At 65.7% G+C, this 113,089-nt stretch carries 104 protein-coding genes, 1 tRNA gene and 1 pseudogene (2 of these 106 cut by a window edge); 52 read left to right on the top strand and 54 right to left on the bottom strand.

Annotated features, from left to right (window positions below; genetic code table 11):
- From J3U95_RS11005 to J3U95_RS10995, 3 genes are all read left to right on the top strand, one after another.
- A protein-coding gene (locus J3U95_RS11005) for a carbohydrate binding family 9 domain-containing protein (protein WP_229519765.1) crosses the window boundary here: on the top strand, positions 1–155 show its end. 2,167 nt of this gene lie to the left of the window's left edge; 155 of the gene's 2,322 nt are visible here — the last part of the coding sequence; its start codon lies off the left edge, out of view; it ends in the stop codon at positions 153–155.
- A gap of 125 nt (positions 156–280) precedes the next feature.
- Positions 281–745: a nuclear transport factor 2 family protein gene (locus tag J3U95_RS11000; protein WP_208278642.1), complete on the top strand. Its 465-nt coding sequence runs from the start codon at positions 281–283 to the stop codon at positions 743–745.
- Between the two features lie 35 nt (positions 746–780).
- A complete protein-coding gene (locus J3U95_RS10995; RefSeq protein WP_123069214.1) occupies positions 781–1,128 on the top strand; it encodes a hypothetical protein in 348 nt (115 codons plus the stop codon).
- 65 nt (positions 1,129–1,193) lie between these two features.
- Here the strand turns inward: J3U95_RS10995 and J3U95_RS10990 are convergent, their stop codons facing one another.
- A complete protein-coding gene (locus J3U95_RS10990) occupies positions 1,194–3,152 on the bottom strand; it encodes a phosphatase PAP2 family protein (RefSeq protein ID WP_208278641.1) in 1,959 nt (652 codons plus the stop codon).
- A gap of 103 nt (positions 3,153–3,255) precedes the next feature.
- Here J3U95_RS10990 and J3U95_RS10985 point away from each other — a divergent pair, with 103 nt between their 5' ends.
- Positions 3,256–4,104: an oxygenase MpaB family protein gene (locus J3U95_RS10985; RefSeq protein ID WP_208278640.1), complete on the top strand. Its 849-nt coding sequence runs from the start codon at positions 3,256–3,258 to the stop codon at positions 4,102–4,104.
- Here J3U95_RS10985 and J3U95_RS10980 read toward each other — a convergent pair whose 3' ends face one another.
- Positions 4,105–5,298, bottom strand: a complete 1,194-nt coding sequence (locus tag J3U95_RS10980; protein ID WP_208278639.1) for an acyl-CoA dehydrogenase — start codon at positions 5,296–5,298, stop codon at positions 4,105–4,107.
- 107 nt (positions 5,299–5,405) lie between these two features.
- Positions 5,406–5,918: a flavin reductase family protein gene (locus J3U95_RS10975; protein WP_208278638.1), complete on the bottom strand. Its 513-nt coding sequence runs from the start codon at positions 5,916–5,918 to the stop codon at positions 5,406–5,408.
- Between the two features lie 145 nt (positions 5,919–6,063).
- Between J3U95_RS10975 and msrA the strand changes: the two genes are divergently transcribed.
- Complete coding sequence (gene msrA, locus J3U95_RS10970; RefSeq protein WP_208278637.1) at positions 6,064–6,606, top strand: peptide-methionine (S)-S-oxide reductase MsrA; 543 nt, start codon at positions 6,064–6,066, stop codon at positions 6,604–6,606.
- 3 nt (positions 6,607–6,609) lie between these two features.
- On the opposite strand, the gene J3U95_RS10965 is transcribed toward msrA, so the two are convergent.
- Complete coding sequence (locus J3U95_RS10965) at positions 6,610–7,845, bottom strand: class I SAM-dependent methyltransferase (protein WP_208278636.1); 1,236 nt, start codon at positions 7,843–7,845, stop codon at positions 6,610–6,612.
- A gap of 48 nt (positions 7,846–7,893) precedes the next feature.
- Complete coding sequence (gene pdxH, locus J3U95_RS10960) at positions 7,894–9,102, bottom strand: pyridoxamine 5'-phosphate oxidase (protein ID WP_208278635.1); 1,209 nt, start codon at positions 9,100–9,102, stop codon at positions 7,894–7,896.
- Positions 9,103–9,212: 110 nt separating this feature from the next.
- Here pdxH and tcdA point away from each other — a divergent pair, with 110 nt between their 5' ends.
- From tcdA to cysK, 3 genes are read left to right on the top strand one after another with little or no spacing between them, the layout of a single operon-like run.
- Complete coding sequence (tcdA, locus tag J3U95_RS10955) at positions 9,213–10,103, top strand: tRNA cyclic N6-threonylcarbamoyladenosine(37) synthase TcdA (protein ID WP_208278634.1); 891 nt, start codon at positions 9,213–9,215, stop codon at positions 10,101–10,103.
- Positions 10,104–10,146: 43 nt separating this feature from the next.
- Entirely contained in the window at positions 10,147–10,680 is a 534-nt protein-coding gene (locus tag J3U95_RS10950; protein ID WP_208278633.1) for an FKBP-type peptidyl-prolyl cis-trans isomerase, read from the top strand.
- 32 nt (positions 10,681–10,712) lie between these two features.
- Positions 10,713–11,645 carry a cysteine synthase A gene (cysK, locus tag J3U95_RS10945; RefSeq protein ID WP_208278632.1) on the top strand — a complete coding sequence of 311 codons (933 nt, stop codon included), beginning with the start codon at positions 10,713–10,715 and terminating at the stop codon, positions 11,643–11,645.
- 5 nt (positions 11,646–11,650) lie between these two features.
- On the opposite strand, the gene J3U95_RS10940 is transcribed toward cysK, so the two are convergent.
- The 4 genes from J3U95_RS10940 to J3U95_RS10925 all read right to left on the bottom strand — a co-directional run bounded on the left by J3U95_RS10940 (position 11,651) and on the right by J3U95_RS10925 (position 16,427).
- Complete coding sequence (locus tag J3U95_RS10940) at positions 11,651–12,631, bottom strand: cation diffusion facilitator family transporter (protein WP_208278631.1); 981 nt, start codon at positions 12,629–12,631, stop codon at positions 11,651–11,653.
- Positions 12,628–12,984 carry an ArsR/SmtB family transcription factor gene (locus tag J3U95_RS10935; protein ID WP_208278630.1) on the bottom strand — a complete coding sequence of 119 codons (357 nt, stop codon included), beginning with the start codon at positions 12,982–12,984 and terminating at the stop codon, positions 12,628–12,630. Before J3U95_RS10935 ends, J3U95_RS10940 begins: the two co-directional genes overlap by 4 nt.
- 57 nt (positions 12,985–13,041) lie before the next feature.
- Positions 13,042–15,864, bottom strand: a complete 2,823-nt coding sequence (locus J3U95_RS10930; protein WP_208278629.1) for a M16 family metallopeptidase — start codon at positions 15,862–15,864, stop codon at positions 13,042–13,044.
- Between the two features lie 80 nt (positions 15,865–15,944).
- Positions 15,945–16,427 (bottom strand): CinA family protein, encoded by a 483-nt coding sequence (locus J3U95_RS10925; protein WP_208278628.1) that lies wholly within the window; start codon positions 16,425–16,427, stop codon positions 15,945–15,947.
- Positions 16,428–16,736: 309 nt separating this feature from the next.
- Here J3U95_RS10925 and J3U95_RS10920 point away from each other — a divergent pair, with 309 nt between their 5' ends.
- The 3 genes from J3U95_RS10920 to J3U95_RS10910 are packed head-to-tail and all read left to right on the top strand — an operon-like array spanning position 16,737 to position 22,718.
- Positions 16,737–18,773: a sensor histidine kinase, YfiR-like protein-associated gene (locus J3U95_RS10920; RefSeq protein ID WP_208278627.1), complete on the top strand. Its 2,037-nt coding sequence runs from the start codon at positions 16,737–16,739 to the stop codon at positions 18,771–18,773.
- Positions 18,770–21,379, top strand: coding sequence for an EAL domain-containing protein (locus tag J3U95_RS10915; protein ID WP_208278626.1), 2,610 nt, complete (start codon positions 18,770–18,772; stop codon positions 21,377–21,379). The genes J3U95_RS10920 and J3U95_RS10915 overlap by 4 nt, the downstream gene beginning before the upstream one ends.
- A 10-nt stretch (positions 21,380–21,389) precedes the next feature.
- Positions 21,390–22,718 (top strand): sensor histidine kinase, encoded by a 1,329-nt coding sequence (locus J3U95_RS10910; RefSeq protein ID WP_208278625.1) that lies wholly within the window; start codon positions 21,390–21,392, stop codon positions 22,716–22,718.
- On the opposite strand, the gene J3U95_RS10905 is transcribed toward J3U95_RS10910, so the two are convergent.
- From J3U95_RS10905 to J3U95_RS10875, 7 genes are all read right to left on the bottom strand, one after another.
- The gene (locus J3U95_RS10905) at positions 22,704–23,906 is read right to left on the bottom strand and encodes an SGNH/GDSL hydrolase family protein (RefSeq protein WP_208278624.1); all 1,203 of its coding nucleotides are present in this window, start codon (positions 23,904–23,906) and stop codon (positions 22,704–22,706) included. The genes J3U95_RS10910 and J3U95_RS10905 overlap by 15 nt on opposite strands.
- Before the next feature lie 3 nt (positions 23,907–23,909).
- Complete coding sequence (locus tag J3U95_RS10900; RefSeq protein WP_208278623.1) at positions 23,910–24,476, bottom strand: DUF308 domain-containing protein; 567 nt, start codon at positions 24,474–24,476, stop codon at positions 23,910–23,912.
- Positions 24,477–24,497: 21 nt separating this feature from the next.
- Positions 24,498–25,265, bottom strand: a complete 768-nt coding sequence (locus tag J3U95_RS10895; protein ID WP_208278622.1) for a molybdopterin-binding protein — start codon at positions 25,263–25,265, stop codon at positions 24,498–24,500.
- On the bottom strand, positions 25,258–26,001 hold the full coding sequence (locus J3U95_RS10890; RefSeq protein WP_229519763.1) for a cytochrome b/b6 domain-containing protein: 744 nt from the start codon (positions 25,999–26,001) through the stop codon (positions 25,258–25,260). Before J3U95_RS10890 ends, J3U95_RS10895 begins: the two co-directional genes overlap by 8 nt.
- 17 nt (positions 26,002–26,018) lie before the next feature.
- Positions 26,019–26,651 carry a hypothetical protein gene (locus J3U95_RS10885; RefSeq protein WP_208278621.1) on the bottom strand — a complete coding sequence of 211 codons (633 nt, stop codon included), beginning with the start codon at positions 26,649–26,651 and terminating at the stop codon, positions 26,019–26,021.
- Positions 26,652–26,770: 119 nt separating this feature from the next.
- On the bottom strand, positions 26,771–27,355 hold the full coding sequence (locus tag J3U95_RS10880; RefSeq protein WP_208278620.1) for a TetR/AcrR family transcriptional regulator: 585 nt from the start codon (positions 27,353–27,355) through the stop codon (positions 26,771–26,773).
- A gap of 65 nt (positions 27,356–27,420) precedes the next feature.
- Positions 27,421–28,248: an oxidoreductase gene (locus J3U95_RS10875; RefSeq protein ID WP_208278619.1), complete on the bottom strand. Its 828-nt coding sequence runs from the start codon at positions 28,246–28,248 to the stop codon at positions 27,421–27,423.
- Between the two features lie 87 nt (positions 28,249–28,335).
- On the opposite strand from J3U95_RS10875, the gene J3U95_RS10870 reads away from it, so the two are divergent.
- Complete coding sequence (locus J3U95_RS10870) at positions 28,336–29,259, top strand: AraC family transcriptional regulator (protein ID WP_208278618.1); 924 nt, start codon at positions 28,336–28,338, stop codon at positions 29,257–29,259.
- Between the two features lie 5 nt (positions 29,260–29,264).
- Here the strand turns inward: J3U95_RS10870 and thiL are convergent, their stop codons facing one another.
- Positions 29,265–30,239, bottom strand: coding sequence for a thiamine-phosphate kinase (thiL, locus tag J3U95_RS10865; protein ID WP_208278617.1), 975 nt, complete (start codon positions 30,237–30,239; stop codon positions 29,265–29,267).
- 140 nt (positions 30,240–30,379) lie between these two features.
- Here thiL and J3U95_RS10860 point away from each other — a divergent pair, with 140 nt between their 5' ends.
- The 5 genes from J3U95_RS10860 (at position 30,380) to J3U95_RS10840 (ending at position 37,321) form a co-directional block, all read left to right on the top strand.
- A complete protein-coding gene (locus tag J3U95_RS10860; RefSeq protein ID WP_208278616.1) occupies positions 30,380–32,692 on the top strand; it encodes an NADP-dependent malic enzyme in 2,313 nt (770 codons plus the stop codon).
- A 303-nt stretch (positions 32,693–32,995) separates the two neighbouring features.
- Positions 32,996–34,036: a GDP-mannose 4,6-dehydratase gene (gene gmd, locus J3U95_RS10855; RefSeq protein ID WP_109346174.1), complete on the top strand. Its 1,041-nt coding sequence runs from the start codon at positions 32,996–32,998 to the stop codon at positions 34,034–34,036.
- A 1-nt stretch (position 34,037) separates the two neighbouring features.
- On the top strand, positions 34,038–34,988 hold the full coding sequence (locus tag J3U95_RS10850; protein ID WP_208278615.1) for a GDP-mannose 4,6-dehydratase: 951 nt from the start codon (positions 34,038–34,040) through the stop codon (positions 34,986–34,988).
- Positions 34,985–36,124, top strand: coding sequence for a glycosyltransferase family 4 protein (locus J3U95_RS10845; RefSeq protein WP_313166151.1), 1,140 nt, complete (start codon positions 34,985–34,987; stop codon positions 36,122–36,124). Before J3U95_RS10850 ends, J3U95_RS10845 begins: the two co-directional genes overlap by 4 nt.
- A 12-nt stretch (positions 36,125–36,136) precedes the next feature.
- Complete coding sequence (locus J3U95_RS10840; protein ID WP_208278614.1) at positions 36,137–37,321, top strand: glycosyltransferase family 4 protein; 1,185 nt, start codon at positions 36,137–36,139, stop codon at positions 37,319–37,321.
- Positions 37,322–37,347: 26 nt separating this feature from the next.
- Here J3U95_RS10840 and J3U95_RS10835 read toward each other — a convergent pair whose 3' ends face one another.
- The 4 genes from J3U95_RS10835 to J3U95_RS10820 all read right to left on the bottom strand — a co-directional run bounded on the left by J3U95_RS10835 (position 37,348) and on the right by J3U95_RS10820 (position 45,087).
- A complete protein-coding gene (locus J3U95_RS10835; RefSeq protein ID WP_208278613.1) occupies positions 37,348–38,343 on the bottom strand; it encodes a response regulator in 996 nt (331 codons plus the stop codon).
- Complete coding sequence (locus tag J3U95_RS10830; RefSeq protein WP_208278612.1) at positions 38,340–41,687, bottom strand: MHYT domain-containing protein; 3,348 nt, start codon at positions 41,685–41,687, stop codon at positions 38,340–38,342. Before J3U95_RS10830 ends, J3U95_RS10835 begins: the two co-directional genes overlap by 4 nt.
- 176 nt (positions 41,688–41,863) lie before the next feature.
- Positions 41,864–44,068, bottom strand: coding sequence for an O-linked N-acetylglucosamine transferase, SPINDLY family protein (locus tag J3U95_RS10825; protein WP_208278611.1), 2,205 nt, complete (start codon positions 44,066–44,068; stop codon positions 41,864–41,866).
- A gap of 248 nt (positions 44,069–44,316) precedes the next feature.
- Positions 44,317–45,087 (bottom strand): hypothetical protein, encoded by a 771-nt coding sequence (locus tag J3U95_RS10820; RefSeq protein ID WP_208278610.1) that lies wholly within the window; start codon positions 45,085–45,087, stop codon positions 44,317–44,319.
- A 114-nt stretch (positions 45,088–45,201) separates the two neighbouring features.
- Here J3U95_RS10820 and J3U95_RS10815 point away from each other — a divergent pair, with 114 nt between their 5' ends.
- Both J3U95_RS10815 and J3U95_RS10810 read left to right on the top strand, forming a co-directional pair.
- Positions 45,202–46,035, top strand: coding sequence for a hypothetical protein (locus tag J3U95_RS10815; protein ID WP_208278609.1), 834 nt, complete (start codon positions 45,202–45,204; stop codon positions 46,033–46,035).
- Between the two features lie 95 nt (positions 46,036–46,130).
- Positions 46,131–46,664: pseudogene (locus J3U95_RS10810) on the top strand (DNA adenine methylase); the annotation flags it as partial.
- Positions 46,665–46,847: 183 nt separating this feature from the next.
- On the opposite strand, the gene J3U95_RS10805 reads toward J3U95_RS10810, so the two are convergent.
- The 13 genes from J3U95_RS10805 to hutC form a co-directional block, all read right to left on the bottom strand.
- Positions 46,848–47,294 (bottom strand): hypothetical protein, encoded by a 447-nt coding sequence (locus tag J3U95_RS10805; RefSeq protein WP_208278608.1) that lies wholly within the window; start codon positions 47,292–47,294, stop codon positions 46,848–46,850.
- A 2-nt stretch (positions 47,295–47,296) separates the two neighbouring features.
- Positions 47,297–47,686 (bottom strand): hypothetical protein, encoded by a 390-nt coding sequence (locus J3U95_RS10800; RefSeq protein WP_208278607.1) that lies wholly within the window; start codon positions 47,684–47,686, stop codon positions 47,297–47,299.
- Positions 47,687–47,858: 172 nt separating this feature from the next.
- Entirely contained in the window at positions 47,859–48,623 is a 765-nt protein-coding gene (locus J3U95_RS10795; RefSeq protein ID WP_208278606.1) for a hypothetical protein, read from the bottom strand.
- 172 nt (positions 48,624–48,795) lie between these two features.
- Positions 48,796–49,392, bottom strand: a complete 597-nt coding sequence (locus J3U95_RS28725; protein ID WP_370662059.1) for a site-specific integrase — start codon at positions 49,390–49,392, stop codon at positions 48,796–48,798.
- 23 nt (positions 49,393–49,415) lie between these two features.
- Positions 49,416–49,619 carry a hypothetical protein gene (locus J3U95_RS28320; RefSeq protein WP_229519762.1) on the bottom strand — a complete coding sequence of 68 codons (204 nt, stop codon included), beginning with the start codon at positions 49,617–49,619 and terminating at the stop codon, positions 49,416–49,418.
- Positions 49,620–49,999: 380 nt separating this feature from the next.
- Positions 50,000–50,084 (bottom strand) — tRNA-Leu (locus J3U95_RS10785).
- Between the two features lie 113 nt (positions 50,085–50,197).
- A complete protein-coding gene (locus J3U95_RS10780; RefSeq protein ID WP_208278605.1) occupies positions 50,198–50,665 on the bottom strand; it encodes a hypothetical protein in 468 nt (155 codons plus the stop codon).
- 270 nt (positions 50,666–50,935) lie between these two features.
- The gene (locus J3U95_RS10775) at positions 50,936–52,657 is read right to left on the bottom strand and encodes an ArnT family glycosyltransferase (RefSeq protein ID WP_208278604.1); all 1,722 of its coding nucleotides are present in this window, start codon (positions 52,655–52,657) and stop codon (positions 50,936–50,938) included.
- Between the two features lie 111 nt (positions 52,658–52,768).
- Positions 52,769–53,038 carry a type B 50S ribosomal protein L31 gene (locus J3U95_RS10770; RefSeq protein WP_005665079.1) on the bottom strand — a complete coding sequence of 90 codons (270 nt, stop codon included), beginning with the start codon at positions 53,036–53,038 and terminating at the stop codon, positions 52,769–52,771.
- Positions 53,039–53,226: 188 nt separating this feature from the next.
- Positions 53,227–54,489, bottom strand: a complete 1,263-nt coding sequence (gene rho, locus J3U95_RS10765) for a transcription termination factor Rho (protein ID WP_109346182.1) — start codon at positions 54,487–54,489, stop codon at positions 53,227–53,229.
- A 140-nt stretch (positions 54,490–54,629) separates the two neighbouring features.
- Positions 54,630–54,956, bottom strand: a complete 327-nt coding sequence (gene trxA, locus J3U95_RS10760; protein ID WP_005665082.1) for a thioredoxin TrxA — start codon at positions 54,954–54,956, stop codon at positions 54,630–54,632.
- Between the two features lie 230 nt (positions 54,957–55,186).
- Positions 55,187–55,588: a response regulator gene (locus tag J3U95_RS10755; protein WP_208278603.1), complete on the bottom strand. Its 402-nt coding sequence runs from the start codon at positions 55,586–55,588 to the stop codon at positions 55,187–55,189.
- 84 nt (positions 55,589–55,672) lie between these two features.
- The gene (gene hutC / locus J3U95_RS10750) at positions 55,673–56,374 is read right to left on the bottom strand and encodes a histidine utilization transcriptional repressor HutC (RefSeq protein ID WP_208278677.1); all 702 of its coding nucleotides are present in this window, start codon (positions 56,372–56,374) and stop codon (positions 55,673–55,675) included.
- 157 nt (positions 56,375–56,531) lie between these two features.
- Here hutC and ada point away from each other — a divergent pair, with 157 nt between their 5' ends.
- The 9 genes from ada to hutI all read left to right on the top strand — a co-directional run bounded on the left by ada (position 56,532) and on the right by hutI (position 67,397).
- A complete protein-coding gene (ada, locus tag J3U95_RS10745; protein ID WP_208278602.1) occupies positions 56,532–57,593 on the top strand; it encodes a bifunctional DNA-binding transcriptional regulator/O6-methylguanine-DNA methyltransferase Ada in 1,062 nt (353 codons plus the stop codon).
- Positions 57,542–58,276, top strand: a complete 735-nt coding sequence (locus tag J3U95_RS10740) for a 2OG-Fe(II) oxygenase (protein WP_229519770.1) — start codon at positions 57,542–57,544, stop codon at positions 58,274–58,276. Before ada ends, J3U95_RS10740 begins: the two co-directional genes overlap by 52 nt.
- A gap of 95 nt (positions 58,277–58,371) precedes the next feature.
- Positions 58,372–60,042, top strand: coding sequence for an amidohydrolase (locus tag J3U95_RS10735; RefSeq protein WP_208278600.1), 1,671 nt, complete (start codon positions 58,372–58,374; stop codon positions 60,040–60,042).
- Positions 60,043–60,134: 92 nt separating this feature from the next.
- Entirely contained in the window at positions 60,135–61,844 is a 1,710-nt protein-coding gene (hutU, locus tag J3U95_RS10730) for a urocanate hydratase (protein ID WP_208278599.1), read from the top strand.
- Between the two features lie 9 nt (positions 61,845–61,853).
- The gene (gene hutH, locus J3U95_RS10725; protein ID WP_208278598.1) at positions 61,854–63,398 is read left to right on the top strand and encodes a histidine ammonia-lyase; all 1,545 of its coding nucleotides are present in this window, start codon (positions 61,854–61,856) and stop codon (positions 63,396–63,398) included.
- A 13-nt stretch (positions 63,399–63,411) separates the two neighbouring features.
- On the top strand, positions 63,412–64,200 hold the full coding sequence (hutG, locus tag J3U95_RS10720; protein WP_208278597.1) for an N-formylglutamate deformylase: 789 nt from the start codon (positions 63,412–63,414) through the stop codon (positions 64,198–64,200).
- On the top strand, positions 64,197–65,579 hold the full coding sequence (locus J3U95_RS10715) for a formimidoylglutamate deiminase (protein WP_208278596.1): 1,383 nt from the start codon (positions 64,197–64,199) through the stop codon (positions 65,577–65,579). The genes hutG and J3U95_RS10715 overlap by 4 nt, the downstream gene beginning before the upstream one ends.
- On the top strand, positions 65,576–66,181 hold the full coding sequence (locus J3U95_RS10710; protein ID WP_208278595.1) for a HutD/Ves family protein: 606 nt from the start codon (positions 65,576–65,578) through the stop codon (positions 66,179–66,181). The genes J3U95_RS10715 and J3U95_RS10710 overlap by 4 nt, the downstream gene beginning before the upstream one ends.
- On the top strand, positions 66,174–67,397 hold the full coding sequence (gene hutI / locus J3U95_RS10705; RefSeq protein WP_208278594.1) for an imidazolonepropionase: 1,224 nt from the start codon (positions 66,174–66,176) through the stop codon (positions 67,395–67,397). The genes J3U95_RS10710 and hutI overlap by 8 nt, the downstream gene beginning before the upstream one ends.
- Before the next feature lie 297 nt (positions 67,398–67,694).
- Here hutI and J3U95_RS10700 read toward each other — a convergent pair whose 3' ends face one another.
- The 4 genes from J3U95_RS10700 to J3U95_RS10685 form a co-directional block, all read right to left on the bottom strand.
- Positions 67,695–68,183: a GNAT family N-acetyltransferase gene (locus J3U95_RS10700; protein ID WP_208278593.1), complete on the bottom strand. Its 489-nt coding sequence runs from the start codon at positions 68,181–68,183 to the stop codon at positions 67,695–67,697.
- On the bottom strand, positions 68,180–69,118 hold the full coding sequence (locus J3U95_RS10695; protein ID WP_208278592.1) for a DMT family transporter: 939 nt from the start codon (positions 69,116–69,118) through the stop codon (positions 68,180–68,182). Before J3U95_RS10695 ends, J3U95_RS10700 begins: the two co-directional genes overlap by 4 nt.
- Positions 69,119–69,216: 98 nt before the next feature.
- A complete protein-coding gene (locus J3U95_RS10690) occupies positions 69,217–69,663 on the bottom strand; it encodes an Mpo1 family 2-hydroxy fatty acid dioxygenase (protein ID WP_208278591.1) in 447 nt (148 codons plus the stop codon).
- Positions 69,664–69,706: 43 nt separating this feature from the next.
- Positions 69,707–70,684, bottom strand: coding sequence for a LysR family transcriptional regulator (locus J3U95_RS10685; protein WP_208278590.1), 978 nt, complete (start codon positions 70,682–70,684; stop codon positions 69,707–69,709).
- A gap of 156 nt (positions 70,685–70,840) precedes the next feature.
- Here J3U95_RS10685 and J3U95_RS10680 point away from each other — a divergent pair, with 156 nt between their 5' ends.
- The 7 genes from J3U95_RS10680 (at position 70,841) to J3U95_RS10650 (ending at position 80,411) form a co-directional block, all read left to right on the top strand.
- On the top strand, positions 70,841–71,068 hold the full coding sequence (locus tag J3U95_RS10680) for a hypothetical protein (RefSeq protein ID WP_109348049.1): 228 nt from the start codon (positions 70,841–70,843) through the stop codon (positions 71,066–71,068).
- Positions 71,065–71,910, top strand: a complete 846-nt coding sequence (locus J3U95_RS10675) for an alpha/beta hydrolase (RefSeq protein WP_208278589.1) — start codon at positions 71,065–71,067, stop codon at positions 71,908–71,910. The genes J3U95_RS10680 and J3U95_RS10675 overlap by 4 nt, the downstream gene beginning before the upstream one ends.
- Before the next feature lie 398 nt (positions 71,911–72,308).
- Positions 72,309–73,535, top strand: coding sequence for an efflux RND transporter periplasmic adaptor subunit (locus tag J3U95_RS10670; RefSeq protein WP_208278588.1), 1,227 nt, complete (start codon positions 72,309–72,311; stop codon positions 73,533–73,535).
- A gap of 6 nt (positions 73,536–73,541) precedes the next feature.
- Positions 73,542–76,721, top strand: coding sequence for an efflux RND transporter permease subunit (locus J3U95_RS10665; RefSeq protein WP_208278587.1), 3,180 nt, complete (start codon positions 73,542–73,544; stop codon positions 76,719–76,721).
- Between the two features lies 1 nt (position 76,722).
- Positions 76,723–78,222, top strand: a complete 1,500-nt coding sequence (locus tag J3U95_RS10660; RefSeq protein WP_208278586.1) for an efflux transporter outer membrane subunit — start codon at positions 76,723–76,725, stop codon at positions 78,220–78,222.
- Between the two features lie 282 nt (positions 78,223–78,504).
- Positions 78,505–79,776, top strand: a complete 1,272-nt coding sequence (locus J3U95_RS10655; protein WP_208278585.1) for an alpha-amylase C-terminal beta-sheet domain-containing protein — start codon at positions 78,505–78,507, stop codon at positions 79,774–79,776.
- A gap of 125 nt (positions 79,777–79,901) precedes the next feature.
- Complete coding sequence (locus tag J3U95_RS10650) at positions 79,902–80,411, top strand: DNA-deoxyinosine glycosylase (RefSeq protein WP_208278584.1); 510 nt, start codon at positions 79,902–79,904, stop codon at positions 80,409–80,411.
- On the opposite strand, the gene J3U95_RS10645 is transcribed toward J3U95_RS10650, so the two are convergent.
- Both J3U95_RS10645 and J3U95_RS10640 read right to left on the bottom strand, forming a co-directional pair.
- Complete coding sequence (locus tag J3U95_RS10645; protein ID WP_208278583.1) at positions 80,408–81,583, bottom strand: tetratricopeptide repeat protein; 1,176 nt, start codon at positions 81,581–81,583, stop codon at positions 80,408–80,410. The genes J3U95_RS10650 and J3U95_RS10645 overlap by 4 nt on opposite strands.
- A 69-nt stretch (positions 81,584–81,652) precedes the next feature.
- Positions 81,653–82,510, bottom strand: a complete 858-nt coding sequence (locus J3U95_RS10640) for an HDOD domain-containing protein (RefSeq protein ID WP_208278582.1) — start codon at positions 82,508–82,510, stop codon at positions 81,653–81,655.
- Between the two features lie 159 nt (positions 82,511–82,669).
- Here J3U95_RS10640 and J3U95_RS10635 point away from each other — a divergent pair, with 159 nt between their 5' ends.
- Entirely contained in the window at positions 82,670–83,239 is a 570-nt protein-coding gene (locus J3U95_RS10635; protein ID WP_208278581.1) for a DNA-3-methyladenine glycosylase, read from the top strand.
- Positions 83,240–83,291: 52 nt separating this feature from the next.
- On the opposite strand, the gene J3U95_RS10630 is transcribed toward J3U95_RS10635, so the two are convergent.
- Together J3U95_RS10630 and J3U95_RS10625 are read right to left on the bottom strand one after the other, a co-directional pair.
- On the bottom strand, positions 83,292–85,007 hold the full coding sequence (locus J3U95_RS10630; RefSeq protein WP_208278580.1) for a methyl-accepting chemotaxis protein: 1,716 nt from the start codon (positions 85,005–85,007) through the stop codon (positions 83,292–83,294).
- 115 nt (positions 85,008–85,122) lie between these two features.
- Positions 85,123–85,578 (bottom strand): cache domain-containing protein, encoded by a 456-nt coding sequence (locus tag J3U95_RS10625; RefSeq protein WP_208278579.1) that lies wholly within the window; start codon positions 85,576–85,578, stop codon positions 85,123–85,125.
- 280 nt (positions 85,579–85,858) lie between these two features.
- Between J3U95_RS10625 and J3U95_RS10620 the strand changes: the two genes are divergently transcribed.
- The 3 genes from J3U95_RS10620 (at position 85,859) to J3U95_RS10610 (ending at position 89,908) form a co-directional block, all read left to right on the top strand.
- Positions 85,859–87,253: a KamA family radical SAM protein gene (locus J3U95_RS10620; protein WP_208278578.1), complete on the top strand. Its 1,395-nt coding sequence runs from the start codon at positions 85,859–85,861 to the stop codon at positions 87,251–87,253.
- Positions 87,253–88,530, top strand: coding sequence for an MFS transporter (locus J3U95_RS10615; RefSeq protein WP_208278577.1), 1,278 nt, complete (start codon positions 87,253–87,255; stop codon positions 88,528–88,530). Before J3U95_RS10620 ends, J3U95_RS10615 begins: the two co-directional genes overlap by 1 nt.
- A gap of 61 nt (positions 88,531–88,591) precedes the next feature.
- Positions 88,592–89,908, top strand: coding sequence for a PQQ-dependent sugar dehydrogenase (locus tag J3U95_RS10610; RefSeq protein ID WP_208278576.1), 1,317 nt, complete (start codon positions 88,592–88,594; stop codon positions 89,906–89,908).
- A gap of 7 nt (positions 89,909–89,915) precedes the next feature.
- Here the strand turns inward: J3U95_RS10610 and J3U95_RS10605 are convergent, their stop codons facing one another.
- From J3U95_RS10605 to J3U95_RS10590, 4 genes are read right to left on the bottom strand one after another with little or no spacing between them, the layout of a single operon-like run.
- Positions 89,916–90,242, bottom strand: coding sequence for a hypothetical protein (locus tag J3U95_RS10605; RefSeq protein ID WP_208278575.1), 327 nt, complete (start codon positions 90,240–90,242; stop codon positions 89,916–89,918).
- A 2-nt stretch (positions 90,243–90,244) separates the two neighbouring features.
- Positions 90,245–92,764, bottom strand: coding sequence for a cytochrome c oxidase subunit I (gene ctaD / locus J3U95_RS10600; protein ID WP_208278574.1), 2,520 nt, complete (start codon positions 92,762–92,764; stop codon positions 90,245–90,247).
- Positions 92,761–93,723: a cytochrome c oxidase subunit II gene (gene coxB, locus J3U95_RS10595; protein ID WP_208278573.1), complete on the bottom strand. Its 963-nt coding sequence runs from the start codon at positions 93,721–93,723 to the stop codon at positions 92,761–92,763. Before coxB ends, ctaD begins: the two co-directional genes overlap by 4 nt.
- Complete coding sequence (locus tag J3U95_RS10590; protein WP_208278572.1) at positions 93,720–94,112, bottom strand: c-type cytochrome; 393 nt, start codon at positions 94,110–94,112, stop codon at positions 93,720–93,722. Before J3U95_RS10590 ends, coxB begins: the two co-directional genes overlap by 4 nt.
- 86 nt (positions 94,113–94,198) lie before the next feature.
- On the opposite strand from J3U95_RS10590, the gene J3U95_RS10585 reads away from it, so the two are divergent.
- From J3U95_RS10585 to J3U95_RS10575, 3 genes are all read left to right on the top strand, one after another.
- Entirely contained in the window at positions 94,199–94,768 is a 570-nt protein-coding gene (locus J3U95_RS10585) for a c-type cytochrome (RefSeq protein ID WP_208278571.1), read from the top strand.
- Positions 94,765–95,127 (top strand): c-type cytochrome, encoded by a 363-nt coding sequence (locus tag J3U95_RS10580; protein ID WP_208278570.1) that lies wholly within the window; start codon positions 94,765–94,767, stop codon positions 95,125–95,127. The genes J3U95_RS10585 and J3U95_RS10580 overlap by 4 nt, the downstream gene beginning before the upstream one ends.
- Positions 95,128–95,200: 73 nt before the next feature.
- Complete coding sequence (locus J3U95_RS10575) at positions 95,201–96,049, top strand: fumarylacetoacetate hydrolase family protein (protein WP_208278569.1); 849 nt, start codon at positions 95,201–95,203, stop codon at positions 96,047–96,049.
- Positions 96,050–96,052: 3 nt separating this feature from the next.
- Here J3U95_RS10575 and J3U95_RS10570 read toward each other — a convergent pair whose 3' ends face one another.
- A complete protein-coding gene (locus J3U95_RS10570; protein ID WP_208278568.1) occupies positions 96,053–96,607 on the bottom strand; it encodes a carboxymuconolactone decarboxylase family protein in 555 nt (184 codons plus the stop codon).
- Between the two features lie 123 nt (positions 96,608–96,730).
- Here J3U95_RS10570 and J3U95_RS10565 point away from each other — a divergent pair, with 123 nt between their 5' ends.
- Positions 96,731–98,062, top strand: coding sequence for an aspartate aminotransferase family protein (locus J3U95_RS10565; RefSeq protein WP_208278567.1), 1,332 nt, complete (start codon positions 96,731–96,733; stop codon positions 98,060–98,062).
- Between the two features lie 30 nt (positions 98,063–98,092).
- Here J3U95_RS10565 and J3U95_RS10560 read toward each other — a convergent pair whose 3' ends face one another.
- From J3U95_RS10560 to yjgA, 3 genes are read right to left on the bottom strand one after another with little or no spacing between them, the layout of a single operon-like run.
- Positions 98,093–98,761 (bottom strand): alpha/beta hydrolase, encoded by a 669-nt coding sequence (locus J3U95_RS10560; RefSeq protein WP_208278566.1) that lies wholly within the window; start codon positions 98,759–98,761, stop codon positions 98,093–98,095.
- A gap of 12 nt (positions 98,762–98,773) precedes the next feature.
- Positions 98,774–99,394, bottom strand: coding sequence for a molybdopterin adenylyltransferase (gene mog / locus J3U95_RS10555; protein ID WP_208278565.1), 621 nt, complete (start codon positions 99,392–99,394; stop codon positions 98,774–98,776).
- Positions 99,372–99,965: a ribosome biogenesis factor YjgA gene (yjgA, locus tag J3U95_RS10550; RefSeq protein WP_208278564.1), complete on the bottom strand. Its 594-nt coding sequence runs from the start codon at positions 99,963–99,965 to the stop codon at positions 99,372–99,374. Before yjgA ends, mog begins: the two co-directional genes overlap by 23 nt.
- A 94-nt stretch (positions 99,966–100,059) precedes the next feature.
- Here yjgA and pmbA point away from each other — a divergent pair, with 94 nt between their 5' ends.
- The 3 genes from pmbA (at position 100,060) to J3U95_RS10535 (ending at position 102,286) form a co-directional block, all read left to right on the top strand.
- Entirely contained in the window at positions 100,060–101,412 is a 1,353-nt protein-coding gene (gene pmbA / locus J3U95_RS10545) for a metalloprotease PmbA (RefSeq protein ID WP_208278563.1), read from the top strand.
- Positions 101,413–101,426: 14 nt separating this feature from the next.
- Positions 101,427–101,669: a hypothetical protein gene (locus J3U95_RS10540; protein ID WP_208278562.1), complete on the top strand. Its 243-nt coding sequence runs from the start codon at positions 101,427–101,429 to the stop codon at positions 101,667–101,669.
- Between the two features lie 119 nt (positions 101,670–101,788).
- Positions 101,789–102,286, top strand: a complete 498-nt coding sequence (locus tag J3U95_RS10535; RefSeq protein WP_208278561.1) for a DoxX family protein — start codon at positions 101,789–101,791, stop codon at positions 102,284–102,286.
- A gap of 10 nt (positions 102,287–102,296) precedes the next feature.
- Here the strand turns inward: J3U95_RS10535 and J3U95_RS28630 are convergent, their stop codons facing one another.
- From J3U95_RS28630 to J3U95_RS10495, 3 genes are all read right to left on the bottom strand, one after another.
- Positions 102,297–106,334, bottom strand: a complete 4,038-nt coding sequence (locus tag J3U95_RS28630) for a DUF4214 domain-containing protein (protein ID WP_307728371.1) — start codon at positions 106,332–106,334, stop codon at positions 102,297–102,299.
- A gap of 106 nt (positions 106,335–106,440) precedes the next feature.
- On the bottom strand, positions 106,441–107,574 hold the full coding sequence (locus J3U95_RS10500; RefSeq protein ID WP_208278560.1) for a M14 family metallopeptidase: 1,134 nt from the start codon (positions 107,572–107,574) through the stop codon (positions 106,441–106,443).
- Between the two features lie 79 nt (positions 107,575–107,653).
- Positions 107,654–108,583 carry a LysR family transcriptional regulator gene (locus J3U95_RS10495; RefSeq protein ID WP_208278559.1) on the bottom strand — a complete coding sequence of 310 codons (930 nt, stop codon included), beginning with the start codon at positions 108,581–108,583 and terminating at the stop codon, positions 107,654–107,656.
- A 100-nt stretch (positions 108,584–108,683) separates the two neighbouring features.
- On the opposite strand from J3U95_RS10495, the gene J3U95_RS10490 reads away from it, so the two are divergent.
- Positions 108,684–109,343: an NAD(P)-dependent oxidoreductase gene (locus J3U95_RS10490; protein ID WP_208278558.1), complete on the top strand. Its 660-nt coding sequence runs from the start codon at positions 108,684–108,686 to the stop codon at positions 109,341–109,343.
- A 1-nt stretch (position 109,344) separates the two neighbouring features.
- Here J3U95_RS10490 and paaX read toward each other — a convergent pair whose 3' ends face one another.
- On the bottom strand, positions 109,345–110,280 hold the full coding sequence (gene paaX / locus J3U95_RS10485) for a phenylacetic acid degradation operon negative regulatory protein PaaX (RefSeq protein ID WP_208278557.1): 936 nt from the start codon (positions 110,278–110,280) through the stop codon (positions 109,345–109,347).
- A 117-nt stretch (positions 110,281–110,397) separates the two neighbouring features.
- On the opposite strand from paaX, the gene paaA reads away from it, so the two are divergent.
- The 5 genes in view from paaA to paaE are tightly spaced (at most 49 nt apart) and all read left to right on the top strand, a layout consistent with a single transcriptional unit that may run on beyond the window.
- Positions 110,398–111,387 carry a 1,2-phenylacetyl-CoA epoxidase subunit PaaA gene (gene paaA, locus J3U95_RS10480; RefSeq protein ID WP_208278556.1) on the top strand — a complete coding sequence of 330 codons (990 nt, stop codon included), beginning with the start codon at positions 110,398–110,400 and terminating at the stop codon, positions 111,385–111,387.
- Between the two features lie 49 nt (positions 111,388–111,436).
- Positions 111,437–111,721 (top strand): 1,2-phenylacetyl-CoA epoxidase subunit PaaB, encoded by a 285-nt coding sequence (gene paaB, locus J3U95_RS10475; protein ID WP_147933255.1) that lies wholly within the window; start codon positions 111,437–111,439, stop codon positions 111,719–111,721.
- Between the two features lie 20 nt (positions 111,722–111,741).
- Positions 111,742–112,494: a 1,2-phenylacetyl-CoA epoxidase subunit PaaC gene (gene paaC, locus J3U95_RS10470; protein ID WP_208278555.1), complete on the top strand. Its 753-nt coding sequence runs from the start codon at positions 111,742–111,744 to the stop codon at positions 112,492–112,494.
- Positions 112,494–113,006: a 1,2-phenylacetyl-CoA epoxidase subunit PaaD gene (gene paaD / locus J3U95_RS10465; RefSeq protein ID WP_208278554.1), complete on the top strand. Its 513-nt coding sequence runs from the start codon at positions 112,494–112,496 to the stop codon at positions 113,004–113,006. The genes paaC and paaD overlap by 1 nt, the downstream gene beginning before the upstream one ends.
- A gap of 7 nt (positions 113,007–113,013) precedes the next feature.
- Positions 113,014–113,089, top strand: the start of a protein-coding gene (gene paaE / locus J3U95_RS10460) for a 1,2-phenylacetyl-CoA epoxidase subunit PaaE (protein ID WP_208278553.1). The gene runs 1,001 nt beyond the window's last position; only the first 76 of its 1,077 coding nucleotides appear in the window; it begins with the start codon at positions 113,014–113,016; its stop codon lies beyond the right edge, outside the window.

Genomic DNA, 113,089 nt, shown 5'->3' with positions numbered 1-113,089 from the left:
AGGCATGGAACGACCGCCAGATCCACCGTTCGCTGCTGTATCGCTACCAGTGGCGGGTGGGGCGGACGGTGTCGTTCGGCATCGTCGACGACAAGCTGCCGCTGGTGGATGAGCGCAGCAGGTCGTTGACCTTCAAGCTGCAGTGGGAAGTCTAGGCGCCCATCCGTTCATACCGCCACGCCGCCATTCGACCCGGCGCCTCGTCGTTTCGTCCGATTGCATGAGCAAGCCGCCGGCAGCGCTGGCATAGTGCCGTGCATTCGATCACGAGGAGCGAAGCATGGACAAGGGATTGCTGGCGGCATGCCTGATGGCGGCAAGCGCCATGGCCTGGGGCGCCGATGACGGCCAGGACCGGGCGCGCCTGGCGGCGGAGGTCACGGCCGCCGACGCGCGCCTGTTCGGCGGCATCAATGCGCGCGACATCGGCCCGATGAAGGAAGGTTTCAGCCGGCGTCTCGAGTTCTACCACGACCGCAGCGGCCTCACCGGCTACGACGACAACATCGCCGCCTTCGAGAAGATGTTCAAGGCGCCGAACCGGGTCCGGCGCGAGGTCATGCCGGAGACCGTGGAGGTCTTCCCGTCCGGGCCGGATCACGCCATGCACATCGGCAAGCACCGCTTCTGCAACAAGCCGTCGGCCAGCGAGCCCGAAGGCTGCAGCGTCTATCGCTTCTCGATGGTGTGGGCGCGCGAGGACGGCGCCTGGAGGCTGCTGCGCGTGCTCAGCTACGATCACTGACGCCGCGCCGTGCGCGCCGGTGATATGCTGGCGCCATGACTACCGATTCCGATATTGAACTGTCCGGCGCCTTCCAGGCCAAGGATGGGCAAGGCCGTACCCTCGACGTGAAGAACATCACCATCTTCGACGAGGGCTACGGGATTATTGACGTGTACGTGAAGTTCGCGGCCAAGCTCGAACCGGGCGCCTACAAGGACACGGTCCTGGTGCGCCAGCTCGTCGACCGCCTGCGCGCGGTCGGCTACAAGGGGCCCGACTTCGGCCACAGCGATCCGGGGCTGCAGGAGAGCCGCCTGATCGTGCTCGAAGCGCCCGAGGAATTCGCGGCCTTCGCCAAGAGCCGCGGCTGGAAGAACCTGGCCGAAGACTTCGACGAATAAGCCAGACTGAAAAGGGCCGGGATCGCTCCCGGCCCTTTCTACATCGGCGTCATGCGCTCATCTCATCATGCGCCCAGGCGCAGTTCCAGCCCGGTCGCGGTATAGGTCGGGGTGACCGTGTAGCCCTCGACGGTAATGGTCTCGAACTTGCCTTTCAGGCTGCCCGCCGTGATGACTTTGAGCGTCGCGCCAGCTGCCGGCTTGTAGCCGTTCTGGAACACGATGCGCAGCGTGCCGCCGCCGATCGCCACCGCGCCGCTGACGCTCAGGTGGCCGTGGGTCACCGCGCCGACGCGCATTTCCAGCGTGGCGCCCTTGAGCTGGGTGTACTGCTTGGCCAGGGCCAGCGTGCCCGCCGTATTGTTCACCACCGTGGCGCCACTGGCGACGTATACATCGCCGGTGCCGAAGGCCGTCATCGACAGGGCTTCGAGCGTGCCGCCTTCGACCTGGGCGCCGCCGGTCCAGCTGTTCTTGCCGCCCAGCTTCAGGGCGCCGCTGCCTTGCTTGACCAGCTTGCCGCTGCCCGAAATGTCGTTGCGCCAGCGGTCGACGGCGTTGAAGCCGCCCTTGCTCGCGTCCATGTTCACCACCACGTTGCCGGTGAAGGCGGCGTAGCCGTCGCCGGCGGCAAACAGATTAAGGCGGCCCCAGCCTTCAGGATCGTCCAGCACCGGATAGCCCGAAGGGATCGCGGTCGTCTTGAGCACCACGCGGCGCTGCGCCTCGCTCAGGTAGGGCAGGCGGGTTTCCAGCATCACCTCGGCGCCTTTCGGCACGACGGCCGGCGCGGTGGTCGAGCCGATCTGCGGCAGGCCATAAGTCATGCGGCGCAGGTAATTGGCTTTGCTGGTCGCATAGTCGGCGAAGCGGTCGTTGGCCGGCGTACCCGAGGTGGCATAAGTAGCGAAGGTGGTGGCCGTGGTGTCGGTCAGCTTCATCAGCGTGGACTGGGCCTGGGCGCGGGCGGCGGCGCGGGTGGTGGCGCCGGCGGCGATCAGGTTGGCGGCGGCGACGGCTTGTGCCTGCACGCGGCCGCTGATCACGTCCAGCGGCGAGTGCATGCCGGCCAGGATGCGGCTTTCTCCCAGTTCCAGGCCGCGGCCGACCAGTTCCTGGAAGCGTTCCGGCACCACGTAGGCCATGGCGACGGCGTTGCGGGTCGCCTCGGCCGAGTGGCCGCTGGTGAAGCCGCCGTCGGTGCCCGGCGTGGAACTCTTGGCTGGTTCCAGCTGCGGCACCACCTGCACCGCGCTGCTCCAGCGGTAGGGGCGCGCGTATTTGTAGAAGCGCTTGGCCGGCTCGGTCGAGCCGTTGGCGCCCATCGCGTTGACCAGGTCGATCACCTTGCCGAACTCGGGATTGGCGTCGCCGCCGACGCCGTTGTTGTTGCCGCCGTCTTCGTACTTGACGCTGACGGCGTCCTGCGGCATGTCGTTGATGGTGGTGGTCTGGCGCGACGCGCTGCGCCAGGCAGTGGTCAGCGGACCCATGCCGCTCGCGGTGCTGTAGCCCTTGCCGCGGCGGTCGTCCAGGTAGGCCAGCAGCGTCTGCTCGGGCGTGCGGCTGGCGGTGGCCTTGACCACGTAATCGATGTTGGCGTTGTGGACTTGCGCATTGAGGATCGTGCCCCCTGGCGTGCCGTCGTTCGGCAAGCCGGTCCAGCTGGAGGCGACGACGGCGGGGAAGCCGTCGGCCGCAGGGGCGGTCTGGCCGGCGTCGACGATCTCTGTGAGCGGCTTCCAGATGTCGAGCATGCCTCCCAGCACGCGCACGCCGGCATTCGTGGCCAGGGTGGCATAGCGGGCGTCGCCGCGCTGGTTGGTGGCGGCGCTGTCCACGAAGGCCGTGACGGCCGGGACCGGCGCGGTATCGGCCGCGCCCTGGTCGGCCGGCGCCGGCGGGAGGACGACGACGACGTCGGCATCGTCATGGTGATCGGAACCGCCGCAGGCGCTCAGGGCGAGGACGGCGCCGATGGCGATGGCGAGCGGAAGGCGGCGTAGTGGACTGGCGTAATGCATTGGTCGAACCCTTCAATGAATTGTGAGACAGAAAAATTGAAGGGATGATATGAATATGCTGTGACGTCTTGATGACGGGCCACATTTTATGGGGAGAAGGACGATGTTGGGCGCAGTTCGGGAATTGATGCAGCCGCCTGCCGGCATGGCGTTCGACTTCAGCCAGCCGGCCGGCGAGCCGGCGCTGGCGCCGCACGACGGCATCTCCTGGCAGATCTTCGCCAACCCGGTCGCCCTGTTCGTGGGCGGGGTGACGGCGGTGCTGCTCGAACTGGCCGAACCGTCGGTGCGCTCCGGCGTGTGGGACCACAGCAGCTTTCAGCGCGACCCGGGCACGCGCCTGCGCCGTACCGGCTTCGCGGCGATGATGACCGTCTATGGCCCGCGTTCGGCCGCCGAAAAAATGATCGCGCACGTGGTGCGCATGCATGAGCGGGTCAAGGGCAGCACGCCCGACGGCGTCGCCTACCACGCCAACGATCCGCGCCTGCTTGACTGGGTGCAGGCGACCGCCTCGTTCGGGTTCACCGAGGCCTATCACCGCTACGTGCGGCCGCTATCCGATGCACAGAAGGATGCCGCCTTCGCCGAATCGCAGGCGGCCGCGTTCCTGTACGGCGCGCTTGGTGCCCCGCGTTCATGGAAGGAGTGGGAATCGATGCTCGCGAAGACCGCCCCAGGACTGGAAGGCTCCGATATCCTCGCGGATTTCATGCGGATCATGGGCGAGGCGCCCATCCTGCCGGCGCCCTTGCGGCCATTGCAGCGCTTGCTGGTGCGCGCCGCGGTGGAGATCACGCCCGAGCCGGTGCGCTCGCTGCCGCAGCTGCGCGGGCGCGGGCTGCGCTTCGGCGAAGGGGCGCTGGTGCGCGCGATGGCGCGCGGGTCGGTGCTGGTGCCGCTGGGCGACACGCCGCAGGCCCAGGCCGCGCGGCGCGTCGCCCCCCGGTGATCAAAACGCGGCGATGCCGGTCTGGGCGCGGCCCAGGATCAGGGCGTGGATGTCGTGCGTGCCTTCATAGGTGTTGACCACCTCGAGGTTGACCATGTGGCGGATGATGCCGAATTCGTCCGAGATGCCGTTACCGCCCAGCATGTCGCGCGCGACGCGGGCGATGTCCAGCGCCTTGCCGCACGAGTTGCGCTTCATGATCGAGGTGATCTCGACCGCCGCCGTGCCTTCGTCCTTCATGCGGCCCAGGCGCAGGCACCCCTGCAGGCCGAGGGTGATCTCGGTCTGCATGTCGGCCAGCTTCTTCTGCACCAGCTGGTTCGCCGCCAGGGGTTTGCCGAACTGGGTGCGGTCCATCGTGTACTGGCGCGCGGTGTGCCAGCAGTCTTCGGCCGCGCCCAGTGCGCCCCAGGCGATGCCGTAGCGCGCCGAGTTCAGGCAGGTGAACGGGCCCTTCAGGCCGCGCACGTCCGGGAAGGCGTTTTCTTCCGGGCAGAACACATTGTCCATGACGATCTCGCCGGTGACCGAGGCGCGCAGGCCGAACTTGCCGTGGATCGCCGGGGCGGACAGGCCTTTCCAGCCTTTCTCGAGCACGAAGCCGCGGATCGCGCCTTCGTCGTCCTTGGCCCACACCACGAACACGTCGGCAACCGGCGAGTTGGTGATCCACATCTTGCTGCCGGTCAGGCTGTAGCCGCCATCGACCTTGCGTGCGCGGGTGACCATCGAGGCCGGGTCCGAGCCGTGGTTGGGTTCGGTCAGGCCGAAGCAGCCGATCCATTCGCCGGTGGCCAGCTTCGGCAGGTATTTCTGGCGCGTTTCCTCATTGCCGAATTCGTAGATCGGCACCATCACCAGCGAGGATTGCACGCTCATCATCGAGCGGTAGCCGGAGTCGACGCGCTCGACTTCGCGCGCGATCAGGCCGTAGGCGACGTAGTTGAGGCCGGGGCCGCCGTACTGCTCGGGAATGGTCGGACCCAGCAGGCCCAGCTCGCCCATTTCGCGGAAGATCGAGACGTCCATGGTCTCGTGGCGGAAGGCCTCGAGGATGCGCGGCTGCAGCTTGTCCTGGCAGTAGGCGGCGGCCGCGTCGCGCACCATGCGCTCGTCGTCAGTCAGCTGGCTGTTCAGCAGCAGCGGGTCATCCCAGTGGAAAGAAGCTTTCTTGGACGAGTCGGTACGGGTCATCGCAAATCCTGTCTCTAAGTTCTAGTTCGGTAGGTGCCTTGAAAGGCGCGCCTGACCATTATAGAAACGTGCCGCCCACGCATCTTTTGAAACTGCGACAGGAATTTCTATTTTTGACCAGCCGTGCTGCCGAATTTGCCGCCGTGGAAGATCAGGGCCGACTGCGGATGGACCTGGCACTGCTCGACCTCGCCGACGAAGATGACGTGGTCGCCTTCAGGATAGCGGCTGCGGTTGTGGCATTCGAACCACGCCGACACGCCTTTCAGGATCGGCAGGCCGGTGCGCGACAGTTCGTACTCGACGCCCTCGAACGGGTTCTCGGTGCGGCGCGAGAAGCGCAGCGCCAGTTCTTCCTGGCCGGCGGACAGGACGTTGATGACATAGTGCGAGTTGCCGCTGAAGATCGGCAGGCTGTTGGCGCCGGCGCCCAGGCTCCACAAGACCAGCGGCGGATCGAGCGAGACCGAGTTGAAGGAACTGGCGGTCAGGCCACGGAAGCTGCCGTCGGCCAGGCGCGTGGTAATGACGGTCACGCCGGTCGCGAATTGCGACAGGGCGTGGCGGAAATGTGTTGTATCGAAGCCGCGTGTCGTGGCGCGGGCGGAAAGTGTATTCATGCGGTTCCTGAACGTTGGCGCTTATTATGCCATCGTCGGGGGAGTCCTTGCCGCGAGCGGGCCGCTATGCAGGCAGTTCAATGCAGAACGGTGCGCTTTGCGCTACATTAAAGGATATCTAATCTTACAAATGCCAAGGTGAACTATGAGTGAGCAAAAAGCAACCGAAGTGGCCATCCTGGGCGGCGGATGCTTCTGGTGCGTGGAAGCGGTTTACCTCGAGGCGCGCGGCATCACCCGCGTCGAATCCGGCTATATGGGCGGCCAGGTCGACTATCCGAGCTACGAGGCGGTGTGCAGCGGCACCACCGGCCACGCCGAGGTGGTGCGTCTGGAATTCGATCCTGCCGTGATCGGCTACCGCGACATCCTCGAGATCTTCTTCACCATCCACGATCCGACCACCCTGAACCGCCAGGGCAACGACGTCGGCACGCAGTATCGCTCGGTGATCTTCACCACCTCGCCCGAGCAGACCGAGATCGCGCACAAGGTGATCGGCGAGATGGGCCTGGTGTGGGATGCGCCGATCGTCACCGAGGTGAAGCCGCAGGAAACCTGGTACAAGGCCGAGGACTATCACCAGAACTACTTCGCCCAGCACCCGCTGCAGGGTTATTGCGCCTTCGTGGTGGCGCCGAAGGTGGCCAAGTTCCGCAAGACTTTTACGGACCGCCTGAAGGCTTGACGGTCAGGTATACATATATTTCCTCGACCAAGGCAGCTGCCCCACATCGCTCCCCGCCTTCCCGCACACGATCTGGTACAGGCTGATCCGGTCGTGGGCGAAGGCGTAGGCGCAGCCGGCCAGGTACACGTGCCAGATGCGGAAGCGTTTCGGGTCGGTCAGGGTGCGGATGTGGGCGGCATTGTTCTCGAAGTTGTCGGTCCAGAGCGCGCAGGTGTGCGCATAGTGGCGGCGCAGGTTTTCCACGTCGCGCACTTCCAGGCCGCCTTCCTGCATCGCCCGCACCACGGTCCCCAGGTGCGCCAGCTCTCCCTGCGGGAACACGTACTCGTCGATGAACTGACCGCCGCCGTAGGGCGTCGCGCCATTGTCGGCGTCGGTAGTGGTGATCCCGTGGTTCATCGCCACGCCGCCCGGGGCCAGCAGGCCGGCCACGCGCGCGAAATAATCCTTGAGGTGCTGCACGCCGACGTGCTCGAACATGCCGACGCTGGTGATGCGCTCGAAATGGCCGTCGACGTCGCGGTAGTCTTGAATCCGGATCTCGACTCGGTCCTGCAGCCCGGCCTTGATGACCCGTTCGCGCGCCAGCGCGGCCTGGTTCTCCGACAGCGTAATGCCCACGCAGCGTGCGCCGAATTTTTCGGCCGCGCGCAGCACCAGCGCGCCCCAGCCGCAGCCGATATCGAGCAGGGTCTGGCCGGGACGCAGGTCGATCTTGCGCAGGATGTGGTCGATCTTCTTGACCTGCGCGGTGGCCAGGTCTTCGTCGCCCCCCTCGAAGTAGGCGCAGGAATACACCATGCCGGGATCGAGCCAGGCGGCATAGAACTCGTTGGAGACGTCGTAGTGGTAGCGGATCGCGTCGCGGTCGGATTCGCGCGTGTGGTTTCTGCGCCAGCCCAGCGCGTCGGCCAGGCGGCCGCGCCTGGTATCGACTGTGGAGCCGCCTGCCGCGCCGGACGCCGCCAGCGCGTTGCCGACCGCGATGATGTCGGCCGCGCGGCCCATCACTTCGATTGCGCCTTCGACGTAGGCGCGGCCCAGGCTGTACAAGGAAGGGGAGCGCAGGTAGCGCAGCGCGGCGGGGCCGGGGATGCGGATGGTGACCCGCGGCGGATCGGGCGACAGGTCGATGCGTTCACCGTTCCACAGCTCAACGCGCAATGGCAGTGACAGTTGCGGCAACTTGCCGCGCAGGCCCGATTGCCAGGCCGACAGCTTGATCTGATCGAACACGGTCCACCCCTTCATGTAAAGGCGTAGCCGGCCGCGGCTCCTGGCCGGTTACGGTTGCAAACGCTGGCGCGTCCAGCTGCCGTCTTCCTGCCGCTCATAGACGATGCGGTCATGGAAGCGCGAACGCCGGCCTTGCCAGAATTCGATACGGTCGGGGATCAGGCGGTAGCCGCCCCAGTTGTCGGGACGCGCCGGATCCTCGCCGGCCCCCTGCGCCACGACGTCGTAGTTCTGTTCGAGCTGCGCACGGCTGGCGATCGGCGCGCTCTGGCGCGAGGCGATCGCCGACAGCCGGCTCTTGAGGGGACGGCTGCGGAAATAGCGGTCGCTCTCGTCCGGCGCAGTGCGCTCCACACGTCCTTCGATACGTACCTGGCGTTCGAGTTCGCTCCAGAAGAACAGTAATGCAGCGTAGCTGTTGTCGCGCAAATCCGCGCCCTTCTTGCTGTCGTAATTCGTGTACCACGAGAAACCGCGGGCATCGAACTGCTTGACCAGCACGATGCGCGAGCTCGGGCGGCCATTGGCGGCCACGGTGGACAGCGACATCGCATTCGGCTCGTTCACCTCGGCCTTCAGGGCCTGCTCGAACCAGGCCGTGAATTGCGCGATCGGATCGTCGCTCACGTCGGCTTCGTCGAGGCTGGCCTGGCCGTAGTCCTTGCGCAGGTCGGCCACCGCCTGGCCCAGGGCCGGCGACAGCGCGGCAGCCGATGCCACCGGCGCCGCGATGCCGCGGCGCAGTTGCATGGCCTGGCCCAGTTGCGCCATCTGCTCCGGCGAGAACAGGCGCATCGCCATCGGCGCCATGGTGCTTTCCTCGCGCTCCATATGGGCGGTATAGCTGGCCACGAAGCGCCGCACCGCGCTTTCAGACAGCACCGTGCTCGTGCCTTCGGCAATGGCGGTCAGCTGCTCGTGCAGGTCTTGCCACAGCGCATCCATATCCTTGTGGTCCTGCAGGATGGTGGGCGCCAGCGCCTGCAGGATGGCGGCGTCTTCTCCCTGCGCGGTGGCGCGCAGCATCGGGATCAGGTCTTGCTCCTCGTCGTCGTGGTGCAGGTGGGCCGCCTTCTCGAAGTAGCGCAGCACCGCGCCCGCCGCCTGGCGCGCCTGCTCGTCGGCGCCGTGCCGCGGCAGGTGTTCCAGCAGCTTTTCCAGCGTCGCGAGCTGCTTGCGGATGCGTCCGTGGCAGTGCTTGAGCACGGCGATCGGCTGGGTGAAATCGGGGGCGGCGTCGTGCAGGAGGGAGCTCATGGCGTTCCAGTAGCATTTTGGTGACACGCAAAATATTTGCTCATCACTATTTGGTTATCTAAGAGGTATTTTAGTGCAGATGCGAAAGGCGTGTCCGCTACAATATTGGGATGAACCAGATCAACACTCAGCTCTTTTCGGCAACGTTGGACGAAGAAGTCGACTTCGCGCGGCGCTTTGGCGGCATCGCTCGCCTCTACGGTGAGCGTGCACTCGAACGTTTTCGTTCGGCACACGTTTGCGTGATCGGCGTCGGCGGCGTCGGCTCGTGGGTGGTCGAGGCGCTGGCGCGCAGCGCGGTCGGCCGCCTGACCCTGATCGACCTCGACAATGTGGCGGAATCGAACATCAACCGCCAGATCCAGGCGCTGTCGTCGACCGTCGGCATGGCCAAGATCGAGGCGCTCAAGCAGCGCATCGCCCAGATCAATCCGTTCTGCCAGGTCACGCTGGTCGAGGATTTTATCGATCCCGAGAATATACCGGCAATGATCGGCGATAAGGATTTCGATTACGTGGTCGACGCCATCGACAGCGTGAAGCCGAAGGCGGCCCTGATCGCCTGGTGCAGCGCCAACAAGATGCCGCTGGTGGTGGTGGGCGGCGCGGGCGGCCAGATCGATCCGACCAAGGTCGAGATCCGCGACCTGGCCCGTACCGAGCAAGAACCGCTGCTCAAGAAAGTGCGCAAGATCCTGCGCGCACAATATGGTTTCTCGCGCGGCGAGAAGCAGAAATACCATATCGATGCCGTGTTCTCGATGGAACCGCTGCGTTACCCCGACGTTGGCGATGCCTGCGATGTCGACCCGAACAGCATCACCGGCCTGAACTGCGCCGGCTTCGGCTCGAGCATGGTGGTCACCGCTACCTTCGGCATGGTGACGGCCGGCCAGGTGCTGCGCCGGCTGGCCGAGGCGGCCAATGCGGAGGCTGCCGTGGAAGCCCAGGCTGTCCCGGCAGGGCAAACTGTGCAAGCCGAAGAGGCCTTGTTATCATAAGATTGTTGCAACCGTCCGGTTGCCTATTCTTGGAAGAGCACACATGATTCGTCGATCCGCATTCATTGCACTGCTGCTGGCCGCCGCAAGCGTCCAGGCGCAGGAAGGCGCGCAGGACGCCAGCAAACCGACCACCCAGCCGCCGCCGGACGTGCAGCAGTCGAGCACGCCGCCGGTCGCGCCGCCGGACAACCAGGTCCCGGCGCCGGTGGCCGAGGCGCCCGCGCCCCAGGTCGAGATCGTCGACCGCGTGGTCGGCACCGGCAAGGAAGCGACGCTGGGCAGCAATGTCGTGGTCAACTACACCGGCTGGTTCCACAAGCCGCTGGCGCGGCAGCAGCGCGGACGCAAGTTCGATTCCTCGCGCGACCCCGGCCGTGATCCGCTCGAGTTCCAGCTCGGCGCGGGCCGCGTGATCAAGGGTTGGGAGCAGGGCGTGGCCGGCATGAAGGTCGGCGGCAAGCGCACCCTGATCATCCCGAGCGCGCTGGCCTACGGCAAGCGCGGTGCGGGTGGTGGCATGATCCCGCCGGATTCCGACCTGATCTTCGACGTGGAACTGCTGGACGTCAAATAACGTCAACTTCATTCGACGGCAACGGGGGCGGCATGAGAATCGCGAACGATGTCACTGAACTGATTGGCAATACCCCGCTGGTGCGCATCCGCAAGCTGGCGCGGGGCAGCGGAGCCGACCTGGTCGGCAAGCTGGAATTCCACAATCCGGCGCACAGCGTCAAGGACCGCATTGGCCTGGCCATGATCGAGGCCGCCGAGGCGGCCGGTCTCATCAACCCGGACACCACCGTCGTCGAACCCACCAGCGGCAATACCGGCATCGCGCTGGCGATGGTGTGCGCGGCGCGCGGCTACCGCTGCAAGCTGGTGATGCCCGAGACCATGAGCAGCGAGCGGCGCATGCTGCTGCGCGCCTACGGCGCCGAGCTGGTGCTCACCCCCGGCAGCGAAGGCATGCTGGGCGCCATCCGGCGCGCCGAAGAGATCGTCGCGAACGACCCGCGCGCCTTCATGCCGCAGCAATTCAACAATCCCGCCAACCCCGAGGTGCACCGCCGCACCACGGCCGAGGAAATCTGGCGCGACACCGACGGCAAGATCGACATCCTGGTGGCGGGCGTGGGCACCGGTGGCACCATCACCGGCGTGAGCGAGTCTATCCGCGCGCGCCGGCCCGGCTTCCAGGCGATCGCCGTGGAGCCCGAGGCGTCGCCGATGCTGTCGAAGGGCACCAAGGGCCCGCACCCGATCCAGGGCATCGGCGCCGGCTTCGTGCCGCAGGTCTTGAATACCGCGTCCTACGACGAAGTGATCTGTGTGAAAAACGAGGATGCCTTCGAGACGGCGCGCGCCGCGGCGCGCGAGGAAGGGCTGCTGGTCGGCATCTCGTCGGGCGCGGCGCTGTGGGCCGCGATCGAGGTGGCGCGCCGTCCGGAGAACGCGGGCAAGCTGATCGTCGTCATCATTCCTTCGTTCGGCGAACGTTACCTCAGCACGGCCTTGTACGCCAACCTGGCGGGGTAGGTTTATCAGTGCGCGTGGCCCTGCAAGGTGCAGTGGTGATGGATCGTCCCCTGTTCCACCTGCAGCGTGCAATGGTGGATCGCATACTTCTCGCGCAATGTGTGCTCGATGGCGTCGAGCACCGCATCGCCCGGATAGCCGCCCGGGATCACCAGGTGGGCGGTGAGCGCGGTCTCGGTCGTGCTCATGGCCCAGATGTGCAGGTCGTGGACCTCGGTCACGCCGGGCTGGCCGGCCAGGAAGGTCTGCACCTTGCCCGCGTCGACGTTCGGCGGCACGGCCGCCATCGACAACTGCACCGACTCGCGCAGCAGCGACCAGGTGCCGATCACGATCACCACCACGATCACCAGGCTCACGATCGGATCGATCCAGGTCCAGCCCGAATACATGATCGCCAGCCCCGAAATCACCACGCCCAGCGACAGCGCGGCGTCGGCCGCCATGTGCAGGTAGGCGCCGCGGATGTTCAGGTCGCCCTTGCTGCCGGCCAGGAACAACCAGGCCGAGAAGCCATTGATGACGACGCCGATGGCGGCCACGATCGAGACCGTGGCGCCGGCCACCGGCGCAGGCTCGGCGATGCGCTGCACCGCTTCCCAGGCGATCGCGCCGCAGGCCACCATCAGGAGCAGGCCGTTGCCCAGCGCCGCCAGGATCGACGAGCCGCGCAAGCCATAGGTATAGCGGCCCTTGGGCGCGCTCTTGGCCAGCAGTGCAGCGCCCCAGGCGAGCATCAGGCCCAGCACGTCTGACAGGTTGTGGCCGGCGTCGGCCATCAGCGCGGTGGAGTGGGCGATGAAGCCGTAGGTGAACTCGACGATGACGAAGGCCAGGTTCAGGCCGATCGCCAGCGCGAAGGCGCGGCCGTGGCCGTCGGGCGAGGGCATGTGGTGGTGGTGATGGCCGAAGCCATGGGAATGGCCGTGATCGTGGTCATGATCGTGGTGATCGTGTCCGTGCTTGTGGTCGTGTGCGTGGTTCATGCGTCCATTCCGTTGGCGGGTTCGGCGATGTGCTCGAACATGGTGGAGAGCAGGCTGCTGATGTGGGCGTCGGCGGCCGAATAGAAGACTTGCTTGCCCTGGCGTTCGGCCTTGACGATGCGGGCCGCACGCAGCAGGCGCAGGTGGTGGCTGACCAGGGAACTGGATAGCGCCAGCCCGGCCGCGATATCGCCCACCGCCGTCGGCTGGGCCAGGCAGGCCAGAACAATGCGCAGCCGGGTCGGGTCGCCCAGAAGGTGGAACAGGTCGGCCAGTTGGCCGATCGCTTCCTCGGGCGGCGGGGCGATGGGCTGGGCGGGCGGATGCGTCGCAGTCAAGTTTCGCTCTAACATGTGAATAGGTGTTCATATGTTAGGCGAAACAACCGCGCCGGGCAAGCGCGGTGTCGTTCAGTGTTGCTTCTTGTCCATCACCTGCCCGTCGTCGTCGCGGATCTCGGGCTGGCCCAGCCCGAGTTTCTGCAGCTGCGGCAGGATCTTGCGCCGCTCGCCCACCGCCACCACGACCATCCGGTCCGGATCGAGATAGCGCCGGGCCACGTCCTGCACCTCGTCCACGCCGACCCCGGCCAGCTTCTGCGCCAACTGGTCGTAGTAATCCGGCGCCAGGCCGTAGACGAACAACTCGGTCAGGCTGGCGCCGATGTCGGCATTGGTCTCGAACTGGCCCGGCAGCGACAGCAGCTGCGCGTTGCGCGCCGCGTCGAGTTCGGCCTGCGACAAGGGCTGCTCGCGCATGGCAGCGATCTCGCGCAGGATCTCGCGCACCGATGCGCCGGTGGCATCCTGCTGCACGCTGGCCTCGACCGAGAACGGCGCTGGAGTGCGGTCGTAGTCGAAATGCGAGTAGATGCCGTAGGTATAGCCCTTGGTTTCGCGCAGATTGTTGTTCAAGCGGCTCGAGAACATGCCGCCCAGCGCGCCGTTCATCACCTGCAGGGCCGGGAAGTCGGGCGTGTCGCGCGCGGGGCCCATGCAGGCCACCTGCAGCGCCGTTTGACCGGCGTCCGGCTGGTCGACCAGCACCAGGCGCGCCGGCGTGGGACGGGTCTCGGCCGGCTTCACCTCGGGCGCGTCGGCCGCCGGCCAGGTGCCGAACTGCGCCTCGGCCAGCGCTTCCAGCTCGGCGCGCGTGATGTCGCCGGTGACCACCAGCGCCGCATTGGACGGCACGTAATGGCGGCTCCAGAAGCCGGCGATGTCCGCGCGCGTGGTGGCGCGGATCGCGTCTTCGAGTCCCAGCTGGCCATAGGCCTTCGGATGGCCTCCGCCGAACAGGGCGCCGGCCGCCGCCAGCGCCGCCACCGTTTCCGGATCGTCGCGCTGCTGCGTCAGGGAGCCGAGGCGGTCTTGCCGCTGGCGCTCGATCTCGGCCGCGGGGAAGGACGGGCGCTGGACGATGTCGGCCACCACCTCGAGTGCGCGCGCAAAGGTCGCGCGCAGCGCCAGCAGCGACACGGTTGAGACGTCGTCGCTGCTGCCGGCGTCCATGAAGGCGCCCAGCTGCGCGATCTCGTCCGCGATCTGCGGCGTGCTGCGGGTGGCCGTGCCTTCTTCCAGCATCTGGGCGGTGAAGCCGGCCAGGCCGGGCAGCTTGACCGGATTGGCCGCGCCGCCGCTTTTCACCACCAGCTGGCTCGAGACCAGCGGCAGCGCCGGATTGTGATGGTGGATCACGGTGAGGCCGTTCTTGAGCTTGAAGGTCTCTCCGCGCGGCAGCGTGACCTTCGGCGTGGGCCCGGCCACGGGCGGCGTCGCGCGCCACGGTTCGGCCTCGTTGAGCGCAACCTGGGGAGCTGGCGCCGGCGGCGTCTTGATCGGCTTGGGCGCGCGCGGATCGTCGACCTTCGGCTTGCCGGGCACGCCGGTCACCACGGCGCGCGCCTCCGGCTTGAGCCAGGCCTGCACCGCGCGCTGGACGGCGGCGGCGTCGATGCGGCGCAGGCGCGCCAGGTCCTTGGCCAGGTAGCCCGGGTCGCCCGTGTACAGGTTGTAGTGGTTGAGCTGCTCGGCCAGGCCGTCGCCGCCGAGTTTTTCGAGCGACGCCAGCAGGGCGGTTTCCAGGCTGTTGCGGGCGCGTTCGACTTCGCGTTCGCTCGGGCCGTCCTTGCGCAGCCGTTCCAGCTCGGCGTCGATCGCCGCTTCCAGTTCCTGCGGCGTGTGGCCGGCGCGCGCGGTGACGTCGACCACGAAGGTTGAACCCAGGCCGAGCGAGGTCTGGGTGCTCGATACGTCTTGCGCGATCTGGCGCTCGTACACCAGCGCCTTGTACAGGCGGCTCGACTTGCCGCCGCCGAGGATGGTGGCGGCCACCGCCAGCTCGGCATCGCCCGGCTGGTAGGCGGCCGGCGTCAGCCAGCCCATGAACACGCGCGGCAGCTCGACCCGGTCGCGCACCACGACGCGGCGCTCGGCCGTGATCGGGGGCGTGACCACCCTGGGACGCACGACGTCCGGCCCGCGCCGCAGGTTTCCGAAATAGCGCTGCACCAGCTCGCGTGTCTTGCCCTTGTCGATGTCGCCGGCGATTACCAGGCTGGCGTTGTTGGGGCCATAGTAGTTGGTGAAGAACTCGCGCACGTCCTCCAGTCGCGCGCCCTGGATGTCGGCGTGAGAGCCGATGATCGAGGCCGCATACGGGTGGCCCTTGGGGAACAGCGTTTGCAGCAGCGCTTCCTCGACCAGGCCATACGGCTCGCCCTCGACGGTCTGGCGCCGTTCGTTGCGCACCACGTCCTGCTGGTTGGTCAAGGCCTGCTGGTCGAGCACGTCCAGCAAAAAGCCCATGCGGTCGGCATGCACCCACAGCGCCAGTTCGAGCTGGTTGCTCGGCACCGTGTCGTAGTAGCTGGTGCTGTCGAAGCCGGTGCCGCCATTGCTGTCGGTCGCGCCGGCGCCTTCGAGCAGGCGATCGGCCTCGCCGCGCGGGATGTGGCGGGTGGCGGCGAACATCATGTGCTCGAACAGGTGGGCGAAGCCGGTCAGGCCGGGCGCCTCGTTGGCCGGGCCCACGTGGTACCACAGGTTGACGGCCACGATCGGCAGGCGCTTGTCCTCGACCAGGATCAGCTGCAGGCCATTGGGCAGCACGGTTTTTTCGAAGGCGATCGACGGGACTGGCGCCGATGCGGGCGCGGGAGGCTGGTCTTGGACCTGGCCCGCCGCGGGAGCGGCAGCCAGCATCAGCGGAACCATCAGGCTGGGGATGTTCAAATACTCTCCGTAATTCAATGACAATGCCCTTGCCGCTCGCGCGGCATACGCATTGCCATTATCCCGGATACGAAGAAAACTTACTCCACGAAACGCAGGATGCCGCGCAGCGCGTGGGCAATGGCCTGCTCGCGCACCGCCTGGCGGTCGCCCTGGAACACCAGGCGTTCGGTGTGGACATGGTCGCCGCGCGCCCAGCCGAAGCACACGGTGCCGATCGGCTTGCCGGGCACGGCGCCGGTCGGGCCGGCGATGCCGGTGGTCGAGACGCCGATGTCGGCATTGCTGTTGGCCACGGCGCCGGCGGCCATCGCGGCGGCCACTTCTTCGCTGACCGCGCCGAACTGGGCGATCACGGCGTCGGGAACGTCCAGCATCTCGTTCTTGGCCGTGTTCGAATAGGTCACGAAGCCGCAGTCGAACCAGTCGCCCGAGCCGGGGATGGCGGTGAGCGTGTAGGCGATGCCGCCGCCGGTGCAGGATTCGGCGGCGGCCAGCATCAGTTTTTTGGGGCCGATGGTGTCGCTGACTTTCTGGGCAAGGTCGATGAGTTCGTTCGTCACGTGGGTCTCCTTTGGAAGCCGCCGGCCGGGCGAGTGCCACGTCGGGAAACCGGTCGGACTGCCTTCATTCTAGCGCGCTGCGCGGGCGCACGGTGAGCGAACGACAGGTCAAAGTTTCAAAAATTGCTACCCAAACCGCAAGCGAACGTTTACAGTGCCAGCCGCATTCTCATCCTGGCCTGGCTTGATAAATGTTTCGTGCGACACATAGCACAGGCGTGCTGCTATGCTGGGATGACCAATTTCTCGTCTTTGTTAGAACTTTTACATGCCGCGCATGCGTTCCCATGAGCGGTCCGTGGAGGAAGCATGAGCCGCCAGCGCTCTATCCGCAAGAAGCTGGTGGCGGTGGTGATGACGACCACGTTCGTCGCGCTGCTGGTCTCGATCGCCATCGTGATCGCCTATGACCTGCGCAGCTACCATCGCGCCCTGGTGAACGACCTCTCGACCCAGGCCGAACTGGTCGGCCACATGACGTCCGCAGCCCTGAGCTTCGACGACCCGCGCCTGGCCAACGAGAACCTGGCGCTGCTGCGCACCAGTCCCCTGGTGCGCGCCGCCGCCATCTACGACGCGAAAGGCGTGCTGTTCGCTTCCTACGCCGCCGCCGGCCAACCCCGCAATATTCCCCAGCGCCTGGAAGCGGCCGGCCTGTCCGAGGGCGCCACCGACGACCTGGTGGTGCGCCAGCCCATCGTCGAGAATGGCGACACGGTCGGCACCGTCGTGCTGCGCGCCGAGAACCGCCTGCTGGCGCGCACCATCGACTATCTCGCGATCGCGGCCGGGGTGACCCTGCTGGCGATGGCGATCGCCTATCTCTTGACGCGGCGCCTGGGACGCGTGATCACGGCCCCGATCGTGGCCGTCACCGAGATCGCGCGCGAGGTGGTGACCACGCGCGACTATTCGCGCCGCGCGCCGCGCATCGGCGACGACGAAGCGGCCGAGCTGGCCGATTCCTTCAATGCCATGCTGACCGAGATCGAGGGCCGCACCCGCGAGCTGGAGGATTCGCACAGCACCACCCTGCGCGAGGCCCAGCAGCGCACCCGCGCGCAGCAGGAGGTGATGCGCCTGAACGAGCAGCTGGAGCAGCGCGTCGACGAGCGCACCCTGCAGCTGGCGCTGGCCAACGCCGAACTGGCCAACGCCAACGAGGAGGCCAAGAGCGCCAACCAGGCCAAGTCGGCCTTCCTGTCTTCGATGAGCCACGAGCTGCGCACGCCGCTCAACGCGATCCTCGGCTTCGCCCAGATCCTGACCTCCGACACGCTGCCCTCGACCCTGGAGCAGAAGAAGGAATTCGCGAACCACATCCTCAAGTCGGGCCGCCACCTGCTCACGCTGATCAACGAGATCCTCGACCTGGCCAAGGTCGAATCGGGCACCATCACCCTGTCGATGGAACCGGTGGCCCTGACCGACATCCTGCTCGAGGTGCGCACCATGATCGAGCCGATCGCCGCCACGCGCAAGGTGCGGGCGCTGTTCCCGGCGATCGACGGGGCGGTGGTGATGGCCGACCGCACGCGCCTGAAACAGGTGCTGCTCAACCTGTTGTCGAACGCCGTCAAGTACAACCGCGAAGAGGGCGCGGTGGTGGTCAGCTGCGAGCAGCCGGCGCCTGACCGCCTGCGCCTGTCGGTGCAGGACACTGGCAACGGCCTGAACCCGGAGCAGCTGGCCAACCTGTTCCAGCCCTTCAATCGCCTGGGCCAGGAAGCCGGGGCCCAGGAGGGCACCGGCATCGGCCTGGTGGTGACCAAGCGCCTGGTGGAACTGATGGGCGGCGAGATCGGCGTCACCAGCAGCCCCGGCGTGGGCAGCGTGTTCTGGATCGAGCTGGCCAGCACCACGCCGCTGGCGTCGGCGCTGCCCGAGCGCGGCCCCGAGGCCGCGAGCGCGCCGAGCGACTTGCCCGACGAAGGCGAGCCGCACCTGGTGCTGTATGTCGAGGACAACCCGGCCAACCTGCGCCTGGTGGAAGAAATCGTCGCCTTCCGGCGCGACCTGCGCCTGCTGTCGGCGCCCGACGGCCACCTCGGCCTGCAGCTGGCCAAGGCGCACCTCCCGGAAGCCATCCTGATGGACCTGAACCTGCCGGGCATGAGCGGCTTCGAGGTGCTGCGCCAGTTGCGCGCCGATCCCGAGACCACCTGGATTCCGGTCATCGCGCTGACGGCCAACGCCATGCCGCGCGATATCGAACGCGGCCTGGCGGCGGGCTTCCACCGCTATCTGACCAAGCCGATCGACATCGACAAGTTCACCGAAGCGATCAACAGTACGCTGGCGAAGCAGCCCGGGACGGGCGGGCCAGGCGAAAGGAAGGCTAGATGATTTCCTTGTCCGACATCCGGCGCGCGCGCATCCTCGTCGTCGACGACGAACCGGTGAACGTGCAACTGCTCGAATACCTGCTCAAGACCACCGGCTACGAGAACGTCAGTTCCACCTACGATCCGCGCCAGGTGGTGGCGCTGCACCTCAAGCACCGCTTCGACCTGATCATCCTCGACCTGCACATGCCAGGCATGGACGGCTTCGACGTGATGGAAGCCCTGAAGCCGCTGGAAAGCGATTCCTGGCTGCCGGTGCTGGTGGTGACGGCCGAGCCGGATAAGAAGCTGGCGGCGCTCGAGGCGGGCGCGCGCGACTTCATCGGCAAGCCCTTCGACACGGTCGAGGTGATGACCCGCATCCGCAACCTGCTCGAAGTGCGCCTGCTGCACCGCGAGTCGCTCGACTACGGCAGCCAGCTGGAGCGCCAGGTGCGCGAGCGCACCGCCGAACTGGCGCGCTTTCGCGGCGCGATGGACGCCACGCCCGACGCCCTGTTCCTGATCGACACCGCCAGCATGGCGATGGTCGACGTCTCGGAAGGCGCCTGCCGCATGCTGGGCTTTTCGCGCGACGCGCTGCTGCGCATCGACCCGGTGGCGCTGGGCCTGGCCACGCGCACCCAGCTCGAGCGCCTGCTGGGCGGCGGCGCCGCGCACGATGGCGAGTCCGAGTCCGAGGCCGACATCGTCGAGACCGAACTGCTGCGCGCCGGCGGCGAAGGCTCGGTGGCGGTCGAGATCAGCTGGAAGCTGCAGGAACAGGACGTCGAGCACCCTGCGCAGCGCATGCTGATCGCGGTGGCGCGCGACATCAGCGAGCGCCTGCAGGCCCAGGAAAACCTGCGCCATGCGGCCAGCTACGACGCCCTGACCGGCCTGCCGAACCGCACCCTGTTCTTCGAAAACCTGCGCGACACCATCGAGCTGGCCCAGGACAAGAACTGGCGCGTGGCGGTCCTGTGCATCACGCTCGACCGCTTCAAGGTGATCAACGACACGCTCGGCACGCGCGGCGGCGACGAGCTGCTGCGCCAGTTCAGCACGCGCCTGGTGCGCTGCGTGAGGGTGCGCGATTCGGTCGGGCGCCTGGGCGGCGACGAGTTCGCGCTGATCCTCACCATGCCGCGCGAGCAGCAGGACGCGGTGAACATGGCCAACGACGTGCGCGAATCCCTGCGCGTGCCGTTCGACCTGCACGGCCAGCAGGCCGCGCTGACGGCCAGCATCGGCATCGCCATGTACCCGGACGACACGGTCGAGCCGGGCGCGCTGGTCAAGTACGCCGATACCGCCATGGTGCGCGCCAAGGAGGCCGGCCGCGACGGCTACCGCTTCTTCACCGCCGGCATGAACGTGCAGGTGCTGGCGCGCCTGGACCTCGAACTGGCCCTGCGCGGCGCGCTCGAAGACGCCCAGTTCGTGCTGCACTACCAGCCCAAGATGGAGCTCAACACCGGCCGCATCGCCGGCACCGAGGCGCTGCTGCGCTGGCACCGTCCCGGTTACGGCCTGGTGTATCCGGCCGAATTCGTGCCGATCATGGAAGAGACGGGCCTGGTGGTGCGGGTCGGCGACTGGATCATCGACGAGGCCTGCCGCCAGATCGCCGCCTGGAACGCCGACGGGGTGCGCGACGTGCGGGTGGCGGTGAACGTGTCGAGCCGCCAGTTCGTCGAAGGCGACCTGGAAGGCGTGATCCGCGACGCTTTGGCGCGCCACGACGTCGAACCGGGGCTGCTGGAACTGGAGCTGACCGAGAGCGCGCTGATGCAGAACGCCGAGCACACCACCGAGGTGCTCACGCGCCTGAAGGCGCTCGGGATCCGGATCGCGATCGACGATTTCGGCACCGGCTACTCGAGCCTGGCCTACCTGAAGCGCTTCCCGATCGACAAGCTCAAGATCGACATCGCCTTCGTGCGGGACATCGTCAACAACCCGGACGACGCCGCCATCGCGCTGGCCATCATCAGCATGGCGCACAGCCTGCACATGCAGGTGATCGCCGAGGGCGTCGAGACGCGCGCCCAGATGGCCTACCTGCGGCGCCACCGCTGCGACCAGATCCAGGGTTTTTATTTCTCGCGCGCACTGCCGGCCGACCAGCTGGCCGAGATGGTGCTGTCCAACCGCGCCAAGCCCGAAGAGAAGCAGACCGACGATAACAAGGTGCAGACCCTGCTCATCGTCGACGACGACCCGAACGTGCTCACCGCGCTGCACCGCCTGTTCCGGCGCGACGGCTACCGCGTGCTGACCGCGTCCTCGCCGGCCGAGGGCTTCGAATTGCTGGCGCTGTACCGGGTGCACGTGATCCTGTGCGACCAGCGCATGCCGGTGATGAGCGGGACCGAGTTCCTCAGCAAGGTCAAGGAGATGTACCCCGAGACCATCCGCATCATCCTGTCGGGCTATACCGGGGTGGACTCGGTGCTCGATTCGATCAACCGCGGCGCGATCTACCGCTTCTACACCAAGCCATGGGACGACCAGCAGCTGCGCGACAATATCCGCCTCGCGTTCCGGCATTACTGGATGACGTACGGGCCGTATGACGACCGCAAGACGCCGCGCGAGGAGGATCATCAGGGCGAGGCGGCCTAGGACTATCTTCATGGAACTCGATCAGTCCACGCTGGCAGCGATCGTGGGTATCAAGTCGATCATCGGCGGCGTCATTTTTTACCTGCTCCACGTCTCGGCCCCGCGTATTTCCGGCATCTGGCTATGGGCTGCCGCCTCGTTCTCGGTCGGCGTCGGCGTTCTGTTCGATACCCTGGATGTCATCGACAATGCGCATCTGGCCGCGCTTGTCTTCACCATGCTCCTGGTGAGCGGGCAGATTCTTTTCCTGTTCGGGACTGCCGAGTTCCTGGATCGGCCTTTCAAACGACATACCTTATCCCTGGCGCTTTCACTGGTTGTCATCCTGACGGTAACATGGTCGATCGTCGTGCCTGACAGGCCATCGAGAGTGCTGGCCTTGACGCCGATGTATGCCGGGGCGAATGCCTGGATGGCATGGCTTCTATGGAGGCATCGCAAGCCACACGCGCGACTTGCCTACGGTATTGCCGCTGCCATCATGGGCATCCAGGCTGCGGCGGCATCGATGCACGCATTCCTGGAGCTCGGTGCTGGGATGACTGCCCCATCCCCGCCCTGGAATTTCCCGGTCATTGCTGTTATCTGGGTCAATGCAATACTCACCATCGTTGTCGGAAGCTGGGTGCTCCTGTTGCTCATCATGCTCCGGCTGGTGGACGAACTGAAGGCCGCGGCCGAAAGGGAAGAGCGCGAACGCATCGCGCGCGACCTGCATGACACCGTGCTGCAGACATTCCAGGGCTTCGTGATGAAAGCGAACGCGATGCTGCCTGAATCCGAATCCGCGTTGGGGAACTCGCTGAGCCGGTGCCTGAACGACGCCACCATTGCCATCCAGGAGGGACGCGACAAGATCGCCAGCTTGCGTGCCGGTCCGGGGCACGATCTTCCCTTGCACGAGTGTCTGCGCCTGGCTGGAGAGCAGGCCGCCGTGCCTGGCCAACAGCTCATATTGCGCTGCAAGGGAGAGGCGCGAACGCTCGAAGCGGGCGTGCAGCGGGAGCTATGCGCCATTGGACAGGAAGCGATATGCAACGCCCTTCGTCACGCGAACGCAAGACTGCATGAGGTCATCGTCGAATACGGTTCGAGAGCGCTCGTGCTGAGCATCCGGGACGATGGACGCGGCATCGGCGCCGGCGATCGGGAAAAGCCCGGTCACTGGGGCCTGAGCGGCATCGGGGAGCGCGCCCGGCTCATCCATGCCGATGCCGCCCTCTATTCCGTACCCGGCGCCGGCACGACGTGGCGTATCGAAGTGAAAGCGGCCCTGGCGTATGCGGATGCCGGGCCGCGCTCGAGGTCCCTGCTCTGTTCGCTATCACCGGTGAAATAGTCCGCCGGCCTGAAGCCCGACCTCGCGATATGCCACCGGCGCATGGCTGGGCGCCAGCACCAGCCCGGCGAAGCGCTCGCCGATGAGCCGGTGGCCGGCGCCGTCCGGATGCAGCGCGTCGCGCAGGACCAGCCGCGCGCTGTCGGCAAGACCATACAATCGCCTGCCGTCCAGGTAATGCAGGTCGGGATCGACCGCCGCCCGCTCGCTCACGATCGCCTCCAGCTCCTGCCGGATGACCCCCAGCGTCAGCTTGCCCTGCGCGATCTCGTGCACGTCGCCGGCGGCCCGGTACAGCACCCGACCCGCGGCCAGGGCCTCGGTCTCGAACCCGGTCGGCCCCGGCACGTCCTCGTGGATCGGAGAGCACAGCGGCGAAACGACGAACAGCGGCGTCGTCGGATGGCCGTCCCGGATCGTGTCGAGGAAGCCATGCACCGCCGGGCCGAAGGCGCGCAGGCGCATCAGGTCGGTGTGCACCAGGTCGATGCCGATCTTGAGGCTGATCAGGTCGGCATCCAGGTCGCGGATGGTGCGCGCCAGGAAGGGATCGAGCAGGGCGTTGCCGCTCAATCCCAGGTTGAGCAGGTCCACCCCGGCGCGCAGCGCAGCGACGGCGGGCCAGGTGCCGGTGGGATGGACGGCGTTCGCGCCCTGGCTGACGGCGCCGCCGTGGTGCAGCCATCTGCGTTTGCGCGGCGCGGACAGCGCGGCCACCGGCGCCGACGAGCGCAGCGCCACGACCTCGGTCACCTGGTCGTGGGGCAGCCAGATCTCGACCGTCTTGCGTCCGCCCGGCAGGTCGTCGAAGCGCACGGTCTGCACCCCGGTGCCGACCGGCGTGGTGGCGCCGGACCGGACGTCGATCTTCAGCGGGCGCGCCCCGCGCGCGCCGGCGCGGCGCGCCAGGCGGCCGTCGACCAGCAGGTCGTAGACGCCGTCCGGACCGCTCGCGGGCCGGGTCGCGCGCACCACGAGTTCCAGCCAGCGCGACGCGGTCTGGAACGCCAGCCGCACGCCCGCGCCCTGCGCCGCGGCCTGCGCCAGCTGCGGATCGCGCGAGCGGACCCTGGCCCAGGCGGGCAGCCGGTGCGGCAGGAAGCCGGCATCCGTTTTCTCGACCTCGACCGCGCCATGGATGAAGCGCGGGCCGAGCGGCGTGACCAGCGGATGAAATGCCAGCGGCATGCCTCAGCCGGCCCGCAGGCGCCGAGGACGGAACTGCAGCAGCAGCGCCGACACCAGGAAGTAGAAGGCGCCGAAGCCCGCATAGCCGGCCAGCGTGGCGACCGTGGGTTCGGCCGGCATGCGCGCCTGGCCGATGAATACGGCGCCGGCCAGCGCCGATTGCGCGCCGCTCAAGACCATCGCCCACTGGGCGCCGAACGACTTCCAGCGGCGCACGGCGGTGCCGAGCTGCAGCAGGCCGGACAGGATGGCCCAGGCGCCGAACACCGCCAGCACGCGGTGCATGTCGGGCAGGGAGACCGCCAGCGCCAGCGCGACGGCCAGGCTCACGACGACGTTCAGGAGCTGGGTGCGGTTGGCCGCCAGTCCGCCGCTGCGGCGGCCGTCGGCCACGTTGGCCAGGGCGTCCCAGGCGGGATAGGCGACCAGCAGCACGGCGCTGGCGACGGCCGACTGGCTGGCGAGCGCCAGCACCGCGATCACCCAGCAGATCGCAAAGCCGGCGCGCACGAAGTAGTAGCGTTTCAGCCAGCCTTCATCGGCGGCGTGGTGGTTGGATAGTTTGTTCATGGTGTCCTCCTTCGGTTGAAATTAAATGCCGGCATACCATTCGTAGCCGCGGTCTTCCCAGTAGCCGCCGTTGCCGCCCCACAGGCCGGCAAGGCTGTCCACCAGCTCGATCCGCATCAGGTACTTGGCCTGCTTGTAGCCCAGCTGGCGCTCGACGCGCAGCCGCAGCGGCGCGCCATGGCCGACGCCCAGGTCGGCGCCGTTCATGCCGTAGGCGAGGATCGTCTGCGGGTGGAAGGCGTCGACCATGTCGATGCTCTCGTAATAGCGGCCGCTGCCGTCGAGCGTCCGTTCCAGTTCGTCGGCGCAGTGGAACACCACGTAGCGCGCGGACGGCATGATGCCGACTGCGCCGAGCAGGAAGCCGAGCGGCACGCCGGTCCACTTGCCGATCGCGCTCCAGCCTTCCACGCAGTCGTGGCGGGTGATCTGGGTGCGCGAAGGCAGCAGCTTGAGCTGGGCCAGCGAAAACGTCTGCGGGCGTGCGACCAGTCCGCCGACCTGCAAGCGCCAGTCGGCGAAGCCGTCGGCGAGCAGCGCGGCATATTCGTCGCTGTCGGGCATGCTCGTGCCATTGACGCGAAAGCGCGGCGAGATGTCGGCCTCGGTGTATTCGCGCGCCAGCGCCGTGCGGTCCAGCAGCCGGCGCTGCACGCCCATCGTCAGGCTTTCGGCGAGGCGCAGGACGTCGCCGGCCCCGGCGGACGGCCCGCCCGGGTCGCAGCCGGCCAGGGCCAGGGCGCCGGCGCCGGCCAGGAAGCGGCGCCGGCCGGCACGGAAGTCAGTCATGGGGGCCTCCCTGCTGGATCGCATAACGTCCCGACAGCATCGAGCGCAGGTTGTTCCACGGGCCCGACAGCAGCACCATGGCCAGGTGCACGACCAGGAACAGCACCAGCAGCGCGGCGCTGATGAAATGGAGGCTGCGGGCCGACTGGCGTCCGCCGAACAGGTCGAGCAGCCAGGGTGCGGCGGCATTCATCCCGGGCGACATCGCCAGGCCGGTCAGCACCATCAGCGGCAGCAGCAGGCCGATGACGGCGAGGTAGCTGAGCTTTTGCAGCGCGTTGTAGTCGCGTGCGCGCTCGTCGTGCGCGAAGCGCAGGCGGGCATGGTCGACCACTTCGCGCCACAGGTGGCGTGCGGCGAGTTCGCGCCGGCGCGGCAGCAGGTGGCGCCGGAAGTGGTCGCTCAAGAGGCCATACGCCAGGTAGGCGGCGCCGTTGAAAACGAAACACCAGGCGAAGAACAGGTGCCAGCGCCGCCCGGCGGCCAGGTCTTGCGCCGAGGGCAAGGTGAGCCAGGCGGGGAAGGCGCCGATCTCGAGCCAGGCTTGCGCGCTGTCGGCCCCGGCCTGGCCCCAGTACAGCTGCGGCCAGGCATTGAAGATCTGCATGCCGCTGGCCGCCAGCACGCAAAAGAAGACGGCGTTCAGCCAGTGGGTGAGCCGCGTGACGACGGCGTGGCGCTGGATCATGACGACGCGCGGCGCCGCCCGTTCCTGGACTGCCTGGTGGATGTGCATGGGGACCTCGGTGGCGATTACATCGGCGGCACGATGCCGTTGTTGCCGACCACGATCTGCTGCGCGACCAGCTTGCCCTTCGCGTCCTTCTGCGCCGGAATGAAGACGACCGCTTCAGGCTTCAGGTCGGCGCCCGTGGCCGGTCCGAGCGTCACGATCGGGGTGCCGTCGGGGATGGCGATCTTCTTTTCCTTGCCGTGGTAGGACACGGTGACGGTATGGCCGTCGACGCCCTGCACCGCATTGGCCACGGTCGCATTCGTCATATTGCTTTTCGGCTTGAGGTCCCAGGCATAGCTGCCTTCGCCGACCCCCTTCATCGCGGGCGGGAACACCAGCACTTCGAGCGCGCCGTCGCCGCCTTCGGCCTTCGGCAGCGAGGCGATGCCGACGAAGCTGCCCGGCTTGATGTCGGCCATGGTCGCGCGCGCCACGCCGGCCACCTTGTAGCCCTCGGCGAGCGTCACCGTCACGGTTTCGCCTTCGCGGCTTTTCACTTGCAGGGTGTTGGCGGACAGGCCAATGATCTTGCCGCGCACATTGACCTTGTCCTGCGCATTGCCCGCAGCCAGGGCCGGCGACACGGCGCCCACGGCCAGCGTCGCGGCGGCCAGCAATGGGATGAATCGACGGAATGCAATATTATTCATGTATATACCTACTAGTTGGTAGATTGTGGGTGCAAAAAAATGCCGGTGCCCGCACGCTGCGCCCTGACTGGCGGGACCGGACCGGATCCGGGCGTTCTTGTGAAGCGCCCGGGTGACACTCATGCCGGCGCCTGGATGCGCGCCAGATGGGCGGCCGTGATGGCGCCGAACACCTTCGCATCGCCATAGGCGCGTGCCGACAGCATGGCGCCGTGCACCGTGGCCATGAAGACCTCGGCTTCGACCTCGGGCGCCTGCGCCAGCCGGATCGTGCCTTGCTGGACGCCGCGTTCCAGCACCGAGGCCATCCAGGCCGACAGGAAGCGGAAGTAGCCGCGCACCTCGACCGCCACGTCGGCCGGCAGGATCGGCAGTTCGCCGGCCAGCAGGGCGCACACGCAGAACGGCGCGCTCAGGTCTTCGATGCACTTTTCCCAGTACTGGGTATAGGCGCGCAACATGGCGAGCGGGTCGGGAATCGCCTGCTGCAGCCGCTCGATCCCGTCGGCCGTCGCCTGGCGGTGCTGCACGACGATGGCCTTGACCAGGTCGACCTTGTTCGGAAAGTGGTGGTGGATGCTGGCCTTGCGGATGCCGACGACGTCGGCGATGTCCGCATAGCTGAAGCCGTTGTAGCCACCGGCCACGATCAGGGCGCGTGCGCAGGTCAGGATGTCTTCGGAGGTGTTGGACATTTTCTTCATGCGAGCATCCTACCTTCTGGTAGGTTGGCTCGTCAAGCAGAGTTTCCCGCCCCGTGCCGATCCTTTCAGCCGTCGGTCGAACGGGTCACGGCCTCCCAGGCATCGATCTCGGCCAGCCGTTCGGCGAGGGCGGCGCGTACCAGCGCCAGCGCATCGCTGCCCAGCAGCAGGTGGGCCGGCGGCCGTTCGCTCTCGACCAGGCGCAGGATGGCCTGGGCCGCCCTGGCGGGATCGCCGGGCTGCTTGCCGCTTTTCTCGATGCGCGCCCGCCGCACCGGTTCGAAGCTGGCGTCGTAGTCGCCGATCGCGCGCGGGCTGCGCACCATCGAACGCCCGGCCCAGTCGGTGCGGAAGGATCCCGGCGCGACGGCCGTGACCGCGATATTGAACGGCGCCAGTTCCTTGCTCAAGGTGTCCGAGACGCCCTCCAGCGCGAACTTGCTGCCGCAGTAATAGGCGATGCCCGGCATCGTGATGGTGCCGCCCATCGAGGTGATGTTGACGATGTGTCCCTGGCGGCGCCGGCGCATGCCGGACAGCACGGCCTTGATCACGGCCACCGCGCCGAATACATTGACCTCGAACTGGCGGCGCATCTCGTCCAGCGGCGATTCTTCCAGCACGCCCTCGTGGCCATAGCCGGCGTTATTGACCAGCACGTCGATCGGCCCCAGCTCGCGCTCGACGCGGGCCACGACCGCCTCGATGGCGGCGTCGTCGGTCACGTCCAGCAACTGCGGATGCGCGCGCGCCGGATCGAGGGCCGCGAAGGCCGCGGCCTGCTCCGCGCCGCGCACCGTGCCGGCCACGCGGTGGCCAGCCGCAATCGCGGCCTGCGCCAGCGCACGCCCGAATCCGCTGCTGACGCCGGTGATGAAGAATAGCTTGCCCATATGCCCTCCTTGTTTGCGATGACTGGCATGATATTCTTCGGTTCCAGGCCGTTGATGCCTTAAATGGTCGATTTCTAGCCTGATCCTATGAGTGCCCACGAACAAACTGTCGAACTGCTGGCCGCCCTGTCGCCGCTGGAAGGCTATAACCTGACGCCACTGCCGGACGTCCGGCTGCTGCGTTCCGATCGCCCGCTGGCGCGCACGCCGGTGCTGTACGACCCCGGCATCGTGATCGTGTGCCAGGGTAGCAAGCAGGGGTATTTCGGCGGCGAGGTGTATCGCTATGACGCCCGGCACTACCTGGCGGTGGCGGTGCCGGTGCCGTTCACCATGGAGACCCAGGCCAGCGCGGCCGAGCCGCTGCTGGCCATTTACCTGCACCTGGATCTCGAACTGGCGGCCGACGTGCTGCTGCAGGTCCAGCGGCATGGCGGCCTGGCCGAGGCGGGCGCGAAAAGCATGGTGTCGACGCCGGTCGACGCGGCCTTCGCGGCGACCGTGCTGCGCCTGGTGCAGGCGCTGGCCGACCCGTTGGAGGCGGCGGTGCTGGGACGCGGATTGCTGCGCGAGCTGTATTACCGCGTGCTGACCGGGGAGCAGGGCGGCGCCATGCGCGCGGCGCTCGCCCGGCAGGGAAAGTTCGGCCAGATCTTCAAGACCCTGCGGCGCATCCACGCGGCCTACCGCGAGCCGCTGACGGTGGAACAGCTGGCGCTGGACGCCGCCATGAGCGTGCCGACCTATCACCAGCACTTCAAGACGGTCACCGGCACCACGCCGATCCAGTATCTGAAATCGATCCGGCTGCACCAGGCGCGGCTGCTCATGGTGCGCAACGACCGCAGCGCGGCGGTCGCGGCATCCGAGGTGGGCTATGAAAGCGCCTCGCAATTCGGACGCGAGTTCAAGCGCCTGTTCGGCCTGAGTCCGGCGCAGGAAGCCAGGCGCATGCGTTCCAGCTTCGCGCTGCCGCCGCAGGCCAATCCGGCGTTCGTATCATCGCATTGAGATATTCAGCTGCCGCTGAAGTGGTCCCAGCCCGTCAAGCCCAGGTCGAGCGGCGCGCCATGCTTGTCGACCAGGCGCAGGCCGGGCGCGGTCTCGATCGCTCCCACCCGGGTGACCGGCGTGGCGGCCTGCGCCGCCGCTTCCAGCACCGCCGCACGTTGTGACATCGGCGCCGTGAAGCACAATTCGTAATCGTCGCCGCCGGCCGCCGTGAAGCGGCGCCGCAGCGCGAGGTCTTGCCGCGCCAGCGCCGGACCGGCCGGCAGCGCATCGACGTCGAGCGTGGCGCCGACGCTTGACGCCGCCAGGATATGCCCCAGGTCGCCGACCAGGCCATCCGAGATGTCGAGCGCGGCGTGTGCGATCGGCGCCGCGGCCAGCGCCAGGCCCAGGGCCACGCGCGGTGTCGGCATGTGCAGCCTCGGCGCCGCCAGTGCTTCCGCCTCCGGAGGGAGGTCGACCTCTTTATAGCAGCCGGCCAGCGCCAGGCGCGCATCGCCCAGCGTGCCCGAGATCCAGATGTCGTCACCCGGTCTGGCCGCAGCGCGCCGCAGCGCATGGCCGGGGGCCACTTCTCCGAACACGGTGATGCAGATATTCAGTGGCCCCTTGGTGGTGTCGCCGCCGATCAGCTCACAGCCATGCTCGTCGGCCAGCGCGAACAGGCCGCGCGAGAAACCGTCGAGCCATGCCTCGTCGGCCCGCGGCAGCGCCAGCGCTAAAGTAAATGCGATGGGCCGCGCGCCCATCGCGGCCAGGTCCGACAGGTTTACGGCCAGCGCCTTGTGGCCCAGCATGAAGGGATCGGCGCCGGCGAAGAAATGACGGTCTTCGACCAGCATGTCGGACGAGATCGCGATCTGGCGGCCAGGGGCTGGAGAGAGCAGGGCGCAGTCGTCGCCGATGCCGAGCGCGACATCGGGGCGGCCGGGGCGCTCGCGCTTGAAATAACGCTTGATGAGGTCGAATTCGGAAAGCATGGCGGCGATTGTACCGCCCTCCGTTGGCCTGCCAGGAATTGCTGCAACCGCACATAAGTGTGGTGAAAATACGTAGCCATTGACAACATCCTGTCTGATAGAATCGAAAGTCCCGTTTTGCTTCAGGAAGGCTGCCCAGCATGGATTCGTCATCTGACAAAAAAGAAGAATTACGTCAGCAACTGCGTCAAGCAGCGCTCGAGTATCACCAGTTTCCCCGTCCCGGCAAGATCAGCGTGGCGCCCACCAAGGGCCTGCTGAACCAGCGCGACCTGGCCCTGGCCTATTCGCCGGGCGTGGCCGCGCCTTGCGAGGAAATCGTCAAGGATCCCGCCGCCGCCTACAAATACACCGCGCGCGGCAACCTGGTCGCCGTGATTTCCAACGGCACCGCCGTGCTGGGCCTGGGCAATATCGGTCCGCTGGCGTCGAAGCCGGTCATGGAAGGCAAGGGCGTGCTGTTCAAGAAGTTCGCCGCGATCGACGTGTTCGACATCGAGATCAACGAGACCGATCCCGACAAGCTGGTCGACATCATCGCCGCGCTCGAGCCTACTTTTGGGGGCGTGAACCTGGAAGACATCAAGGCGCCCGAGTGCTTCGACATCGAGCGCCGGCTGCGCGAGCGCATGAAGATCCCGGTCTTCCACGACGACCAGCACGGCACCGCGATCATCGTCGGCGCCGCCATCCTGAACGGCCTGAAAGTCGTCGGCAAGAACATCAAGGAATGCAAGCTGGTGGTCTCGGGCGCCGGCGCGGCCGCGCTGGCCTGCCTCGACCTGATCGTCGACCTGGGCTTCCCGATCGAGAACATCTTCGTCACCGACCTGGCCGGCGTGGTCTACAAGGGCCGCGTTGAGCTGATGGACCCGGACAAGGAGCGCTTCGCCCAAGACACGCCGCACCGTTCGCTGGCCGACGTGATTCCCGGCGCCGACATCTTCCTGGGCCTGTCCGCCGGCGGCGTGCTCAAGCAGGACATGGTCGCGAAGATGGGCCCGAGCCCGCTGATCCTGGCGCTGGCCAACCCGAACCCGGAAATCCTGCCGGAAGACGCGAAGGCGGTGCGCGGCGACGCCATCATCGCCACCGGCCGTTCGGACTACCCGAACCAGGTCAACAACGTCCTGTGCTTCCCCTATATGTTCCGCGGCGCCCTGGACTGCGGCGCGACCACCATCACGCGCGAGATGGAAATCGCCGTGGTGCACGCGATCGCCGACCTGGCCCACGCCGAGCAGTCGGACATCGTGGCCTCGGCCTACGGCATCTCGAACCTGTCCTTCGGCCCGGAATACCTGATCCCGATGCCGTTCGACCCGCGCCTCTTGACCCATATCGCGCCGGCCGTGGCCAAGGCTGCGATGGATGGCGGCGTCGCCACCCGTCCGATCGAGGACTTGGAAGCCTACGCCGAAACCCTGCAGCAGTTCGTCTACCGCAGCGGCACCTTCATGAAGCCGCTGTTCACGGTCGCCAAGAGCGCGCCGCCGGAGCTCAAGCGCATCGTCTACGCCGAAGGCGAGGACGAACGCGTGCTGCGCGCGGTGCAGGTGGTGGTCGACGAGAAGCTGGCGCGCCCGATCCTGGTCGGCCGTCCGGCGGTGCTGGAGCAGCGCATCGAGAAGTTCGGCCTGCGCCTCAAGCTGGGCGTGCACTTCGACGTCATCAACCCCGACTTCGACGAGCGCTACCGCGATTACTGGACGACCTACCACCAGATGGTGATGCGCAAGGGCGTGACGCAAGACCTGGCCAAGCTGGCCATGCGCCGCCGCCACACCCTGATCGGCGCCATGATGATCCACAAGGGCGAAGCCGACGGCATGATCTGCGGCACCTACGGCACCACCCAGATGCACCTGGAATTCATCGACCAGGTGCTGGGCAAGCGCGCCGGCGCCAACGTCTATGCGGCGATGAACTTCATCATCACGCCGGAACGCCAGCTGGCCATGGTCGACACCCACGTCAACGAGAATCCGAACGCCGAGCAGCTGGCCGAGATCACGATCATGGCGGCAGAGGAGATGGAGCGCTTCGGCATCAGCCCGCGCGCGGCCCTGCTGTCGCACTCGAACTTCGGCAGCGCCAATTCGGAGTCGGCGCAGAAGATGCGCGCCGCCCTGGCCCTGGTGCAGCAGAAGAAGCCGGAACTGGAAATCGACGGCGAGATGCACGGCGACGCCGCGCTCGACGCCAAGAACCGCGCCAAGATCATGCCGGAATCGACCCTGAAGGGCGACGCCAACCTGCTGGTGCTGCCGAACATCGATGCCGCCAATATCTCGTACAACCTGCTCAAGACGGCGGCCGGCAACGGCATCGCGATCGGCCCGGTCCTGCTCGGCTGCGCGCGTCCGGTCCACATCCTGACCCCGTCGGCGACGGTGCGCCGGATCGTCAATATGACGGCGCTGGCTGTGGTGGACGCTGTTTCCCAGCGGTAATTATTTAGCCGGTTTGTACTTGACGCCTGCCTCGCGCGCCTTGCGCCGGGGCAGGCGTTTTTGTCTGCACCTGTCTTTAGGTGTCGCCGTTTGTCGTCCTGCAAAGACACTGGTAACAAACCGTAAGCGACCGTCGCAGCGCGTCATTTTCGGGTCATAATGTTCAGATAAGTGTTGATTTAATTGCACACATTTCTGGTGTGCAATTAGGCAAACCGACCTCCTCTGTTACAATCCTTGCTTCGCCGGGCTCGTCAGATAATACGTGGCGCCCGCAAGACCACTTCATACCCATCCAAGAACATGCAAAACAAACGAGCCCTCATCACCGGTATCACCGGCCAGGATGGCGCCTATTTGGCCCAGTTGCTCCTGGAAAAAGGCTATCACGTCACCGGCACCTACCGTCGCTCGAGCTCGGTCAATTTCTGGCGCATCGATGAACTCGGCATCACTTCGCATCCGAACCTGTCGCTGGTCGAATACGACCTGACCGACCTGGCCTCGAGCCTGCGCCTGATCGAAACGGCGCAGCCGAGCGAGGTGTACAACCTGGCGGCGCAGAGCTTCGTCGGCGTGTCCTTCGACCAGCCGGTGACCACCGCCTCGATCACCGGCCTGGGGGCCGTCAACCTGCTGGAAGCCATCCGCATCGTCAATCCGAAGATCCGCTTCTACCAGGCGTCGACCTCGGAAATGTTCGGCAAGGTGCAGGCCATCCCGCAGAAAGAAGATACGCCGTTCTACCCGCGCAGCCCGTATGGCGTGGCCAAGTTGTATGCGCACTGGATGACCATCAATTACCGCGAGTCGTATGACATCTTCGGTTCCTCGGGCATCCTGTTCAACCACGAGTCGCCGCTGCGCGGCCGCGAGTTCGTGACCCGCAAGATCACCGATTCGGTGGCCAAGATCGTGCAAGGCAAGCTGGAACTGCTGGAGCTGGGCAATATGGACGCCAAGCGCGACTGGGGATTCGCCAAGGAATATGTCGAAGGCATGTGGCGCATGCTGCAGGCCGACAAGCCCGATACCTACGTGCTGGCGACCAACCGCACCGAGACCGTGCGCGACTTCGTCACCATGGCCTTCAAGGCGGCCAACGTCACGCTGGACTGGAGCGGTTCGGGCGAGCAGGAAGTGGCCCACTGCAGCCAGAGCGGCAAGAAGCTGGTGGGCGTTTCGCCCAAGTTCTACCGTCCGGCCGAAGTTGACCTGCTGATCGGCGACCCCGAGAAAGCCAAGCGCGAGCTGGGCTGGGAACCGAAGACCACGCTCGAAGAGCTGTGCCAGATGATGGTCGACGCCGACCTGCGTCGCAACGAACAGGGCTTCTCGTTCTGATATGACGCGCCTGGCCACGGATGACGTTTCCGCCCTCGCCAAGCAGGCGAGCGGGCGCGAAGGGGAGGGCCGCCGTGCCCTGATCACGGGCCTGCGCGGCTTCACCGGCCATTACCTGGCGCAAGAACTGACGGCCGCCGGCTACCGCGTGTGCGGCACCGTGATGCCGGGCGAGGAAACCGGGCCCGATGTGTATGCGGTCGACCTGTGCGACCGCGACGCGGTGGCCGCCATGGTCGCCGAGGTCAAGCCCGACGTCGTGGCCCACCTGGCCGGCATCGCCTTCGTGGGCCATGCCAACGTCGAGGCGATCTACCGCGTCAACGTGGTGGGCACGCGCAACCTGCTCGAAGCACTGGCGGCCGGCGCGCATCGCCCCACCAGCGTGCTGCTGGCGTCGTCGGCGAATATCTACGGCAATGCCAACGTGCCGGTGATCGACGAAAGCGTGCCGCCGGCGCCGGCCAACGACTACGCGGTCAGCAAGCTGGCGATGGAATACATGGCGCGCCTGTGGATGGACAAGCTGCCGATCACGATCGTGCGTCCATTCAATTACACCGGCGTGGGTCAGGCCGAGAATTTCCTGCTGCCCAAGATCGTCAATCACTTCCGCCGCAACGAACAACGCATCGAACTGGGCAATCTCGCCATCGCGCGCGATTTCTCCGACGTGCGCATGGTGGCGCGCAGCTATCGCCGCCTGCTGGCGGCAGCGCCCGCCGGCGAAGCCTTCAACGTCTGCTCGGGCACCCCGCACTCGCTGTCGAGCGTCATCGAGACGATGGGCGAGATCGCCGGCTACCGCATCGACGTGCAGGTCAATCCCGCCTTCGTGCGCGCCAACGACGTGCTTCAACTGACTGGCAGCAATCGCAAGCTGGCCGCCGTGATCGGCGACTTGGCGCCGACCCCGCTGCACGAGACGCTGGACTGGATGTACAGGGCGTGAAACCCGCAGTCATCAAGGTCGGTCTGGGCACGACCATGGTCGAGCCCGGTTTGACCGGTGGCCGGCTGGACGGCATCGGCGTCTACACCCGGGCCTTGATGCAGCACTTGCCCGCAACGCTCTGCGAGGTGGCGCCGTTTTCCTGGCCCCGCCTGCGCCAGGGCGATGCGGGTATCTCCATCGGCCAGGCATTCCCTCAATCTTTTGAGACAGCGACCTTGATCGACCTGGTGACGCCGGGCGCGCACCGTGTCCACATGCCGGCCGACATTTTCCACGTGACCGATTACCGCGTGGTGCGCATGGATTGCCCGGTGGTGGCCAGCCTGCACGATGCGCTGCCGATCAAGCATCCGGAATGGTGCAACCCGCGCCTGCGCAAGCTCAAGAACTGGCTGCAAGCCCGGGCGGCGCGCAAGGCCGACCACGTGATCGCGCTGTCGCACTTCGCCATCGAAGAACTGGTCGAATGCTTCGGCGTCGACGAGCGGCGCATCTCGGTGGTGCCTTGCGGCGTCGACGAGGAATGGCTCACCGCACCAGCACCGCGCTCGATCGAGGCGACCCTGGACGCCTATGGCCTGCAGCCTGGCTATTTCTTCTTTGTTGGAACCCTGCAACCGCGCAAGAACGTCGAGCGCCTGCTGGAAGCGTATCTCGCGCTGCCCGCGCCCTTGCGCCTTGAACGCGGCCTGGTGATCGTCGGTGCGCCCGGCGCACGCAGCGAAGCCCTGGTGGCGTCGATCAAGGCGGCGCAGGCGGCGGGCGAGAACGTGGTCTGGCTGGATCGCCTGACCGATTATGGGCAATTGCGCGACCTGTATGCCGGCGCCGGCGTCTTCGTATTTCCCTCCTTGTACGAGGGCTATGGCATTCCGGTACTGGAAGCCTTCGCCTCGAACGTGCCGGTGGTGGCCTCGAACACGACCTCGCTGCCGGAAGTCGCGGGCGACGCGGCGCTGCTGGTCGACCCCTTGTCGAGCGGCGCCATCGCCGACGCCATGCGGATCCTGGCCACGGACGGTGTTGCGCGCGCGCGCTGTATCGCCGCCGGACGCGCCCGCGCCGAACAACTGACATGGCAAAACACCGCACGCCTGACGGCGGAGGTGTACCGTGCCGTCCTTTCGCAGTAAGCTGAGTTGATTATGCGTGTCCTTCATTTCTACAAGACCTACCACCCCGATTCGGTGGGCGGGGTCGAACAGGTGATCCGCCAGATGTGCGTGGGCACCGGCCGCCTCGGCGTGAGCAATACGGTGCTGTCGTTGTCGCGACACGACAACCTGGTCCCGTTCGAATTCGAAGGCCATATGGTGCACCGTGTGCCGCTCAATGCCGAGATCGCATCCAACGCCATCTCGGTGCAGTCGATCGGCGCGCTGGCGCGCCTGGCGAAGCAGGCCGACGTGGTGCACTACCACTTCCCCTGGCCCTTCATGGACCTGGCTCATTTCATGGCCCGGGTCGACAAGCCGACGGTGGTCACCTATCACTCCGACATCGTGCGCCAGCGCCACCTGCTGCGCCTGTACCAGCCGCTCAAGCACCGCTTCCTCAAGAGCGTCGACGCGATCGTCGCCACCTCGCCCAACTACCTCGGTTCGTCGACCGTGCTGGCGCGTTACAAGCAAAAAACCTCGGTGATTCCCTTCGGCCTGGACCGCGGCACCTATCCGCAGCCCGAACCGGCCCGCCTGGCGCACTGGCGCGAGCGCGTGGGCCCCAAGTTCTTCCTGTTCGTGGGCGTGCTGCGCTACTACAAGGGCCTGCACATCCTGCTCGAGGCGGCGCAAGGGCTCGACTATCCGATCGTGATCGTCGGCGCCGGGCCGATCGAGCAGGAGCTCAAGGAACAGGCCGCGCGCCTGGGCTTGTCCAATGTGATGTTCGTCGGCGCGATCGACGAACCGGACAAGGCGGCGCTGCTGACCCTGTGCTATGCGGTGGCTTTCCCCTCGCACCTGCGTTCGGAAGCCTTCGGCATTTCGCTGCTCGAAGGCGCGATGTACGGCAAGCCGATGATCTCGAGCGAGATCGGCACCGGCACCACCTATATCAACGTCGATGGCGATACCGGCCTGGTGGTGCCGCCGTCCGACGCGCCGGCGCTGCGCGCGGCGATGCGCACCCTGTGGGACAACCCGGACATGGCGCGCGCCATGGGCCGCCGCGCCGAGGCGCGGTTCGAAGAATTGTTTACGTCAGAGAAGATGGCGGCGAACTATACGGCGCTGTACCACGAGCTGGTGGCAAGGCGCGCCCCCAAGGGTTCGGTCGTCGAGCCGGCGGATGGCGCCTTGCACATGAAAGGCGACGCCACAGGGCGGTAGGGTGGACCGGGGCGCGCAGCCGGCTTTCATGCCGTCTCGGCCCAGCGCAGCCTGATCTCGCGGATCGCCGGCATCTGGTCGGCGAACAGGTCCACCAACTGCGGGTCGAAGTGGCGGCCTTTTTGCTCGCGCAGGAAATTCACCGCCTCTTCCTCGGTCCAGGCCTTCTTGTACGGCCGCACCGAGGTCAGCGCGTCGAACACGTCGGCGATCGCCACGATCCTGCCCACCAAAGGAATGTCTTCCCCGGCCAGGCCGTTCGGATAGCCGCTGCCATCGTATTTCTCGTGGTGGGTCAGCGCGATCTGGCGCGCCAGCGACAGCATGCCGCCGTCGTGCTCGCCGATGATCTCGGCGCCGATCGTCACGTGGCTCTGCATGATCTTCCATTCGTCGGCGTCGAGCGGACCCGGCTTCTGCAGGATGCGGTCGGGGATGCCGATCTTGCCCACGTCGTGCATCGGCGCGGCGTGCAGCAGGTCGTCGGCTTCGATCTCCGTCATGCCGGCCGCGATCCCGAGGATGCGCGAGAAGTGGCTCATGCGGATCACGTGCAGGCCGGTCTCGTTGTCCTTGTACTCGGCCGCCAGGCCCAGGCGCTGCACGATCTCGAGGCGGCTGGCGCGCAGTTCTTCCATCCGCACCAGCGACAGGTGGGTGCGCACGCGCGCCCGCACCACCGGCGGGCTGACCGGCTTGGTGATGTAGTCGACCGCGCCGGCCTCGAAGCCTTCGACCTCGTCGGCGGTCTCGGTCAGGGCGGTAACAAAAATCACCGGGGTCGAGGCGGTGGCGGGATGCGCCTTGAGGGCGGCGCACACCTCGTAGCCCGACATCCCGGGCATCATCACGTCCAGCAGCACCAGGTCGGGATGCTCCTGGCGCGCCAGTTCGAGCGCGCGCGCGCCGTCCTTGGCGAACAGCAGGCGGTAGTGGTCCTGCAGGATCTGGCGCAGCAGCTGCAGATTGCTGGCTTCGTCGTCGACCGCGAGGATCAGCGGGCGGGTATTCGGTTGGCTCATGCTGGAGATTCGGTGCAAACGTCGTCAAGTGCCCCATCACCCAGCAGGCCGATGACGGCCTCCAGGTGCCCGAGGGCGAGGTCGAAATCGAAGTCGGCGATCGCCGACTGGACCTGGGTTACGCGGGTGGCGGCCGGATGCGCCGCCAGCGCCGCGGCCAGGCTGGCCATGGCGCCGTCGTTCAAGGCGCCGCGGCGCAGCGCCTCGAGCAGCACGCCGCCGGCGCGCCGCGCGCGCGCCAGGTCGACCGTGCTGCCTTGCGCCACGGGTGCCGGCGCCGGCGCCACGGCGCTCAGCGCCTCGAGCGCGGCGTCCAGCGCATTGTTCGCCACCACCAGCGTGTTGGCCACCTGGCGCGCATCGGTCGGCACCGCATTGGTGGCGTGCTCCAGCGCGGCCAGGGCATCGGCCAGCAGTTCGAGACCGACGTTGGCGGCCGCGCCGCGCACCTTGTGCGCGACCATGCGCAGCTGCTGGTGCTCGCCGCCGGCCGCGTGCAGGCGCAGCGCCTGGCCCAGGTCGGCGTACTGGCGGGCGAAGTGCTCGAGCGCCTCGGCGTAGGCGTCCTCGCGGTTGCTCCAGCGGTGCAGGCCGGCACGCCGGTTCAGCACTTCGCGCGGCGCATTGGCGGCCCCAAGCGCGTCCGGCGCGCTGGCCGACAGGCCGAGCACGCGCGCGATCTCGTGCGACAGCGCGAACCAGTCCACCGGCTTGCTGGCGAAACCGTCCATGCCGGCGTCGATGCTGGCCTGGCGGTGTTCGGCCAGCACGCTGGCCGTCATCGCGATCACCGGCAGGCGCTGGCGTCCGTCCCGGGCCTCTTGTTCCCGGATCGCGCGGGTGGCAGCCAGGCCGTCCATGGTCGGCATCTGGAAGTCCATCAGCGCCAGGTCGAATTCGCCGCCGGCCGCCAGTTCGACCACGGCGGCGCCGTCACGCACCGCGGTCATGGTGTGGCCGCGGCGGGTCATCAGGAGCTGCATCAGTTCCAGGTTCTGCGGCACGTCGTCGGCCACCAGCACGCGCAGCGGCGGCAGCACGGCGGCGCTGCGCACGCGCGGCGCCTGTTGCGCAAAGCGCGCCAGCACCAGCGGCACCCGCACGTGGAAGGTGGTGCCGTGTCCGAGCTCGCTCTCGGCCCAGATCCGGCCGCCCATCAGCTCGACCAGCTGCTTGCTGATCGTGGTGCCCAGGCCCGTGCCGCCGAAGCGGCGCGTCATCGAGGCGTCGGCCTGGGTGAACGGGTCGAAGATGGCGGCCAGGCGCTCGGGTGCGATGCCGATGCCGGTGTCGATCACGGCGATGCACAACTGGTCGCCTTCGGCGCCGACCTTGAGCGTGACGCTGCCCTTGGCGGTGAACTTGATCGCATTGTCCAGCAGGTTGGTCAGCACCTGGCGCATGCGCAGCTCGTCGCCGCGCAGGCCCGTCGGCAGCGCCGGATCGTACTGGATGTCCAGGTGCAGGCCCTTGGCGCGCGCGTTCGCGGCCAGGGTCGAGGACAGTTCGTCGATCAGGGACAGCAGGTTGTAGTCGTTCTGCTCCAGCTCCACCGCGCCTTTTTCGAGCTTGGCGGTGTCGAGGATCTCGTTGAGCAGGCGCAGCAGGGCGCGGCCGGCGCTGCGGATGGTGTCCAGGTGGCGCCGCTGCTCCACGTCCAGGTCGCCGTCCAGCAGCACATCGGTGAAGCCCAGGATCGAATTCATCGGGGTGCGGATCTCGTGGCTCATATTGGCCACGAAGGTCGCGCGCGCGGCAGCCGCCTGCTCGGCGGTTTCCTTGGCGGCGCGCAGCGCTTCTTCCATCTGGCGGCGCTCGGTAATGTCGAGGATGACGCCGTCCAGCCACTGCACCTCGCCGGCCTCGTTGCGCACCGCGGTGCCGTTTTCCCACAGCCAGCGCACGCCGCCGTCGGCATGCAGCAGGCGGTACTCCACCAGGTAGGGGCGGCCCTCGCGCAACGCGGCGCCGGTCGCCTTCGCCACCCGGATGCGGTCTTCGGCGTGGATCAGGGCGCCGAACACGCGGCGCGGCGGCTCGCCCAGGAAATCGGCGGCCGGGTAGCCGGTGACGCGCTCCACGGCCTCGCTGACGAACACCATCGGCCAGTCGCCATCGAGCTTGCTGCGGTAGGAGATGCCGGGGATGTTGCCGATCAGGGAACGGAACTGCTGTTCGCTGTCGCGCAGCGCTCCTTCCATGGCGCGCCGCTCGCTGATGTCGGTGACGAAGCAGACGAACATGTCCTGGTCGCCCAGCTTGGCGTGTCCCATCGCGCCGCGCACCGGCACCAGGCTGCCGTCCTTGCGCAGGCCGAAGGTCTCGGTGCTGGTGTTGACGCCTTCCAGGCTGCCCCGGGACAGCACGTACAGCAGGCCGCGTTCGGCCTTGCGGTCTTTTTCGTCCAGCAGCAGGCTGATGTTGCGGCCGACGATCTCGTCGCGGCGCCAGCCGAAGATGCGCTCGGCCGAGGCATTGAATTCGGTGATGGTGCCGTCGCGCCCGACGGTGATGACGCCGTCGACGGTGGTGGTGAGCAGCGCGCGCATCCAGGCTTCGCTGCGCGCCAGCCCGAGGTACATCTCGCGGTAGCGCAGCAGGCCGTTGGCGGCGACCACGCCCAGCGACAGCGCCACCGTGATGACCGTGATCGACAGCGCCAGGAAATCGCTGTTCGAACCGTTCAGGCCCAGCGGATCGACCTCGCCGGCGAAGCGCGCGGCCGCCATCCCGGTGTAGTGCATGCCGGCGATGGCGCAGCCCATCACCACCGCCGCGATCAGCAGGCGGCGCGAATCGGTCATCGACTTGTAGCGCGACAGGCCATGGCGCACGCCCAGGGCCAGCGTGGCCAGCACCACGGCGACCACGATCGACAGCGCGAACATGGCCGGATCATAATAAAGGTCGAGACGCATGCGCATGCCGGCCATGCCGGTATAGTGCATGGCGCCGATGCCCGCCCCGACCAGCACCCCGCCCACCAGCAGATGCGCCAGGCGCAGCTTGGGGCGCGAAATCAGGTTGAGCGCGACCAGGGACGCGCCGATGCTCGGCAGGGCCGACAGCAGCGTGATGCCGTGGTCATAATGGACCGGCGTGCACAGGTTGAAAGCGAGCATGCCGATGAAGTGCATCGACCACACGCCGGCGCCCAGCGCCAGGCTGCCGGTGCCGAGCACGATGGCGCGGTGCGCGGGGTTGGCGCTGGCGCGGCCCGTGATTTGCAGGCTCATCCAGGAAGAAAAGATCGCTACCAGCACCGACAGCACGACCAGGCGTGGCTCGTAGACGCCATAGGTCAGCATGGATGGGTCGGCAGGGGCGTTAAATAGTTGCAACATGAATTCGCGGTCAGGACAACGGAGTTTTATCCTTGGGACATGACCGTGAAGTATGACATCTTCCCGTGGGGAAATACAGCGATTACTGGATTTACTGGATTTTTAGCGAACTTATGTAGCTTCCAAGCGACCTTTTTGGTGCGGGCGTGGTTTCGTAACCACGCCCGCTAACATAATCAAGCCGATTGATGTGGTGCGTCGACAGGGGCCGCCGGCAGCGTCCCCTCGAAGCTGGCTGGCGGCAGGCCCTGGCACCAACGGCGCCACATCTGGCGCAGCGCATGGTCGACGCCGTCGGTAATCCGGGTCATGGTGTCGGACGTGGGCAGCGCATAACGTTCGCGCAGCGTGGCGCGCACTGCCGCCAGCGCCGGCAGGTCGCCGCAGATGGCCAGGCCCCTGGCGACGAAATCGTCGACGCTGTGCGCGACGAAATGGTGCAGCCCGCAATGCTCGAGGAAGCAGGCGGTTTGCCGCCCGGTCACGGTACCTGCGTCCAGCGTCAGGGTCGGGACGCCCATCCAGCCGGCATGCATGGTCGTGGTGCCGCCCGGATAGGGGAAGGTGTCGAGGCACAGGTCGACCTGCTGGTGCAGCTTCAGGTAATCGTGCAGCACGATGCGGCCATGGAAGTCGACCCGGTGCGCGGCAATGCCTTCGTGCTCCAGCCAGGCGCGCACTTCCGCATGGTCGTGCCGTTCCGGCATGCCGCCCACCAGCAGCCGCGCATCGGGCAACGCGCGCATCAGCAGCCCCCAGGCCCGGATCACTTCGCCGTTGAACTTGCTGAGGCGGTTGAAGCTGCCGAACGTGACGTAGCCGTTGGCCAGGGCGGGCAGCGGGCCGACGTCGGGCGCGCTGGTCACCGGCTCGAAGGGGAGCGACAGCGGCAACTGCACCAGTTTCTCCGTGAACAGGTGGTCGTACTGTCCGTGCGGCAGGAATTTGCGGTCGGCCAGGTAGTAATCCATCGCCGCCAGGCCGGTGGTGCCGGGATAGCCGATCCAGGATGCCTGCACCGGCGCCAGCCGGCGCGCGAACGCGGGCAGCCGGTTGAAGGCGGAGTGGCCCGACAGGTCGATCAGGATATCGATGCCGTCGGCGCGCACCAGCCGCTCCAGTTCGTCGTCGTCGAGCGCGGCGACGTCGCGCCAATGGGGCAGGTGGCCACGCAGGCGCTCGGTGACCGCGTCATGCAGGGTATGGTTGTAGTAGGCATGCAGCGCCAGCCCGGGACGCTGCCCGAGGCGCTCGAAGACCGGTTCGATGAAGGAGGCGACCGCGTGGTTGCGCAGGTCGCCCGACACGAAGCCGATGCGCAGGCGCCGCTCCGGCTCCGGCGTGTTGTCCAGGGGAGCGGGGGGCGGGGTCCTCTGTTCGATCAGGCTGCCGTATGCCCGATGCTCGGCGAACAGCGCGCCCGGCGTGAGGCCGGGCATTTCGCTCAGGCAGAACAGCATATTGCTGTGGGCATCGGTGTTTTCCGGGGTCCGCGCCAATAAGTCGCGATAGACGGCCACTGCCTCGGCCGGCCGGCCCCGGTTCTGCAGGATCAGCGCCTGCGTGATGGCTGCATTGTCATGATGCGGGTCGAGCGCCAGCGCCGCGTCGATGCTGGCCTGCGCCTCTGACAGCCGTCCCCGCTCCGCCAGGGTCATGGCCAGGTGGTTGTGGGCGTCCGCGTTCTCGTGCCGCAGCGCGAGGGCGCGCCGCAGCACGTTCTCCGATTCGTCCAGCCGGTTGGCGCGCATCAGGAGCATGCCCAGGTTGCTGAGCGTCTCGGCATCGTCGGGGTCGAACCTGGCCGACATCGCCATGGCATTCAGGGCCGCTTGCGCGTCGCCGCGCCGGTGGTAGACGCCACCCAATAATTTCCAGCCGAAAGCGTGTTGGGGGAAGCGCTCGACCAGCGAACGCGCGGCGCTCTCCGCTTCCTCGCTGCGACCCTGGGCGAACAGGGCGGCGGAGGCGTCGATCTCGGCGCTGTCGGGCGCGCCCGAGCTGGCCAGCTGCCGTTCGATGTCGTCGATCGTCGGACCTTGCAGGCCGTGGGTCCGGCCGAGCTGGAGCAGATCCGTGGCGGCGGCGAACTGGCGCGTCTCGATCAGGGCGGCGAGATAGGACAGCCAGTGGGTTTCCTGGCCGGGGTCGGCTTCCAGGGCGGCGGCGAAATGCGGCATCGCCGTCTCCGCATCCCCGGCGCGGCTGGCCAGCACACCCACGGCATGGTGGGCGCCGGCGTGGCCGGGTTGGAGCTCCAGTACGGCCCCGTACAGGGCGAGCGCCTGCTCGAGGTTGCCCGCCTCGGTTTCGTGGTGTGCGGCCTGCATGGCCTGGTCGACGATCTGGCGGACGTCGTCGCTGGGAGGGAGCGTGCTCATGGCGCTACATTAGGGTATGTCGCGGGCGGGGGTCAAGGAGCTGCATCCTGTGCCACGGGGCGGGCTGGATAATAAAAAAACCCGCTGGTCCGGTGAGGGATGCGGGTTTCAAGTTTTATTGGGTGGTGCTCCGGCCGGAATCCAAAAGCCAATTAAATCAGTAACTTGAAAACTAAGCGCGTAATTTTCGCGTAACTGCATTTGCATATGGCAGAGTTTATGCTTGACTTCTAATCGTGCCGAATTGTTCATGGCGGCGGCGCAGGCGGCAATGTATGCTGCAACTCGGCAATTGGTCTACGTTTTTTTGTGTCCTTGATGCTGTTAGGATAACGAATGGGTGCGCAGTATGGGTTTCCGAGCGCCTTCACGTCCATCGGCCTTTTGTTAAAGTCTCTTCGAATGCGAGCTTGTGAAGGGAAAGCGTCGTTTGCGTTGTCAGTTACTTGCACTGTCAAAATTGATGGATCTTCTGAATCTTGCAAGATAGAAACAAAGGCTAAGTTGACGCGCTTTCCGCCGATGAAGTCATAGGCTAAGCCGTGGACCATGTTGCCACTAACTTTGCCTTTGAACAGAACACCGTCCATAGCAAACGGCAGCCGTCTACAAAGTTCCTGTGTTGCAATTGTACCGTCTACAGTGCCTTGTGCAGTGTGGATTTGAAGATAGACGTCGACGGCTGATAGTGTTACGTCTTCCGAATCAGTATAGCCCTCAGGATTGTTGGACCAGACTCCCGTCCATGACGCGTCGTCGTAATGCCACGATAGAAGGGAGTCGCGAGTTTTGACATATGCAGTTGGCAAATGTTCTGCGTTTTCAAGCGCAGTGATTCCGTTGAGAAGAACCCAGGCTATCGACACTACGATCATTCCTCCAACCACGCGTCCGACCGTAAAAATCTTTCGAAACCAGTGTTTTCTATCGACAGAAGGATCATTTTGTGGCTGAGTTTTGTTCTGCCGGCTCCGCCAAGGAATGTCTTTTCTGGGCTTCATATACTGGTCGCTGGTCATTTGACGTTGTAAGCGCTGACGTCTGGCAGGCTATCACAAGCGGCCGACGATGAAAAAGCTGATGAGCTCTTCAAAAATCGAGCTAGAATCATAAGCGCCATGTGGCAATAACCAATGTTTGAGGTCAACATGAACTTAACAATATCACCATATCAGATAAGTATGATGCGTGAGTGCGCGGCTATTGAACGCCATCAGCCCGCACTTGATGCGACCATGCTTCTTCGACGTCAACTCGAGCAAATTGAAGAGATGGAACGTCTCCGCAAGGTGGCTACGCAGGTCCAAGAGGTAGAGCGTATTCGTAAGATCGTGGAGTTGAACGAATTGTCTGCCACGGTGAAAATCCTTCAGAGTGCACGACAGCGCGTTCTCGAGATTGAGCGAGTTCAGCAGGCGATGGAAATCTTTGATCGTGTCCGACGTCAGATGGCGACCGTGTTACATGCCCGGCCGACTAGTCGTAACAAGACAGGTGCAAACGGCTTTGGACGAACTTCTGGAAGTAAGAAGAGCGCAAAGTCAACTGGCGGAGATAGCGGCGGTGGCGACAGTGACGGGGATGGGGAGGGGCCTCACCGCACTCGCCCAAAAAAGCGGCGCCCGCAGAAAAACCAAAGCACCAATCTCACGCGTTCGCCAAGCACCGCAGCTGGCGGCATCGTACCTCCGCAGTCTCCGTCTGTCCCCCCGCCTCAGCACACACCAAGACCATCACCTTCGCCTGAGTTGCGCCGCGCTGATCTTATTGGATACCTAACCGTCGTATGTTTCTGGTCACTCGCCTTTACTGCCGAGAGTCAGACTACCAAAATCCTAGCGATCATTGTGTTCGCCATAGTTGCCCTGTCTGTCATCGGGCATTCTGACGTGGCTAAGATGTTCTTAACTTCCAAGGCAATCTCGACCCTAATTGCTCGATTGTTTGGAAAGGATGGTGCCGAATGATTAGTACTTGGTCTGATAACCTATGCCTTGCTAAAGATCGGTGGTCCGGATAGTTGAGTGACCTGATCGGAATCTTGTAGCCAGCTGGATAATTAGTCTTCAAGTGGCATCAGGAGACGCCACCAGACACGCTCACGGACATCCAGCGCGCCGTGAGGTTCTTCTATCTGCAGCATCATGCGTTCGGCGGCAAGGTGCAAGGGCAGACCTGGGGCACGGCGACGACCACGCCGCCGATCAACTTGTTGAGGATCGAAGAGAACTTGTCCGCGGCTCATCTGCGGCTGTCTGGCGCCTACATCGAGAACATGGACTGGCACAAGCTGATGGAGCGGTACGACCGCCCCCACACGCTCTTCTACCTTGATCCGCCATATTGGGAGACCGAAGGGTACGGCGTCGACTTCGGACTCGAGGAGTACGAGAAGATGGCGGCCCTGATGAAGCGCCTGAAGGGGAAGGCGATCGTGAGCCTGAACGATCATCCCGAGATTCGTCGCGTGTTCGCGGACTTCCAGATGGACACAGTGCCGATCAACTATACGGTTGGCGGCGGGAAGGGCGTTGAGCGCGCGGAGGTCATCATCTACAGCTGGGACCGTGCGGTGGAGCCAGCCGGCCTGTTCTAGGTCTTCGGAGCGGCCTCTAGTTAGTGCAGACGTCTGCACAAAAAGAAGAGCCAGCTGTACTGGCTCTTCATCGTTCGACATAGGCTGCGTGCCATGATCGACTGTTAGAGCTAACACTTCAATCTTGATGTTCGCGAGTTCGGCAATCTCGCGATTGATCACGGAGAATTGGCGATTACATATTCATTTTTCTGGGAGCCGTAGCAGCGGATTTTCTATCTGCTGGACAGCAGGATTGCGTTTTTGAATATCCGCGCTCTCAAGGTGCTCCCGAGGCGGCGCATCAACCTGCGCGAAGCAGCCGCCTTTAACGGACAAGACACTCGCACTATGCGTGTGTGTAGTCTTAGTTACATAAGGTTCTTTTAGTAATTTTGAGGCCCATCCGGAGACAGACGTTCCATGCACCTTGTCGCCGATAGCTACCATTGAAGTGGAAAGATGGGCCTGGATCTCGGGTTCTTCATATGCTTCGCTAATTTCCGCGCTGCCGAAAATTGATAGGCTAAACGGGTATTGCATTTTTTTAGTTCGTTTGCAACGACGAGGTGGGAGGGCAAAAAACTGACGTGTAGCTAAATCCATTTTTTCGCCTTCTACCGAACTACCAGTACTTGCCGCATTAGCCATAGTTACTCGTTTTTGCCAGTTAGCGCTTCGGTTGATTTGATCTTCTTATCTTTGAGCTGTAAATAAGTGTAGACTTGTTCAAGAGCTTGGTTGATCGTATTCGGCTCCGCCTCAAAATAATCAGCTAGTTCTTGCGTTCGCAAATCAAAATCAAGAAGGCTTTCGAGTTGTGCAATCTCAGGGATAATGCTTTCGAGTGGCAAATCTTTTATGTCGGGAGCATATTGCTCTGCATCTTTCTCAAAATCTTCTTCCGAAATTGCTCCAAGCAAAAGCGCGGCGTAAGTTGCTTGATAATCGATATACTTCCGTTGCCACTTGGCGTACTTCTTCAATACCTCAACATCGCTGGTTGACTTATATCTTAAGTACCAGTCGATCTGCTCGTTCACCTCGGATGTTGGCCACGTAACTGTGAGCTTTGCCTTTGTGGCATTGTCAACAATCGTTCTGGTAATGGTATCGCTCGAAGATCGGAAAAGGCTATGAGGATTGTTTATCGAAAGAGGAGTGCTAGTCGATGTGTTGTCTATCGATAGCAACGAAAGAGGGCCGTTTTTCACGTCAGTTTTCCGTTAATTTTAAACCGCTGAAGTTCGAAAAATCATTTTTAATGAAATCATCGATAACTTGTATGAGTTCAATTGGTGGTGTTAGGTTAGGCCCATTGAGTTGCTGGCGGGGGCGGTCATTTACATCGATTTTAAATGCAAGCCCATGTTCGGTGACAGGCATGCTCTCAACATCAATATATGTATTTGCTAGTGCTTGAGGTGTTTGGAATTCGAACCGTCTTATCTCGAATACTCCGGCAGTGAAATTCAAGAACAAATCTTTAATTTTGAATCCGATCGTTACATTCGATGAGGCAACTTCGCCCACTTTGGGCCCGCTATAGAATTTTTCAGCGATGTATTGATGTAACTCTTGTGAGGAAGCTTTGCTAGGGAACGTGATTTCCATTACCAAGCCGCTTTGGCTGGTTATCACGTCGCCGAAAGCCCTATTCGCCCTGTCACAAAATTCAATCACATTCTTTTTACTCACTTCTAGCTGCCTGGCAATCGAAATATCAGATTCAGAGAAGCTCATGGATAACTGACAGCCAACTTGGGACACGGCAAGAGTCTTGGTTTCATCACCAAAAACTATTCGCGGTTGGTTTGGGTCGACAGTATCAGGGACATTAGTCTGCTGTGACTGTCCTTTGAAAAAGCCGGAAAAGGCCGCTTCAACTTGAGCTTGTTTAAAGCGCACCGAGCGGTCGAGTGTCGAAAATTTCAGTACATAATTGACCGACGACAGGGACGGTGAATTGGTGAAGGTCATGGTTAGCGCAGGTTAGGTAAGATTTTGTGCGTGATCATAACAGATTAATTGTGGTACAAGGTCAACGTTTGTCAACACAAATCTGCTTGGTCTTGGATCGGGGGCTGGCGTGGCCTTGCTCCAAACTCCCTTGTTTTCGCTCATGTCTCACTCATGCAGGACCAGTGCCTGCTTAGTCGAGCCGAGTGGCTATCTCTTCGGCAGACTCGTTATAGTACACCTGTAGTTGCTTGAGGTCGCGGTACCCTACCATACGCGCTAAGTCGAGCACGTGCAGTTTCTTCGCTAGCTTGGTGATTGCGAAGTGGCGAGTGTCGTGAAACGTGGCGTCGTCGATCGCGGCCCGCGCCTTCGCCTTGCGAAATAGAGCATCGAGCGACTTGCTCGAGACATCGAATATGGTGCCGCCTTCGTCCGGCGCAGGCAGCAGCTGGAGCCGCTCGACCGCTCGCTTTGTCAGCGGAACTTTCCGCTTGGCGCCGTTCTTGGTTTCGGCCAGCGTGGCCACGCGGCCGGATATATCGCGCGGAATAAGTCCGCAGATCTCGCCAGCCCGCATGGCTGTCTCGATCGCGAATAGGAACGCTACGGCGACGCGCTGGCTAACAGTCTCGGCCCGTTGCTCGTCGCCTAGGTCGAAACCCAACGCGAAGCAGATGCGCTCGATCTCGTCATCGGTGTACAGTCGGTCGCGCGGCTTCGATTCCTTCGGTCGACGTACGTCTGTGGTCGGACTGGCTGCAATCCACTTCCATTCCTTGGCTGCCACTGTAAAGACATTCGATAGCAGGTTCAGCTCTCGGTTGGCCGTTGAGCCAGTGACCTTGTCGACGTTAAGCCGGTGGTCTCGCCATTGCCGAGCACTTCTGAGGTCGCGTCGACGAGGCGGATGTCCCGGAACTGCATATCGCGAAACGGCGCGTCTTTGAGCTTCCAGTCGCCGATCGCTGCGAGCCGCAGCGCTTCGAGCCGGTGCCCTCGCTTCCCAGTGGACACTTCCTTTTCATATCAATCGAATGCATCGCCGACCGTTTTTCCTGCCTGTATGCCAGTTGCCTTGCCAATTCGGATCTCGGTTTCGCGGGCCGTCGCCTACGCTACTGCCTCGGCTTTCGTCGAGAACGTTCGCGACTCGCGGACGCCTTGGACCGCAACCTGCGCGCGCCAGCCAGTTTTAACCTTTGAATAGTTCGCCACGCCTTTCCCCCTGTTGAGTAGATGCGCGCGTAATTATCACGTAAAACGCGCGTAATGGATGAGGAGATAAAACGGGAAAAAGCGGGATCGTGTGGAGCATCATTTCGCTCCCTGCGCTTCCTAAGTCGTTGTTTTAACTAGAGAAGTGGGAAAATCCGGTGTGCTGCGTTGGGTTTTGTTGGTGCCTCCGGCCGGAATCGAACCGGCACGCCTTACGGCGCTTGATTTTGAGTCAAGTGCGTCTACCAATTCCGCCACAGAGGCCCAATAGCAGGCGCGCATCTTAGCACATGGAACGCACAACTGACCAGTGTGTGCAAGAAATGGCACAACTCGGCATCGGCGCCGTGCAAGCCGCCCAGGCTCTATTCACCTGCTCAGCGCGCAATCCGATGCTGCAACAACCGCAAGCTCCCCACCGGCCCGACTATCTCCAGCACGTGCTCGCGCACCGCGACATTGATCGCGCCTTCTTGCCCGCGCAGCCAGGGCCGTGGACGGAAGTAACGGATGCTGGTGCTGTCTGCCGCAGTACGCCGGTAGCCCAGCGCGCCGAGCGCTTCGTCGAGCGTGTTGATCATGTAGTGGGCATCGAAGCGGGTGCGCATCTCGAAGCGGCCGGGCCCGAGCATATAGATCGGCAGCAGGCCGCCCACGATGGCCGGCAGTACCAGGTAGGGCAGCGGGGTGCCGGGATCGATCAGGTGCAGCGTTAGCACCAGCAGCGGCAGGCCGCCCAGCAGCGTCAGCGCCCAGGGCAGGGACTGGCGCCAGGTGTCGATGCGCCGCAGGAATCCGGGCCGCTCCCGGACGCGCTCTATCTCTGACAACGTCACACTCTTCATGGTGATCTCTCCCTCGCAGCATCTCGTGCAACGGTCCATGTTGGCCTGTAATTAAACTGACGCAACACCCCATTCAGCCTGGTAGTTGATCTGCATTGACTCGCCCATTGTGACGAGCGGCACCAGGCCGGTGCTTGACTCCACGCAAACACGCATTCTTTGCGATTAGGTTCTCATATTGGCAACACTTGCCGCGCACAGGTGAATATCGTTGCTTACAAGCCTCATAAAGAAACAAGCCGCATGGTATGCGGCTTGTCGAGTTGCACCTTATTGAGTGCGGCGGAACAGCCTGAAGCGCTCGTCGCGGTCGGAGGCGCGCCGGCCTTCCCACAGCGGGATCGTGTTGCGCACGCCCCATTTGCGCAGCAGCGCGCGGTCGTTGCGGTTGCGCAGGCTGTCCTGCAGCAGCACGTAGTCGCACTTGCCGCCGGCCAGGGTGACGAAGGGCAGGCGTCCGTAATAGGCCAGCGAGGCGCGCTGGGCCGGGCCGACATTGGTCTCGATGCAGTCGGTGTCGGCCGGCAGGCGCGCCGCGATCTGCTGGGCCACGCCGGCGTAGCTCTTGCCGTAGTTCAGGTCAGGCAGGAACAGGGTCATCAGGAGCACCCATAGCAGGATCAGGCCGCCGGACGACAGCACCACCGCGCGCCACAGCACCGATGGCTGGCGCGACAGGCGCCAGTGCACCAGCACGACCCAGCCCACGCTGGCGGCCGCCGCCACGGTGAAGGTGACGATGCCGATTTCCGGCGTGAAACCGGGCACCAGCTTGAGCGCGTTCTTGGCCAGCTGGGCCGGCCAGCCGGTCAGCTTGGCGATCCAGAACAACCAGATGGTGGCGCCCAGCATGGTCAGCACCATCACCGAGAACCAGTCGATGGCGTTGATCGCGCCGCGCTTCATGGTCGGCAGGCCGAAGGCGGCCATCAAGGCCAGCGGCGGCAGCATCTTGAGGAAGTCGCTGTTCTCCGGCACCGGGTCGCACAGCAGCTGCAGCACCAGGGCCAGGAAGAAGAACACCGGCAGCACGATGTGCAGCATCTGCTGCTGGCGGCGCCAGGCCCAAACCGCCCAGATCGCGAATGGCCAGGCCGGCCAGAAGAACCAGACGCCGGTGCGGAAGAAAGTCTTGACCGCAACCCAGCCAGGCACGCCGAATTGCTGCGCGTTCCAGGCCAGCCAGTCGGCCACCGGCGGCAGGCCGAACGGCTGCACGACGACGGCGGGCAGGATCCACACCAGGGTCAGGCCGAGGCCGACGCCGGCCGCCACGAGCAGGTGGCGCAGCGCCTGGCCCGCCGGCATGTCGAGGTAGCGGGTGCAGGCGAACAGGGCCACGATCAGCACCAGCGGCGGCAGGAAGCCCTGGGTCAGGGTCAGGGCGCCCAGGGCGAGGCCGACCAGCACCGCGTTGCGGGTGCTGGTGTGCTCGACGTAGCGCACCGCGCGGTACAGGAAGTAGGCGAGCAGCGCGCCCTGCAGGGTGGCGGCCAGGGTCAGGTGGCTTTGCAGCAGCAGGCCCAGGCTGCCGAGGTAGATCAGGACCGCGGTGTCGCCCAGCGTGCGGCCGTAGTCGTCGGGTTCGGGCTGGCCGCCGAAGGCCAGGCGCAGCGGCTGCGCCTCGGCGCGTCGTCCGAGGTGGAAGGCGGTGTACCACAGCGACATCGTGCCCAGCGCGAAGATGCCGATGGTCGAGACGCGCGCGGCCAGCACGTCGCCCAGGATCCAGCCGAACAGCTTGATGCAGATGGCGCCCAGCCAGAAGGCCAGCGGGCCCTCGTCGACGCTGGCCAGGCCGGCGATGTTCGGGTACAGCCAGTCATCCAGGCCGCCGTGCGCCATGGTCCACATGATGCCGAAGCTGCCCGCGTCTTCCTTCCACAGATCGCGGCCGATAATGCCGGGCAGGATGTACAGCATGCCCAGCGCGAGCAGGGCCCAGCGGGGCAGCGCCAGGGTGGCGGCGGCGGGAAGACGGACTGGTTTCATCGGCAAATCGGATGGATGGAATAACTGCGTAGTATAGCTGCGAAAAAAAAGAAGCCGCTGAGGCGGCTTCTTTGGCGAAGCCCGGAGGCTTCGAAGATTCTACTGCGGCAATTAGCCGTTGGCGACCGAGGTCTTCGAGCCGACCGAACCGAACTTCTGGCGGAACTTCTCGACGCGGCCAGCGGTGTCGACGATCTTGTGCTTGCCGGTGAAGAACGGGTGCGATTCAGCGGACACCTCGATCTTGACCAGTGGGTATTCTTTACCTTCGTGGGTGATCGTTTCGCGGGTGTTGATGGTCGAACGGGTCACGAATTTGAAGTCGCACGACAGGTCGTGGAAGACGACTTCGCGGTAATCTGGATGGGTATCGGTCTTCATGGTTCTGCTTTCTATTGAGTTGGTAGCCAAACAGCACTTCGTCGGTCGAACAGCTTCTTGACCCGATTGCCGATCACTTGCCAGGGGTTGGACTGAACCGAAGATTATAAAACGGTTTCCGGCGCCAGGCAATGCCAAATAAAAAGGCAGCCCGAAGGCTGCCTCTGCACGCGGTGCATCGGGGCGGATCAGCCGCCGCGGCGCATCATGTCGAAGAACTCGACATTGTTCTTGGTCGCGCGCATCTTGTCGAGGATGAACTCCATCGCCTCGATCTCGTCCATCGAGTACAGCAGCTTGCGCAGGATCCAGATTTTCTGCAGCTGGTCGGGCTTGATCAGCAGTTCTTCGCGACGGGTGCCCGATTTGTTCAGGTTGATCGCCGGATAAACACGCTTCTCGGCCAGGCGGCGCTCCAGGTGCACCTCCATATTGCCGGTGCCCTTGAATTCTTCGTAGATCACATCGTCCATGCGCGAGCCGGTCTCGATCAGTGCGGTCGCGACGATGGTCAGCGAGCCGCCTTCCTCGACGTTACGGGCGGCGCCGAAGAAGCGCTTCGGACGCTGCAGCGCGTTGGCGTCGACACCACCGGTCAGCACCTTGCCCGAGGCCGGGATCACGGTGTTGTAGGCGCGCGCCAGGCGGGTGATCGAGTCCAGCAGGATGACCACGTCCTTTTTCATTTCGACCAGGCGCTTGGCTTTTTCCAGCACCATCTCGGCGACCTGCACGTGGCGGGTGGCCGGCTCGTCGAAGGTCGAGGCGACGACTTCGCCGCGCACCGAACGCTGCATCTCGGTCACTTCTTCCGGACGTTCGTCGATCAGCAGGACGATCAGGGTCACGTCGGGGTGGTTCGCGGTGATCGCATGTGCGATGTGCTGCAGCATGACCGATTTGCCGGACTTCGGCGACGCCACCAGCAGGCCGCGCTGGCCCTTGCCGATCGGCGAGATCAGGTCGACGATGCGGCCGGTGATGTTCTCGGCGCCGTTCATGTCGCGCTCCAGGCGCAGCGGTTCCTGCGGGTGCAGCGGGGTCAGGTTCTCGAACAGGATGCGATGCTTCGAGGCTTCCGGCGATTCGCCATTGACCTTGTCGACCTTGACCAGCGCGAAGTAACGCTCGCCGTCTTTCGGCGTACGCACTTCACCTTCGATCGAGTCACCCGTATGCAAGTTGAAACGACGGATCTGCGACGGCGAGATATAGATGTCGTCGGTCGAAGCCATATAGCTCGCGTCCGGCGAGCGCAGGAAACCGAAACCGTCCGGCAGCACTTCGAGGGCGCCGTCGCCGAAGATCTGCTCGCCTTGCTTGGCGCGCTTCTTCAGGATCGCGAACATCAGTTCCTGTTTGCGCAGGCGGGCTGCGTTGTCGATGTCGAGGCCGATTGCCATTTCCAGCAGCGCGGAAACGTGCATCGCCTTCAGTTCAGATAAATGCATGTGTGTGGGTGACCCGTGACGGGTGAATATGGTAGGGGAGGGGACTGCGTGGGTTAATCGAGGCGGGAGGGTGACTCCCGGCCAATATTGTGACTGCGTGGCGACTGCGCGGGCGCGCCGTCGCCGCTATATTACTTGGATCAGATGTTGCTGTCGATGAAAGCGGTCAGCGGACCCTTGGCGACGGCGCCGACTTTCTGGGCTGCGACCTGGCCGTTCTTGAACAGGATCAGGGTCGGGATGCCACGGATGCCGAACTGGGCCGGTACGGCCTGGTTCGCGTCGACGTCCATCTTGGCGATCGTGATCTTGCCTGCGTATTCCTTGGCTACTTCTTCCAGGATCGGGGCAATCATCTTGCAAGGACCGCACCACTCGGCCCAGAAATCGACCAGCACCGGCTGCTCGGACTTGAGCACGTCGGCTTCGAAGGATGCATCGCTGATGTGTTTGATGTTTTCGCTCATGGTTTCCTCAATGTGAGGTAAGAATCGTTATTAACGCCTTGAGACAAGTCATGCGGGACGTCTCGACCGGCTACCGTGTGTACTACCTTGCCAAATATTGCTGCTACACAATGGTGGAGGCACTGTGTGCGAATTTCAATATTGGAAGAACGGCTAGAGGGTGTCAGGCGGGGAATGAGGCGAATAATACCCCATTTTTTTAAACAGTGTTCAGGGCTTTGTACAAAATCTCAACATTCCAGCGCATCACGCAATTGCTCGGGCGCGAGCGGCTTGCGGAAGGAGCCGACTACCCGCAGTCCGAGGGCGCGCGCCAGGTCGGCCGCCGCCTCGCGCACCTCGTCTTCCAGGGCCGACAGCAGGATCACCTTGCCGGCGTAGCCAAGGCTGGCCGCGGCCTGCAGGAACTCGATGCCGTCCATCTCGGGCAGCACCAGGTCGCAGATCAGGACGTCGGGCATGGCTTCGTCGAGCCGGGCCAGGGCCTGGCGCGCATCGAGTTCGAGGGCGATCTCGCACGGCCCGCAAGCCGCCAGCATCTCGCGCATGACCTCCAATAGCAGGTGGTCGTCGTCGAGCACCAGCACGCGCATTAGCGCGGAAGGCGAATCGGCGGCGGCGTCGGGAGGCATGTGCGTCATTATCTGAAATGGGTAGATCGACGGCCATTATCGCGAAAAACTGGAAAGCAGGGTTGTCCGATCCGTATTTTTTTATTAAACACTACCGGTGAAGCGCGCCAGGTGTCCCGGATGCCACATGGTGGCCACCGACGCCACCCGGCCGGCCGAGGTCGTGCGCCGGTGCAGCACCAGGCATGGGGCGCCGGCCTCGACCGCCAGCAGGCTCGCCTCTGCCGTAGGCGCCGGCAGAGCCTCTATCGTATAGGTGGCCCCCTGCAGCGGCGCGCTCGCCATCAGGTGCTCGTTGGGCGTGATGCGCGAAAAATCCTGCTCCAGGTAGGCCGGGGCGCAGGCCGGGTTGACCCAGCGGTCCTCGAGCTGGACCGGCGCCTCGTTCTCGAGGTGGACGATCAGCGAGTGGAACAGGGTGGCGCCCGGCTCCAGGTCGAACTCGGCGGCCAGCGTGTCGTCGGCGTTTCTTGCTTCCAGCGCCAGCACGCGGCTGGCGTGCAGCTTGCCGCGCGCACGGATCTCGTCGGCGATATTGCGGATCTCGACCAGGGTGCCCTGGTATTTCTGGGGGGCGACATAGGTGCCCGAGCCCTGGCGCCGCACCAGCACCTGCTCGGCGGTGAGTTCGCGCACGGCGCGGTTGACGGTCATGCGCGAGACGCCGAACTGGCGCACCAGCGCCTGCTCCGACGGCACCAGCTCGCCCTCTTTCCAACGGCCGGAGGCGATTTCGCCAACCAGGTAATCCTTGATCTGCTGGAAAATGGGCGACTTTTCCTGCATGCTCTCTTGCGCGGTCTGTGCTTCCAAACTCAATCTCCGAATGCCTGGCCTTTGCGGCCACGCCCGATTCTAGCATCGGGATTCGAAAGCAAGACCCGGAGTGCGGCCCGGCGGCGGCGGCTTCAAGATGTCGCTATTGCTGAAGGAGGAGACCATCATGACGACAACGGATAGGGACGACATCGACGCCATGCGCTGGGACGCCGTACAGCGGCGCGACGCCGGCGCCGACGGCAGTTTTTATTATTCGGTGCGCACCACCGGCGTCTATTGCCGGCCCTCGTGCCCGTCGCGCGGCGCGAAGCGCGCCAACGTCGCTTTTCACGCCAGCAGCCAGGCGGCCGAGGCGGCGGGCTTCCGGCCCTGCCTGCGCTGCGCGCCGCACCTGCCGCCACTGGCCGAGCGCCAGCGCGAGGCGGTGGCGCGCGCCTGCCGCCTGATCGAGGAATCGGAGGAGGAGCCCGACCTGGATACCCTGGCCCAGGCCGCCGGCATGAGCCGCTTCCACTTCCACCGCGTGTTCAAGGCCCAGACCGGGATCACGCCCAAGGCCTATGCGGCGGCCAGGCGCGGCGCCCGGGTGCGCCAGGAACTGGAGGGGGGCGCATTGGTCACCGACGCCCTGTACGGCGCCGGCTATGGCTCCAGCGGGCGCTTCTACGCGGCGTCGAACGAGGTGCTGGGCATGCAGCCGTCGAACTACCGCGCCGGCGGGCAGGGCGAGACGATCCGCTTCGCCGTGGCCGAATGTTCGCTGGGCGCGATCCTGGTCGCGGCCACCGAACGCGGCATCTGCGCGATCCTGATCGGCGACCAACCGGAACCGCTGGTGGAAGACCTGCAGGCGCGCTTTCCCAAGGCCGAGCTGCGCGGCGCCGAAGATGGCTTCGAGCGCACCGTGGCGCTGGTGATCGGCCTGGTCGAGGAGCCGCGCATCGGCCTCGACCTGCCGCTCGACGTGCGCGGCACCGCTTTCCAGCAGCGCGTGTGGCAAGCCTTGCGCGCGATTCCCTCGGGCCAGACCGTGACCTATGCCGAACTGGCCGAACGGGTCGGCCTGCCCGATGGCGCGCGCGCAGTGGCCGGCGCCTGCGCCGCCAATCCTGTGGCAGTGGCGATTCCCTGCCACCGCGTGGTGCGTACCGGCGGCGCGCTGTCCGGCTATCGCTGGGGGATCGAGCGCAAGCGCGCCTTGCTCGATCGCGAGGCGGATCAGTGATCGTCGATTGGAATGACATCGCAGCCCAGCTCGACGACGCCGGCTGCGCCGTGATTCCGGGCCTGCTCGATGCGCGCCATTGCGCGCGCTTCATTGCGGCCTACGACGAGCCGCAGCGCTTTCGCAGCCGGGTGGTAATGGAGCGCCATGGGTTCGGCCGCGGCGAATACCAGTATTTCGGCTATCCGCTGCCGGAGCCGCTGGCCCTGCTCCGCGCCAGCCTGTACCCGCCGCTGGCGGGCATCGCCAACCGCTGGCAGGCGGCGCTCGGGCTGGACGTGCGCTTCCCAAGCGGCCACGCCGACTTCCTGGCGCAATGCCACGGGGCCGGCCAGCTGCGTCCGACGCCGCTGCTGCTGCGCTACCGCGCCGGCGACTACAACTGCCTGCACCAGGACCTGTATGGCGAACAGGTGTTTCCGCTGCAGGTGGCGGTGCTGCTGTCGCGGCCCGGCGAGGATTTCGATGGCGGCGAGTTCGTGCTCACCGAGCAGCGGCCGCGCATGCAGTCGCGCGCCGAAGTCGTGAGCCTCCAAAAGGGCGACGCCGTCGTCTTCGCCGTCAACCAGCGGCCGGTGCAGGGCACGCGCGGCGTCTACCGGGTGGCGATGCGGCATGGCGTCAGCCGCGTGCGGCAGGGCCTGCGCCATACCTTGGGGATCATCTTTCACGACGCGACCTAGTCCACCACCGCCGGGTCCCCGGCGGCGCATGCAGTACACTCTCCGAACCGTGCCCACGAAGCGCGGAAACATATCTATCGGAGAGAAGAAAAAGCATGCGCGCGCGCCAGATTTCCCTGCAGTGTTCCCTATTCGTCCTGGCTGCCCTCGGCAGCCTGTCGGCACATGCCGACACCCTGATCGACAACGCCAACGGCTATACCCTGAACGGGAAGGGTGAGCTGGTCCAGTTCACGTCGATCGCCTTCGACGACAAGGGCCGCATCATCGCCGTCGGCAGCGGTGCCGACGTCGCCGCCAAGGCGCCGAACGCGAAGCGCGTCGACATGGGTGGGCGCACCCTGCTGCCGGGCCTGATCGACGCCCATGGCCACGTGTTCGGCCTGGGCCAGCAACTGACCCAGCTCGACCTGTTCCACAGCACCTCGCTCGACGGCGCCCTGAAATCGATCGGCGACTACGCGCGCGCGAATGCGGATCACGCCTGGATCCGCGGCCGCGGCTGGAACCAGGAGAACTGGAAGCTGGGCCGCTTCCCGACGGCCAGGGAACTCGACGGCGTCGTGAGCGACCGCCCGGTATGGCTGGAGCGGGTCGACGGCCATGCCGGCTGGACCAATAGCCGCGGGCTGGCGCTGGCCGGCATCACGAACTCGACGCCGGACCCGGTCGGCGGCAAGATCGTGCGCGACGCCAATGGCGAGGCGACCGGCGTGCTGGTCGACACCGCCCAGGAATTGCTGACCAAGGTGCTGCCACAGCAGACCGAGGCCGAGGGTCGCGTCATGCTGGACCGCGCGCTGGCCGAGCTGGCGCGCGTCGGTCTGACCAGCATGCACGACGCCGGCGTCGACGTGGTCCAGGACCGCCTGTACCGCGCCTATGCCGATGGGGGCAAGCTGACCACCCGCGTGTACGGCATGATCGCCGGCACCGACAAGGACTTCGACCAGCTGGCCGCCAAGGGCCCGCTGAAGGACTACGGCAACGGCATGTATGCGCTGCGTTCGGTAAAACTGTATTCGGACGGCGCCCTGGGCAGCCGCGGCGCCGCCCTGATCAAGCCGTACAGCGACGAATCGCATTCGCACGGCCTGTTGTTCTATAAAACCGCGCAGATGGACGCGATGATGGCCAAGGCGATGCGCAAGGGCTATCAGGTCAACGTCCACGCGATCGGCGACGCGGGCAACAAGCAGATCCTCGACATCTATCAGAAAGAGCTGAAGGCGACGGGCAGCGCCGCGCAACGCCACCGTATCGAGCACGCACAGGTCGTGCTTCCTTCCGACATCCCGCGCTTCAAGACGCTGGACATCATCCCGTCGATGCAGCCGACCCATGCGACGTCGGACAAGAACATGGCCGAGACCCGCATCGGACCCGATCGCATCAAGGGCGCCTACGCGTGGCGCAGCTTCCTGCACCAGGGTTCGCGCATCGCCTGCGGTTCGGATTTCCCGGTCGAGTCGCCGAACCCGTTCTTCGGCATCCATGCGGCCGTCACGCGCCAGGATGCGCAGGGGCAGCCGGTGGCCGGCTGGTATCCGAACCAGGCGATGTCGCTCAAGGAAGCCTTCCGCTGCTTCACGCTGGATGCCGCTTACGCCGGGCACCAGGAGAAAGACCTGGGTTCGCTGGAGCCGGGCAAGCAGGCCGACTTCATCGTGATCGACCAGGACCTGTTCCGCATGCCGACCTACGACATTTACAAGACCGGCGTGTTGGAGACGTGGGTAGCGGGCCGCCAGGTCTTCAAAAAATGATTTGACGAGGTTGTATAGACAACCTAGACTTCAGAGCAGCTTTACGGTGCGCGCCGCTGGCGCGCGCCGTGTCACCGACCGAAGGAGCCGCCATGTCTCAAGATTCCCGCCATCTCGCCGATCCACGTTTCGACCCGACCCGGGTGATCCAGGCCCCGCGCGGCAGCGAGCTCAGCTGCAAGGGCTGGCTGACCGAAGCCGCCTACCGCATGATCCAGAACAACCTCGACGCCGAGGTCGCGGAAAACCCGCAGCATCTGGTGGTCTATGGCGGCATCGGTCGCGCCGCCCGCAACTGGGAGTGCTATGACCAGATCCTGGCCTCGCTGCGCGCGCTCGAGGACGACCAGACCCTCCTGATCCAGTCCGGCAAGCCGGTCGGCGTGTTCCAGACCCACCCGGATGCGCCGCGCGTGCTGCTGGCGAACTCGAACCTGGTGCCGAAATGGGCCGACTGGGAGCACTTCAACGAACTCGATCGCAAGGGCCTGTTCATGTACGGCCAGATGACGGCCGGCAGCTGGATCTATATCGGCACCCAGGGCATCGTACAGGGCACCTACGAAACCTTCGCCGAGGCGGGCCGCCAGCACTTCGGCGGCGACATGGCCGGTCGCTGGGTATTGACCGCGGGCCTGGGCGGCATGGGCGGCGCCCAGCCGCTGGCCGCGACCTTCGCCGGCGCCGTCTCGCTGACCGTCGAATGCCAGCAGAGCAGCATCGATTTCCGCCTGCGTACCCGCTACCTGGACAAGCAGGCGCGCGACATCGACGAAGCGCTCGCCATGATCCGCCAGCACAAGGACGCGCGCGAAGCCGTCTCGATCGGCCTGCTCGGCAATGCGGCCGAGGTGCTGCCGGAACTGGTGCGCCGGGCGAAAGAGGGCGGCCTGGTGCCGGACCTGGTCACCGACCAGACCTCGGCCCATGACCTGATCAACGGCTACCTGCCGATCGGCTGGAGTGTCGAACAATGGAAGGCGGCGCAGCAGGACCCTGCGCAGCATGCGCGCCTCAAGGCGGAAGCGGCGGCATCGTGCGCCATCCACGTGCGCGCCATCCTCGACTTCAAGGCGCTCGGCGCCCATGCCGTCGACTACGGCAACAATATCCGCCAGGTGGCGAAGGACGAGGGCGTGCGGGATGCCTTCGACTTCCCGGGCTTCGTGCCGGCCTATATCCGCCCGCAGTTCTGCGAGGGCCGCGGCCCGTTCCGCTGGGTGGCGCTGTCGGGCGACCCGGAAGACATCTATAAGACCGACGCCAAGATCAAGGAACTGTTCCCGCACGACGCGCGGGTGCATCGCTGGCTCGACATGGCGCGTGAACGGATCGCCTTCCAGGGCCTGCCGGCGCGGATCTGCTGGCTGGGCCTGGGCGAGCGCCATCTGGCCGGCCTGGCCTTCAACGAGATGGTGCGCACGGGCGAGCTGAAGGCGCCGGTGGTGATCGGCCGCGACCACCTCGACACCGGCTCGGTGGCCAGCCCGAATCGCGAGACCGAGGCCATGCGCGACGGCACCGATGCGGTGTCCGACTGGCCGCTGCTGAACGCCTTGCTGAACACGGCCGGCGGCGCCACCTGGGTCTCGCTGCACCATGGCGGCGGCGTGGGCATGGGTTACTCGCAGCATTCCGGCGTGGTGATCGTGGCCGACGGCACCGAGGCCGCGGCCAGGCGCCTGGCGCGGGTGCTGGTGAACGACAGCGCCTCGGGCGTGATGCGGCACGCCGACGCCGGCTATGAGAGCGCCATCGACTGCGCCAAGCGCAATGGCCTGAACCTCCCAATGATCAAGTAAGCAACCGATATGAACGACACGAACCACAGTCTCACCCTGCAACCCGGCGAATTGCGCCTGGCCGACCTGCGCGCCGTCTGGGCCGGCCACCAGCTGCTGGACCTGGCCACCAGGGCCTGGGACGACATCGCGGCCTCCGCCGCCACCGTCGACGCCATCGTCGCCAAGGGCGACCCGGCCTATGGCATCAACACCGGCTTCGGCATCCTGGCCAAGGCCCACATCCCGATCGAGCAGCTGGCCACCCTGCAGCGCAACCTGATCCTGTCGCATGCGGTCGGCACCGGTGAGCTTCTCTCGGACAGCATCGTGCGCCTGATCTTGCTGACCAAGATCGGCAGCCTGGCGCGCGGCTATTCGGGCGTGCGTCCGGTGATCGTCGAGACCCTGGTCGCCCTGTACAACGCCAACATCATGCCGGCCATTCCCTGCCAGGGTTCGGTCGGCGCTTCGGGCGACCTGGCGCCGCTGGCCCATATGACGCTGGCAATGCTGGGCGTGGGCCAGGTGCGCCACAACGGCGTGCTGGTGGACGCCGCGGACGCATTGCGCGCGGCCGGCATTGAACCAGTGACGCTGGCGGCGAAAGAGGGCCTGGCCCTGATCAACGGCACGCAAGTCTCGACCGCGCTGGCGCTGCACGGCCTGTTCATGGCCGAACGCCTGCTGGAGGCGGCGATGGTCACCGGCTCGCTGTCGGTCGATGCGGCGCGCGGCAGCGATGCGCCGTTCGATCCGCGCATCCACGCGGTGCGCGGCCAGCCGGGACAGATCGCGGCGGCGAAGATCTACCGCGAACTGGTGGCCGGCAGCGCGATCCGCGCCTCGCATCTGGTGGGCGACGAGCGGGTGCAGGACCCGTACAGCCTGCGCTGCCAGCCGCAGGTGATGGGCGCCGTGATGGACCTGATCGCCAATGCCGGCCGCACCCTGCTGATCGAGGCGAATGCCGTGACCGACAATCCGCTGCTGTTCGAGGGCGGTGAAATCATCTCTGGAGGCAACTTCCACGCCGAGCCGGTGGCCTTCGCCGCCGACACGCTGGCGCTGGCGATCGCCGAGATCGGCGCGCTGGCCGAGCGCCGCATCGCGCTGCTGATCGACGCCAACCTGTCCGGCCTGCCGGCCTTCCTGGTGCGTGAGCCGGGGCTGAATTCCGGCTTCATGATCGCCCACGTGACCGCCGCCGCGCTGGCTTCCGAAAACAAGTCGCTGGCCCATCCGGCCAGCGTCGACAGCCTGCCGACGTCGGCCAACCAGGAAGACCACGTCAGCATGGCGACCTTCGCTGCGCGCCGTCTCGACCAGATGGCGCACAATACGGCGGTCATCGTCGGGATCGAGCTGCTGGCGGCCGGCCAGGGAATCGAATTCCACCGTCCTTTGAAGAGCTCCGGGACGCTGGAATCGGTGCATGCCCAGCTGCGCCAGCAGGTCGCCCCCTACGATGCCGACCGCTTCTTCGCGCCCGACATCGAGGCCGCGCGCAAGCTGGTGGTCGACGGCGCGCTGTCGGCGTCGTGCAAGGAGTTGTTCACCGTACTGCACCCATAGGAGAAGAGTCGCGATGGAGTTCCGGTTCAAGGCAGGCAGGCTTCCCATGCTGGTATCGATGCCGCATGCGGGCACCGACATACCCGACGAGGTGGCGGACACGCTGGCGCCCTGCGCCGCCGCGCGCGCCGACACCGATTGGCATTTGCCGGAACTGTACGGCTTCCTCGAAGAGATGGGCATCTCGACCATCTCGGCGCGCTGGTCGCGCTACCTGATCGACCTGAACCGCCCGCCCGAGAACACCAATCTGTATCCGGGCCTGGACACCACCGGCCTGTGCCCGCTCGACACCTTCGGGCGCGAGCGTCTGTACAAGGAGGGCATGGAGCCCGACGCGGCGGAGGTGCAGCGGCGCCTGGATCGCTACTGGCGGCCCTACCACGAGCAGCTGGGGGCGGAGCTGGAGCGCCTGAAGGCCGAGCACGGCCGCGTGGTGCTGTGGGAAGCGCATTCGATCGCTTCCGTCGTGCCGCGCTTTTTCGAGGGCAAGCTGCCGGACCTGAACTTCGGCACCGCCGAAGGCAAGTCATGCGACCCGGGACTCGAGGAAGCCATTCTCGGCGTGGCGCGCGCGCAGGAGCGCTACACGATCGCCCTGAACGGCCGCTTCAAGGGCGGCCACATCACCCGCCACTACGGCCAGCCGGCCAGCGGCGTGCACGCGATCCAGCTCGAGAAATGCCAGTGCCTGTACATGAACGAGGCGCCGCCGTTCGAATACCGCCCTGACGTCGCGGGCCAGCTGCAACCGCTGCTGCGCGACATGATCAAGGCGGCGGTGAACTGGGTGCGTTCATGACGACAGCGCTGTTCGCACGCCATGCGCTGCTGCCGCAGGGCTGGCGGCGCGACGTATTGTTCGAATGGGATGCGCACGGTGATCTCACGCGGGTGGAGCCCGGCGCCACGGCTTCCGCCGGCACGCGTCAGGCAAAGTACGTCCTGCCGGGCATGGTCAACCTGCATTCGCACGCCTTCCAGCGCGCGCTGGGCGGCCTGACCGAAGTCGCGGGCGACGGGCCGGACAGCTTCTGGACCTGGCGCGACCTGATGTACCGCTTCGCCGCCCGCATCACCCCGGACCAGATCGAGGCCATCGCGGCCCAGCTGTTCGCCGAGTGCCTGCGCCACGGCTATACCTCGCTGTGCGAATTCCACTATCTGCAGCGCGACGTCGACGGCGCCGCCTATGCGCGGCCGGCCGAGACGGCCGAGCGCGTGGCCGCGGCGGGACAGGCCACCGGCATGGGCCTGACCCTGCTGCCGGTGCTGTACAGCCACGCCGGCTTCGGTGAAAAACCGCTGGCGCCGGCGCAGGCGCGCTTTCGCACGAATGTCGACGAGGTGCTCGGCATCGTCGAGGCGCTGGCCCCGCTGCGCGGCGGCCAGCTGGAAGTCGGCGCCGCGCCGCACTCGCTGCGCGCGGCCACCATCGACCAGATCCGGGCACTGGCGAGTGGCTTGCCGGCTGGCCGCCCGCTGCACATCCACATCGCCGAGCAGCAGGGCGAGGTGGAGCAATGCCTGGCGCATGCCGGACGGCGCCCGGTCGAGTACCTGATGGACCATGTCGCGCTCGACGCGCGCTGGTGCCTGGTGCATGCGACCCATTTGAACGATGCCGAGGTCGTGGCGCTGGCGAAAAGCGGCGCCGTGGCCGGCCTGTGTCCGACCACCGAGGCCAACCTGGGTGATGGCCTGTTCCCGCTCGCGCACTTCATCGAAGCGGGCGGACGTTTCGGCGTCGGCAGCGACAGCCATGTGTCGCAAAGCCCGGTGGAAGAGCTGCGCTGGCTCGAGTACGGGCAGCGCTTGCTGCACCAGAAACGCAACGTGGCGCACACGCCCGCTCAGCGCGATGTGGCCGACTTCCTGTGGCAGGCTGCGCTGCACGGCGGCGCGGCCGCGGCGGGGCGGCGCGTCGGGCGGCTCGAGGCCGGGAGCCGCGCCGACCTGCTGGTGCTGGACGAGGATCATCCGAACCTCGATGGCGTCGTTGAGGCCGAAGTGCTCGGACGTGTTGTATTCTGTGGCAACGACAACCTGGTACGCGACGTGCTGTGCGGCGGCCGCTGGGTGGTCGAGAACGGGCGCCACATGGCGCAGGAGGCGATCGCCGGGCGTTACCGGCAGGCGCTGAAGGAGTTGCGCGCAGTGTCCCAGGAGGTGGCGAAATGACTGTCTTGATTCCCTTTGCAGGCTTGTCCCCGGTGCCGTGGAAGAACGGCGGCGGCAGCACGATCGAGATCGCGATCGGCCCGCCTGACGCCGGCTTCGACGATTTCGACTGGCGCGTCAGCCTGGCGACCATCGCCGAGGACGGCGCGTTCTCGCAGTTCCCCGGCGTGGACCGCACCCTGGCGCTGGTCGACGGCCATGGCCTGACCCTGCAGATCGACGGCGAGCCGACCCTGATCAGCGACGCCGAACCCGTGATCGCGTTCGACGGCGCATCGGAAGTGCAGGCCCGGCTCAATCGCGGGCCGACCCTGGACTTCAACGTGATGTCGCGCAGCGAGCGTTGCTGGCACCAGTTCGGGCGGCGCCGCCTGAGCGGCGACTCCACCTTCGTGGCGCGCGCCGAGGTCACGATCCTGTTCCTGGCCGAGGGCGACAGCCTGCAGCTGGCCAGCGACGACGAGCGCATCGGCCTGGTGCGCTACGACGCCGTGATCCTCGACCAGGGCACGGTGTGGTCGCTGGAAGCGGGGCAGGCCACGATCTTCATCGTCGACGTCCACTATTATTCGGAAGATGACGACGAGGCGATGTATGACTGAAGGTCAGCCTGACTGCGTTTTCACCAACGTCCACCTGGCGACGATGGAGGACGGCTACGGCGAACTGCCGGACGCCGCGCTGGCGGTGAAGGATGGCCGCATCGCCTGGATCGGCAAGCGCGTCGACGCTCCGCAGGCAAGCCGGGTGCACGATTGCGGCGGCGCCTGGATGACGCCGGGCCTGGTCGACTGCCATACCCACGTGGTCCATGCCGGCAACCGCAGCAACGAATGGGAAGCGCGCCTGAACGGCGCCACCTATGAAGACATCGCGCGCCAGGGCGGCGGCATCATGTCCACCGTGCGCGCGACCCGTGAAGCAAGTATCGACGAGCTGGTCGCGGCCAGCCTGCCGCGCGTGCGCGCCCTGCTGGCCGAGGGCGTGACCACGCTCGAGATCAAGTCCGGCTACGGCCTCGAACAGGGCGCCGAAGAACGCATGCTGCGCGCCGCGCGCCGCATCGGCGCGCTGCTGCCGGTGCGGGTGGCGACCACCTTCCTCGGCGCGCACGCGCTGCCGCCGGAATTCGCCGGCCGCCAGGACGATTACGTGACCGAAGTGTGCGAGCGCATGCTGCCGGCGCTGGCGGAACAAGGCCTGGTCGACGCGGTCGACGCCTTCTGCGAACGGATCGGTTTTACCAGCGCCCAGACCGGGCGCGTGTTCGAGGCCGCGCGCAAGCTCGACCTGCCGCTCAAGCTGCACGCCGAACAGCTGTCGGACCAGGGCGGGGCGGAACTGGTGGCGCGCCATGAGGGCCTGTCGGCCGACCACCTGGAACACCTGAGCCCCCAGGGCATCGCGGCGATGGCGCGCGCCGGCACCGTGGCGGTGCTGCTTCCGGGAGCCTATTACTTCCTGCGCGAGACCATGATGCCGCCGATCGACGCGCTGCGCGAAGCCGGCGTGCCGATGGCGGTGGCCACCGACTGCAATCCCGGCACCTCGCCGATGACTTCGCTGCTGCTGGCGATGAATATGGCCTGCACCCTGTGGCGCCTGACGCCGCAGGAAGCGCTGCTGGGCGCCACCGCCTACGGCGCGCTGGCCCTGGGCCTGCAGGCCGAGATCGGCACCCTGACGGTCGGCAAGCGCGCCGACCTGGCATTGTGGAAGATCGCCCGTCCCGCCGACCTGGCCTATGCGATCGGCTTCAATCCCTGCCAGGCCGTGGTCAATGGCGGCGTCCTGCGCGCGCCTCATCTTCCTGCCTAGTCCGGCAACACCTGTCCCCTTACCGCAACACCCACAGTCACAGTGGGTAAGTGCTTGATCGCCCTCAAGCCTGGGTTTCGCACCTGGTCGATGATGGATTGAGGACGCAAGAAAGACTGGTAGTTACAGCGCCGGTTACAGCGGTAAGCAAATGTAAGCCTTAATGGATCATTAAGAATGGCCGACTATAGTCATTCATGTGATTCCCATCTCCCCTCCCCATTTGCCAAAATGGGTTTGCCCACGGTGCCAAGGCCCGTGGGTTTTTCTTTGTGCGTCGCTTTCTATTGAATGCTTTTAGTTGTTCTGCGCGAGTGACAGCAGGCTATCGCCGGTGACGCGGCAGATGCGCCAATCCGGCATGACATCCGCGCCCATTGCTTTGTAAAACTGGATGGCCGGCTCGTTCCAGTCCAGCACAGACCATTCGAAACGTCCGCAACCGCGTTCGACCGCCAGCTGCGCCAGGCGTTGCAGCATCTGCGTGCCATAGCCCTTGCCGCGGTGCGCCTGCTTCACGTACAGGTCTTCCAGATACAGGCCCTTTTTGGTGAGGAAGGTCGAGAAATTGTGGAAGAACAGGGCGAAGGTGACGACTTCACCGTTTTCTTCGCCGACGATCGCCTCGCACGATGGACGCGCGCCGAACAGGCCTTCGTGCAGCAGGGCTTCGGTGGCCACCACCATGTGTTCGAGTTTTTCAAATACGGCCAGCTCCACGATCATGGCGTGGATGTGGGCGACGTCTTGCGGCTGGGCGGGGCGGATGGAGAAATGAATACTCATGGCGATTCGATGGCATTGTTCAGGTTAGCGGATTGCACGCTCCTGGCGGCAGGCGCGCGCACGGCCCAGGCGACGCTGGCCAGGCATAGCACCATGCCCAGGAATTCGAGGGGGCCGGGGCGGTAGTCTTCAAGCTGGACCGACAGCAGCACCGACAGTACGGGCGTGACGACGCCGATGTAGACGGCCTTGTTGGCGCCGATGCGGCCGATCAGGGTGAAATAGGCGAAGAAGGCGATCACCGAGCCGAAGATCGACAGGTAGACCAGGCCCGCCCAGTAAGAGGGGCTGTCGGGCAGGGTGAAGGCATTGCCGTTGGCCAGCGACCATACCGCCACCATCAAGGCGCCCCACAGCATCGACCAGGCCATCGTCAGCGGCAGGTTGGAAGATTGTTCCTTGACCTTGTTGACCACGATGCTGCCGGCCGAGCTGGCCAGGGTGGCGGCCAGCGCCAGCACCACGCCGGCCAGGAAGTGCCCGTCGCCGCCCGTTTTCAATTCTTGCCAGGCGTCGCCGATCGAGTGCCAGAACAGCAGGGCCACGCCGACGGTGGCGACGGCGCCGCAGGCCCAGGTGCGGCGGCTGATGGCGGTGCCGAAGAAGATGCGGCTCCAGATCGGCGTCCAGAACACCATCAGCGCGAACATCACCGCCACCAGGCCGGACACGATGTGCTGCTCCGATTCATAGGTGCAGATGTACGAGATGCCAAAGGTCAAGCCGCCCTGCAGCGCCATCCAGCGATGGGTGCGCCAGGGCAGCCGCAGGCTGTCGCGGCGCACCAGGCAGATGGCGAACAGGGCGGCGGCGGCCAGGAAGAACCGGTAGGCCACCGACACGGCGGGAGCGGTGTGTCCCAGCTGTAGGGTGATGGCCCAGAAGGTCGAGCCCCAGATCAGCGAGGCGATGATGAAGAGGACGGGAGAAGACATTCGCGGGAGTATAGTCCTCCCGCTTTGTTCCTGCCGGCATCTTTTAGGGCAATGAGGCCGTGTGCTGTATCAAAACCGCAACATTGCCGCCCGGGCGATCAATAGGCCAGCCGCATGCGCCGATACAGGAAGCTCAGCACGAACAACGGCCCGATCAGCAAGAAGCGCAGGTCGTCGAAGAACGACGGTTTCTTGCCTTCGATATGGTGGCCGATGAATTGCCCGATCCAGGCCAGCACGAACACCCCGATCGAGGTCACCAGCACGGTCCCATCCGGCAGCATGTTCAGCAGCCCCAGCATCACGGCCGCCATCGCCGCCATCCCGAGCGCGAACGGCATCGATAGCCTGGCGTAATAGACGAGCGCGGCGGCCACGACGACCAGCGCCACGAGCGGGTGAATCGCCCACAGGATGCCCAGCAGGCTGAACACGATGGCGGGGATGCAGACGAAATGGATCAGTTCGTTGACGGGATTGCGGTGGCTCTCGGCATAGCGGGCCAGCAAAACGTCGATATCGCGCGGCGTAGAGGAAAATTCCATGACGGCGGTCTCCGGTTGTTATGTCGCCGATTCTACGCCCGCTTCAGTCTCCCTGTCCCGTTTGCCGCGCGCTTGAAGGCAGGGCCGGCACGGGCGCCGCGGTGTCGGCCGGTTGCAGGCGCAGGTTCGGATGGTTCGCGAACAATTCCGAAATCCATTCGACGAATACCCGCACCTTGGCCGACAGGTGACGGTTGTGCGGATAAACGACGTGCACCGGCAGCGGGTCGCAGCGCCACTCGGGCAGCAGGCGCACCATCTTGCCGGTGGCCAGGTGCTCATTGAGCAGGTAATCCGTCATATTGATCACGCCCAGCCCCGACAGGCCGGCCTGGATATAGGCATTCGAATCGTTCAGGGCGATCACGCCGGGCAAGGTCATCTCGATCCGCTCGCCGTCGCGGTTATAGTCCCAATTGGAGATCTTGCCGTTCTTTGCCGAGAAATAGTTGACGCAGCGGTGCCGTTCCAGGTCGCGCGGGTGCATGGGCATGCCGTAACGTTCCACATAGGCAGGGGAGGCGCAGGTGACGAAGTTGATCACCCCGACGCGGCGCGCGATCAGGTTGGTATCGACCAATTCACCGCCCCGCACGGCGCAATCGACGCCTTCCTCGACCAGGTCGACCGGGCGGTCGGTGGTGCCGAGTTCGAGCGTGATGTCCGGATAGCGCTCGAAAAAGTCGGGCAGGGCCGGAATCAGGATCTCGGTCGACAGCCCGGTGGGCGTGTCCACTCGCAGCCGTCCGCTCGGGCTGAAGCGGTGGCGCGATAGCGATTCCTCGGCGTCGCGCACGTCGGACAGGATGCGTACGCAGCGTTCATAATAGGCGGCGCCGTCCGACGTCACCGACACATGGCGCGTGGTGCGGTGCAAGAGCTTGGAAGCCAGCGACGTTTCCAGTCCCTGCACCAGGGTCGATACCGTCGCCTTGGGCAATTGCAGGGTCTCGGCAGCGCGCGTGAAGCTGCCGGCGTCGACCACTTGCACGAAGACTTCCATGGCCTGGAGTTTGTTCATATCCTGTTCTCCGGATCAAAGGGTAGAGCAAAATGCAGAGATTGTTCAGCAATCCGAACAATCAATTCGGTATTGCCATCTTTATCTGATTGTAGATGAAGACTATTATGTGTGCATCGCAACAAAGTATTTACCCAGAGAAGACGGAGCAGGACCATGAGCCATCGGAACATTCAGAACGGAATCTTTACCACGGTAGCAGTCGCCCTGAGCGGCGTCGCACTGGCGGCACTGCTCTGCACCGATGCCTACTCGCGCGCCGCCGGCGCCGAAGCACGTGGTTTCCATGCGCTGTCCCTCGAAATGCAGATGAGCTGCGTGGGTGATTGCGCCGGCGTCGACGAGCGCATCGTCGAGCTCCAGAAACAGGGTGGCGCCCGATGAGCGCCGTGCTGGAAGCCGTCGACCGCACCTTGAAGGTGCGCGAGCTCGAGGTTGGTGGCGCCACCGGCCCGCTGGCCGCACGACTGTACACCGCCGGCCCGGCGGCCAAGCGCGACATGCTGGTGGTGTACTTCCACGGCGGCGGCTTCGACAGCGGCGACCTGGACGAGTGCGACGACTTCCTGCGCAGCCTGGCCCAATGCGACCACCTGCCGCTGGTGCTGGCCACCACCTATACGCTGGCGACCGTGAGCCCGTTCCCGGCCGCGGTCGAGGATGCCCACGCGGTGCTGCAGTGGGCCAAGAAGAACAAGACCAAGCTGGGCTGGAACGGCAAGCAGATGGTTACGGCCGGCATCGAAGCCGGCGCCAACCTGGCGGCGGTCTGCGCGCTGATGTCGCGCGACCGCGGCGGCCCGGCCCTGGCTGGCCAGATCCTGGTCATGCCGATGCTCGACCCGGCCCTGTCCACCGGTTCGATGCGCCAAATGACCTATTGTGCCGATCGCGAAAAAGCGGCTACCGTATGTGCGGCCGCCTACCGCGGCTATCTGCCGCATGCGGCCGACCGCTCGCATCCGTATGCGGCGCCGCTGCACTCGAGCCGCCTCAAGAACCTGGCGCCGGCCCTGATCCTGTCGGCAGAGGACGACCCATTGCGCGACGAGGCCGAACAATACGGCGCCAAGTTGATCAACGCCGGCATCTGTACCACCGTGCGGCGCATGGCCGCACCCGACCTGCAGGATCCGAACGGGCGCAACGAGTGCGCCTGCAAGGTGCAGGCAATGCTTGAAATTTCCAGCTTCCTTGCGCGGCTGGAAGGGCGCGGAGGCGCCTGACCAGTCAGCACCAGTTCACCTGACGCCTGGCCGAGCCGGGCACACAATCGTATCGCAAGACACCGTGCCAGGTGCACTGGTGGGGGAATCGCTGTAACTGCGTCTTTCGAAGCTTATGCGTGTAAGTAAGAGTCAATCTACAAAGGAGGGTCGCCATGGATCACAACGAGCAGGCACGGGGCCGGCGGTTGCAAGCAGCGCGCGACTGTCCACGGGCCTGAGCCCGGGCGCTGCCGGCATGAACTGACCGGCCGCGCTTCATCTATTTCCTGATTTTTTTCCGCGCTGCGGCGCGGAAGGGGAGTCTTTTCGCCAGCGTTTCGCTCGACTCGACAAGTCGACGACGCCGGACGGGGTTTTATTGTCTTTTCAATCGTCGTGAATAAGAAAGGTTAATCATGAATAACCAACTAGAACTGGGCAAAACAAAGGGTCTGTTGCAGGGCAACCTGCGCGTGATCGTCGCTGCGCTGGCGCTCGCCGGCGTGGTCGGCGCCGGCGTGACCGGCTGCGCCGACGCCAATAGCAACGATGCACCGGCAGCGCCCCCCGCGCCGCCGGTGTCCGCTGCCGTGGTCGTGCAAAAGCCCGTCCTCGAGACCCAGGAATTCTCGGGCCGCCTGGAAGCGATCGACGTGGTCGAGATCCGTTCGCGCGTCTCGGGCTATATCACCGCCGTCAATTTCAAGCCGGGCGCCGAAGTCAAGAAGGGCGACGTCCTGTTCGTGATCGACCCGCGTCCTTACCAGGCCGAGGCCGACCGCACCCAGGCCGCCGCCGCCGCCGCCCGCGCCCGCGCCGACCTGGCGCGCCTGGAACTGCAGCGCGCCGAGCGCCTGCTGGCCGATAAAGCCATCGCCCAGCGCGAGTTCGACGAACGCGACGCCGGCCAGAAGGAACTCGACGCCACCGCCCGCGCCGCCACCGCCGAACACGAGGCCGCGCGCCTGAACCTGGCCTACACCCGCGTCACCGCCCCGATCGACGGCCGCGTCTCGAAAGCCGAGATCACCCTCGGCAACCTGGTCGACGCCAGCGCCGTGCTGACTTCGGTGGTGTCGCTGGACCGCATCTACGCCAGCTTCGACGGCGACGAAAGCACCTATCTGCGCGTGAGCCGCCGCACCCACGCCGGCCAGCCGGTCGAGGTGAAGGTCGGCCTGGCCGGCGAAGAAGGCTTCCCCCACGCCGGCAAGCTCGAATTCGTCGACAACCAGCTCGACAGCCGCAGCGGCAGCGTGCGCATGCGCGCCACCCTGGCCAATGCCGACCGCCAGCTGGCCCCAGGCCTGTTCGCCCGCGTGCAGATCGCCGGCGGCGCCCCGACCCAGCAAATCCTGATCCAGGACCGCGCCATCAACACCGACCAGGACCGCAAATTCGTCTACGTGGTCGATAAAGAGGGCAAGGCCGAATACCGCGCCGTCAAGCTCGGACAGCTGGACAATGGCTTGCGCGTGGTGCGCGAGGGCCTGAAACCTGGCGAGAAGATCGTCGTCAACGGCCTGCAGCGCGTGCGTCCCGGCGCGCCGATCGCCGCCCAAACCGTGCCGATGGTGGCTCCTGCCGCCGCAGCCCCGGCGGCCAAGGACGCCAAAGTGGCGCTGGCCGACGTCAAGGAGTAATCGAACATGAACTTTTCCAGATTCTTTGTCGACAAGCCGATCTTCGCGGCGGTGCTGTCGGTGATCATCTTCGTCGGCGGCCTGATTTCGATCTTCCAGCTGCCGATCTCGGAGTACCCGGAAGTGGTGCCGCCTTCGGTGGTGGTGCGCGCCCAGTACCCGGGCGCGAATCCGAAGGTGATCGCCGAAACCGTGGCCACGCCGCTTGAGGAACAGATTAACGGCGTCGAGGACATGCTGTACATGTCCTCGCAGAACACCTCGGATGGCGCGCTGATGCTGACCGTCACCTTCAAGATCGGCACCAACGTCGAGCAGGCCGAAACCGCGGTGCAGAACCGGGTCCAGCGCGCCTTGCCGCGCTTGCCGGAAGAGGTGCGCCAGATCGGCGTGACCACGGTGAAATCGTCGCCCAACATCACGATGGTGGTGCACCTGAATTCGCCCAATGGCCAATACGATGACCTGTACCTGCGCAACTACGCGGTGCTGAACGTCAAGGACCAGCTGGCCCGTATCAATGGCATGGGCGAGGTGCAACTGTTCGGTTCCGGCGAATACGCGATGCGGGTCTGGCTCGATCCGCAGAAGGTGGCAGCGCGCAACCTGACCGCGGGCGACGTGGTCGAGGCGATCCGCGAACAGAACGTGCAGGTCGCGGCCGGCGTGATCGGCCAGGGTCCGGCCAAGGACGCCGATTTCCAGCTGACCGTTAACACGGTGGGCCGCCTGCAGAGCGTTGAGGAATTCGGCGACATCGTCCTCAAGACCAATGCCGACGGCGGCACCACGCTGCTCAAGGACGTGGCGCGCCTGGAACTCGGTTCCAGCTCGTATGCACTGCGCTCGCTGCTGAACAACAAGTCGGCGGTGGCGATCCCGATCTTCGCCGCCCCTGGCGCCAACGACCTGCAGTTGTCGGCCGACGTGCGCGCCACGATGGATGAGCTGGCGAAGGACTTCCCGCAGGGCGTCGAGTATTCGATCGTGTATGACCCGACCCAGTTCGTGCGCGAGTCGATCGACTCGGTGATCAAGACCCTGCTCGAAGCCGTGGTGCTGGTGGCGCTGGTCGTCATCATCTTCCTGCAGACCTGGCGCGCCTCGATCATCCCGCTGCTGGCGGTGCCGGTCTCGGTGGTCGGTACCTTCGCCGTGATGCTGGCCTTCGGTTTCTCGATCAACACCCTGTCGCTGTTCGGCCTGGTGCTGGCGATCGGCATCGTGGTCGACGACGCGATCGTGGTGGTGGAAAACGTCGAGCGCAATATCGCGAATGGTCTTACGCCGCATGACGCGACCATCCAGGCGATGAAGGAAGTCTCCGGTCCGATCATCGCCATCGCACTGGTGCTGTGCGCCGTGTTCGTGCCGATCGCCTTCGTGGCGGGCCTGACCGGCCAGTTCTACCGCCAGTTCGCCCTGACCATCGCGATTTCGACCGTGATCTCGGCCTTCGTGTCGCTGACCCTGGCCCCGGCCCTGTCGGCCTCGATCCTGCAGCCGCATCATGCGCCGAAGGACCGGTTGACGCGCATGATCGACGCAGTTTTGGGGCGCTTCTTTGCCGTGTTCAACCGCTTCTTCGCCCGTTCGTCCGAAAAGTACGAAGGCGGCGTGAAGGGCGTCCTGCGCCGCAAGACCGCCGCCATCGGCGTCTACCTGGCGCTGGCCGTGGCCGCCGTGTTCATGTTCAAGGCGGTGCCGCCGGGCTTCGTGCCGCAGCAGGATAAAGCCTACCTGATCGGCTTCGCCCAGCTGCCGGACGCCGCTTCGCTCGACCGCACCGAAGCCGTGATCCGCCAGATGTCGTCCATCGCCAAGGAAATCCCGGGCGTGGAATCGTCGATCGCCTTCCCGGGCCTGTCGATCAACGGCTTCACCAATGCGCCGAACGCGGGCATCGTGTTCGTCGGCCTGAAACCCTTCAAGGAACGCACTACGAAGGAAACCAGCGCCGAAGGCATCGCGGCCGAGATCAACAAGCGCATGGGCGCCATCGAAGACGCCTTCGTGCTGGTGCTGTCGCCACCGCCGGTGAACGGCCTGGGCACCACCGGCGGCTTCAAGATGATGATCGAAGACCGCGGCAACGTCGGCTACGACGAGTTGAACAAAGCAGTGCAGGCACTGCAGGGACGCGCCTGGCAGACCCCGGAGCTGGCCGGCGTGTTCTCGGGCTTCCAGATCAACGTGCCGCAGCTGTTCGCCGACATCGACCGCGTGAAAGCCAAGCAGTTGGGCGTGCCGCTGTCTGCGATCAACCAGACCCTGCAGGTGAACCTGGGTTCGGTGTACGTGAACGACTTCAACCAGTTCGGCCGTACCTATCAGGTGCGTGTGCAGGCCGACGCCGAGTTCCGCTCGCACCGCGAGCAGATCGACCAGCTGAAGGTGCGCAGCAACAGCGGCGAGATGATTCCGCTGTCGTCGGTGATGCGCGTGAAGGACACCTATGGTCCGGACCGCGTGACGCGCTACAACGGCTATGTCGCGGCCGAGATGAATGGCGGCGCCGCCCCGGGCGTGTCGTCTGGCCAGGCGCAAGCCATCATGGAACAGCTCGCGAAAGAGACGCTGCCGAAGGGCGTGTCGTACGAGTGGACCGAGCTGACCTACCAGGACATCCTGTCGGGTAACACCATGATCTATGTGTTCCCGCTGTGCGTGCTGCTGGTGTTCCTGGTGCTGGCGGCCCAGTACGAGAGCTGGACCCTGCCGCTGTCGGTGATCCTGATCGTGCCGATGTCGATCCTGTGCGCGCTGGCCGGCGTCAAGCTGTCGGGTGGCGACAACAATGTGTTCACCCAGATCGCCCTGTTCGTGCTGGTGGGCCTGGCCTCGAAGAACGCGATCCTGATCGTGGAATTCGCCCGCGAACTCGAAGACCACGGCCGCAGCGTGATCGACGCCGCGCTGGAAGCTTCCCGTCTGCGTCTGCGTCCGATCCTGATGACGTCGATCGCCTTCATCGCCGGCGTGGTCCCGCTGGTGTTCTCGAGCGGCGCCGGCGCCGAGATGCGCCACGCGATCGGCATCGCCGTGTTCTGGGGCATGCTGGGCGTGACCTTCTTCGGCCTGTTCCTGACGCCGCTGTTCTACGTGCTGCTGCGCATGCTGGCCAAGCGCTTTGAAAAACCTGCGAAGGCGCCCGCCGTGGCGCACAACGCGGAAGGAGTACATTGAGATGAATAATCCATTCATTCGACGCGGCGTCGCGCCGCTGCTGGCGGCCTTGCTGCTGACCGCCTGCGCCACGCCGGACTTCGTGCAGCCGCACGTGGCCACCCCGACCGCCTTCCGCGAGTCGCAGGCCCCCAAGTCGGCCGACGTGGAAGTGGCGGGCATCGACGGCGCGCGCTGGAAGCCGGCGCAGCCGGCCGAAGCCCAGCCGCGCGGCCAGTGGTGGCTGGCCTTCAACGACCCGGCGCTCACCGCGCTGATCGAGGAAGCCGCCGCCAACAACGCCAACCTGTCGGTCGCGGCCAGCCGCGTCAAGCAGGCGCGGGCCATCGCCGGCATCGCCGAAGCTGATCGCATCCCGCAAGTGGGCGTCGGCATCGGCGCCCAGCGCGCACGCCTGTCGCCGCTGGAATCGAATCTGCCGCAGGGCACCGACACCGAAGCGCGCACCAGCTATACCGCGCGCCTCTCGGCCAGCTACGAGGTCGACCTGTTCGGCCGCGTGGCGGCCGGTGTCTCCGCAGCACGCGGCGACGCGGCGACGTCCGAGGCGAACTTCCGTTCGGTGCTGCTGTCGCTGCAAGCCGACGTGGCGCAGACCTATTTCAGGCTGCGCGCGCTGGATGCCGAACTCGTGACGGTGGACCAGACGGTGCGCCTGCGTGAAGAGAGTGTGGGCGTGACCCAGCGCCGCTTCGACCTGGGCGACATCGGCGAATTCGACCTGTCGCGTGCCCGCACCGAGCTGGCGACGGCGCGCGCCGAAGCGATCGGCGTGCAGCGCCAGCGCGCCACCACCGAGCATGCGCTTGCCGTCTTGCTGGGTAAACCTGCGGCCGACTACGTGGCCGGACCTAGCCCGCTGCTCGACGCGAACCTGATGCCGGCGATTCCCGCCGGCCTGCCATCGTCGCTGCTGGAGCGCCGTCCCGACATCGTCGCCGCCCAGCGTGCGATGGAAGCGTCCAACGCCCGCATCGGCGTGGCGCGCGGCGCCATGTTCCCGGCGCTGACCATCAGCGCCGACGGCGGCGGCGTGGGCGGCGTGTTTTCGGAAGTGTTCAAGTGGAGCAGCCGCTCGTGGGTGGTGGGGGCGCTGGCCTCGATGCCGCTGATCGATGGTGGCCGCAACCGCAACAACGTGCTGCGCAGCGAAGCGGCGCTCGAGGAATCGGTGGGCACCTACCGCCAGAGTGTGCTGGTGGCGTTCGCCGAAGTCGAGGACAACCTGGCCGGCCTGCGCATCCTGGCCGGCCAGTCGGCCCAGATCGACGCCGCCGTGGTCTCGGCGCGTCGCTCGGCCGATCTCGCGCAGAAGCTGTATGACGCGGGCCGTTCCAGCTACCTGGAACTGCTCGACGCGCAGCGCAACCTGGCGACGGTGGAACGCACCGCGGTGCAGCTGCGCGGCGACCGCGCGCTGACGACCGTGGCGCTGATCCGGTCGCTGGGTGGCGGCTGGGATGTCCCTCAAGCCGTGAGCGAGACGGTGGCGCAGCGTTGATCTGACTACCCCCTGGCAAAGTTGTTTGCCCTTTGCGGCGGTGCGTGAAAGCGTACCGCCGCTTTTTTTTGCGTGAGGTAGCAAAACTACATATTTCACCCGGATTCAATTGACACATTGATGGCGCGGGCAGAGACTCATTCTGTCGAACTCATCGGTGGTGGAGATTCTTGGAGGAAAAAGGTAGTTTTTCTACCTGGCCTGTCGCAGTCGGTGAGCGTGACAAGACGCTGATTTTTGAAGAAACCAATCAAACCGCAAAAAATCGGAGGAGACATAAAAATGAAGAAGAGCATCATCGTCATGCTGGCGGCGAGCGCCCTGGCTGTTTGCGCCGGCGCCAGCGCCGCCACTCCGCCGGCCCAGTCCGGCAACAGCCAGGCCGTCCTGCTGCAGGGCTTCCATTGGAATTCGTCGGGCTATCGCAGCCCGAACTGGTACAACACCTTGCTCGGCAATGTGGGCGACCTGAAAGGGATGGGATTCACCCACGTCTGGTTCCCGCCGCCATCGGATTCCGCCGCTTCGCAGGGCTATCTGCCGCGCCAGCTCAACGTACTGAGTTCCAGCTATGGCAGCTCGGCCGAGCTGACCAACGTCGTGCGCGCCTTCACCAACAACGGCATCAAGGCGGTGGCCGACATCGTGGTCAACCACCGCGTCGGCACCACCAACTGGTCGGACTTCACCAATCCCAACTGGACCCTGCACACGATCGTCAACAACGACGAATGCAATTGCGGCTTGGGCAATCCCGACACCGCCCTGGGCTTCGACGGCGGCCGCGACCTGGATCACCGCAACGTGGGCGAAGTCCAGAACGGCATTGTCACCTGGCTGAACCACACCTTGAAACCGGTGGGCTTCAGCGGCATGCGGATCGACTATGTGCGCGGCTTCAGCCCGAGCTATGCCGGCCAGTACGCCAACGCCTTCGGCGCCGAATTCTGCGTCGGCGAGCTGTGGAACGATATGAACCTGAACAATATCGACGCCCACCGCCAGGAAATCATGAACTGGATTAACGGCACGGGCGACAGCTGCGGCGCCTTCGATTTCACCACCAAGGGCTTGCTCAATGATGCGCTCGCGAACGGCAATTACTGGCGCTTGCGTGACTCATCCGGCAAACCGCAAGGGGCGCTGGGCTGGTGGCCGGCAATGTCGGTGACCTTCGTCGATAACCACGATACCGGTCCGTCCGAAAGCTGCGGCAATGGCCAGAACTACTGGTCGGTGCCGTGCGGCTCGGTGATGGAAGGGTATGCCTATGTGCTGAGCCATCCGGGCATTCCGACCGTGTACTACCCGCACATCTATAACTGGAACCTCAAGACGCCGATTTCGGCGCTGATGGCGGCGCGGCGTACGGCGGGCGTGCATTCGACGTCGCCGGTGGCGATCCAGCAGGCGACCCAGGGGCTGTATGCGGCGATCATCAACGGCAATACGCGCCAGCTGGCGATGAAGATCGGGCCGAATAGCTGGAGTCCGGCGGGCAGCGGGTGGGTGCTGCAGACGTCGGGGAATAATTACGCGGTCTGGATCAAGTAAGGTCCGTCTCTGAACCGGCTGCCACGCGGCGGCCGGCTTCCTTTCTAAGCAAGAAATCAGTGATACGTGCAAACCCGGCGGCCGGGTTTCAAGCTGTCAGGTCTGCCTATCGCTACAATGCCTCCATGCAGAACGCAACCGTCCCCACTCTCACCGGCCTGGCGCCGATTCTTGATGCCGGCGTGCGCATCCTTGTTTTGGGAAGCTTCCCTGGCGCCGCTTCACTGGCCGCCGGCCAGTATTACGCTCATCCGCGCAACCAGTTCTGGCGTCTGATTTCCAGCATTGTGGGCGAGGATCTGGCGGCGCTGCCTTACTCCGAACGCTTGCCGCGCCTGCTGGCGCATGGCATCGGCCTGTGGGATGTGCTGGGCGAGTGTGAGCGGGTCGGTAGCCTCGATTCGGCGATCCGCAAGCCGGCTGCCAATGACTTCGACCGACTGCGCGAGCTGTGCCCCTTGCTCGAGACGGTCGGCTTTAACGGCCAGGCCTCGGGCAAGTTCGCGCCGCAATTCGCCGCCGCCGCTTATCGTACCGTCGTGTTGCCATCGAGTTCGCCGGCGCATATGTCGATGTCGTTCGAACAGAAGCTGGCTGTGTGGTCGCGACTCCGTGGCGACGAGCAGCGCGGCTAGCGAAGACGAGTCCCCGTCGTCGCCACCTTGCGCAAATGCGCCAGCTTGGCCGAATACACCTCGCGCATATCCCCGCGCGTGCTGTGATCGACCGCCAGCGCGATATGCTCGCGCGCGTCGCCCAGATGCCCGAGCTTGAGGTGCGCGATCCCCAGCCAGAACCTGAACTCATCGTTGTACGGCGCCCGCTTCACCTCGCGTGCGAAATGCGCCACGGCCCCATCGAAGTCGCCCGCCTTGAGCGCCACCATGCCCTGGTCGAAATAGTGGTACGGCGGCGTCGGCTCGATCGAGGCGATCCGTTTGGCCAGCGCCTGCGCTTCCAGCGGCCGGCCCAGCGTCAGCAGCAGTGGCTCCAGGTTGCGCAGTACCGACAGGTTCTCGGGCTCGCGCGCCAGCGCGGCCTGGAAGGTGCGCTCGGCCAGCGCCAGCTCGCCGTGGCGGTGGTAGATCACGGCCAGCGTATTGAGCGTGGTTGCCGTTCCGGGACGCGCCGCCACCGCCGCGCGCGCCCACCAGTAGGCATCGTCGATGCGGCCCTGTATCAGCGCTTCGGCGGCGCGGTTGTTCAGGTAGAGGGCGACGACGTCTTCTTCTTCGAGTTCGCGGGTGCGCAGGCTGGCGGCTTCGTCGCGCGGGATGAAGTCGACCACCAGCACCCGCTCGGGGTCGTAGCCGCGCAGGACGTCGGACGCATGCTGCCCCAGGCTGATGTTGATGTGGGCGCTCGACAGGTAGATGCCGTCGGTGCGGCTCCAGCTGTCCGCCACCTCCACGCTCCGGAAGCGCACCGGCATCCCGAGTTCCTTCGCGAAGGCGGCCGTCATGACGACCAGCGACAGGCAGTTGCCCATGCGCGCCTCATACGTTTCGCTGGCGGTGCGCGTGATGCGCGACTCGTATTCCAGTTTCAGGTCGGTCTTGCTGTACAGCGCATCCACCAGCCCATGACGCATGCCCTTGGCGCGCAGGCGCTGGGTGAAGGTGGCGCTGTGCAGGTAGTCGCGCATCGCGGGGCTCAGCGTGAACAGCTCCTGCGCGCCGACAGGTTCGGACGGCGGCGCGAAGCGCTCGTCGGCGAACAGCGCGGGTGGGGGAGAGGAGGGGACGGTGCTGGCGCAGCCGCCCAGCAGCAAGGACAGCGACAGCAGTCCGGTCACGAGGCGCTTCATGTCTCCTCCCTGTACGTGCGGGTATTTACATGCCAGTATCCGCTCGCCTCAGGCAGAAGTCAAAGAGGTTCAATCCTCGTGGAAGGCTTCCAGCAATTCGTCCAGGATCTCGGCGGTTTCCTCGCTTGATAAACCGAGATAGGCGCACGCCGCGGCGCCGCCCTTGTTCCACTCGTTCGACTCGGCGTGGCCCTGGTAGCGGCAGATCGCACTCTCGGCCAGCAGCGACAGCGCGACCAGCGAGCGTACCGGCGAGGCCGTCGACGCGTCTTCGATCACCGCGTAGTCGTGGTGGTGCAGGATGGCCCACGACACGTGGTCCGACAGGCCCCAGTTACGCGCCAGCAGGCAGCCGACGGCGGCGTGGCTGGTGTCGTGGCGTTCGACTTCGAGCGCGGTGAAGGGGCGGACCGCTTCGAGCGAGGCCGCGCCATAGGTGACGTTGTAATCCTTGAAACGCTCCATCAGCAGCGGCACGCCGGTATCGCAGAACAGGCCGAAGGTGTGGGCCACGTCCGCTTCGCCCATGCGCAGGCGGCGCGACAGGAACACCATCGCCTGCGCGCGGCGGGTGGAGATATCCCAGAAGCTGGCAAGGGCCGCGCTGTTGGCGGGAATCGCCTGGCGCGCCAGCAGACCGGTCATCATCGCAGCCACCTGGTTAATGCCGAGGAACAGGATGGCCTGCTCGATCGACTTGGCCTTGCGCCGGCCGCCATAGATGGCCGAATTGGCAAGTTTCAGAAGGGCGCCGGACATGCCGACGTCGCTCGCCACGATCTTGCCGATAGCGTCCAGCGACGGATCTTCCGCTGCCAGTTCGCGCTGCAGGTCGGCGAGCAGGCTGGGCCGAGGCGGGATGCGGATCGATTTGATCAGGGCATCGACCTGGTCGATCTGCGGAATGGGCTCGACGACGGTGTTCATGGAGGTGGAGGCGCGAATGGGCTTCGCGGAAATGCGGAGGACCCTGCCACTATACCCGAGTCATTTCTTTATTGCAGCAAGGCAATGCCATTATCACTCTGTTCTTGTATCAATTTCACCAAAACGGCGGGTCACGCTGTCCCACGCTAGAATCGTCGCATGGCTATTTCTACAATTGCAGGGATCGATTTTTCGGCGCCGGCAGATGTCGTGGCGCAGCAGTTGATCGGCGTCACGGTGCTAGTCGATGGCGTCGGCGGCCGCATCGTCGAGACCGAAGCCTATGACCATGAAGACCCGGCCTCGCATGCCTATTCCGGGCCGACCGAGCGCAATGCCTCGATGTTCGGGCCGCCCGCGCATGCTTATGTCTACAGGTCGTACGGCATCCACTGGTGCCTGAATTTCGTGTGCCAGGAGGCCGGTCACGGCGCCGGTGTCCTGATCCGGGCGCTGGAGCCCGTGGCGGGACTGGATGTCATGCGCGCGCGGCGGGATGCACTGGATGAGCGCCTGCTGTGTTCCGGGCCGGGCAAGCTGTGCCAGGCACTGGGCGTGACCCGTGCGCACAATGGCATGGCGTTGTCGGAACGACCATTCGAACTGCTGCCGGCCGAGCCGGGATTGACGCTCGTGGCCGGGCCGCGTATCGGGATTTCGAAGGCGGTTGATGTGCCCTGGCGGTTTGGGTTGGCGGGGTCGAAGTTCGTTAGTCGGCCATTCAGGTAGTACTTGGGCACCCGCCTTCGCGGGTGCGACGTGTTCATGTAGCGATATGCGCTCAGGCGCGCCGCCGCGCTGGCGCCGCGGGCAGGGCCCGCACCGGGCCGCCCCGCATCGCGCTGCCCGATGCGCGCCGTTCGCCCACGCCCTGGAAGCCGGTTTCCGGCGCTTCTTCCGCGACCGTTTCCTGTTGCGTTTCGACGCCCGCGACATCGGCGTCCAGGCCCGGTGCGATGCGGAAGATCGCCACCGCCTTCGCCAGGTTCACGGTCTGCTCGTGCAGGCTTTCGGCCGCCGCCGCGGCTTGCTCGACCAGGGCCGCGTTCTGCTGGGTCATGCCGTCCATCTGTCCAACCGCGCGATTGACCTCGGCGATGCCGTCGGCCTGCTCGGTGCTGGCGATGCTGATGCGGCCGATGATGTCGTTCACCTGGCGCACCGAGGACACGATGTCGCCCATGCTGGCGCCGGCTTCGCTGACCGAGGCGTTGCCGCGCTCGATGATGTTCACCGAATCGGCGATCAGGCTCTTGATCTCCTTGGCCGCCGCCGCCGAGCGCTGGGCCAGGGTGCGCACCTCGGAGGCCACCACGGCGAAGCCGCGTCCCTGCTCGCCGGCGCGCGCCGCTTCCACCGCCGCGTTCAGGGCCAGGATATTGGTCTGGAACGAGATGCCGTCGATGACGCCGATGATCTCGACGATCTTGCGCGAGCTGGCCTGGATCGACTCCATCGTCGTCACCGCCTGATGCACCGCCTGGCCGCCGCGCGATGCCAGTTGCGACGCTTGCGCCGCCAGTTCCGAGGCCTGGCGCGCATTGCTGGCATTGTCCTTGACCGCCGTGGTCAGGGTCTCCATGGTGCTGGCGGTCTGCTCGAGCGAGCCGGCCTGCATCTCGGTGCGGGTCGACAGGTCGAGGTTGCCGCTGGCGATTTCCTGCGACGCCGTGTCGATCGAGCGCACCGCATTCATCACGCTGTGCAGGGCGGCGTTGAGGCGCGCGATGGTGTGGTCAAGCGCGCGCGCGGTGTCGTCGATCTCGTCGCGGCCTTTCGCCTGCAAGGGCGGCGCGTCGAGCCGGCCCTCGGCCAGTTCGCCGACCGTGTGCGCGATCGAGTTGATCCCGGCCAGCATCGAGCGCCGCACCAGCATCGTCACCGCCAGCGACAGCCCGATCGACAGCAGCACCAGGCCGGCCATGCTCAGGCCCAGGCTGCGGAACTCGGCCTTGGCGGCGGCATGGGCATCCTCGCTCATCTTCTTTTCCAACTGGGCCAGGCGCGTCAGTTCGGCGTCGAGGGCGACGAACTGCTGCTCGGCCTTCTGCATCGAGTTGGTGGCGATCGACTGGTCGATCGAGGCCATCTCGATGGTCTCGCCGACCGCCTTGCGGTAGCTCGTCAGCGCCGCCTGCGAGGCCTCGATCGGCGCGCGCTCGTCCGCTTCGGCGCTTTGCGCGAACTTGCCCAGCTTGTCGCCGATGGCGGCGTGCCGGCGCCCGATGTCGGCCGTCAGGGCCGTCAGGCGGTTCTGGGCGAAGCTGCCGTTGACCCAGGCAAGCAGCTGGTAAGCGTTGGCATGCGCGAAGCGCGCCTCGCCGGCGACGTCGGCCACTGCCTGCAGGCGCGCGGCGCGCACCTGCACCATGTGTTCGAGCGAGGCGTTCTGGCGCACCATGCCGTAGTAGGCGGCCGCCGAAAGCAGGGTCAGCAGGACCAGCACGAGTCCCGGGGCCAGCAGCAGTTTCTGGCCGATCCGCAGTTTGTTCAGCATGGGTTTACTCCGTGAGAGGTGGCTGCTTCCACCATGCTGTCGCATTCAGAGCAGCCGTCGTCCCCGCGAATGCGGGGACCCAGGTTTCCATGCGCCGACGCGATGTCGGCAGCATTCACTTCTTGTAGATGCCGGCCTCCAGCACCACGTCGTCGACCAGCAGGATGTAAGTGGTCTTCGGCTCGATCTTGCCGGTGGTCGGATTCTTGTACTGGTAATCGACCCAGCCCTTGCCCTTGGCCGCAGCCAGCTCGATGATCTCGCGCCGGTATTTCTTGCCGTTCGCATCGGGCACGTCGGTCAGGTCCTTGCCGACGATCGACGGGTTGTAGGGATGGGCCAGCACGATGCCGGTCTTGACGTCGCGCAGGTCGACATATAGCGAGCCCTGGACGAAGTTCGGATCCTTGGCGTTAATGAGCTTCATCATCTCGGCCTTGCCCTTGGCCTTGATCACGGCGGCGCCGCGCTCGGCCATCGCGATGGCGTCCTTCTCGGTCGGTTCGTTGGCCAGTGCGTTCGTGGCGGCCAGCCCCAGGCAGAGGGCGGCGGCGGTGACGATCATCTTCATGGGGCGTTCCTTTCAGGTGAATGCTTATAAGATATTTCTCAAGTGCACGGACTAATGTACCGAGCTCCGACGGGGTGGGATTGCGTTCGCACAACGGCAGAGGCTGCCAGCCGGTCGCGTTGTGTCCTTGCCTCATTTCGCCACGCCATGCCGCAGGTTTGTCCAAACACCGGTGCCAGAAACAGTGTGGTTGATTGAATGCAATTCCTGTTGCATACAGGCTCCCTAAGATGAGTGCTTCCCGGCAACTTGCCGCCTGTCATCTCACTGGAGAATTCTCGTGACCACGACTGCATCGACGCCCTCCAAGTTCAAGCCGTATACGCGCCAGTCCATCGTTACTGCGCGCCAATGGGAATGGCTCACGCCCGAGCTGCAGGAAGCCGTACAAGTGGTGTCCCACGTGCTGCCGTTTCGCACCAACGCCTATGTGATGGATGAGCTGATCGACTGGAAGCGCGTGCCGGACGATCCGATCTATCGCCTGACCTTCCCGCACCGCGACATGCTGCCGGCCCAGGAATACGAGCAGCTGCGCGAGCTGGTGCTGTACAAGAAGGACGATGCCGCGATCGCGCGCCTGGTGCACGACATCCGCATGCGCATGAACCCGCATCCGGCCGGCCAGATGACGCACAACGTCCCGCGCGTGAACGACGCGCCGCTCAAGGGCCTGCAGCACAAGTACAAGGAAACCGTGCTGTTCTTCCCCAGCGCCGGCCAGACCTGCCACGCCTACTGCACCTTCTGCTTCCGCTGGCCGCAGTTCGTCGGCATGGAAGAGATGAAGTTCGATGCGCGCGAATGCGGCGAACTGGTGGCCTACCTCAAGATGCACCAGGACGTGACCGACGTCCTGATCACCGGCGGCGACCCGATGATCATGAATACGCGCTCGCTGGCCGAATTCCTCGAGCCCCTGCTGGCGCCCGAGCTGGCCCACATCCAGAACATCCGCATCGGCACCAAGTCGGTCGCCTATTGGCCGCAGCGCTTCGTGTCGGACAAGGACAGCGACGACCTGCTGCGCCTGTTCGAGAAGGTGGTGGCGAGCGGGAAGAACCTGGCCATCATGGGCCACTACAACCACGCGGTCGAACTGCGGGCGCCGATCGCCCAGCAGGCGGTCAAGCGCATCGTCGGCACCGGCGCCACCCTGCGCATGCAAGGGCCGCTGATCCGCCATATCAACGAAGACCCGAAGAGCTGGGCCGAACTGTGGACCACCGGCGTGCGCCTGGGCGCCATCCCCTATTACATGTTCGTCGAGCGCGACACCGGGCCGCGCGACTACTTCGCGCTGCCGCTGGCGCGCGCCCACGAGATCTTCCAGGAAGCCTATTCGATGGTCTCGGGCCTGTCGCGCACCGTGCGCGGGCCGTCGATGAGCGCCTTCCCGGGCAAGGTCGTGATCGATGGCGTGGTGACCATCGACGGCGAAAAGCTGTTCGCGCTGCAGTTCCTGCAGGCGCGCAATCCGGAATGGGTGCGCCGCCCGTTCTTCGCCAAGTTCGACCCGAATGCAACCTGGCTCGATCACTTGACCCCCGCGTTCGGGCGCGACCGCTTCTTCTTCGAGGTGGAAAGCGGCGGTCCGCTGCGCGGCCCGGGCGGACGGGTGATCCCGCTGGTCCCGGCCGGCCAGCGCGGCGAAGCCCAGCCCGACGCGGCCTGATGCCAGTTCCCGGTCCGATGATGCCAGCCAGCCTGGCTTCCCCGGCACCCCTGCGCCTGTCCGGCGTGGGGGTGTTCTTCTACGTGTTCCTGCCGTTCGCGCTGGGGCACTTCCTGTCTTCGCTGCTGCGCAACGTGAACGCGGTGCTGGCTTCGCACCTGGTGGACGCGCTGGCGCTCACCCCTAGCAAGCTCGGACTGTTGACCAGTGCGTTCTTCTTCGCCTTCGCCCTGGTCCAGCTGCCGGTGGGGATGGCGCTGGATCGCTACGGGCCGCGCCGGGTGCAGGTGGCGATGCTGCTGTTCGCCTCGGGCGGCGCGCTGCTGTTCGCGAACTGCAGCGGCTTTTATGGCCTGCTGGCGGCGCGCGCCGTCATGGGCTGCGGCCTGGGCGGCTGCTTCATGGCGGCGGTCAAGGCGATCTCCACCTGGATCGCGCCGAACCGGCTGCCGTCGGTGCACGGTTACCTGATCGCGGTGGGCGGCATGGGCGCCGCCAGCGCCACCATGCCGGTGCGCGCGGTGCTGGAATACACCGACTGGCGCGGCCTGTTCTTCCTGCTGGCGGCGCTGGTGGCCTGCACCGGTCTGTTGATCGCGCTGCTGTACCCCAAGGCCGATGGCCCCGCTGCGCAGCGCGGTCCGCTGCTGCCGGCCCTGCGCGAAGTCTGGCGTGCGCCGAGCTTTCGCGCGGTTGCCTCGCTTGTCCTGATCCCGCACGCGGTGTTCTTCGGGGTGCAGGGCTTGTGGATCGGGCGCTGGCTGTCCGACGTCGGCCGCTATCCCGAGCCGGCGGTCGCCTATCTGCTTTACCTGGGCATGGCGGCGGTGGTGTTCGGCGCGATCGCGGTCGGCATGATCACCGAATGGGCCGGGCGGCGCGGCATGCCGCCGCTCGACGTGGCGGCCGCCGGCATCACCTTTTTCGTGCTGGTGCAGGCGGCCTTCGTGGTCGGTTACCGGCCCAGTTTTGCGATGCTGTCGGTGATGTTCACGCTGGTGGGCACGATCACCGGCATCGAGTACGCCATCGTGGCGCAGTCGATGCCGCGCGAGCTGACGGGCCGCGCCGCGACCTTTTTGAACCTCCTGATCTTCATCGGCGCCTTCCTGGTGCAGGCCGGTTTCGGGCTGGTGATCGGCCTGTGGCAGTCCGACCTGCTCGGCCGCGCGCCGCCGGAAGCCTACCGCGCCGCCTTCGCTCTGCTGGTGGCGATCCAGCTGCCCGGCCTGTGGCGTTTCGCGCGCCGGCGCACGGCTGAGCTTTCTCAGCCGTAACGTGTGGTGCGATATTGTTTGTCAGATACACTTCCCCCATTCCGACTCCTTGGGGAAAGTCATGGGCAAACCACTTCCGTTCATGTGCGCAGGCGCCGCCGTGCTGCTGCTGGCCGCCTGCGGCGACAGATCGACCTTGCCGGCTGGCGCCGACATGGGTTCGCAGCCGACCCTGAAGGAGCCGAACAAGACCCTGATCCCGACCGTCCACATCGCCCCGGCCAAGGGCTGGCCGGCGAACATGACGCCGACCCCGGCGCCCGGCCTGGCCGTCAATGCGTTCGGCACCGCGCTCGACCATCCGCGCTGGATCTACGTGCTGCCGAACGGCGACGTGCTGGTGGCCGAGACCAATGCCCCGCAGCGTCCCGCGAAAAAGGGCATCGGCGACTGGGTGACAAGCAAGGTCATGGCGCGCGCCGGCGCCGGCGTGCCGAGCGCGAACCGTATCAGCCTGCTGCGCGACGCCGATGGCGACGGCGTGGCGGAGCTGAAAAGCGTGTTCCTGAAAGACCTGAACTCGCCGTTCGGCATGGCGCTGGTGGGCGACACGCTGTATGTGGCCAATACCGACGCGGTGGTGCGCTTCCCGTACAAGGAAGGCGCGACCGAGATCCTGGACAAGCCGCAGCAGGTGGCGCCGCTGCCGGGCGGGCCGCTGAACCACCACTGGACCAAGAACATCATCGCCAGCAACGACGGCCGCAAGCTGTACGCGACCACGGGCTCGAACAGCAACGTCGCCGAGAACGGTATCGAGAATGAAAAGGACCGCGCCGCGATCCTGGAGATCGACATCGCCAGCGGCAAGACGCGTGTCTTCGCATCGGGCCTGCGCAATCCGAACGGCATGGCCTGGCATCCCGAGACCGGTGTGTTGTGGACCGTGGTGAACGAGCGCGACCTGATCGGCAGCGACCTGGTGCCGGACTACCTGACCTCGGTGAAGGATGGCGGCTTCTATGGCTGGCCGTACAGCTACTTCGGCAAGAACGTCGACACGCGCGTCGAGCCGCCGCGTCCCGACCTGGTGGAAAAGGCGATCGTGCCGGATTACGCGCTGGGCGCCCACGTGGCCGCGCTGGGCCTGGCCTTCTACGAGGGCTCGCTGCTGCCGGCGCAGTACCGGAACGGCGCCATCATCGGCAACCACGGCTCCTGGAACCGCAAGCCGCGCTCGGGCTACAACGTGGTGTTCGTGCCGTTCAAGGATGGCCGGCCGAACGGGAAACCGGTCGACATGCTGACCGGCTTCGTCAACAAGGATGGCGAGGCCCATGGCAGGCCGGTGGGCGTCGCGGTCGACCACAAGGGCGCGGTGCTGGTGGCCGACGACGTCGGCAACGTGATCTGGCGCGTGGTGCCTGACGCGGGTTGATGCGCCGTCAGGCGCATCCAGTGACCAGCAACACCGGAATCCCGGTCCACGCGATCGCCACGAACGCCAGCACCGCGCTGGCCGCGGCCACGTAATCCACGAACTCGGTCGACCCCTGCCGCAGGCGCTTGCCGGCGGCGGCGCCGCTCCATACGCAAACGGCCAACGCCAGCAGCGTGACGCCGCCCAGCAGCCAGGGATTCGGTCCTTCGGGCCGCCAGGCGCCCGGCGTGCACTGGGCCGCGGCCACGATATAGCTGAAGCCGAAATGCGCGGCCCAGACCAGGAAAGGAAGCGAGGCGCGCGTGGCGCGCCGGAAGAATCGGTCGTCCATATTCAATCCATCACCAGCAGCAGGCCGCGGATCACCACCATGGCGGTCAGGCCCTGCAGCGTCACGTAGTGCCAGATCAGCGCGATATTGTCGCGCGTGGCGCGGTTCTCCGGCCGGATGAAGCCGCGCCACACCCGCACGCACAGGTAGGGCGCGGCGAGCAGCAGCACGAACAGCATCACGCCCTGGAAGCCGAGCATGATCGAGATCGAGGCATTCCACGCATCCTTGGTGCCGTCCAGGTGCACCAGGCGCCAGCTGTGCACGTCGAGCAGGAAGGCCGTCGTGGTGCAGGCCAGCGCCGGAAGTAGAGTCCAGGCCATGCCGTGGCCCTTCAGGCGGCCGCTGAACCAGACCAGCGCAGAACCCGCCAGCAGCAGCAGCGCCGCGGCGATGGTGTACATCCCGTCGGGCAGCGAGGCGCCCGGCGGCGGACAGATCTCGAGCCGCATCGAGGTGTGGATATAGGTGTAGGCGAAGGACCAGAAGATCCCGTAGATGACGATCAGCATGATGAAGGTGCCCCACCACGAATGCGAGGCCACGCCGCGCGCGCCCACGGGCAGCTCGATGCCGCCGCCGACCGGCGCGCGCGTCATGTTCACGCCGCGGTCCGATTCCCACAGCCAGCCGATGATGCAGGCGATCGCGATGAAGCCGCAGATGAAGGCCGGCACCATCGCCTTCACGGTCAGCAGCAGGAAGAAGCCGGCCGTGCCGGCGGCGCCGATCACGGTCAGCCAGCTGTCGCCCGGCAGGATCATCAGGTAATTGGGTGTCGCGCTCACCGGACTGGTGGCGATCGTCTCGCGGCGGCCGGTGACGGTGCCGGGAAGGTAGTGGCGGCCTTCTTCCACTTCTTTCGACAGAGTCGGCTGGTCCCACAGCGGATCATCGGAGGTGATGATCGGGATGCTGCGGTTGCCGTAGTCTTCGTTGGGAAGCCATTCGAGCGTGGCCGCATTCCATGGATTGCCCGTCTTTTTCGCCGGACGGCGCAGGGTGCGGGTAGCGTCGATGATCATGCCCAGGATGCCGAGGGCAAACATGAAGGCGCCGATGGTCGACAGCATATTGAGCCAGTCCCAGCCCATCTCGTGCGAATAGGTATAGACCCGGCGCGGCATGCCGTACAGGCCCGTGAAGTGCATCGGGAAGAAGGTGATGTTGAAGCCGCCGAACAGCAGCCAGAAGATCGGTTTGGCCCAGCGCTCCGACATCTGGTTGCCGTTCACCAGAGGCATCCAGTAATAAATGGCGGCGAACACCGGGAACACCATCCCGCCGATCAGCACATAGTGCAGGTGGGCCACGATGAAATAGGTGTCGTGCACCTGCCAGTCGAACGGGATCACGGCCACCATCACGCCGGTCAGCCCGCCGAGCACGAAGATGAACATGAAGCCGAGCATGAAAAGAGTAGGAGCATTCAGCTTGATGCGGCCACTCCACAAGGTGGCGATCCAGCCGAACACCTGGATCCCGGTGGGGATCGCGACCGCCATGCTGGCCGCCGAGATCAGGCTCATCTCGAGCACGCCCAGGCCGGCGGTGAACATGTGGTGGGCCCACAGGCCGAAGCTGAAGATGCCGACGCCGACCAGCGCCACCACGATCACGCGCCGTCCCACCAGGCGGTTCTGGGCGATGGTCGGGATCATGGTCGAGATCATGCCGGCCGCGGGCAGGAAGATGATGTAGACCTCGGGATGGCCGAAGAACCAGAACAGGTGCTGCCAGATCAGCGGGTCGCCGCCGCGCTCCGGATCGAAGATCGGCATATTGAAGGCGCGCTCGAGTTCGAGCAATGCCGTGCCGGCGATCACGGCCGGGAAGGCGATGATGATCATCACGCCCACCACCAGCATCGCCCAGGCGTACACCGGCATGCGGCGCAGGGTCATGCCCGGCGCGCGGGTGAACAGGATGCCGACGATCAGCTCGATCGCGCCGGCGATCGCCGAGATCTCGATGAAGCCGATCCCCAGCAGCCAGAAGTCGGCGTTCAGGCCGGGCGAATACTTCATGCCGGTCAGCGGCGGATACATGAACCAGCCGCCGTCCGGCGCCAGGCCCCAGAACAGGGTGCAGAAGAAGGCCAGGCCGCCGAAGGCATAGGCCCAGAAGGCGTAGGCGGACAGGCGCGGGAAAGGCAGATCGCGCGCGCCCAGCATGTTCGGCAGCAGGTAGACCGCGATCGCCTCGACGATCGGGATCGCGAACAGGAACATCATCACTGTGCCGTGCATCGTGAAGATCTGGTTGTAGGTGCTTGCCGCCACCAGGTCGTTGTCCGGCACCGCCAGCTGCACCCGCATGATCAGGGCCAGGATGCCGGCCAGGATGAAGAACAGGATCGCCGTCCCGATGTACATCAGGCCGATATTGGTGTTGTTGACCGACTTGAAGAAGCGCCAGCCGCTGGGTGTTTCCCAGATCTCTTCGAGACGGGTCAGCTCCAGCGGTGGGCGGGGCAGGGAGTTGGGCAACTCATTGGGTAAGGTCGCGTCGCGCGTCGTCATTTCAGGTGCTCGAGGTAGGTGGCCAGCGCGCGCAGGGTTTCGCCGTCCAGGTCTTGTGAAGGCGGCATGAACACGCCCGGCTTGATGGCTTGCGGGTCGGCGATCCAGCCGGCCAGCGTGCCGCGGTGGTTGCGCAAGGTGCCGGCCGCGATCTCGCGGCGGCTGCCGACGTGGGTCAGGTCGGGCCCCAGGCGCGAGGTGTCGGCAATGCGCGCCTGCTCCGAGAACGGCGGCACGTCGGTGACGCCGCGGATCGTGTGGCAGGCCTGGCATTGCTGCGTCAGGAAGGCCTCGCGGCCGCGCTGCAGTACCGTGGTGTCGGCCGGCAGGCTTGGAGACGCCTGGCGCGCCAGCCAGGCGTCGAATTCGGCGCGCGGCAGGGCGATCACGTGGAAGGCCATGCGCGCATGCTGCTCGCCGCAGTATTCGGCGCACTGGCCGCGGTAGACGCCCGGCTTGTCGGCGCGCAGGGTCAGGCCGGTGACGCGGCCCGGAATCATGTCGCGCTTGCCGGCCAGCGCCGGTACCCAAAAACTGTGGATGACGTCGGATGCCGTCATGCCCAGGTAGATCGATTCGCCGACCGGGATGTGGATTTCGTTGGCGGTGATGATCTCGCGGTTGGTCGCCGGGTCGCGGTAGCGCACTTCCCACCACCACATCTTGCCGGTGACCGCGATCGTCATCGCGTTGTGCGAGGTCTGCGGCGCCAGCTGCGCGCTGCGCCAGGTGCTCCAGGCGAGGAGGGCGGTGAGCACCACGACCGGAAAGGCGATGCCGGCGCCGAAGATCCAGATGGCGGGCCGGATCGGGCGCGCCTGGCGCCGCATGGCCAGGGTCAGCAAGGCCATCACGAAGACGAAGATCAGCGTGCCGCCGACAAACAGCACCCAGGTGAACTGGTGAATGATGGCGGCGTCGGCGCCGGCCGGGTGGAGGACGGATTGCAGGTCGTTCATCGCAGGGTGTACATGAAAGCGGCCATATGACGTGCCTCTTCTTCGGAAATGCCGAGCGCCGGCATCAGCGTGCCGGGCTTGACCGCAGGCGGATTGCGCAGGAAGCGGATCATGTTCTCGGGCTGGTTCGGGATGCTGCCCGCGATATAGCTCAGGCGGCCCATGTATTGCAGCGACGGACCGGCGTCGCCGTTCGTGCCCTGCACCTCGGGAATGAAATGGCAGGCGGCGCACTGGTATTGCTGGGTCAGCAGGCGGCCGCGCTCCGGATCGCCGCCTTCGACACGGCTGGCCTTGTCCTGGCTGCCGCAGCCGCTGGCCAGCACCGCGCACAACAGCATGGCGCCGGCGCGCGACATCCAGGGCGGATCGTATTGACAGATATTCATGCGCACGGTTGATTTTTCGTAGAAAAGCTGTGGCTTTTATAATACAAGAAATTAGATGTCATTTTTTTAACGGAACGCCCTAGGTTATGCTATCCAATCGTGCACGACTTATCGTCAAGACCATCGCGCTGACCCTGTCGGGCCTGGGCGTGGCCGGCGCCATCGGCGGCCTGGTCGTCCTGCGCGGCGGCTTCTACGACATCAGCGCCACCGAGCAGCACTATCCATTCATCTATACCGTGCTGGCCCAGGGCATGCAGGCATCGGTCGCGCACCATGCGCGCGATATCGCCGTGCCCGCCGACCTGGATGCGCCGGCGCGGCTGCCGCGCGGCGGCGCCCTTTACCGGGCCAACTGCGTGCAGTGCCATGGCGGCCCGGGCGTGGCGCCATCGCGGCATGGATTGAGCATGCAGCCGGCCCCGGGACCGCTGGTCGATGCCGACACCAACTGGAAGACCCGGGAGCTGTACTGGATCACCCGTCACGGCGTCAAGATGAGCGGCATGCCGGCCTGGGAATACCATCTGGACGAGGACGAGTTATGGGATGTCGTGGCCTTCGTGAGCGCCATGCCGGGCATGACGCAGGACGATTTCAGGCGCCTGACCGAGCGACAAGCCGCGCAAGCGGCGAGCGCGGGAGAGGAATCATGAGCGGCGCCCGCATCGCGATGGTGGCGCTCCTTGGCGCGGCGCTGGCCGGTTGCGGCCCGACGCGGCCGGCGCCGGGCATCCAGGGCGACCCGGAACGCGGCAAGGTCGCGCTGACCCAGTACGCCTGCCACTCCTGCCACATCGTTCCCAGCATCCCCGGCTCGAAGGTCTACGTCGGCCGGCCGCTGGACGACATGGCCGAGCGCCGCTACATCGCCGGCAAGCTGCCCAATAACCAGGCCAACATGGTGCGCTGGCTCATGGACCCGCAGGCCATCGATCCGGGCAATGCGATGCCGAACCTGGGCGTGAGCGAGCGCGATGCAACCGACATCAGCGCTTATCTACTGAGCCAGTAGCCGATCCTTGGTATCATCGCCGGTTTGATGCGGGCCGCCCACGGCCCGCGCGTTCACGACGAGGAAGACCACAATGAGATTGGTGCGCTATGGCCGCCCGGGCAAAGAGAAGCCGGGCCTGTTCGACGAAGAGGGCCGCCTGCGCGACCTGTCCGGCATCATCGACGACATCGATGCGACAGTATTGGGCGACAAGGCGCTGCGCAAGCTGGCGAAGATCGACCACAAGACCCTGCCGCTGGTGCGCGGCAATCCGCGCCTGGGCGTGCCGGTCAAGGGCGTCGGCAAGTTCATCGGCATCGGCATGAACTACGCCGACCACGTCGCCGAGACCAAATCCACCACCCCAAGCGAGCCGGTGTTCTTCACCAAGGCGATCAGCTCCCTGAACGGCCCGGACGATGCGATCCAGCTGCCGAAAGGCTCGAAGAAGACCGACTGGGAAGTCGAGCTGGGCGTGATCATCGGCACCCGCGCGCAGTACGTGAGCGAAGAAGACGCGCTGAAGCACGTGGCCGGCTACTGCGTGGTCAACGACGTCTCGGAGCGCGCCTTCCAGTTCGAGATGGGCTCGCAGTGGGACAAAGGAAAAGGCTGCGATACCTTCGGTCCGGTCGGCCCCTTCCTGGTCACGCGCGACGAGATCTACGACGTGCAGGACCTCGACCTCTACCTGGAGCTGAACGGCAAGCGCATGCAGACCGGGAACACGGGCAGCATGATCTTCAGCGTGGCGCAGATCGTCAGCTATGTGTCGCGCTTCATGACCCTGGAGCCGGGCGACATCATCACCACCGGCACCCCGCCGGGCGTGGGCATGGGCCGCTCGCCGCAGCGCTTCCTCAAGAAGGGCGACCAGCTGCGCCTGGGGATCGCGGGCCTGGGCGAGCAGCAGGCCGAAGTCGTCGCCTTCCCAAAATAAGCTTCAATCCAGCATGCGCCACGCGCCCTCCTCGGGCACGCTGGTGCGCGCCGTGTTCATCACCATGGCGAGCAGCGTGTAGTAGCCGTTGATCCCGATCAGGTCGACCACGCCCTGCTCGCCGAACAGCGCGAGCGCGTCGGCATACACCCGGTCCGACACCGCCTTGTGCTCGTGCAGCTCGACGCAGAAGTCGTGCACCACCGCCTCGTCCACCAGCATGTCGCCCGGCCGCTCGCGCGCCGCGATGGCGGTGATCACTGACGGCGGAATTCCCACCTGGGCCGCGATCGGCGCATGGATCGCCCACTCCACCTGCTGGTCCCACTGGCGCGCCGTGACCAGGATCGCCAGTTCCGACAGGCGCACCCCGATCGCGCTGCGGTAGCGCAGGTACTCGCCCATGCGCTGCGCATGGCTCATGAGCTCGGGGCTGCGCAGCAGCGGAACGAAGGGGCCGTAGACGGCGCCGCGCGGGCCGGCGGCGATCTCCCGCGCGGCGGCGCGCTGGGCGTCGTTCAGTTCGTGGTCGGGAATGGGGCCCAGGCGCTCGCTCATGTGTTGTTCCATTAGTGATCCCAAGAAAATATTCGCACGCCCTGCGCTAAAAATCAAAAGAAGCCGGCTCTCCCGCGCTTATCGTCAAGTGTCGTCCTTATCGGAGATCGGAGGTAAGCTTTCATGAGCCACATCATCCACCGCAGCCTGCGCCAGGTGCCGCCGCTCGCGGCCGGCGGCGAGGGCATCGTGCTTCGCGACGCCAACGGCAAGACCTATATCGACGCCAGCAGCGGCGCCGCCGTCTCGTCGCTGGGCCACGGCCACCCCGACGTGATCGCCGCCATGCACCGCCAGATCGACCGCTGCGCCTACGCCCACACCGCCTTCTTCACCACCGACGTGGCCGAGCAGCTGGCCGCGCGCCTGGTCGAGGGCGGGCCGGACGGCATGGGGGGCGTCTACTTCGTCTCCGGCGGCTCGGAGGCGATGGAGACCGCGCTCAAGCTGGCGCGCCAGTACTGGGTCGAGATGGGCGAGCCGCAGCGCACCCGCTTCCTGGCGCGGCGCCAGAGCTACCACGGCAATACGCTGGGCGTCCTGGGCGTGGGCGGCAACGAGTGGAGAAAGCGCGCCTTCGCCCCGCTATTGAAGGACGCGCTGCGGGTCTCGGCCTGCTACGAGTACCGCGGCCGCGCCGACGGCGTCAGCGTCGACGACTACACCGCCGGCCTGCTCGATGAACTGGAGACGACCATCCTGCGCGCCGGGCCCGAGAACATCATCGCCTTCGTGGCCGAGCCGGTGGTGGGGGCGACCGGCGGCGCGATCCCGCCCACGCCGGGCTACTTCCAGGGCGTGCGCGCCATTTGCGACCGCCATCGCATCCTGTTCATCGCCGACGAAGTCATGTGCGGCATGGGCCGCACCGGCACCATGTATGCGATCGAGCAGGACGGCGTGGCGCCCGACATCGTGGCCGTGGCCAAGGGCCTGGGCGCCGGCTACCAGCCGATCGGCGCGGTGCTGGCGCACTGGCGAATCGTCGAATGCCTGCGCAGCCGCAGCGGCATGTTCCAGCACGGGCACACCTATATCGGCCATCCGGTGGCGGCCGCCGCGGCGCTGGCGGTGCAGCAGGTGATCGAGCGCGACGACCTGCTGGCGCGGGTGCGCAGCCGCGGCGCGGTGCTGCGCCGCATGCTGGGCGACGTGTTCGGAATGCACGAGCATGTCGGCGACATCCGCGGACGCGGGCTGCTGCTGGCGCTGGAGTTCGTCAAGGACAGGGAAACCAAGGAACCGTTCGCGCCCGAGCGCAAGCTGCATGCGGCGATCAAGGCCGAGGCGATGGCGCGCGGCTTGCTGGTCTATCCGATGGGGGGAACGATCGATGGGCAGCACGGCGACCATGTGCTGCTGGCGCCGCCGTTCATTGCGACGCCGGCGGATTTGTCGGAGATCGTGTCGCGGTTGGCGGAAGCCGTGGATGCAGCGGTAGGGTTGGCGGCATAGCGCGGGGCCGCCGAGGCCAACCCTACGAACTTACGAGATAACTTTGCGAATCCACTTCGCAATATCCTGCACCTCTTCCAGGCACAGCGTGTGCTGCATCTGGTAGGCATGCCACTCGACCTGGTAGCCGAGCGATTCGAGCACCTTGCGCGAATCTTCCGCGCGCGCGAACGGCACCACCGGATCCTGCACGCCGTGCGCCATGAAGATCGGCGTGGACAGGCTGGCTTCATTGCGCTCGGCGCCGGCCACGCCCGCCAGCGGCAGGTAGCCCGACAGGCACATCATGCCGGCCAGCGGTTCCGGGTGGCGCAGGCCGGTCTGCAGGGTCATCGCGCAGCCTTGCGAGAAGCCGGCCAGGATGATGCGCGAAGCCGGGATGCCGCGCGCCTTTTCGCGCGCGATCAGCGCCTCGACCTGCAGCTGCGAAGCGCGCAGGCCGGCTTCGTCTTCGCGCCGCACCAGGTCGGTGGCGACGATGTCGTACCAGGAGCGCATCACGTAGCCGCCGTTGATCGTCACCGGCATCGTGTTCGCATGCGGGAACACGAAGCGGATGCCGGGCAGGCCCGACAAGTCCAGTTCGCGCACGATCGGCACGAAGTCGTTGCCGTCGGCGCCCAGGCCGTGCAGCCAGACGATGGCGATTTCCGGGTTCGGTGCGGTTTCGATCTCGATATTCTCAAGCAGCTGGCTCATGGCTTCCTTCAATTAGGCGACAGGCGGACGCAATGCCGATTTGGGGCGGAAAGTCTTGCTCACCGCCGGATTGGTTTCCATGTACGGGCCGCCGATCAGGTCGATGCAGTAGGGGACGGCCGCGAAGATGCCGCCGACGATCGTAGCGCCGGCGTCGTCCTTCAATCCCTCGAGGGTTTCCTTGATCGATTTCGGCTGGCCCGGCAGGTTCATGATCAGGGCCGCATGGTCCGCAGTTTCGCGGATAACGGCAGTCTGGCGCGACAGGATCGCGGTCGGCACGAAGCGCAGGCTGATCTGGCGCATCTGCTCGCCGAAGCCGGGCATTTCCTTGGTGGCGACGGCCAGCGTGGCCTCGGGCGTGACGTCGCGCCGCGCCGGACCGGTGCCGCCGGTGGTCAGCACCAGGTGGCAGCGCGCGGTATCGACCAGTTCGACCAGGGTCGCTTCGATATTGGCGCGGTCGTCGGGGATCAAACGGGTCTCGACACGAAACGGCGTGGTGATCGCCCCCGCCAGCCACTCGTTCAGCGCCGGAATGCCCTTGTCTTCGTAGACGCCACCGCTGGCGCGGTCGGAGACCGACACCAGGCCGATCACCAGTTCCTGATCATTCGTCGTCTGACTCGTCATCGTTGGTCTCTTCTTCGGCGTCGGCTTTCTTCTTCTTGCTCAGGTCTTTCAGGATCTGGAAGATCTCGCGGTAGGCCTTCGGCGGCTTGGATTCGGCCACTTCCTTGCGCGCGTTGCGGATCAGGGTGCGCAGGTGCTGGACGTCGAGCTCGGGATTTTCTTCGAGCAGGACGGTCAGGGCCTTGTCGTCGCCAAGGAGCTTCTCGCGGCGGCGCTCGAGCGCGTGCAGGGCGGCGGTCTCGGACTTCGAGGCGCCTTTCCAGCTGTCGATGGCGCGCTGGATGGCGGCGACTTCTTCCTCGTCCAGGGTGCGCATCTTCTTGCCCACGAATTGCAGGGCGCGGCGGCGGCCTTCGTGGTTGGTGATGGTCTGGGTTTCGAGGATGACATCGCGCACGTCGTCCGGCATCGGTACGCGCTTGACGCGGTCGCGCGGCGCGTCGACCAGTTGCTCGCCGAGCTTTTGCAGCTCGTTCGACTGGCGCTTTAGTTCCGACTTGGACGGACGGTCGTATTCGGGTTCGAACTCGTTCGACTGGAAGCCGACGGAGCCGCGATTTGGATTAGGCATGATATGAATGGATTTGATTGGCGCGGGGCCGATCAGTGAAAACTGTAAACGGCTGCTATGATAACTGTTTTAGGGCCTGCCACGAAAAACACCTATGAACGACAACGCTTTTACCCACACCCAGGATCAGCTCAAACAGCTGGCGCGCGACGTGCTGGCGTTCGCCCGCGAGCAGGGCGCGACCGACGCCTCGGTCGAGATCAGCGAAGGGAGCGGTTTGTCGGTTTCTGTGCGTAAAGGCAACATCGAGACGATCGAGCAAAACAAGGACAAGGGCCTGGGCGTCACCGTCTACGTGGGCCAGCGCCGCGGCAATGCCAGCACCTCCGATTTCTCGGTGGCCTCGCTCAAGGCGACCGTGGAGGCGGCGGCCAATATCGCCCGTTTCACCGCCGAGGACGATTGCGCCGGCCTGCCCGATGCCGATCTCCTCGAGCTTGCACCGCGCGACCTGCGCCTGTTCTACCCATGGCAGATCGGCACCGAAGAAGCGGTGGAGCTGGCCAAGCGCTGCGAAAACGCCGCCTTCGAGGTCGACAAGCGCATCACCAACAGCGAAGGCGCCAGCGTGTACGTGCAGCAATCGCATTTCGTCGGCGCCAATTCGCGCGGCTTCATCGGCGGCTATCCGTTCTCGCGCCACACGATCTCGGTGGCGCCGATCGCCGGCAAGGGCAATCAAATGCAGCGCGACGACTGGTACACCTCGTCGCGCAATCCCAAGGAACTGGCCAAGCCCGAGAAAGTGGGCCGCTACGCCGCCGAACGCGCGCTGGCGCGCCTGAACGCACGCAAGCTCAATACCCGCACCTGCCCGGTGCTGTTCGAAGCGCCGCTGGCGGCCGGCCTGCTGGGCGCCTTCGTGCAAGCCGTGTCGGGCGGCGCGCTGTACCGCAAGTCGACCTTCCTGCTCGATACGCTCGGCAAGCAGGTCTTCCCGTCGCACATCCAGATCGTCGAAGACCCGCACCTGATCGGCGCGGTCGGCTCGGCCCCATTCGACGAAGAGGGCGTCAAGACCGTGCGCCGCAAGGTGATCGCCGATGGTGTGCTGCAGGGGTACTTCCTGTCCTCGTATTCGGCGCGCAAGCTGGGCATGCAGACCACCGGCAATGCCGGCGGATCGCACAATCTCGAGATCGTCTCCAAGGACACCCGCCGCAGCGACGATTTCGAAGGCATGCTGCGTAAACTCGGCACCGGCCTCCTGGTCACCGAGCTGATGGGCCAGGGCGTCAACTACGTGACCGGCGACTATTCGCGCGGCGCGTCGGGCTACTGGGTCGAGAACGGCGTCATCCAGTATCCGGTCGAAGAGATCACCATCGCCGGCAATATGCGTGAGATGTTCCAGCAAATCGTTGCCGTCGGTAACGATACCCTCGTACGCGGCAACAAGACCACCGGCTCGATCCTGATCGAGAAGATGGTCGTGGCCGGTAACTGAAGGAGGAGAGCGCCATGGGCCGATTCGTCCGCATCGACAAGGAAAGCAGCCCTAAGACGGTGCTGCTCAATCTCGACCTGGTGGCCACCGTCGAGCTGGCTCCGCAATCCGACCTGCTCAGCTCGGCCGGCGCGGACAGCCGCAAGGTATATGCCACTTTCCTGGCGTCCGATAAAACCGCGATCGCAACCCTGCATTTCGACAGCAGCGAGGATGCGAACGCGTGGGTCAAGACCCACCTGGGCGTCGAACTCTGATGTTGGCCAGCCCCGGATTGTTGATCGATAGTGAATTAACAATCCGGTTTCAGCATCTTTATCGCTGCAGCGTGCGCCGGCAAGATGAGCCGGTCTTCCACCACGCGCAAGGACCAGCGATGCAAACAATCCATCATGAAACCAGTCCACCTGCGGCGCGCGAACGCCTTCTGCTTCCGCAGCTGGACGCGCTCTACCGACGCGCCGAACCCGCCCTCTACGCCCTGCTGCGCCTCGCCTTCGGCATCGTCATGTTCACCCACGGCCTGCCCAAGGCGCTGGGCATCTTGCACGGGTCGATGGCCGATCCGATGGCCGGCTCGACCCGGCTGATCCAGGACGTGATGGGCTTGCCGTTCGCGCCGCAACTGGCCTTCCTCGTCATGCTCCTCGAGACTGGCGGCGCGCTGATGCTGGCGCTGGGATTGTGGGCCAGGCCGGTCGCGCTCCTGATCGCCCTGCAGATGGTCGGCATCTGCTATGCGCTCGGCCCCACCTGGCCGTGGATCGACCGCGGCATCGAGTTCCCCTTCCTGATGGGCTTTCTCGCCTTGTACATCGCGGTGCGCGGCAGTGGGCGCTTCGCGCTGGATCGCCGGCTTGGCGTGGCGATCTGAAGCGCGCGTGTCAGCCTCCGTATGGCGTGAACGGAATCCCGTTGGCGATCAGTTCCACGACCGCATCGCGGTTCTCCGCGCTTTCGCTGAATTCCGCCAGCACGACCTCGAGTCCGGCACGCTTGCTGTCGAGCACGTCGACCCAGAAGGCGTGGCCGCCGGCATCCGGCTCGCGATCCAGGATGTTGCGGTACAGGCGCAGCACGATCTCGGCATTCGAGATACCGTGACCATACATGTCGATGAACTCTGCGGATGCGGCAAAGCCGGCTGCCACGCCTTCCAGCGACGCCTTGTCGTCGAGGCGCCCGATCCAGTAACCCAGTCCGGCCAGGTCGGGCGCGCGGTCGAAGGCAGCCCGGTACAGCCGGTAGGCCTGGCCTGCGGCGCCATCGGAGTCGAATGCCAGCGTGACGTCGGAAAAAGCGAGCCGCTCGACGCCGGTGAGCGTATCGCTGCCGTCTCCGCCCGCGCCGCGCCGGTCGACGACCTGGATGCCGTCGGCGCCGATGGTGATGGCGTAATGCGAACGCGCGCCGGAATAGACCGCGCTGTCGAGCCCACTGCCGCCAACCAGGGCATCGTCGCCAGCGCCGCCGACGAGCGTATCGTTGCCGGCGCCGCCATCGAGGCGATCCTGGCCCGCACTGCCGATGAGCGTGTCGTCGCCGGGAGTGGGTGTAACGGTTCCCGGTAACGGGCCTTGCCCCGGCGCCGCGTTACCGACGATGGGCTTGTATCCCTCGACGATATTGTCGGCCGTGAGCGTGGTCGCCGCGACGCCGATCAGGCGGATCGCGGTCTGGAAGTTCGGGTTGCCGTTGAAGCCGATGTCGACCTCGACCAGCGTGTCGGCGCCGCTCTGGACCAGGCGCACGGCGCCGCTCGCGAACGGATCGCCCTGCTTGTTGCTCAAGGCGGACAAGGCCAGCAGGTCGCCGGCCGCGCCGGGCTTGAAGTCGCTGATGGTGAGCTTGGCCGCCCCGAACCTGCCGCCCAGGTCGAAGGTGTCGCGCCCGGCGCCGCCTTCGGCATTCACATGGGTCCAGCCCTGCAGCCTGAGCTTGATCGTGTCGTCGCCGTCGCCGCCGCGGACGGTGGCGGTCGTGGCGCCGGTGGCGGTGCGATCGTCGCTGTCCTTGCTGTTGAGGGTGAGCTTGTCGTCGCCGGCGCCGCCGTCGAGCGTGTGGCTGCCGCCGTGCGCCAGCAGCTCGTCGTTTCCGGCGCCGCCGAGCAGCGTGCTGGATTCCGAGCCGCCTACCGCCAGCCAGTCGTTGCCTTCGCCGCCATCGAGCAGGCTGCCGCCATCGCTGTCTTCCAGGTGGTCGTCGCCGTCTCCTCCATACAGCCGGTCGGCGCCGGCGCCTCCCCACAGCGTGTCGTTGCCTGCGTCGCCATACAGCACGTCGGCGCCACCGCGGCCGGACAGGATGTCGTCGCCCGCGCCGCCACGTATCGTATCGTCGAGCTCGGTTCCACCCAGATCATCGGCCTTGTCAGTACCGACCAGCTCGCTCCCCTTGGCTGCCCCACCCGGATCGGCGCCGCCGAAATTGGCGGCTGTGAGGCTGGAGAGCAGCGTGCCCTTCAACCGTATCAAATCGACCCAGCCGGTCGCCGTGTCGAATTCCAAGGGCCTGAACTGCAGCATCGTGTCGGCGCCGCGTTGCACCAGTTTCAATCGGGCGGATTCACCGAACGGGTTGCCGCTCGGCGCGATGTCGAACAATCCGTAGACGTCGATGACGTCGCCGCCGGCGCCGGGAGTGAAATCGGTGATCGTCAGCCACTGGGCCAGTGTCTGTTTGCCGAGGTGCCAGGTATCGATCCCGGCGCCGCCGGTCGCGGTCACCGGGCGTCCGATCATGCCGAGCAGGTGGATATGGTCGTCGCCGGCGCCGGCATCGACCAGCAGCGGCTGCGATGCCGGAAGATGGAAGCGACTGGGATCGACCACGCGAATGATGTCGTTCCCGCTGCCGCCCTTGACGGAAGCGATGTTGATCACGACTTCGATCTTGTCGTTCCCGGCGCCGCCGTCGACCGTCGTACCCGACTGGTCCTGCGCATTGCCGATGCCGGCGTTGATGGTGTCGTCGCCGTCGCCGCCCTCGAGAACGTCGTTGCCTTCCATGTCCGTCAGGAGGTCGTCGCCGTCGCCGCCGATGAGCCGGTCGTTGCCGGCGCCGCCGTCCAGGGTGTCGTTGCCCGTATTGCCAAGCAGCGTGTCGTTGCCGTCGCCGCCGCCGAGGAAGTCGCCGCCCGTGCCGCCGTCCAGGGTGTCGTTGCCGCTGTCGCCCCACAGCAAATCGTTGCCGTCACCGCCATCGAGCATGTCATTGCCCGACCCGCCGGAAATCAGGTCGATGCCGCCGTGCCCACGGATCGTGTCGTCCAGCAGCGTGCCGTTCAGGCGGTCGTCGCCCGGGGTGCCGTCGATGACGCTTCCCAGTGCGCCGCCGTGGGGATCGAGCCCGCCCACGATGGCTGCGGCCGACAGCGACGACAGTGCGGTGCCGACCAGGGTCGCCCCCAGCACCGGCGCCTGCGCGCTACCGGCCGGGCCATCGCGGTCGATCCACAGCTGGACGTCGGCGCCAGCCTGCACCATGCGCAGGAAACCGTTCGTGCCGAAGGGGTTGCCGGCGACGTCGTGCCGATAGAGCGCGCTCAGGTCCAGGGTGTCGCCTTCGGACTGCCGGAAGTCGTGGATGCGCAGGCCGCTGTGGCCACGCACGATCTCGAACAGGTCGGCGCCGCCGTCGCCCCTGACGTCGATGAGCGCGGCATCCTGCTGCATGTCGATCACCAGCAGGTCGTCGCCGGCGCCACCGGCCAGGCTGACCTTGCGTGCGGCGCGGTTGTTCTCGCTCGTCGCCACCAGCTCATCGCGGCCATCGCCGCCGCGCAGGGTGTCGTTGCCGTTGCCGCCCGTCAGGATGTCGTTGCCGGTGCCGCCGTCGAGCGTGTTCACGCCGGTTGACCAGCTTTGCAGGTCATCGTCGCCCGTGCCGCCGTCGAGCAGGTTGTCGCCGGCGTCGGCCGGAGCATCGATCAGACGGTCGTTGCCGTCGCCGCCCCGCAACTGGTCACTGCCGCGATCGCCGTACAGGGTGTCGTCGCCGGCGCCGCCGTCCAGGACGTCGTCACCACCCTCGCCGGAGAGTTGGTCGTTGCCGCCCAGGCCGCTGATCGTGTCGTTCAGCACGCTGCCGGTCAGGAAGTCGACGCGCTCGGTGCCGGTCAAGGTCAGCCCCGTCGTGCTGCCAGCGGGATCTATGCGGCCAGTAAAATTATCTGCAGTAAGCTGGGCTGGAGCGACGCCTTCCAGTTGCAGCAGCGTGCGGTAGGTTCCGTCCTCGTTTTTAAATTGCAGCAAGGTGTCGGCGCCGTCGGCAAGCAGGCGCAGGACACCCTGGGTGAAGGGATTGCCCTCGCGCTCGGGCGACAGCATGTTCCGCACGTCGATCACGTCGCCGCCGGCGCCTGTCGTGAAATCGAGCACGCGGATGTCCACGTCGGCGCCCGAGACCGATCGATCGGGAGCCAGCACATAGGTGTCCGCGCCGGCGCCGCCGCGCACGGAAAGCCGGCCGAGGGGAGCCCAATCGAATTTCAGGAACAGCCGGTCGTCGCCGGCGCCGCCATCGACCACGCCCGCGGCATCGCTGCTCAGGAAGACGTGAATCTCATCCTTGCCGTTGCCACCACGAAGTTCGGAACTGTTATGACCGTATAGCGTGTCGTCGCCATCACCGCCATCGACGAGGCCGGTGGCGCCATAACCGTTGAACAGCTCGTCGTTGCCATCGCCCCCGAGCAGTGTATTGTGGCCGCTGCCGCCGTCCAGATCGTCGTTGCCGCTCCCACCTTCGAGCGTGTCGTCACCACCGCCGCCAGTGAGCGTATCGTTGCCGCCGTGGCCGTAGAGGCGATCGTCGCCATCGCTGCCGGACAGCCGGTCATCCTTCTCGGTACCGTTGAGCGTGAGCGGCGCCGTGCTGGCGGCAGAAACTGTTTGAAGCGAGGTCAACTTGGAAATAGTCATTGCGAATGGGCACGATTTTGATCGCGCCACTATCGCTGAATATTTACACTATGTCTACAAGTAAATACGACCGTCTGTGGATTATGCTGGCGGCATATGGGACTGCTTATTTGACTGCGCGGATCGCGTTCAGCACCGGCTGCAGCACCGAGGCGCCCAGGCGCGCACTGCGTGCGCCGTCCCAGCCGACTTGCGGATCCGGGTCGTTGGCATTGTCCTTGAACGGCAGTTCGAGCGTGAGCGACAGGCAGCCGAAGGCGTGGGTGATGTGCGGCGAACCCATGGTCAGGGTCTCTTCGGTGTACGGCGTGGCGCCGTAGCCGTGCACGTCCTGGAAGTCCGGGCTGGCGATCTTGAAGTCGGCGATGAAGCGGTCTTGCGCCGCGCCTTGCTCCTGGGTGAAGTTCGGCAGCGATTCGCTGCCGGCCACGAACACGTAGGGCAGGCCTTCGTCGCCGTGCACGTCCAGGCACAGGTCGACGCCGGTCTCGTGCATCTTCTTCAGGACCAGGAACACCTCGGGGCTGCGCTCCATGGTCGGATTGAGCCATTCGCGGTTCAGGTTGGCGCCGGCCGCATTGGTGCGCAGGTTGCCGCGCACCGAGCCGTCCGGGTTCATGTTCGGCACCACGTAGAACACCGATTCCTTCAGCAACTGGCGGCCGAACGGGTGGGCCGGATCCAGCAGCGCGTCGAGCATGCCCTCGACGAACCATTCGGCCATCGTCTCGCCCGGGTGCTGGCGCGCGATCACCCACACCTTCTTCTTGCCCTCGGCCGGTTCGCCGATCACCAGCATGTTCAGGTCGCGGCCGTCGACGGTCGAGCCCAGGTCGAGCATGCGCACGTTTTCCGACATCTGGGCGCGGTCCAGCAGCTCCAGGTGGCGTTCCCACGAATACGGCTCGAAGTAGGCGTAGTAGACGCTGTCCATGCCCGGGGTGTGCTCGATGGTGAGCACCTGGCCATCGAAGGTGGTCGGCACGCGGAACCAGTTGACGCGGTCGTAGCTCGCCATCGCCTGGTAGCCTTCCCAGCCGGCCGGATAGGCGGCCTTGCCGGCGTTGAGCAGGCGGATGGAGCAGGCTTGGCCCTGCGCGCCCTGCAGGCGGAAGTAGAACCACTGGATGATGTCGGCGTGCGAGTCCTTGCGGATGTTCAGGTCGATGGCGTTGGCGCTGGTGGCGTTCACGACCTCGATGGCGCCAGCGTCGAATTGGCTGCTGATCTTGATAGACATGGTGTTGTCCTGTGTTGGGAAGGTACGTTGAAGCATCGATGATACCCGTTTTCGATAATCCCCTCGCCGGTACGCCTCGCTAGGCGGGTCTCGCGCCGGGGAGGGCGGCGAAGTGGCGCTGCAAGGCGTCCAGCGCCACTTTCACCTTGGCCGGATCGCCGTCGCGCCGGGGCGTCATGGCCGCCACCGGCAACGTCGGCAACTGCCAGTGCGGGAGCACGCGCACGAGAAGCCCGCGTTCCAGCGCGGGATGCACGTCGGCGTGGCCCAGCAGCGCAAGGCCCATGCCCTGTTCGCACATCTGCTGCAGCGAGAGCTGGTTGTTGCTGACGATGCGCACGCCGACACGTACGTGCTCGCGCTGCTCCCCCTGCCGCAGGTCGAGCTCCATGGACGGCGCTTCTTCGTCGCCCTTCGCCTCGGTCGCCTGGCGCATCGACCCCAGCCAGTGATGGTCCGGCAGCGCCTGCGGCGTGTCCGGCATGCCGTGGCGTTCGATATAGGCCGGCGCCGCGCATACGACGACGTCGAACTGGCACAGGCGGCGCGCGATCCAGCCCGAATCGGGCAGGCGGCCGGCGCGCAGGGCGATGTCGATGCGGGCGTCGATCAGGTCGATCATGGCGTCGTCGACCAGCAGCCGCAGGCGCAGCTGCGGCCAGGCGGCCAACACCGGCGCCAGGGCCGGCGCGATGTGCAGGCCAAAGCCCACCGGCGCCGCCACCCGCAGCTCGCCGCTCGGCGCGTCGCGCGCATGCAGCAGCGAATCGTTGGCGGCATTGGCTGCCGCCAAGAGGCGCAGGCAGTGCGGATAGCAGCGCGCGCCGGCCTCGGTCAGGGTCAGCTTGCGCGTCGAGCGGTGCAGCAATGTGACGCCGGCCTGCCGTTCGAGCGAGCGGATGGTCTGGCTGACGCCGGACGGGCTCATGCCCAGCCGGCGCGCGGCGGCGCTCATCGAGCCGCTCGAGACTGTCTCGGCGAAGACTGCATAGGGTTTCAGGTCATCCATTTGTAAGCCTGGCTTCAAGGTGATAGTGATTTTGCCCATCTTATCGCCATATCGTGAAGCCGGTATCGTGGTCAGCTCGAACACATCATTGGAGTCACGCATGAACATCGCCCTGATCGGCGCCACCGGTTTCGTCGGCGCCGCCGTCCTGTCCACCCTCCTGCAACGCGGTCACCGGGTCACCGCGCTGGTGCGCGATCCGTCGCGCCTGGCGCCGCAGCCCGGCTTGACCGTCACGGTGGCCGACGCCTATGACGCCGATGCCGTCGCCGCAGCCGTGCGCGGTCACGACGCCGTGGTCTCGGCCTTCAATCCAGGCTGGAACGATCCCGCCCTGTACGACAACTTCATGCGCGGCAGCGCGGCCATCGAGCGTGGCGTGGAAGCTGGCGGCGTGCGGCGCCTGCTGGTGGTCGGCGGCGCCGGCAGCCTGTTCGTGGCGCCCGGCGTGCAACTGGTCGACACGCCGGCATTCCTCGATCACGTGCCGCCCAATATCGTGCCGGGCGCGCAGGCGGCGCGCGATGCGTTGAATGCGCTGCGCGCCAGCACGGCGCTGGACTGGACCTTCCTCAGCCCGCCCGCGATGCTGGGGCAGGGCGAGGCTACCGGCGGCTATCGTGTCGGCGGCGACGACTTGCTGATGGACGGCGACAAGCCGGCCGGCATCGCGGTGGCCGACCTGGCGCTCGCGATTGCCGACGAGATCGAACAGCCGCGCCATCTGCGCGCGCGCTTCACCGTGGCCAGCAAGGCCTGATTCATCCTTCCAGGCCGCCGAAGCGACCGTGATAGGCGGCGTCGGCGTCCGGCGTCGCCGCGTCCTCCTTGCGCAGCATGGCCAGCACGTGCTCCTCGGCGCGCGCGTGGCACAGGCGGTAGATCTCGCGCGCCAGCGCATAGGCGTCGGTCCCCGGCCAGGGCTGCGGCAGCAGCGCCAGCGGCAGCATCGGGTCGTGCAGCTGTACCCGGCGGTAGGCGTGGATCAGCAGGGTGCGGATGGCGAACGCATGCTCGGGCGTCACGTCGCCCTTGCCCAGCATGTCGGGCAGCGGCGCGAAACGGTCGATGAAGCCACGATAGGCGCTCACCACCGCGTCGAGATTCCAGCAGTCGCCCACCAGCTCGGGCAGCGGGCGCGATCCCATGCCGGGCAGCTCGTCGACCTGGCACACGAAGACCTTGTCGGTGGCGTCCGCACGCGCCAGGATCTCGCGCAGCGTGTCGCGCTCGGGCGCCGGATGCGCCATCACCCCCGTCGCCAGCATTGCGAAACCTTCCCACTCGAGTTCCTTGCGCAGCAGGGTGCGCAGCTCGCTGTCGATGCTGCTGCTCTTGCCATGCGGCGCCAGCACGAAGGTCCAGCGGCCGTCCCAGTCCAGCCCCGGCGCCGAATAGATGCGGCGGTTGGCGCGCTCGAAGCGGGGCAGCGCCTTCGGCTCGATCGCATAGCGGCTGCGCCGGCCTTCGCGGCTGGCCGTCAGCCAGCCTTCCTGCACCAGGCGGAACACGCTGGTGCGCACCAGCCGGTCGCCGACGCCGAGCGGACCCACCAGCTCGATCATGCTGCCCAGCCAGAAGGCGCCGCCGTGCGGGGCGATCGTGTCGCCGCACACGGTCACCACCAGCGACTTGTGGCGCGGCGGATCGAGGGCCAGGTCGTGGGCGATCCACTCAGTGCTGGACAGTCGTTTCATGATTGCGGTCAATTTTTCGTGCTGCGATATGATTCAAAATTATTGTGTACATCAAGTTTTTTGTATCGTATTATGATTTGGACGGGTTTGCAATTGTAGAGAACCACGGGGGAAGTTATGTACGCACAGATGGTGGAGACCGGCCTCAAGAAAGTCCGCACAGAACAGGACATGAGCGCCGAAGAGCAGGCGTTCCAGGCGCGCATCGACGCCGGGATCAAGATCGAACCGAAGGACTGGATGCCGGAAGCGTACCGCAAGACGCTGATCCGCCAGATATCGCAGCACGCGCATTCCGAGATCGTTGGCCAGCTCCCGGAGGGCAACTGGGTGACGCGCGCGCCGACCCTGCAGCGCAAGTCGGTCCTGCTGGCCAAGATCCAGGACGAGGCCGGCCACGGCCTGTACCTGTACAGCGCCGCCGAGACGCTGGGCGTCTCGCGCGACGAGCTGCTGGCGGCCCTGCACGCCGGCAAGGCCAAGTATTCGAGCATCTTCAACTATCCGACGCTGAGCTGGGCCGACATGGGCGCGATCGGCTGGCTGGTCGACGGCTCGGCCATCATCAACCAGATCCCGCTGTGCCGCTGCTCGTATGGCCCGTATGCGCGCGCCATGGTCCGCGTCTGCAAGGAAGAATCCTTCCACGCGCGCCAGGGCTACGACATCATGATGGCGCTGGCCAAAGGCACGCCGGAGCAGAAGGCGATGGCCCAGGACGCGCTCAACCGCTGGTGGTGGCCTTCCTTGATGATGTTCGGCCCGTCCGACGCCGAATCGGTCAACAGCGCGCAATCGACGGCTTGGCGCATCAAGCTGTTCTCGAATGACGAACTGCGCCAGTGCATGGTCGACCAGACCGTTCCGCAGGCCGAATACCTGGGCCTGACGATTCCCGATCCCGACCTCAAATGGAACGAGGAGCGCGGCTCCTACGATTTCGGCGAGATCGACTGGTCCGAGTTCCACAACGTCCTGAAGGGCAACGGCCCCTGCAACCGCGAGCGCCTGCGCACGCGTGTCAAAGCCTGGGACGACGGCGAATGGTTCCGCGACGCCCTGGTCGCCCACGCCGACAAGCAAGCCGCCAAAAAAGCCGCCGCATAAAAACACCCGTTCAATCCACGCCGGCGCACCGCAATAACGGAGACACATCATGAGCAAAGAATGGCCCCTGTGGGAAGTCTTCATCCGCAGCCAGCACGGCCTCGCCCACAAACACGTCGGCAGCCTGCACGCCCCTGACGCCGAAATGGCGATCAACAACGCACGCGACGTCTACACCCGCCGCAACGAAGGCGTCTCGATCTGGGTCGTGCGCGCCGCCGACATCGTCGCCAGCAGCCCTTCCGACAAGGAGTCGCTGTTCGAGCCGGCCAACAGCAAGGTTTACCGCCACCCGACCTTCTTCCCGATGCCGGAAGAAGTCAAGAACCTGTGAGCCTCGACGTGGACAAATTCGTGGACGCCAAATTCCAGTACCTGCTGCGCCAGGGCGACAACGCCCTGATCCTGTCCCAGCAGCTGTGCCAGCTGGTCGGCAAGGGCCCCGCGCTCGAAGAAGACATGGCCCTGTCCAACGTCGCTCTCGACCTGCTGGGCCAGACGCGCATGTGGCTGACGTATGCGGGCGAGCTCGAAGGCAAGGGCCGCGACGAAGACCGCCTGGCCTTCCTGCGCGACGCTCACGACTACCGCAACTGCCTGCTGGTCGAGCAGCCCAACGGCAGCTATGCCGATACCCTGACGCGCCAATTCCTGTTCGACACCTGGCACTACTTCCTGATGGACGGGTTGACCCGCTCGAGCGACGAGCGTATCCGCGAGATCGCCGCCAAGTCGATCAAGGAAGTCACTTACCACCTGCGCCGCAGCGGCGACCTGGTGGTGCGCCTGGGCGACGGCACCGACAAGAGCCGCGCCATGATGCAGACGGCGCTCGACGAGCTGTGGATGTACAGCGGCGAGATGTTCCTCTACGACGAGATCGACAATGCGATGGTGGAGCAGGGCGTGGCCCCGGCGGTGGAGCTGCTCCGCAAGCAGTCCCTCGACCACATGGCCGAGGTCTTCGCCGACGCCACCCTGACGATGCCGTCGCCGGACGCCTGGATGCAGCGCGGCGGCAAGCAGGGCCGCCACAGCGAACGCCTCGGCTTCATCCTGGCCGAGATGCAGTTCCTGCAGCGTGCCTATCCTGGAGCGGCCTGGTAATGACCTTTCTGGCCGTCTCGGTCGATCAGGTGTGGGACTGGCTCGGCGAGGTTGCCGATCCGGAGATCCCGGTCATCTCGGTGGTCGACCTCGGCATCGTGCGCGACGTGCGCCTGGAGGGTGAGGCATGCGTGGTCACGATCACGCCGACCTACTCCGGCTGCCCGGCGATGGGGGTGATCTCGGAATCGGTCAGCGAGGCCCTGCGCGCACATGGCATCGAGGATGTCCGCATCGAGAGCCGCCTGTCGCCCGCCTGGACCACCGACTGGATGAGCGCGGCCGGCAAGGCCGCCCTGAAAGGCTACGGCATCGCGCCGCCGGTGCAGCAGGCGATCGACATCAGCGGCCTGCACGCCGGCATCCGCCGCCGCGCCGCGCCCGACGTCGCCTGCCCGCACTGCGGCTCGCCCCACACCCAACTGACCAGCGAATTCGGCTCGACCCCGTGCAAGGCGCTGTACAAGTGCCTCGACTGCCGCGAGCCGTTCGACTACTTCAAATGCCACTGAGGCCAGCATGAGCAAGTTCTATCCACTGACCGTATCGAAGGTGAAGCACGAGACGCGCGACGCCATCGCCGTCACCTTCGACG

It is taken from the genome of Massilia oculi, from assembly GCF_017582745.1.
Lineage (GTDB): Bacteria > Pseudomonadota > Gammaproteobacteria > Burkholderiales > Burkholderiaceae_D > Telluria > Telluria oculi_A.
Note: the sequence above shows the minus strand (reverse complement) of the source record. Positions and strands in the feature narration are given on the sequence as shown.

Excerpts from the sequence above, each read along its gene's own strand:
- J3U95_RS10905 (WP_208278624.1), bottom strand. The coding sequence starts at position 23,906 with ATGCCGCTGGCATTTCATCCGCTGGTCACGCCGCTCGGCCCGCGCTTC.
- J3U95_RS10940 (WP_208278631.1), bottom strand. The coding sequence starts at position 12,631 with ATGAACCACGCACACGACCACAAGCACGGACACGATCACCACGATCAT.
- J3U95_RS10660 (WP_208278586.1), top strand. The coding sequence starts at position 76,723 with ATGAATAATCCATTCATTCGACGCGGCGTCGCGCCGCTGCTGGCGGCC.
- J3U95_RS10665 (WP_208278587.1), top strand. The coding sequence starts at position 73,542 with ATGAACTTTTCCAGATTCTTTGTCGACAAGCCGATCTTCGCGGCGGTG.
- yjgA (WP_208278564.1), bottom strand. The coding sequence starts at position 99,965 with ATGCCTAATCCAAATCGCGGCTCCGTCGGCTTCCAGTCGAACGAGTTC.
- J3U95_RS10570 (WP_208278568.1), bottom strand. The coding sequence starts at position 96,607 with ATGAGCGAGCGCCTGGGCCCCATTCCCGACCACGAACTGAACGACGCC.
- paaD (WP_208278554.1), top strand. The coding sequence starts at position 112,494 with ATGACCTTTCTGGCCGTCTCGGTCGATCAGGTGTGGGACTGGCTCGGC.
- J3U95_RS10710 (WP_208278595.1), top strand. The coding sequence starts at position 65,576 with ATGACTGTCTTGATTCCCTTTGCAGGCTTGTCCCCGGTGCCGTGGAAG.
- J3U95_RS10880 (WP_208278620.1), bottom strand. The coding sequence starts at position 27,355 with ATGAAGAAAATGTCCAACACCTCCGAAGACATCCTGACCTGCGCACGC.
- J3U95_RS10630 (WP_208278580.1), bottom strand. The coding sequence starts at position 85,007 with ATGCTGAACAAACTGCGGATCGGCCAGAAACTGCTGCTGGCCCCGGGA.
- J3U95_RS10780 (WP_208278605.1), bottom strand. The coding sequence starts at position 50,665 with ATGAAGAGTGTGACGTTGTCAGAGATAGAGCGCGTCCGGGAGCGGCCC.
- J3U95_RS10840 (WP_208278614.1), top strand. The coding sequence starts at position 36,137 with ATGCGTGTCCTTCATTTCTACAAGACCTACCACCCCGATTCGGTGGGC.
- J3U95_RS10775 (WP_208278604.1), bottom strand. The coding sequence starts at position 52,657 with ATGAAACCAGTCCGTCTTCCCGCCGCCGCCACCCTGGCGCTGCCCCGC.
- J3U95_RS10695 (WP_208278592.1), bottom strand. The coding sequence starts at position 69,118 with ATGTCTTCTCCCGTCCTCTTCATCATCGCCTCGCTGATCTGGGGCTCG.
- J3U95_RS10560 (WP_208278566.1), bottom strand. The coding sequence starts at position 98,761 with ATGAGCCAGCTGCTTGAGAATATCGAGATCGAAACCGCACCGAACCCG.
- J3U95_RS11000 (WP_208278642.1), top strand. The coding sequence starts at position 281 with ATGGACAAGGGATTGCTGGCGGCATGCCTGATGGCGGCAAGCGCCATG.
- J3U95_RS10900 (WP_208278623.1), bottom strand. The coding sequence starts at position 24,476 with ATGAACAAACTATCCAACCACCACGCCGCCGATGAAGGCTGGCTGAAA.
- J3U95_RS10500 (WP_208278560.1), bottom strand. The coding sequence starts at position 107,574 with ATGTCTATCAAGATCAGCAGCCAATTCGACGCTGGCGCCATCGAGGTC.
- J3U95_RS10670 (WP_208278588.1), top strand. The coding sequence starts at position 72,309 with ATGAATAACCAACTAGAACTGGGCAAAACAAAGGGTCTGTTGCAGGGC.
- J3U95_RS10690 (WP_208278591.1), bottom strand. The coding sequence starts at position 69,663 with ATGGAATTTTCCTCTACGCCGCGCGATATCGACGTTTTGCTGGCCCGC.
- J3U95_RS10830 (WP_208278612.1), bottom strand. The coding sequence starts at position 41,687 with ATGTTGCAACTATTTAACGCCCCTGCCGACCCATCCATGCTGACCTAT.
- J3U95_RS10640 (WP_208278582.1), bottom strand. The coding sequence starts at position 82,510 with ATGAACACCGTCGTCGAGCCCATTCCGCAGATCGACCAGGTCGATGCC.
- J3U95_RS10885 (WP_208278621.1), bottom strand. The coding sequence starts at position 26,651 with ATGAATAATATTGCATTCCGTCGATTCATCCCATTGCTGGCCGCCGCG.
- J3U95_RS10890 (WP_229519763.1), bottom strand. The coding sequence starts at position 26,001 with ATGCACATCCACCAGGCAGTCCAGGAACGGGCGGCGCCGCGCGTCGTC.
- rho (WP_109346182.1), bottom strand. The coding sequence starts at position 54,489 with ATGCATTTATCTGAACTGAAGGCGATGCACGTTTCCGCGCTGCTGGAA.
- J3U95_RS10735 (WP_208278600.1), top strand. The coding sequence starts at position 58,372 with ATGCGCGCGCGCCAGATTTCCCTGCAGTGTTCCCTATTCGTCCTGGCT.
- J3U95_RS10610 (WP_208278576.1), top strand. The coding sequence starts at position 88,592 with ATGGGCAAACCACTTCCGTTCATGTGCGCAGGCGCCGCCGTGCTGCTG.
- J3U95_RS10675 (WP_208278589.1), top strand. The coding sequence starts at position 71,065 with ATGAGCGCCGTGCTGGAAGCCGTCGACCGCACCTTGAAGGTGCGCGAG.
- J3U95_RS10815 (WP_208278609.1), top strand. The coding sequence starts at position 45,202 with ATGTTTGAGGTCAACATGAACTTAACAATATCACCATATCAGATAAGT.
- J3U95_RS10700 (WP_208278593.1), bottom strand. The coding sequence starts at position 68,183 with ATGAGTATTCATTTCTCCATCCGCCCCGCCCAGCCGCAAGACGTCGCC.
- mog (WP_208278565.1), bottom strand. The coding sequence starts at position 99,394 with ATGACGAGTCAGACGACGAATGATCAGGAACTGGTGATCGGCCTGGTG.
- J3U95_RS10635 (WP_208278581.1), top strand. The coding sequence starts at position 82,670 with ATGGCTATTTCTACAATTGCAGGGATCGATTTTTCGGCGCCGGCAGAT.
- J3U95_RS10495 (WP_208278559.1), bottom strand. The coding sequence starts at position 108,583 with ATGGATGACCTGAAACCCTATGCAGTCTTCGCCGAGACAGTCTCGAGC.
- J3U95_RS10990 (WP_208278641.1), bottom strand. The coding sequence starts at position 3,152 with ATGCATTACGCCAGTCCACTACGCCGCCTTCCGCTCGCCATCGCCATC.
- paaB (WP_147933255.1), top strand. The coding sequence starts at position 111,437 with ATGAGCAAAGAATGGCCCCTGTGGGAAGTCTTCATCCGCAGCCAGCAC.
- J3U95_RS10540 (WP_208278562.1), top strand. The coding sequence starts at position 101,427 with ATGGGCCGATTCGTCCGCATCGACAAGGAAAGCAGCCCTAAGACGGTG.
- J3U95_RS10920 (WP_208278627.1), top strand. The coding sequence starts at position 16,737 with ATGAGCCGCCAGCGCTCTATCCGCAAGAAGCTGGTGGCGGTGGTGATG.
- J3U95_RS10490 (WP_208278558.1), top strand. The coding sequence starts at position 108,684 with ATGAACATCGCCCTGATCGGCGCCACCGGTTTCGTCGGCGCCGCCGTC.
- trxA (WP_005665082.1), bottom strand. The coding sequence starts at position 54,956 with ATGAGCGAAAACATCAAACACATCAGCGATGCATCCTTCGAAGCCGAC.
- J3U95_RS10805 (WP_208278608.1), bottom strand. The coding sequence starts at position 47,294 with ATGGCTAATGCGGCAAGTACTGGTAGTTCGGTAGAAGGCGAAAAAATG.
- ctaD (WP_208278574.1), bottom strand. The coding sequence starts at position 92,764 with ATGACGACGCGCGACGCGACCTTACCCAATGAGTTGCCCAACTCCCTG.
- J3U95_RS10575 (WP_208278569.1), top strand. The coding sequence starts at position 95,201 with ATGAGATTGGTGCGCTATGGCCGCCCGGGCAAAGAGAAGCCGGGCCTG.
- J3U95_RS10910 (WP_208278625.1), top strand. The coding sequence starts at position 21,390 with ATGGAACTCGATCAGTCCACGCTGGCAGCGATCGTGGGTATCAAGTCG.
- J3U95_RS10850 (WP_208278615.1), top strand. The coding sequence starts at position 34,038 with ATGACGCGCCTGGCCACGGATGACGTTTCCGCCCTCGCCAAGCAGGCG.
- msrA (WP_208278637.1), top strand. The coding sequence starts at position 6,064 with ATGAGTGAGCAAAAAGCAACCGAAGTGGCCATCCTGGGCGGCGGATGC.
- hutC (WP_208278677.1), bottom strand. The coding sequence starts at position 56,374 with ATGCAGGAAAAGTCGCCCATTTTCCAGCAGATCAAGGATTACCTGGTT.
- J3U95_RS10980 (WP_208278639.1), bottom strand. The coding sequence starts at position 5,298 with ATGACCCGTACCGACTCGTCCAAGAAAGCTTCTTTCCACTGGGATGAC.
- J3U95_RS10875 (WP_208278619.1), bottom strand. The coding sequence starts at position 28,248 with ATGGGCAAGCTATTCTTCATCACCGGCGTCAGCAGCGGATTCGGGCGT.
- J3U95_RS10975 (WP_208278638.1), bottom strand. The coding sequence starts at position 5,918 with ATGAATACACTTTCCGCCCGCGCCACGACACGCGGCTTCGATACAACA.
- J3U95_RS10580 (WP_208278570.1), top strand. The coding sequence starts at position 94,765 with ATGAGCGGCGCCCGCATCGCGATGGTGGCGCTCCTTGGCGCGGCGCTG.
- pdxH (WP_208278635.1), bottom strand. The coding sequence starts at position 9,102 with ATGAGCTCCCTCCTGCACGACGCCGCCCCCGATTTCACCCAGCCGATC.
- cysK (WP_208278632.1), top strand. The coding sequence starts at position 10,713 with ATGAGAATCGCGAACGATGTCACTGAACTGATTGGCAATACCCCGCTG.
- thiL (WP_208278617.1), bottom strand. The coding sequence starts at position 30,239 with ATGCTTTCCGAATTCGACCTCATCAAGCGTTATTTCAAGCGCGAGCGC.
- J3U95_RS10585 (WP_208278571.1), top strand. The coding sequence starts at position 94,199 with ATGCTATCCAATCGTGCACGACTTATCGTCAAGACCATCGCGCTGACC.
- coxB (WP_208278573.1), bottom strand. The coding sequence starts at position 93,723 with ATGAACGACCTGCAATCCGTCCTCCACCCGGCCGGCGCCGACGCCGCC.
- hutU (WP_208278599.1), top strand. The coding sequence starts at position 60,135 with ATGTCTCAAGATTCCCGCCATCTCGCCGATCCACGTTTCGACCCGACC.
- paaX (WP_208278557.1), bottom strand. The coding sequence starts at position 110,280 with ATGAAACGACTGTCCAGCACTGAGTGGATCGCCCACGACCTGGCCCTC.
- J3U95_RS10615 (WP_208278577.1), top strand. The coding sequence starts at position 87,253 with ATGCCAGTTCCCGGTCCGATGATGCCAGCCAGCCTGGCTTCCCCGGCA.
- J3U95_RS10625 (WP_208278579.1), bottom strand. The coding sequence starts at position 85,578 with ATGAAGATGATCGTCACCGCCGCCGCCCTCTGCCTGGGGCTGGCCGCC.
- paaA (WP_208278556.1), top strand. The coding sequence starts at position 110,398 with ATGTACGCACAGATGGTGGAGACCGGCCTCAAGAAAGTCCGCACAGAA.
- J3U95_RS10985 (WP_208278640.1), top strand. The coding sequence starts at position 3,256 with ATGTTGGGCGCAGTTCGGGAATTGATGCAGCCGCCTGCCGGCATGGCG.
- J3U95_RS10715 (WP_208278596.1), top strand. The coding sequence starts at position 64,197 with ATGACGACAGCGCTGTTCGCACGCCATGCGCTGCTGCCGCAGGGCTGG.
- J3U95_RS28630 (WP_307728371.1), bottom strand. The coding sequence starts at position 106,334 with ATGACTATTTCCAAGTTGACCTCGCTTCAAACAGTTTCTGCCGCCAGC.
- J3U95_RS10565 (WP_208278567.1), top strand. The coding sequence starts at position 96,731 with ATGAGCCACATCATCCACCGCAGCCTGCGCCAGGTGCCGCCGCTCGCG.
- pmbA (WP_208278563.1), top strand. The coding sequence starts at position 100,060 with ATGAACGACAACGCTTTTACCCACACCCAGGATCAGCTCAAACAGCTG.
- J3U95_RS10820 (WP_208278610.1), bottom strand. The coding sequence starts at position 45,087 with ATGACCAGCGACCAGTATATGAAGCCCAGAAAAGACATTCCTTGGCGG.
- J3U95_RS10680 (WP_109348049.1), top strand. The coding sequence starts at position 70,841 with ATGAGCCATCGGAACATTCAGAACGGAATCTTTACCACGGTAGCAGTC.
- J3U95_RS10650 (WP_208278584.1), top strand. The coding sequence starts at position 79,902 with ATGCAGAACGCAACCGTCCCCACTCTCACCGGCCTGGCGCCGATTCTT.
- J3U95_RS10755 (WP_208278603.1), bottom strand. The coding sequence starts at position 55,588 with ATGCCTCCCGACGCCGCCGCCGATTCGCCTTCCGCGCTAATGCGCGTG.
- J3U95_RS10685 (WP_208278590.1), bottom strand. The coding sequence starts at position 70,684 with ATGAACAAACTCCAGGCCATGGAAGTCTTCGTGCAAGTGGTCGACGCC.
- J3U95_RS10590 (WP_208278572.1), bottom strand. The coding sequence starts at position 94,112 with ATGAATATCTGTCAATACGATCCGCCCTGGATGTCGCGCGCCGGCGCC.
- tcdA (WP_208278634.1), top strand. The coding sequence starts at position 9,213 with ATGAACCAGATCAACACTCAGCTCTTTTCGGCAACGTTGGACGAAGAA.
- J3U95_RS10795 (WP_208278606.1), bottom strand. The coding sequence starts at position 48,623 with ATGACCTTCACCAATTCACCGTCCCTGTCGTCGGTCAATTATGTACTG.
- J3U95_RS10860 (WP_208278616.1), top strand. The coding sequence starts at position 30,380 with ATGGATTCGTCATCTGACAAAAAAGAAGAATTACGTCAGCAACTGCGT.
- J3U95_RS10770 (WP_005665079.1), bottom strand. The coding sequence starts at position 53,038 with ATGAAGACCGATACCCATCCAGATTACCGCGAAGTCGTCTTCCACGAC.
- J3U95_RS10835 (WP_208278613.1), bottom strand. The coding sequence starts at position 38,343 with ATGAGCCAACCGAATACCCGCCCGCTGATCCTCGCGGTCGACGACGAA.
- J3U95_RS10870 (WP_208278618.1), top strand. The coding sequence starts at position 28,336 with ATGAGTGCCCACGAACAAACTGTCGAACTGCTGGCCGCCCTGTCGCCG.
- J3U95_RS10995 (WP_123069214.1), top strand. The coding sequence starts at position 781 with ATGACTACCGATTCCGATATTGAACTGTCCGGCGCCTTCCAGGCCAAG.
- hutG (WP_208278597.1), top strand. The coding sequence starts at position 63,412 with ATGGAGTTCCGGTTCAAGGCAGGCAGGCTTCCCATGCTGGTATCGATG.
- J3U95_RS10655 (WP_208278585.1), top strand. The coding sequence starts at position 78,505 with ATGAAGAAGAGCATCATCGTCATGCTGGCGGCGAGCGCCCTGGCTGTT.
- J3U95_RS10535 (WP_208278561.1), top strand. The coding sequence starts at position 101,789 with ATGCAAACAATCCATCATGAAACCAGTCCACCTGCGGCGCGCGAACGC.
- ada (WP_208278602.1), top strand. The coding sequence starts at position 56,532 with ATGACGACAACGGATAGGGACGACATCGACGCCATGCGCTGGGACGCC.
- J3U95_RS10950 (WP_208278633.1), top strand. The coding sequence starts at position 10,147 with ATGATTCGTCGATCCGCATTCATTGCACTGCTGCTGGCCGCCGCAAGC.
- J3U95_RS10915 (WP_208278626.1), top strand. The coding sequence starts at position 18,770 with ATGATTTCCTTGTCCGACATCCGGCGCGCGCGCATCCTCGTCGTCGAC.
- gmd (WP_109346174.1), top strand. The coding sequence starts at position 32,996 with ATGCAAAACAAACGAGCCCTCATCACCGGTATCACCGGCCAGGATGGC.
- J3U95_RS10605 (WP_208278575.1), bottom strand. The coding sequence starts at position 90,242 with ATGGACGACCGATTCTTCCGGCGCGCCACGCGCGCCTCGCTTCCTTTC.
- J3U95_RS10825 (WP_208278611.1), bottom strand. The coding sequence starts at position 44,068 with ATGAGCACGCTCCCTCCCAGCGACGACGTCCGCCAGATCGTCGACCAG.
- hutH (WP_208278598.1), top strand. The coding sequence starts at position 61,854 with ATGAACGACACGAACCACAGTCTCACCCTGCAACCCGGCGAATTGCGC.
- J3U95_RS10645 (WP_208278583.1), bottom strand. The coding sequence starts at position 81,583 with ATGAAGCGCCTCGTGACCGGACTGCTGTCGCTGTCCTTGCTGCTGGGC.
- hutI (WP_208278594.1), top strand. The coding sequence starts at position 66,174 with ATGACTGAAGGTCAGCCTGACTGCGTTTTCACCAACGTCCACCTGGCG.
- J3U95_RS10895 (WP_208278622.1), bottom strand. The coding sequence starts at position 25,265 with ATGACTGACTTCCGTGCCGGCCGGCGCCGCTTCCTGGCCGGCGCCGGC.
- J3U95_RS10935 (WP_208278630.1), bottom strand. The coding sequence starts at position 12,984 with ATGTTAGAGCGAAACTTGACTGCGACGCATCCGCCCGCCCAGCCCATC.